The following is a 109689-nucleotide window of genomic DNA, read 5'->3' as shown; positions in this document are numbered from 1 at the left end:
CGGTGATGCTGGAGGACGCGGTGCGCCAGAGCCTGTTGAGTTATTCCTGGCCGGGTAACGTGCGGCAATTGCGCAACGTGCTGCGCACCCTGGCGGCCTTGTGTGAAAACGGCCGCATTGGCCTGGATGATCTGCCGCCGCTGATCCGCCACAGCCGCCCGGCGCCGCTGGGCGAAGCGGTAGCAGAGGTGCTGGAGCGGCCACTGGAGGACGCCGAGCGGGTGGCGTTGCTGGCGGCCCTGGAGCAGCAGCGCTGGCACATGACCCATACCGCCGAGCAGTTGGGCGTGAGCCGCAACACCCTCTATAGAAAGCTGCGCAAGCACGGCATCGCGCGATAGTCCGAGCTGCCGGCCGCTGCTGGCCCGTCGGGCTTGCGCCAGCGCATGCCAGCAGCAACCTCCCGGTCAGCTAATGGGTGCGATTTGCAGCCCTCTACGCTAACCTGCGCCGATGTTTTTTGAGGTCGACTATGCACATCCATATTCTCGGTATCTGCGGCACTTTCATGGGGTCGATGGCGGTTCTGGCCAAAGAGCTGGGCCATCACGTCACCGGTTCCGACGCTAACGTGTATCCACCGATGAGCACCCAGTTGCAGGCCCAGGGCATCGAGCTGACCCAGGGCTACGATCCTGCCCAGCTGGACCCGGCGCCGGACCTGGTGGTGATCGGCAATGCCATGTCCCGCGGCAACCCGGCGGTGGAGTACGTGCTGAACAAGGGCCTGCCCTATGTGTCCGGCCCGCAATGGCTGGCCGACTATGTGCTGCAGGGGCGTTGGGTACTGGCGGTGGCCGGGACCCACGGCAAGACCACCACCAGCAGCATGCTGGCCTGGGTCCTGGAGCATGCGGGCATGAGCCCGGGCTTCCTGATCGGCGGCGTGCCACAGAATTTCGCCGTCTCCGCGCGCTTGGGAGGTACGCCGTTCTTCGTGATCGAGGCTGATGAGTACGACAGCGCCTTCTTCGACAAGCGCTCGAAGTTCGTCCACTACCGCCCACGGACCGCGATCCTCAATAACCTGGAATTCGATCATGCGGACATCTTCCCTGATCTTCCGGCTATCGAGCGGCAGTTCCACCATCTGGTGCGGACCATTCCCAGCGAAGGCCTGGTGATCCATCCCACCACCGAGCCTGCCTTGCAGCGGGTGATCGAGATGGGCTGCTGGACCCCGGTGCAGACTACCGGCGCCGGTGGCCAGTGGCAGGTCAAGTTGCTGAGCGCCGACGGTTCGGCCTTCGAGGTGATGTTCGAAGGCGTGAGCCAGGGCGTGGTGGAGTGGGAGCTGACCGGCCAGCACAACGTTGCCAATGCCCTGGCCACCCTGGCTGCGGCACGCCATGTGGGCGTGGTGCCGTCGATGGGCATTGCCGGCCTGAGCGCGTTCAAGAGCGTGAAGCGGCGCATGGAGAAAGTCGCCGAAGTGCATGGCGTGACCATCTACGATGATTTCGCCCATCACCCGACGGCCATCGCCACTACGCTGGATGGCTTGCGCAAGCGGGTTGGCGATGCCCCGGTGATCGCCATCATCGAGCCGCGCTCCAACTCCATGAAGCTCGGCGCGCACCGTGATGGCCTGCCGGAAAGCGTCAACCAGGCCGATCAGGTGATCTGGTATGCCCCGGCCAACCTGGGCTGGGATCTGGCCGCCACGGCGGCCTTGTGCACGGTGCCGTCGATTGTCAGCGACTCTCTGGAAGGCATCATCGAGCGGGTGAAGAGCCAGGCCAAGCCGGGCACCCAGGTGGTGATCATGAGCAACGGCGGCTTTGGCGGCCTGCACGGCAAACTGGCCGAGGCGCTGCGATGAACAACGGCCCGGAACGCATCACCCTGGCCATGACCGGTGCCTCGGGCGCCCAGTACGGCCTGCGCCTGCTGGACTGCCTGGTGCGTGAGGACCGGGAGGTGCATTTTCTGATCTCCAAGGCTGCGCAGTTGGTCATGGCCACGGAAACCGATGTGACCCTGCCGCCCAAGCCGCAGACCATGCAGGCCTTCCTCACCGAATACACCGGTGCGTCGGCGGGGCAGATCCGCGTTTATGGCAAGGAGGACTGGATGTCGCCGGTGGCCTCGGGCTCCGGCTCGCCGGCGGCGATGGTAGTGGTGCCGTGCTCCACCGGTACCTTGTCGGCGATTGCCACCGGTGCCTGCAACAACCTGATCGAGCGCGCCGCGGACGTGACCCTCAAGGAGCGCCGGCAGTTGATTCTGGTGCCTCGCGAGGCGCCGTACTCCAGCATTCACCTGGAGCACATGCTCAAGTTGTCGAACATGGGCGTGACCATTCTGCCGGCCTCGCCGGGCTTCTATCACCAGCCGCAGACCATCGATGACCTGGTGGATTTTGTCGTCGCGCGGATTCTCAATCTGTTGAACATCCCGCAGGACATGTTGCCGCGCTGGGGCGAGCATCATCTGAGCAGCGATGAGTAAGCCCCTGCTGGTGCTGTTGGCCGCCCTGCAACTGGGCGGCTGTGCCACGGCCCGGACCTTGAATGCCGCCCAGCCCGGGGCGCCGGTGGTGTATTCGGGGACGCGCCTGGACTTGTATGCGATGCAGGGTGGGTGCTGCGCCATGGACCGCTTTGGCGCTGAGGCACCGAGCTATCCTGGCGTGGATCTGCCAGCCAGTGCCCTGCTCGATACCCTGTTGCTGCCGCTGTCGGTGCTGACGGTATTGGGGGTGGGGTTTCAGGCAACGGGCGGGTTGTAGTGCTTCGCCGGCAAGCCGGCTCCTACAGGTACGTGCAGGAGCGGCTTGCGGGCGAGCGATTCATTTGCCCAGCTTGCGTAGTTCGTCGGACTCGACGATCCGCGTGCCGGTCTGCTCTTCCAGGGCCAGGCGCCACATGGCCCGGGCCAGTTGGCAGGCTTCGATCCCGCGGTACTTGCCCGGTATCAGCCGCGACAGTGGTCCGGCCAGCTGTTCGCCCAGGCGCGGCTCGATGCGATCCCCCAGCAGCAGTGATGGCCGGCAGATGGTCAGTTGTGGCCAGCCCTGCAGTTTCAGCGCTTCTTCCATTTCACCTTTGACCCGGTTGTAGAAGATCGACGACTTGGGGTCGGCGCCCAGGGCGCTGATCACGATCAGGTGCCGTGCGCCCAGCTCCCGCGCGCGTTTGCCGAAGGCCACCACCATGTCCAGGTCCACCGCGCGAAAAGCGGCTTCGGAACCGGCCTGCTTGAGGGTGGTACCCAGGCAGCAGAAGGCGATTTCCACTTTGCCGCTGAGTTGCGGCAGGAATACGGCGGGGTCGCCGACCGGGTTTTCCAGGCGTGGGTGTTCGCTCAGTGGGCGTCTGCTGGGCGCGAGGACGCGGGTGATGGTGGGCTCGTTGAGCAGACGATCGAGCAGTTGCTCCCCGGTCAGGCCGGAGGCGCCGGCGAGCAGGATATGCTGAGGCGTCAAGTACATGGTCATTCCCCCTTGATACTGTTTCAGCTTAGTTGCTCTGTGCTTCCTTGCTGCTTATAGAGACACTCTGCAGGGCCTTTCGTGCCTGCTGCTTGCGCAATTGTTGCCAATGGGCAATGACGCCTCTGGGCGCCCAGATCTGCGGTTCCGACGCTTCGAAGCCGTCTGCCTGCTCACGCTCGGCAACGATGCCCCGGGCCAGCTTGAATGCATGTTCCAGGTCGTCGGTCTGGTTCAGCGCCTGGGCGAACAGGGCATCGCCAAAGTAGGTGAAGTCGGCCTCTTCCGAGCAGCCGAAGGACACTCGGTCTGCCTGAGATGCGGTCATGATCAGGGTTCGCTCATCCTTGAGGGCCGGGATGAAGCCGCCGGAGTAGCAGGAAGAGATGACGATGATCTTGTCGCGGTTCTTCAGCGGGGCCAGGGCGGTGGCCAGTTCATCGGCGGGCAGGTCTGCCAGCTCCAGGCGCGGCTGGTCCAGCACCAGTTCGTGGGCGCTGGTGCCGTGGCTGGTGAGGTAGATGAACACCAGGTCTTCCGGGCCGCTGCGTTCGGCCAGGGTCTGGGCGGCGCGGCGCAGGTTTTCCCGGGTGGCCATGGGCCGGTTCATCAGGTGGTCGCGGTGATTGACCAGGCGGATCTGGCCGTAGGCGCCGAAGCGACTGGCGAGCATGTTGCTGACATAGTCGGCCTCGCGCAGGAACACGCTCTGCTTGCCGTCGCCGGCCAGGGTCAGGCTGTAGAGTTCGATGGCCGGGGTGGAGGCGGGCACCGTATCGAGGGCTTCCTTGAGCAAGCGGCCCTGGACCAGCAGCGCAGTTTCCAGCGGGTCTGGCAGTAGCTTGCCATCGGCGTCGCGAACCCGCAGGCCGTTGTTCCACACACCGCTTTGCACGCTGCCATCGCGCAGTACCAGTACGCCGTGGCCTTGGTAGTTGTCACTGTCGAAGCCGCCAACGTAGAAGCTGCCATCGCTGAGATTTAGCCGCCCCTCACCGCTGAAGCGCCAGTCGCTGAAGGTGCCGACATAGTGGCTGCCGTCGGCGCCGGTCAGTTCGCCCTTGCCACTCAGGGCGCCTTCCTTGAACTGGCCGATCCAGACGTCGCCGTCGGAGTTTTCGTAGCGGCCCTTGCCGTTGAGCTGGTTGTGCTTGAAGCCGCCAACGTAGATGTCGCCTTCGGCACTGTTGAAGGTGCCGTTGCCTTCCAGCTGGCCGTTGACGAAGTTGCCGGTGAACTGGTTGCCGCTGGCGTCGCTGCGCTGGCCTTCGCCATTGGGCTTGCCCTTGGCGAACTGGCCCTGGTACTGGCTGCCGTCGTCCAGTTCCAGGCGCCCGAGGCCCGAATACAGGTCGGCCTTGAATTCGCCGCGGTAGGTCATGCCGTCTTCTTTGAGGGTGCCTTCGCCATCCCGGCGGCCGAGCTTGAAGCCGCCGCTGTAGCTGCTGTCCTTGGTGGTCAGGGTGCCCTGACCATGGAACAGCCCTTGCTGGAACTGGCCGCGATAGACCTCGCCGTTGCTGCCGTGCCATTCCCCCTGGCCATGCCACTGGCCCTTGTCGAACTGGCCGGCGTACCAACTGCCGTTGGGGTAGTCGATGCGCCCTTGTCCCTGGAGCAGGCCATTGACCAGGTCGCCTCGATAGCGCCCGCCGTCCGGCAGGCGGGCATCGGGTGGCAACAGCGATTCGCCGTCGCCACAGGCACTGAGCAATAGGGTCAAAACCAGGGGTGCAAGTGGGCGCATAACGGGTTCCGGATAATTAGGGGACCGAGTATGCCGCAGCGGTGTGTCTTATATATAGAGAGGTTGAGCGAAACAGCGTGAGCTGTTTCGCATCGGAGGGATTTCAGACGAAACAGAGCGACAGCGGCTCGGCGATATAGGCCGGTTTTTCCTGGCCGTCGATTTCCAGGGTGGCAGTCGCCTTGAGCAGCCACTGACCGGGTTTCTTTTCGGTGACTTCAGTCAGGTCGACCTTGAGCCGCACCTTGGAATTGACTGGCACCGGCTGGATGAAACGCACGCTGTCCAGGCCGTAGTTGACCACCATCTTCAGGCCCTGGGGCAGCACGAGGATGTCTTCCATCAGTTTGGGGATCAGCGACAGGGTCAGGAAACCGTGGGCAATGGTGCTGCCGAACGGGGTCTGTGCGGCCTTGACCGGATCCACGTGGATGAACTGGAAGTCACCGGTCGCCTCGGCGAAGAGGTTGATGCGCTCCTGGTCGATGGTGAGCCATGGGGAACGTCCGAGTTCCTTCCCGACATAATCTTTGAGCTCTGCAACAGGAACATGGGGCATTGAGACTCTCCTTGGATCAACGATTTATTAGTATTCGACGTTGTGTGGTGCGCTCTGAAACTTCCACTTTAGATCATCATGGCGATCCTTCCCGGTAAACATCCATGCTTTTGGCGAATGCCGGTTCATAGCACCTGCGTGCTTATAATGCGCGACGGGATCTGGCTGGAGAGGCGGTATGTTGTTACGCGGTTTGACATGGCTGGTGCTGTTCCAATTGCTCGGAACGGCGCTCAATCACCTGCTGTTGCCCGTGCTTCCCGGGCCCATCATCGGCCTGTTGCTGCTGCTGGTTTTCCTGGTGGTGCGCGGTGAAGTGGGCGAGCCGCTGAATCTCGCGGCTGGCAGCCTGCTGCGTTACCTGCCGCTGCTGCTGGTGCCGCCTGCGGTGGGGGTCATGGTCTATGCCCGGGACATCGCCGCGGACTTCTGGGCCATTACCGGCGCGCTGGTGTTGTCCCTGGTGATCTCGATGGCCTTTGTCGGCGTGCTGATGCAGCGCCTGGTCAAGCGCCAGGGCCGGCAGGAGGACAGTCAATGATCTTCGATTGGCAGGGGGCCTGGGCCGCGGTGATCCATCACCCGCTGTTTGGCATCGGCATCACGCTGGGTGCCTATCAACTGGTGCTGGCGGCGTTCGAGAAGACCCGCTGGATGTTCCTGCAGCCGGTGCTGGTGTCCATGCTACTGGTGATCGGCGTGCTGCTCGGCTGCGGCCTGAGCTATGCCGAGTACCGCAAGAGCACCGAAATCCTGAGCATTCTGCTGGGCCCGGCGACGGTAGCCCTGGCGGTGCCGCTGTACCTCAACCTGCGACGGATCCGCCAATTGTTCTGGCCGATATTGGCTACGCTGGTGGTGGGTGGCGTCGTGGCTACCAGCCTGGGCGTACTGCTGGGATGGTGGTTTGGTGCCGAGCACATGATCCTAATGACCATGGCGCCCAAGTCGGTGACCTCGCCCATTGCCATGCTGGTGGCCGAGCAGATTGGTGGCGTGGCGGCGTTGGCGGCGGTCTTCGTGCTGATTACCGGAGTGATCGGAGCGATATTTGGCCCGGGGCTGCTCAACCGTTTGGGGGTGCATGGCCCGGAAGCGCGAGGCATGGCCCTGGGCATGACCGCCCACGCAGTGGGCACCTCGGTGGCCTTGCAGGAAAGTGAGGAGTGCGGCGCCTTTGCGGCGCTGGCGATGAGTCTGATGGGCGTGGCCACGGCGGTGTTGCTGCCGTTGGCGGTGTCGTTGCTGGTTTAAGGAAGGAAGTATGAACCTGGCGCTTTTTCCTCTGAATACCGTGCTGTTTCCCGATTGCATTCTCGATCTGCAGATTTTCGAGGCGCGTTATCTCGACATGATCGGGCGCTGCATGAAGCAGGGCAGCGGGTTTGGGGTGGTGTGCATCCTTGAAGGGGAGGAGGTCGGGACGGCCGCCCAGGGCTATGCGCAAATTGGCTGTGAAGCCTTGATCACCGACTTCCACCAGCAGGACAACGGGCTGCTGGGAATCAGGGTCAGGGGCGGTCGGCGTTTTCGCATTCTGCAAAGCGAAGTGCAGAAAGACCAACTGACGGTGGCCCGGGTGCAATGGCTGGAAGAGGCCCCCGAACAGCCGTTGCAGGATGAGGATGCGGACCTGATTGCGCTGCTCAAGGCCTTGGCCGAACATCCGATGGTCGAGGCCCTGGATATGGGGGTCGAGGCTACGGGGCAGCTGTCACTGGCCAATCAGTTGGCCTATCTGCTGCCTTTTTCCGAACAGGACAAGATCGACCTGCTGCAACTGGATGATCCACAGCAGCGTCTGGATGCCATCCAGCAGTTGCTGGACGAGCTGCAAGGCGAACTCTTCGCCTGAGCCGCAGCCTGTAGTGGCGGCTGCAGCTTGCCTCTGGCGTTTTTAATAGGCGTACCGCAGCAGGGCGTGAGGCAAGTGCCGTGTCGCCATGTATCCGCACATCAACAGCATGACCGGCAGTAGCAACCACCAGGCCCTGGCCGGCATCGGCTTGAGCGGGCCTTGCCATTGGCTCAGGGTCAGGCTGGCGGCGCAGACACAGGCCGCGAGCATGGCGCCGGCGAGAATGTCGGTTGGCCAATGGGCCCCCAGATAGACCCGCGACAAGGCAATGGCGGCCGCCGGCAGGCAGCCCAGCAACAGCCAGGTCAGGCGCATGCGGGGTGGCTGGCCCCGGCCGGCCAGAACTGCCAGGGTCAAGAACAGGGCGAAGGAGCCGGAAGAGTGACCGCTGGGCATGCTGAAACTGGTGAGAGGCTCGCTCAGCACTTCAGGGCGTACCCGTGCGAAGAACCATTTGCTGCCGGTGTTGGCCAGGGCAGTACACAGCAGGGTCGCTCCGGCGAACGCGGCCTGGCGCCATTGGCGCAGGGCCAGGAGCAGCAGGGTCAGCACTGCGCTGAGGATGAACATGGCGCGGAACTCGCCGATCTGGGTGACCATGACCATGATCTTGTCCAGAGCCGGGTCCCGGTGCTCCTGTACCAGGGCGATCAGGCCCTGGTCGAACTGCGTCAGGTACGGATAGCCGATGAACAGCCCTGCCAGAATCAGCAGGCTCAGGCCGGACATCAACAGGGTTGCCCGGCGATGGCGCCGCAGGCTGCTGTTGACGCTCAGGCCGACAAGCACCACCAGGCTGCCAATGACGATGCCCGCCTGGGGCCAGAAGCCTTCGGGCAGGGGCAGGCGAATCGCCGCGCCCGTGGCCCAGCCCGGCAGCAGATAGGCCAGCGACCAGCCCGCCGCCGCCAGCAGGCTGACGGCGAGGAAACGTGGGAACGGCATGTCGAACATTCCGGCCACCATCGGCAGCATTGGTCGTAGCGGGCCGATGAAGCGGCCCACCAGCAGGCTGGCGATGCCATAGCGCTGGAAGTAGCTTTCCGCACCGCTGATCCATTCAGGGTGATGACGAAGGCCGGGCAAGCGGCGAATGCCTTGGTGGAAATGCCGTCCCAGCAGATAGGACATCACGTCCCCCAGCAATCCGCCGGCAGCACCCAGGAGCAGGGTTTCCCCCAGTGACAGGGCGCCATTGCCGGCCAGTACCGCAATCGCGAACAGCAGGACCGTGCCCGGCACGATCAGGCCCACGATCGCCAGGCATTCCATGCAGGCCACGATGAACACTGCGGCTGCCAGCCATTGGGGGTTGCTGGTTAGCCAGGCGGTCACGCTGTCGAGCCATGGGCCCATAAATTCAACTCCGTTGTTGTTTTTTGCTGAGGTGGGACGGTGGCGTCAGCCGAGCACCAGGTAGTCGCGCCCTTCGACCTGGCCGCGACGCATAGGGTTGCGCGTGCAGTAGGGGGCGTAGGCGGCATCGACAAAGCGATACATCAGGTGTTCGTCACGCCCATGGGGGATGCCCAGGCGGGTGGTCTGGAGGATGTGTGGCACGGCGGCACCCACATCTTCGACGAAGAGAATCTCGTGATCGAAGCGTTTCGCATCCCAGACCGGAACCTTCAGGCCCAGGGCCTTGCACAGCAGGGTCTGGCCGGCGCAGAGCTTTTGCGCGGGGCGCGGCCGGCCACTGGCGTCCGGATTGTTCAGCAGCATCTGCGCCAGGCTGGCAGGGCCGGAGACTTCATCGACCCAGGGATAGGCGGACTTGATCAGTACGGCATTGCCAGGGCCCCGGGCGCTGAAGTTCAGGGAGTCGCCGCCGCGGGCGTAGTACATATAGATGTGGCCGCCGTCCAGAAACAAAGCCTTACGCTTTTCTGTGTAGCCGAGGGAGGCGTGGCTGCCTTTTTCCTCGCAGTAATAGGCTTCGGTTTCGATAATGCGCGCGGACAGCCACAGATCGCCGACTTTATGGCGGATGACTTTGCCCAACAGTTCGCGGGCCAAAAGCTCGGCATCACGGTCGAAAAAGCCGTCCGGCAGGGCTTTTGGCAGTTTTGCAGAGGTCAGAATGGACATGGTGGCGAAGGGTTATGGCGGAAAAGGTGACGCAATGGTAACAACTCCAGGCTTAATTCAGGCTGAACGCCGGGTATTTGCACTCCATTTCGACCATCCGCCCGTGACCGCTGTCCGTGGGCCGGCGCGACAGCTATAATCAGCCGCTTTCCTCTTTGCCAAGACCACACCAGACCATGACTGAGTCCGTTCTTGACTACATGACCCGCCTGGGTCGCGCTGCCCGCCAGGCTTCCCGGGTGATCGCCCGTGCCACCACCGCGCAAAAGAACCGTGCGCTGCTGGCGGCTGCCGATGCGTTGGACGCGGCACGACCGGAACTGACTGCGGCCAACGAGCAGGACCTGGCCAACGGCCGGGCCAATGGTCTGGAGCCGGCTCTGCTGGATCGCCTGGCGCTGACCCCGGCGCGTATCGACGAAATGATCGAAGGCCTGCGTCAGGTGGCCAAGCTGCCTGACCCCATCGGTGAAATCCGCGACATGCGCTACCTGCCGTCGGGCATCCAGGTGGGCAAGATGCGCGTGCCCCTGGGGGTGATCGGCATCATCTACGAGTCGCGCCCGAACGTGACCATCGATGCGGCCAGCCTGTGCCTGAAGTCGGGCAACGCCACCATCCTGCGCGGCGGTTCCGAGGCGATCCATTCCAACCGCGCCATCGCCACCTGCATTCAGCAGGGCCTGGCGGCGGCCGACCTGCCGCCTCACGTGGTGCAGGTAGTGGAAACCACCGACCGCGCTGCGGTTGGAGCGCTGATCACCATGCCCGAGTTCGTCGACGTGATCGTGCCCCGTGGCGGCAAGAGCCTGATCGAGCGGGTCAGCCGTGACGCCAAGGTGCCGGTGATCAAGCACCTGGACGGCGTCTGCCACGTGTATATCGATGTCGCGGCGGACCTGGACAAGGCCATTCGCATTGCCGACAACGCCAAGACCCAGCGCTATGCACCGTGCAACACCATGGAAACCCTGCTGGTTCACTCCGCCATTGCCGAGCGCGTATTGCCGCCATTGGCCGCGATCTATCGCGACAAGGGCGTCGAGCTGCGTGGCTGTGCGCAAACCCGCGCACTCCTCGGTGCCGGTGTGTTGGAAGCAACCGAAGAAGACTGGCGCACCGAGTACACCGCGCCGATCCTCTCGATCCGCGTGCTGGACAACCTGGAGCAGGCCATCGAGCACATCAATACCTATGGCTCGCACCACACCGACTCGATCGTCACCGAAAACTTCAGTGACGCCCGGCGCTTCCTTAACGAAGTGGATTCCAGTTCGGTCATGGTCAATGCCTCGACGCGCTTTGCCGACGGCTTCGAGTACGGCCTGGGCGCGGAGATCGGCATTTCCACCGACAAGCTGCACGCCCGTGGCCCGGTTGGGCTGGAAGGGCTGACCAGCGAGAAGTACGTAGTCTTTGGCGACGGTCACGTGCGTACTTGATGGGCAAACGTATCGGTCTGCTGGGCGGCACCTTCGATCCAGTGCATATCGGCCACTTGCGTGGCGCGCTGGAGGTGGCGGAATCCATGCAACTCGATGAGCTGCGCCTGGTACCCAGTGCCAGGCCGCCCCATCGGGATACACCGCAGGTGTCGGCCCTCGATCGTCTGGCGATGGTCGAGTGTGCGGTGGCGGGCGTTTCACCCCTGGTGGTGGACGACCGTGAGCTGAAACGGGACAAGCCGTCCTACACCATCGACACCCTGGAACAGATGCGGGCCGAGCTGGCCGCAGATGACCAGTTGTTTCTGTTACTGGGCTGGGACGCGTTTTGCGGCCTGCCCACCTGGCATCGCTGGGAAGAGTTACTCCAGCATTGCCACATCCTGGTGCTGCAACGCCCGGATGCCGACAGCGAACCGCCGGATGCCTTGCGCAACCTGCTGGCAGCGCGTTCGGTGAGCGACCCTTTGGCCCTGCAAGGGCCTGGGGGACACATTGCATTCGTCTGGCAGACGCCGCTTGCGGTGTCCGCCACCCAGATCCGTCAACTGCTGGCCAGCGGTAAGTCGGTACGTTTCCTGGTGCCTGACGCGGTCCTGGCCTATATCGATGCACACGGGCTTTACCGTGCGCCGAACTGAAGGAGCGCTGCCGGCCTGTGCTGAGCGGCGTTCCAAACATACGAGCTAAACGAGTTTTATATGACTAACCAAGTAATGAAAGGCGAAGATCTGGTCAAGGTGGCTGTCGCCGCGCTGGAAGACGTCAAGGCCCAGGACGTCCTGGTGATCGATGTTCGCGACAAGCAGAGCATCACTGACTACATGATCATCGCTACCGGTACCTCCAACCGCCAGATCGGCGCGATGCTGGAAAAGGTCCGTGAAATGGTCAAGGCCCAAGGCGTGCGCCCATTGGGTGAAGAAGGCAAGGGCGACAGCGACTGGGTGCTGCTGGACCTGGACGACGTGATCGTGCACATGATGACCGCCTCGGCCCGCCAGTTCTACGACCTGGAGCGTCTGTGGCAGGGCGCCGAGCAGAGCCGCGCGGCCGATGGCAAGCACCACAGCCCGGAGCATGGTCACGAGCACTTCACCAAGCTCAACAAAGACCAGCAATAAGGGACGGCTGTGCGCCTGCGTCTGATCGCTGTCGGTTCACGCATGCCCAAGTGGGTGGAAGAGGGTTGGCACGAGTATGCCAAGCGTCTGCCATCCGAGCTGGCGTTGGAACTGGTGGAAATTCCGCTCAATACCCGGGGCAAGAACGCCGACGTGGCTCGCTTCATCCGTCAGGAGGGCGAGGCCATGCTGGCCAAGGTCGGGCATAACGAGCGCATCGTCACCCTCGAGGTGCATGGCAAACCCTGGAGCACCGAGCAACTGGCGGTGGAACTGGATCGCTGGCGTCTCGATTCGCGCACCGTGAATTTCATGGTCGGCGGCCCGGAAGGGCTGGCGCCGGAGGTCTGTGCGCGGGCGGATCAGCGCTGGTCGCTGTCGCCGCTGACCTTGCCGCACCCGCTGGTGCGGATTCTCATCGGTGAACAGCTGTATCGCGCCTGGACCGTGCTGTCCGGGCACCCTTACCACAAGTAGCCCGCGCCCCTCATGTCCCAGCCGATCCGCATCAAGGACCACGAAAAAGACGCCCGTCTGGTGCGTGGCCGTGTCGTGTTCGGCGCCATCATGGTGGTTTGCCTGATCGGTGTGCTGATTGCCCGGCTGTATTACCTGCAGGTGATCCAGTACGACTACCACTCCACCCTTTCGGAGAACAACCGGGTCCACGTGCAGCCGATTCCACCGACTCGCGGGTTGATTTTCGACCGCAATGGCGTGGTGGTGGCGGACAACCGGCCCAGTTTCAGCCTGAGCATGACCCGCGAGCGCTCTGGCGACTGGCAGCAGGTGCTCGACGTGATCGTCGAGGTGCTGGAGCTGACTCCGGAAGACCGGGTGCTGTTTGAAAAGCGCATGAGGCAGGGGCGTCGGCCTTTCGAGCCGGTGCCGATCCTGTTCGAGCTGACGGAAGAGCAGATCGCCCGGATCGCGGTGAACCAGTTCCGCCTGCCCGGTGTGGAAGTGGTGGCCCAACTGGTCCGGCATTACCCCCAGGGTGCGCATTTTGCGCACTCCGTGGGCTATATGGGGCGGATCAACGAGAAAGAGCTCAAGTCCCTCGATCCGGTGAACTACAGCGGCACCCACCATATCGGCAAGACCGGCATCGAGCGCTTCTACGAGCCTGAGCTGCACGGCCAGGTGGGTTACGAAGAGGTCGAGACCAACGCCCGTGGCCGGGTGCTGCGGGTGCTCAAGCGCACCGACCCGATTCCCGGCAAGGACATTGTCCTGAGCCTGGACATCAAGTTGCAGGAAGCCGCGGAACTGGCCCTGGGCGGGCGCCGTGGCGCGGTGGTAGCCCTGGACCCGAGTACCGGTGAAGTGCTGGCGATGGTCAGCCAGCCGAGCTTCGACCCCAACCTGTTCGTCACCGGCATCAGCTTCAAGGCCTATGCCGAGCTGCGCGATTCCATCGACCGGCCGCTGTTCAACCGGGTGCTGCGTGGCCTCTATCCGCCGGGTTCGACCATCAAGCCGGCGGTGGCCATTGCCGGGCTGGATGCCGGCGTGGTCACGGCTTCGACCCGGGTCTACGACCCGGGCTACTACCAGTTGCCCAACTACGACCACAAGTACCGCAACTGGAACCGTACCGGTGACGGTTATGTCGACCTGGATACCGCGATCATGCGGTCCAACGACACCTATTTCTACGACCTGGCCCACAAGCTGGGGATCGACCGGCTGTCCGCCTACATGAGCAAGTTCGGTATCGGCCAGAAGGTCTCTTTGGACATGTTCGAGGAGTCGCCGGGCTTGATGCCGACCCGCGAATGGAAGCGCGCCACCCGGCGCCAGGCCTGGTTCCCGGGGGAGACCCTGATTCTCGGGATCGGCCAGGGCTACATGCAGTCCACGCCGTTGCAACTGGCCCAGGCCACCGCCCTGGTCGCCAGCAAGGGCAAGTGGAACCGGCCGCACCTGGCCAAAAGCATCGAGGGCGAGAAGCCGGTGGATCACAACCCGATGCCGGACATTGTCCTGCGTGACCCCTCGGACTGGACGAAGGTCAACCATGGCATGCAGCAGGTGATGCACGGTGCCCGGGGCACCGCGCGCAAGGCTGCGGCCGGTTCGCCGTACCGGATTGCCGGCAAGAGTGGTACCGCCCAGGTGGTGGCGATCAAGCAGGGCGAGAAGTACGACCGCTCCAAGGTCCAGGAACGGCATCGTGACCACGCCTTGTTCGTCGGCTTCGCGCCGGCGGAAAACCCCAAGATCGTGGTCTCGGTCATGGTCGAGAACGGTGAGTCGGGCTCCGGCGTCGCGGCACCGGTAGTGCGTCAGGTGATGGATGCCTGGCTTCTCGGCCAGGACGGCCAGCTCAAGCCCGAGTTCGCCAGCCCTATCAGCGCGGAGGCTACGGCCCGTGAAGAGTAATTTTGACCGCATCCTCTCCAGTGAGGATGTGATGCGTCGTCGCGCGACGCTGTTGCAGCGCCTGCATATCGATGGCCCGCTGCTGGTGCTGCTGCTGACCCTGGCTGCCGGCAGCCTGTTCGTGCTGTATTCCGCCAGCGGCAAGAGTTGGGACCTGCTGGCCAAACAGGCCACTTCATTCGGTATCGGCCTGGTGTCGATGATCGTCATCGCCCAGTTCGAGCCGCGCTTCATGGCCCGCTGGGTGCCGCTGGGCTACGTGTTCGGCGTGGTGCTGCTGGTGGTGGTAGATGTCATGGGCCACAACGCCATGGGGGCGACCCGCTGGATCAACATCCCCGGGGTGATCCGCTTCCAGCCATCGGAGTTCATGAAGATCATCATGCCGGCGACCATCGCCTGGTACCTGTCCAAGCGCACCCTGCCACCCCATCTCAAGCATGTGGGGATCAGCCTGGTGCTGATTGGCATTCCGTTCATCCTGATCGTGCGCCAGCCTGACCTGGGTACGGCCTTGCTGATCCTGGCCGGCGGCACCTTCGTGCTGTTCATGGGCGGCCTGCGCTGGCGCTGGATCCTCAGCGTGCTGGCGGCTGCGGTTCCCGTGGCCATCGCCATGTGGTTCTTCATCATGCACGACTACCAGAAGCAGCGGATCCTGACTTTCCTCGACCCGGAGAGCGATCCGCTGGGCACCGGCTGGAACATCATCCAGTCCAAGGCCGCCATCGGCTCCGGTGGGGTGTTCGGCAAGGGCTGGCTGCTGGGCACCCAGTCGCACCTGGACTTTTTGCCGGAGAGCCACACCGACTTCATTATCGCTGTCATGGGCGAGGAGTTCGGCCTGGTGGGCATCTGTGCGCTGCTGCTGATCTACCTGCTGCTGATCGGGCGCGGGCTGGTGATCACCGCCCAGGCCCAGACACTGTTTGGCAAATTGCTCGCGGGCAGCCTGACCATGACGTTTTTTGTTTACGTTTTCGTCAACATCGGTATGGTCAGTGGCTTGTTGCCGGTCGTAGGGGTGCCGTTGCCGTTCATTAGCTACGGAGGAACTTCGCTGGTGACGCTACTGTCAGCGTTTGGGGTTTTGATGTCGATCCATACCCATCGCAAGTGGATCGCGCAGGTTTGATTAAGGTGAAGAATTCAATGCAAGCAATGCGTGGCTGGGCCGCTCGGCAGGCGCCGTGGGTCGGTCTGGTAAGCATCCTTGGTGCAGCGCAGCCCGCGTTCGCCGGTGATTACGAAGGTTCGCCCCAGGTGGCCGAATTCGTGGGCGAAATGACTCGGGACTATGGTTTTGCCGGGGAGCAGCTGATGGCTGTGTTCCGCGAGGCCGAGCGCAAGCAGTCGATTCTTGACGCCATTTCGCGGCCCGCCGAGCGGGTCAAGCAGTGGAAGGAATACCGGCCGATGTTCATCACCGACGCGCGCATTGCCCGCGGTGTGGATTTCTGGCGCCAGCATGAAGCGGTGCTGGCCCGCGCCGAGCAGGAATATGGCGTACCGGCCCAGGTAATTGTCTCGATCATCGGCGTTGAAACCTTTTTCGGTCGAAATACCGGGAATTACCGGGTGATCGACGCATTGTCCACCCTGGGTTTCGATTATCCGCCCCGTGCCGAGTTCTTTCGCAAGGAACTGCGCGAGTTTCTGCTGCTGGCGCGTGAGGAGCAGGTCGATCCATTGAGCCTCAAGGGTTCCTACGCCGGAGCCATGGGCCTACCACAGTTCATGCCCAGCAGTTTTCGGGCTTATGCGGTGGACTTCGACGGTGACGGCCACATCAATATCTGGACCAACCCCGATGATGCCATCGGCAGTGTGGCCAGCTATTTCAAACGCCACGGCTGGGTGGCCGGCGAACCGGTGGTCAGTCGCGCCGATGTGCGTGGCGATCGGGTAGATGAAGGCTTGACCACCGGGATCGAACCGACGAAAACCGTCGGGGAGTTGCGGGCCCTGGGCTGGTCGAGTCATGATGCGCTGCGCGATGATATGCCGGTCACCGCTTTCCGTCTGGAAGGTGACAATGGCCCGGAATACTGGATGGGCCTGAAGAATTTTTACGCGATCACTCGCTATAACCGCAGCGTGATGTACGCCATGGCCGTACATCAGTTGTCTGAACAGCTGGTCCAAGCACGGGGCGTCAAGTAATGCTGGCAATGCCAATTCGCAAACCCCTGAAGCTGGTGGCTTTTGCCGCGTTGTCCTTGCTGGTGGTCAGTTGCTCGACGAGTCGCTCGCCGCAGCAGAAATCTTCCACCGCTGTGCGTTCCATGCCGGGCCTGGACGTCAACCGCGCCCACAAGGATGGCGCGCCGTGGTGGGATGTCGACGTTTCGCGCATCCCCGATGCGACCCCGACCCTGCATACCGGCCCCTACAAGGCCAACCCCTACACGGTACTGGGCAAGACCTATTTCCCCATCCAGGAATCGAAGAACTACGTGGCCTCCGGCACGGCGTCCTGGTATGGCACCAAGTTCCACGGCCAGAACACCGCCAATGGCGAGGTCTATGACCTGTACGGCATGAGTGCCGCGCACAAGACCCTGCCGTTGCCCAGTTACGTGAAGGTCACCAACCTGGACAACAATCGCAGCGTGATCCTGCGGGTCAACGACCGTGGGCCGTTCTATTCCGACCGGATCATCGACCTTTCCTACGCCGCGGCCAAGAAGCTCGGCTATGCCGAGACCGGCACCGCCCGGGTCAAGGTCGAGGGCATCGATCCGCAGCAATGGTGGGCTCAGCGTGGCCGCCCGGCGCCGCTGATGCTCAACGAGCCGCAAGTGGCGCAGAATAGCGCGCCGGTGGTCACGGCCTCGGCCGGCACTGTCGAACAATGGACCCCGCCGCCCCAGCAGCACGCGGCGGCTGTGGTTCCCGTACAAGTGAAAAACACGGCAGCAGCTTCTGGCCAGTATTTGCAGGTGGGCGCCTTCGCCAACCCTGACGCTGCCGAGCTGTTGAGGTCGAAATTGAGTGGCATGGTGAGCGCCCCGGTGTTCATCAGCTCGATCGTCCGCAATCAACAGACGCTGCATCGAGTGCGCCTGGGGCCATTCGGCACGCCGGGTGAGGCCCAGCAAGCGCAGAACAGTGTGCGCCTGGCGAACCTTGGGCAGGCCAGCGTGGTCTCTGCCGAGTAAGAATACTGAAGATTGAAGATCCGCTTGCGGTATTGGGGGGTGGGTCCTGGTTGTTGGCTCGTCGAACAACAAAAGCCCGGCAAGGGTCAGTGAGTGAACAACTGCACACGCGACAGCCCTTTAGAAGGCTGTCTGAAATAGTTTTGCCCGCAAGGGCAAGTTTCCATTAGCAACTTCGAGAGACGGATGAACATCACCACCTTTGCCAAACGCCTGTGCCTGCTTGTCCCGCTGATCATCACGCCCGCCGCCTGGGCGGTCGAAGCGATGCCGTCGCCACCGCAACTGGCCGCCAAATCCTATGTGCTCATGGACGCCAGCAGCGGTAACGTGCTGGTGGAGAACAATGGTGACCAGCGCCTGCCGCCGGCCAGCCTGACCAAGCTGATGACCGCCTACATCGCGACCCTGGAAATCCGTCGCGGCCAGATCGGCGAGAACGATCCGGTGACCGTCAGCGAGAACGCCTGGCGTACCGGCGGTTCGCGGATGTTCATCAAGGTGGGTTCGCAAGTCACCGTCAGCGACCTGCTGCACGGCATCATCATCCAGTCGGGTAACGACGCCAGCGTCGCGGTTTCCGAGCATATCGCCGGTAGCGAAGACGCGTTCGCCGACATGATGAATAAGACGGCTACCGACCTGGGCATGAGCAACAGCCACTTCATGAACCCTACCGGCCTGCCGAACCCAGAGCATTACTCGTCGGCCCACGACATGGCGGTGCTGGCTCGCGCGATCATCCACGAAGACCCTGCGCACTACGCGATCTACTCGCAGAAGGAGTTCTTCTGGAACGGCATCAAGCAACCCAACCGCAACCTGCTGCTGTGGCGCGACAAGACCGTTGATGGCCTGAAGACCGGCCATACCGACGAAGCCGGCTACTGCATGGTGTCCTCGGCGGTGCGTGATGGCATGCGCCTGATCGCCGTGGTGTTCGGTACCAACAGCGAACAGGCTCGTGCTGCTGAAACCCAGAAGCTGCTGACTTACGGTTTCCGTTTCTTCGAAACCCAGACCTTCTACCAGAAGGGCACCGAGCTGGCCCAGGCCCAGGTCTGGAAGGGCACCACTCATCAGGTCAAAGCCGGTCTGGCCGAAGACCTGACCATGACTATGCCTAAAGGCCAGTTGAAAAAGCTCGCCGCCAGCATGACCATGAACCCGCAACTGATCGCGCCGATCGCCAAGGGCGACGTAATTGGTAAAGTCGAAGTGAAACTGGACGACAAGGTGGTGCACAGCGCTGATCTGATCGCCCTGGAAGCGGTCGACGAAGGTGGTATCTTCCGTCGCATGTGGGATAGCATCCGTCTATTCTTCTACGGCTTGTTCAACTGATATTGTCGACCTGCGTGGCCCTCGTTCCCCAGTGGAGCGGGGGCCATGTCCGTCGTCCGGCTATACGAGGCCGTTACTGCCATGACAGACACTGACGTTAAGTCGCACAAGATTGAGTTTCCCGTCGATGACTATCCGATCAAGGTGATCGGTGACACGGTTGTCGGCTTCAAGGACACCGTGATCGAGATCCTTGCCAAGTACGCCAAGCTGGACATCAAGTCCCTGGCCGAGCGTCAAAGCAGCAACGGCAAGTACACCACCGTACAACTGCACATCACCGCCACCGGTGAAGACCAACTGCGTGATATCAATAGTGCCCTGCGTGCTACCGGTGTCGTCCACATGGTGCTGTGATGCCACAGACGCTGGGCTTTCGTGAGCTTGGCCAGATGGCTTACGAGCCGGTCTGGCAAGCGATGCAGCGCTTTACCAATGAACGCGGTAGCGATGCACCGGATGAAGTCTGGCTGGTGCAGCATCCACCGGTATTCACCCAGGGCCAGGCCGGCAAGGCCGAGCACCTGCTGCTCCCGGGGGATATCCCCGTGGTGCAGGTGGACCGCGGCGGCCAGGTGACCTATCACGGCCCTGGCCAGTTGGTGGCCTACCTGCTGCTGGATGTGCGCCGATTAGGTTTCGGTGTGCGTGACCTGGTCAACCGCATGGAGCACTGCCTGATCGAGCTGCTGGCCAGCTACGGCGTGCCGGCGGCGGCCAAGCCCGATGCACCGGGCGTCTACGTCAATGGGGCGAAAATCGCCTCCCTGGGCCTGCGTATCCGTCACGGATGCTCTTTTCACGGTCTGGCCTTGAACGTGGACATGGATTTGCAGCCGTTTCGACGGATTAACCCCTGTGGTTATGCCGGGTTGGCGATGACCCAGCTGAGCGACCATGCAGGGCCGATTGAATTTGCCGAGGTAAGTGCCCGGCTGCGTGCGCAGCTCGTCAAACACCTCGACTATGCTGAGCAGACGACCCTAACGGGCGGAATCGACTGATATGACTACTGCGCAAGACGCTGTTCAAACCCTGATCCCGACGCTGGATATCTCCGAGCGAGCGGCCCGTCCGAAAGTTGAAACCGGCGTCAAATTGCGCGGTGCGGAAAAGGTCGCGCGCATTCCGGTGAAGATCATTCCGACCACCGAACTGCCGAAGAAACCGGACTGGATTCGCGTACGCATCCCCGTCTCCCCGGAAGTCGATCGGATCAAGCAGCTGCTGCGCAAGCACAAGCTGCACAGCGTCTGCGAAGAGGCGTCCTGCCCGAACCTGGGCGAGTGCTTCTCCGGTGGCACCGCGACCTTCATGATCATGGGTGACATCTGCACCCGTCGCTGCCCCTTCTGTGACGTTGGTCATGGCCGTCCGAAGCCTCTGGATGTCGACGAGCCGATGAACCTTGCGGTGGCCATCGCCGATCTGCGCCTGAAATACGTGGTGATCACCTCGGTGGACCGCGATGACCTGCGTGACGGCGGTGCCCAGCACTTTGCCGACTGCATCCGTGAAATCCGCAAGTTGTCGCCGAACGTGCAGTTGGAAACCCTGGTTCCCGACTACCGTGGCCGCATGGATGTTGCCCTGGAAATCACCGCCGCCACGCCGCCGGACGTGTTCAACCACAACCTGGAAACAGTGCCGCGCCTGTACAAGGCCGCCCGTCCTGGCTCGGACTACCAGTGGTCGCTGACCCTGCTGCAGAAATTCAAGCAACTGGTGCCGCATGTGCCGACCAAGTCCGGGCTGATGCTGGGCCTGGGTGAAACCGATGACGAAGTCATCGAGGTCATGAAGCGCATGCGCGAGCACGACATCGACATGCTGACCCTTGGCCAGTACCTGCAACCGTCGCGCAACCACCTGCCGGTCCAGCGCTTCGTGCACCCTGACACCTTCGCCTGGTTCGCCGAGGAAGGTTATCGGATGGGGTTCAAGAACGTTGCTTCCGGCCCGCTGGTACGTTCTTCGTACCATGCCGACGAACAAGCGAAACTGGCCAAGGCAGGCCTGGTTTCCTGATCTGCCTGCCCGCAAGGCGCACGTCTTGCGGGCAGTTCCCCGGCTCTTTCGAGCACTTTCGCAACACCTGCCGCTTTTTAAATCCCGCCTCTTCTGTTTGACACCATTCATGGCTACTGTGCTTGAGTGAATTCACACAGGGAGAATCTGCATGCCTATCCAACCGACTGCTGCGCTGAACGCCCACCTGCCGGTGCCGGCGCTGGCCGCAGAAGGCGTTATCGGCCTTATTGCACCTGCCGGTCCCGCAGCGCTGGATACTGAAAAAGCCCACCAATGGATGCGCTCCAGGGGATACAGCCTACGGATCTTCCCGGGTGTCGGGTTGCAGGAGGGGTACCTGGCCGGTAGCGACGAAGCGCGCCTCAAGGACCTGCATGAGGCTTTCGCCGACACGGACATAGACGCCATTCTGTGCCTGCGTGGCGGCTACGGCAGCCCCCGCCTGCTGGACAAGATCGATTTCGATCTGTTGCGGCGCAATCCCAAGCCCTTTGTCGGCTACAGCGATATCACCGCCCTGCACCTGGCGATCAACCGTTATGCCGGCTTTGTGAGCTTTCACGGGCCGATGCTCAACGCCGACCTGCTGGGCGACAAGCAGGCGCCCACCGAGGCTTCCTTTTTCAATCTGCTTCGAGGCCAGGCCCGGGCTGGCAGCCTGCTGCCCCATCCCGTGGCCTTCCCCTTGACCACCATCGAGCCGGGCATTGCGCTGGGCTCCCTGCTGGGCGGGAACCTGTCGCTGATCGCCAGTACCCTGGGCACCCCGTATGAGATCAATACCGACGGCATCATCCTGTTTATCGAGGATGTCAATGAGCCGCTGTACCGCATAGATCGCCTGCTCAATCACCTGCGCCTGGCCGGCAAGCTGGAAAATCTGCGTGGGGTATTGGTGGGGGATATGGCCGGTGTGGATTTTGCGGCGTTGTGCGCTTTGCTCAAGCAGACCTTCGAACCGCTGCGGATTCCGGTGCTGGCGGGATGGCGCAGTGGTCACTGCGACCCCAACCTGACCTTGCCCATGGGCGCGCTGGTCAGGCTGGATGCGGGAGCCAGGGAACTGACCCTGGCGCAGGATGTGGTCTTCAAGTAATCGCAGGGCCGGCGAGGGGAGTGTTTCCCCTGCGCCGGACCGGCTCCTAACGATTGCGCAGGCTTTCCAGCAGCTTGTGGGTCGGATAGCCATCCGCGGGCCAGCCCAGTGCCTGTTGGGCATTACGAATGGCCTTGCGGGTGTTGGCGCCGATGATGCCGTCGGGATTGCCGGCGTCATAGCTGTTGGCACTGAGCAGTGTCTGTAGCTCGATGCGCTCGGAGCGGCTCAGGGGCAGGTCGTCCTTGGGCCAACTGCCGCTGATCTGACCGGCTCCGCCGAAGCGTTCGGAGAGCAGGTTCACCGCCAGGGCATAGGACGAGGAGTTGTTGTATTTGAGCACTGCCCGGAAGTTGTCCAGGATCAGGAACGCCGGGCCGCGGTAACCCGCTGGCAAGAGCAGTGAGGCCGACAGGTGTTCCGAGCCGTAAGGCAGGGCCTTGCCATTGGCAGGAGTCATGCCCAGGCGCATCCATTCGCCCACGGTCTTGCGGGTGGAGGCGTCGGCCAGGGCGTAGTCGAAACCACTGTTGAGCTGTACTTCAAGACCCCAGGGCTGTCCCTGTTGCCAGCCGGAACTCTGCAGATAGTGCGCGGTGGAGGCCAGTGCATCGGCCGGGCTGTTCCAGATATCCCGGCGGCCATCGCCGTCGAAGTCCACGGCGTGGGTGTTGTAGGTGGTGGGAATGAACTGGGTCTGGCCCATGGCTCCGGCCCAGGAGCCGAGCATTTTCTCGGGCTGTATATCGCCATGCTGGATGATCTGCAGCGCAGCGATCAATTGGCTGTTGGCAAAGGCCGGGCGCCGACCTTCATAGGCCAGGGTGGCCAAGGAGCGAATGACCGATTTGTTGCCCTGGAAGTCGCCGAAATTGCTTTCCATGCCCCACACCGCCACCAATGCCTGGCGGTCGACGCCATAGCGCTGTTCGATCCGTTGCAGGATGTCGCTGTACTGCACCAGCAGTGCCTGGCCCTTGCGTACCCGTACCGGGGACAGCGCCCCCTCCAGGTATTCCCATACTGGGCGGCTGAACTCGGGCTGGCTGCGGTCGGCCTTGATCACGCTCATGTCCGGGGTCACGCCGGCAAAGGCGCGATCAAATACTTCGGCACGGATACCGGCGCCCAAGGCTTCGGCACGGAAGGCGTTCAACCATTGGTCAAAGGTCTGGGTGGGCTGGATATCCAGGTTGTCGACGGTCAGGGGCGCGACAGTGGCAGGTGCGGCAAGAGGGGCTGCCTGGAGGCTGGGCAGTGGCTGGGCGTCGGCGGCGGTGGGTTTTTCCGCGCAGGCGACTAGCAGAATAAGGCTGGAGGCAGCGATCAGTTGGCGCATGTGCCAACGACGGGAAAGACAAAAGGGCATGCACGGGTCCAGAGAGAATAACAATCAGGTGCAGACCTTATCATGCCGGCGGGGTTCTGGGCTTCAGGCAGCCAGAAAGTAAGAAGCCTCCCAGCTTTTAGACTGGAAGGCTTCGCGGCGGTAGCTGCCTTTGCCCTTGGCCGGGCGTTCCTGACGGCTGCGGAACAGTGGCTGGGCGACGATGGATTTGGCCTTGTTGGGGCCATGCTTGGATGGCTTGCTCATGCTCAATACTCACTTTGGGAGGGAGGTGTTGCGGCGCAGATCATCGGCCAGAGTCGGGCCGCTGTCCAGCATCATGGATGCAGAAAATTGTAAGCGTGACGGGGTGGCCGCTTTACTCGGCCGCAAGCGCCAGGCGCTGGCCGGCCATCAGCAGCGATAAGCGGCTCAGGCTGCTCCAGGGCGAGCCACTGGCCTGTCCCTTGATCTGCGCATCAATGCGCTGGGCATCGAGCAGCAGTTGGCCCCAGCGTTGTGCGGAGTAGCGCTGCAGGGCTTTGCTCATCAGGGGTTTGCGTTTGTCCCAGACGGGCGGGCGAGCCTGGCTGAAGACCTTGTCCAATGGCACGCCCTGGCTGAACTGCAGGGCCAGGTTGGCCAGCAGGCGCAGTTCCCGGGACAGTGCCCAGAGAATCACCGGTGGTTCCACGCCTTCGCCGCGCAAGCCTTCCAGCATGCGCAGGGCATGGGCCGCTTCACCATTGAGGATGGCGTCCACCAGGCCGAATACGTCGAAGCGGGCACTGTCGGCCACCGCCGCCTGGACCGTTTCGACGGTGATCTGGCCGCCCTCGGCCATCAGCTTGAGCTTCTCGATTTCCTGGGCGGCAGCCAGCAGGTTGCCTTCGACCCGGGCGGCGATCAATTCGACGGCATCCTGGCTGGCGGACAAGCCGGCCTGGGACAGGCGCTGGCGAATCCACTGCGGCAGCTGGTTGGCATCCACCGGCCAGATCTGTACGAACTGAGTCTGGGCACCCTCGACCAGCGCCTTGCCCCATTTGGTTTTCTGCGCGCTGCCATCGAGTTTGGGCAGACTGATCAACAGCACCGTGTCTTCGGCAGGCCGCGAACAGTATTCGATCAGCGCTGCTGCGCCCTTGTCACCGGGCTTGCCCGAGGGCAGGCGCAATTCCAGCAGGCGTTTTTCGGCGAACAGCGACATGCTGGCGCCTGCTTGCAGCAGGGTGCCCCAGTCGAAACTGGCGTCGGCGCTGAATACCTGGCGCTCATCGAAGCCCTGCTGGCGTACGGCAGAGCGAATGGCGTCGGCGGCTTCCTGACAAAGCAGTGGATCATCACCGCTGATCACGTAGATCGGTGCGAGAGTGCCTTGCAGGTGTTTGCCGAGTTGGGCGGGGGCTAGTTTCATAGGCGGGTGCCAGGGGGGGCGCCGGAGCGCCCCGCATGGCTTACTGGTTCGGCAGTTCCATAGGGGACTGTCGCGGGGTTTCCGCCTCAGCCTTGCGTGCGGCTTCCAGGGCGTCGGCTTCTGCCTTGGCCTTGGCTTCGGCGGTCGCCTGCAGCTGGGCAAGCTGTTCCGGGGTCAGCAATTGCAGACGGATCAGCATGCGCTGGATCAGGTCACGACGCATTTCCTTGCGGGTCTCGGAAGACTCCTGGTCGGAACCGGTGATGTTGTTGCCGTCGTGCAGGAAGACTTTCTGCACTTCCAGTTTGTCATCCAGCAGGTGCAGGTTGTCGTGAGTCAGGATCTCATACCTGAGCGTGGTGCCGATCTCGTACTCGGCCGAGCTGCCACCGCCGGTGTAGCTGAGGGTACGCTGGGAGTTCTCCTCGCTCAGCAGCACCAGCTTGTAAGGTGCGCCGGCATGGACTCGCACACCGCTGCTTTCCAGCTGCTGCTTGAGCATCTTGATGGTGGTGCCGTAGGCGTCCCGGGCGCTCAGGTCCAGTTCCTTGATGGACAGCTCCTGGGTTCCAGTACCGCGCAGCTGGAAGCCGCAGGCGCTCAGCAGCACGGCCAGGCCCATCACCAGCAGATTACGTTTGATCATGTATTGCTCCCCTTGAAACCAGATGGGCCAACCTTGTGGCCCTGGAGGTTTTATTCGGCGCCCGATCCCGGACCGGGCGCCTGATCCAATTAGCTGGCGACGATGTTGACCAGTTTGCCCGGCACCACGATGACCTTGCGAATCGTAAGGCCTTCGGTGAAGCGCAATACGTTCTCGTTGCTGCGAGCGGCCGCTTCGACTTCTTCACGGCTGGCGCTGGCTGGCATCTCGATCTGGCCACGCAGTTTGCCGTTGACCTGGATCACCAGTTGCAGGCTGTCCTGCACCAGCGCGCTTTCGTCCAAGGCTGGCCAGCCGGCATCGATGATCGCGCCGCCTTGACCCAGTTGGCCCCACAGCTCATGACTGATGTGTGGAGTGATCGGGGCGAGCAACAGGGCCACGGTCTGCAAGCCTTCCTGCAGCAGTGCACGGTCCTGTTCGCTGCCTTGCGGCGCTTTTTCCAGGACGTTCATCAGAGTCATCACCTGGGCGATGGCGGTGTTGAATTTGTGATGCTGGCCTACGTCCTGGCTGGCCTGTTTGATGGCCAGGTGGATTGCACGGCGAATGGCTTTCTGCTCGTCGCTCAGGGTCGCTACATCCAGATCCCCCGGCAGCCCCTGGCTGACGTGGGCCTGGGCCAGGCGCCAGACGCGCTTGAGGAAGCGGTGCGCACCTTCAACGCCAGAGTCGGACCATTCCAGGCTCATGTCGGGCGGCGAGGCGAACATCATGAACAGGCGGCAGGTATCGGCGCCATATTGTTCGATCATCGATTGCGGGTCGACGCCATTGTTCTTCGACTTGGCCATCTTCTCGGTGCCACCGATCTCCACCGGCAGGCCGTCGGAGATGAGTTTGGCGCCAATGATCTTGGCCTTGCTGTCACGCTCCAGCTCGACATCCGCCGGGTTGTACCAGGTGTAGCTGCCATTGGCTTCGCGACGGTAGTAGGTCTCGGCAATCACCATGCCCTGGGTGAGCAGGTTCTTGAACGGCTCGTTGGAACTCACCAGGCCTTCGTCACGCATCAGCTTGTGGAAGAAACGCGCGTAGAGCAGGTGCAGGATGGCGTGTTCGATACCGCCGATGTACTGATCCACCGGCAACCAGTGGTTGGCCGCGGCCGGATCTACCAGGCCGCCTTCATAGTGCGGCGAGGCGTAACGGGCGTAGTACCACGAGGACTCGACGAAGGTGTCCATGGTGTCGGTTTCACGCTTGGCAGGTGCTCCGCATTTCGGGCAGCTGCACTCGTAGAACTCGGGCATGCGCGCCAGTGGCGAACCGGCGCCATCGGGAACCACGTCTTCCGGCAATACCACCGGCAACTGCTCTTGCGGGACGGGTACATCGCCGCAGCTGTCGCAGTGGATGATCGGGATCGGGCAGCCCCAGTAGCGCTGGCGGCTGATGCCCCAGTCCCGCAGGCGGAACTGGGTGCGCGATTGGCCGAGGTTCTTCTTCAGCAGCGCCACTTCGATGGCATCGAACGCGCCAGGGAAGTCCAGGCCGTTGAACTCGCCGGAGTTGATCAGCTCGCCATGCTCGCCGTAAGCGTCCTGCCAGGGCGCCGGAGTTTCATTGCCAGCGCTGGTGCGTACCACGGCCTTGATCGGCAGGTTGTACTTGGTGGCGAACTCGAAGTCGCGCTCATCGTGGGCCGGTACCGCCATGACTGCGCCGTCGCCGTAGTGCATGAGCACGTAGTTGGCGACCCAGACCGGGAGTTTTTCACCGGTCAGCGGGTGCTCGACGAACAGCGAAGTCGGCAGGCCTTTCTTTTCCTGGGTCGCCATGTCGGCTTCGGCGACGCTGCCACCCTTGCATTCGGCGATGAAGGCCTGCAGCTCGGGGTTGTCCTGTGCTGCCAGGGTGGCCAGCGGGTGCTCGGCTGCCACGGCAACGTAGGTCGCGCCCATCAGGGTGTCTGGACGGGTGGTGAAAACTTTCAGGGTCCCGGCTTCGCCGATGGAGGCCTGGTCGTAGGGAAATTGCACTTCCATGCCACGGGATTTGCCGATCCAGTTGCGTTGCATGGTCTTGACCTGCTCGGGCCAGCCCGGCAGTTCGTCGAGGCTCTCCAGCAGTTCATCCGCGTAGGCGGTGATCTTGAAGTAGTACATCGGAATTTCGCGCTTTTCGATTAGCGCGCCGGAACGCCAGCCGCGGCCGTCGATCACCTGTTCGTTGGCCAGCACGGTCTGGTCGATGGGGTCCCAGTTCACGGTGCCGTTCTTGCGGTAGATCACGCCTTTTTCGAACAGACGGGTGAACAGCCACTGTTCCCAGCGGTAGTAGTCCGGCTTGCAGGTGGTGACCTCGCGGGACCAGTCCACCGCCAGGCCCAGGCTGCGCAACTGGGTCTTCATGTAGGCGATGTTTTCGTAGGTCCACTTGGCGGGAGCCACGTTGTTTTTCATCGCGGCGTTTTCCGCCGGCATGCCGAAGGCGTCCCAACCCATGGGTTGCAGAACGTTCTTGCCTTGCATGCGCTGGTAGCGGGAGATCACGTCGCCGATGGTGTAGTTGCGCACGTGCCCCATGTGTAGCTTGCCGCTGGGGTAAGGGAACATCGATAGGCAGTAGTAAGTTTCCTTGCCTGGCTGTTCACTGACTTCAAAGGACTTTTGCTCGTCCCAGAACGACTGGGCGGCGGCTTCGATTTCACGGGGCTGATAGTGTTCGTGCATGGCTACTTTTGTACTGAATAGGGGTGGCCTAATCCTCTTCAACGCAACTTCGGGTGGCGATGACGCCAAATGCGGCGTTTTTCAGTGCCCGATGGAGCTGGAAGTGGAGTTACAGGAAGCGCCGTAGCATACATGACCGCACTCTGCCGAGGGAAACCCTGATTGCTCGGGCGGGCCGTTGGTCGCGGCGGCGCGTCGCTTTCGGCTGTCCGACTAAGCTCAAAAAGGGGAGTGAGTCTTATCTTCGATGAGGTGAACGGATGCTTGAATCGCAGCGAAAAGCAACAGAACCGGAGGTGTATGAAAGGCTCCTCAATCGACTGGCTCTGGCCCTGGATGCGGCAAAAACGGCGGATCGACTGCGCAATGAGCGGCCTATCGAGCTGGAGCTGCGGGGTTTGAGCCGGGCGGAGTTTGAATTGATCAGGGCCTATCTGGCCCGCCATCAACGTGAAATGCAGATCAATCCAATGGGCAGTCTGCAACACCAGGAGGTGCCTCGTTCGGCCAAGATCATTTGGCTGAAGGATCAGGCGCCCGTCAAAGCATCGGTGAAAGTCCGATCTCAGCAGTTCAAGTAGGTCCCAGGGCCCCTTATCGGGTCGAGCGAGGTCGCGGCCGAGGACCTCGGGAGCAAAAATACCAGGCATTGGTTGTTGCCGGACAGGTATCCCCTTTAGGCTTCGGGCATCTTGTTGGAGATGCTCGATGCCTTTTCGCTATTTCATCAAACAGTTGCTGCTGCCGCCCGGCATTCTGTTGCTGTTGCTGCTGCTTGCTTGGGGCTTGCGCCGTTCCCGGCCACGGCTGGCAGGTTGGTGTTTTGCCTTGGGGCTGGGTGGTTTCTGGTTGATGAGCCTGCCGGTCATGGTGGAGTGGGGGGCGCGCGGTCTGGAGCGCCTGCCGCCCTTGCCGCAAAGCCAATGGGCGAGCCTGGCCGAGCAGGCGGATGTGATTGTGGTGCTGGGTTCGGGGCGGGAGCGGGGCGATCCGGCGTGGGGCTCCGATCAGCCCACCGGCGTGGGGCTGGAGCGCGAACGCTATGCCGCGCGCCTGGCCAAGGCCTCCGGGCTGCCGGTGCTGACCAGCGGCGGCTTGCATTACGGTACGCCGCCCACCGAGGCTGCGTTGATGGCGCAATCCCTGCTCGATGACTTTGGCGTGACGGTGCGCTGGCAGGAAGGTCGCAGCCGCACTACCTGGGAAAACGCGCAGTTCAGCGCCGAAGTCCTGCTGCCATTGGGGATCAAGCGTGTGGTGGTGGTGACCCAGGCCTGGCACATGCCCCGCTCGGTGTGGAGTTTCGAGCACGCCGGGTTTGAAGTGGTGCCTGCGCCAGTGGGGTTCCTGGGAATGGATAACGCCCGTCCGCTCGGAGGCTGGATGCCTGAGTTCAAGTCGATCTGGCAGAGCGGGCAGTTGCTCAATGAGGCAATGGGCCAATTGGGCTACCGGTTGTTCTATCGCTGATGTCAATCCGGCTCCCTCGGGAGCCGGATTGCCAGTGAGGGCCCTCAAACGGTCTTGGCAATACGGCTGGCCAGCAAGGCCCAGCCAAACAGCAGGGTGCAGAGCACCACCAGCGGCCAGGAGCGCCATTGCAGATACGGCGTCAGGTTGTGCATGGGCACGACCTCGCCGTACAGAATGCCGCGTTCGAACTGGGGAATCTGTACCGTGATCCTGCCGAACGGATCGATCAGCCCGGTGACGCCGTTGTTGGTCGCGCGAATCATCCAGCGCCCGGCTTCCAGGGCGCGCATCTGCGCCATCTGCAAGTGTTGCAGGGGGCCGATGGAAGTGCCGAACCAGGTGTCATTGCTGATGGTCAGTAGCAGGTCGCTACGGGCCGAAAGGCTGGCGGCGAATTCGGGGTAGACCACTTCGTAGCAGATGAACGGCGCTATCTGATAGCCCTTGGCCTGCAGCAGCGGCTGGTCGGCCGGGCCGCGGGCGAAGTCCGACATCGGCAGGTTGAAGAAGTCGATCAGGCCGCGCAGCACTTCCTGCAGGGGCACGTACTCGCCAAAAGGCACCAGCTTCTGCTTGAGGTAGGTGCCGTCCCCTTCGCCGGTCACGGTGATGCCGTTGAAGTAGCGTTTTTCATGGCGTACCAGTTGGCGCACCGGAACGCCGGTAATCAGCGCGGAATGACGGTCGGCGGCAAAGTTGCCCATCATCGTCAGGTAGCCTTCGGCCGACTCCTTGAGCACTGGTACTGCGGTTTCCGGCCAGACCAGCAGGTCTACGCGCTTGCTGCGAAAACTCATGTCGCGATACAGCGCCAACTGGGCGTTGAGCTCGGCCGGGTCCCACTTCATGCTCTGTTCGATATTGCCCTGGATGGCGGCGACCGATAGCGGCTCTCCGGCGGGGCTGGTCCAGGCATGGCCTTTCAGGGCCAGGCCCACGATCCAGGGGGCTGCCAACAGAAGCAGGCCCGCAACGATGAAGGCTTTGCGCCCGGCCTTGATCAGTCGCGGCAGGTTGTAGAGCAGCGCCGCGGTGAGGGCCAGTGAGAAGGAGATCAGCCAGATGCCACCCAGCGGCGCGAGCCCGGCCAGTGGGCCGTCAAGCTGGCTGTAGCCGGAATACAGCCAGGGAAAACCGGTGAGGAACCAGCCACGAAAGGCTTCCTGGCCCAGCCACAGGGCCGCGAATGCCAGGGCGTCCGCCAGCGGCGCTTCATTGCGTCGTAACCAGCGGGCCCAGAGCCAGGCAGGCAGTGCGAAAAACCAGGCGATGGCGGCGATGAAGGCCAGCATCAGCAGGCCGGCAAGCAGGGCCGAGGCGCCGCCATAGGTGTGAATGCTGACGTAGATCCAACTGGTGCCAGCCCCGAACAGGCCGAAGCCGAAGCACCAGCCGCGGCCCAGGGCCTGGCGCGGTGTCAGCTCGCGCAGCCCGGCGTAGAACAGGCCGACTGCCAGCAGCGCCAGAGGCCAGATGTTGTAGGGGGCCAGGGCCAGGGTGGTGATGGCGCCGGCGATCACGGCCAGCAGGTTGCCGGGCCAGCCGGGGCGGGTTGAGCGCTGCAAGAGGCGTTTCATCAGCTCTTTCCTGTGTCGTACCGCGCGAGGCACGAGGAGAATGGTTGGGTTGTTTCAGATGAGCGTCGAGTCACGCAGCGCTGCTCGGCCGATGCGTCCCCGCCCTGTATCGCCTGAGGCCAGGCAAGTGGCCTCAAGACGATATCGCGGTGCGGGGGAGGGCAGATGACCCGTTTCCTCAGCGGGAAATGGGGGTCAGGCGCAGCAGATGAATCCGCCGGCTGTCGGCGTTGAGCACGCGGAAGCGATAGGCGCCGATTTCAGTGATTTCGTTGCGTTTTGGCAAGTGGCCGAACGCACTCATGACCAGGCCGCCTACGGTGTCGAATTCGTCGTCGGAAAAGTCGCTGTCGAAAAACTCGTTGAAGTTCTCGATGGGCGTCAGCGCCTTGATCAGGAAGTCGCCGCTGGGCAGTGGCTTGATGTAGCTGTCTTCCTCGACGTCATGCTCGTCCTCGATGTCGCCGACGATCTGTTCCAGCACGTCTTCGATGGTCACCAGGCCCGCCACGCCGCCGTACTCGTCGATGACGATGGCCATGTGATTGTGGTTGGCGCGGAACTCGCGCAGCAGCACGTTCAGGCGCTTGGACTCGGGGACGAAGGTCGCCGGGCGCAGCAGGTCCTTGATGTTGAAGCTGTCACCGTTCTCCTTGAGGATCAGCGGCAGCAGGTCCTTGGCCAGCAGGACGCCCATCACGTCGTCATGGCTTTCGCCGATCACCGGGTAGCGCGAGTGCGCCGAATCGATGACTGCGGGCAGGAACTCCCGAGGGGTCTGGGTCGCCTTGATGCTGATCATTTGCGAGCGCGGAACCATGATGTCCCGGACTTGCAGGTCAGCGACCTGGATGGCGCCTTCGACGATGGCCAGCGCTTCGCTGTCCAGCAACTTGTTCTGATGGGCTTCGCGCAGCAGCTCCAGCAGCTCCTGGCGGTTTTTCGGCTCATGGGCAAAAGCCTGGGTCAGTTTGCCCAGCCATGACTTTTGCCCGTTGCTCGATCGATCTTCGCTCATAGCGATTGCTCTGAATCCTTGGTTGTTACAGGGGGTTGTTGATCAGCTTTCGTCGTCTGCATAAGGGTCCGGATGGCCCAGTTCTGCAAGCAACGTTCGTTCCAGCGCTTCCATTTCTTCGGCTTCGTCGTCATCTATATGGTCGTAGCCCAACAGATGCAAGCAGCCGTGAATCACCAGATGGGCCCAGTGGGCCTGAAGTTCCTTGCCTTGTTCAGCCGCTTCGCGCTCGACCACCGCAATGCAGATCACCAGGTCCCCCAGCAATGGGATATCCAGCAGCTCATCCGGTACATCGGCAGGAAATGACAGCACATTGGTGGCGTAATCCTTATGACGCCAGGTGTGGTTCAGCTCACGCCCTTCTGCTTCGTCCACCAGGCGGATGGTCAGTTCCGAATCGGCGGTGCGCTGGCGCAGGGCCAGCTCGCACCACTGGCGGAACTGTTCATCGCTGGGGGCCGGCTGTTGGCTGGCGCGCTGCAGGTCAAGCTCAAGCATCGTGGCGGTTGCCTCGGTCTGCTGCAGCCTTGGCGGCCTCGTCGGCAGCGTGCAGTTCGAAGCGCTCGTAGGCTTCGACGATGCGTTGCACCAGCGGATGGCGCACCACGTCCTTGGGCATGAAGTGAGTGAAGCTGATACCAGGCACATCCTTGAGCACGTTGATCACATGGGCCAGGCCGGACTTGGTGCCCTTGGGCAGGTCGACCTGGGTGATGTCGCCGGTGATCACCGCAGTGGAGCCGAAACCGATCCGTGTCAGGAACATCTTCATCTGTTCCACGGTGGTGTTCTGGCTCTCATCGAGGATGATGAAGCTGTTGTTCAAGGTGCGGCCGCGCATGTAGGCCAGGGGCGCGATCTCGATGACCTGGCGTTCGATGAGCTTGGCCACGTGTTCGAAGCCGAGCATTTCATACAGGGCGTCGTACAGCGGGCGCAGGTAGGGGTCGATCTTTTGGGCCAGGTCGCCGGGCAGGAAACCGAGCTTTTCGCCGGCTTCTACCGCCGGGCGCACCAGCAGGATGCGTCGCACCTGCTCGCGTTCCAGGGCGTCCACGGCGCAGGCCACGGCCAGGTAGGTCTTGCCGGTACCGGCCGGGCCAATGCCGAAGTTGATGTCGTTGCCGAGGATCTCTTTGACGTAGCGCTGCTGATTCAGGCCGCGGGGGCGAATCATGCCTTTCTTGGTGCGCAGGGCCACGGCGGCATCGGCTACCGAAGGGTTGTCCAGCTCTTGCACGGCAGACTCCTGCAAGAACAGGTGGACCAGGTCCGGCGACAGCTCGGTGCCCTTGGTTTCCCGGTAGAGACGGCGCAGAAGGTTTTCCGCGGAGGTGGTTTGCTTGGGTTCGCCGATCAGTTCGAACTGATTGCCGCGGTTGCGGATCTCGATCGTCAGGCGCTGTTCGATCAAGCGCAGATGCTCGTCGAATTGCCCGCACAGATTGGCGAAGCGGCGAGCCTCGAAGGGCTCGAGGATGAAACGATGAGGTTCTATGGGTGCGTTCAAGGTCGTTTTTAGCCGCCCAACGGCAATTAAGATGAATTCAAGGATAACGCCAGCAGCCTGGGTGCGAAAGCTCTTATGCGGAGCAAGGGCTGCTGGGGCTTTTCCCTGCCAGGTTATTGCAGCAGGGAGCCGCGCAGCGAGTGAGGCTGCGCCGAGTCGATGTACACGTCGGCGAACTGGCCGATCAGTGTGGGATTGTCACAGCGGAAGTTGACGATGCGGTTGTTCTCGGTCCGTCCCTGCAGTTCGCCCGGGTCTTTCTTCGAGTAGTCGGTCACCAGGATGCGCTGGGTAGAGCCGACCATTTGTCGGCTGATTTCAAAACCTTGCTGGTTGAGGCGGTGCTGCAAGGCGTTGAGCCGTTCCTTTTTCACCGCCTCCGGTGTTTCGTCGGCTAGGTCGGCGGCCGGTGTTCCCGGCCGTTGGCTGTAGACGAAGGAGTAGGAGAAGTCGAAACCGACGTCTTCGATCAGTTTCATGGTCTGCTGGAAATCCTTCTCCGTCTCGCCTGGGAAGCCGACGATAAAGTCCGAACTGATGCAGATTCCCGGAACAGCCGCCCTGAGCTTGCGCAGCTTGGACTTGTACTCCAGGGCGGTGTGATTGCGCTTCATGGCCGCGAGGATCCGGTCCGAGCCGGATTGCACCGGCAGGTGCAGGTGCTTCACCAGTTCTGGTACTTCGGCATGCGCCTGGATCAGGCTGTCGGAGAACTCCAGTGGATGTGAGGTGGTGTAGCGAATTCGCTCGATGCCATCGATCGCGGCAACCACACGAATCAATTCGGCCAGGTCGGCCATGCGCCCGTCGTGGGTTTGGCCGCGATAGCCGTTGACGTTCTGTCCCAGCAGGGTCACCTCGCGGACGCCGTTTTCCGCCAGGTGGATGATCTCGGCGATCACATCGTCGAAGGGCCGGCTGACTTCTTCGCCGCGGGTGTAGGGCACGACGCAGAAGGTGCAGTACTTGCTGCAGCCTTCCATCACCGAGACATAGGCGCTCGGGCCATCGATCCGGGGCTCGGGCAGGTGGTCGAACTTTTCGATTTCCGGGAACGAGACGTCGACCTGCGGCAATTTGGTGATGCGCGCGACGTCGATCATTTCCGGCAGGCGGTGCAGGGTCTGCGGGCCGAAGACCACGTCTACATAGGGGGCGCGGTCGCGGATGGCCGCGCCCTCCTGGCTGGCCACGCAACCGCCTACGGCGATCACCATGTCCGGATTGGCCAGCTTGAGCTCACGCCAGCGCCCGAGCTGGGAGTACACCCGGTCCTGGGCGCGTTCGCGAATGGAGCAGGTGTTGAGCAGGATGACGTCCGCATCTTCGGCGCGTGCGGTGACTTCCAGGGCCTGATGTTCGCCCAGCAGGTCCACCATGCGCGAGCTGTCGTACTCGTTCATCTGGCAACCGTGGGTTTCGATGTAAAGCTTCTTGGCCATGGACGGGATCATCACGTGATTCAAAGAACCGCGCATTATAGGGGCCATGCCCACAGGTTCCTAGGGTTGTGCATCGGGTAGCTATGCTATAGTTCGCGCCCTATTTTTGTCCCCCGATGTGTTACCCGCCCGCCATGACCAAACGTGAAGCTCCAATCTACAAGGTGATTTTCCTCAACCAGGGCCAGGTGTTCGAAATGTACGCCAAGCAGATCTATCAGAGTGATCTGTGGGGTTTCCTGGAAGTGGAAGAGTTCGTCTTTGGCGAGCGCACGCAAGTGGTCGTTGACCCGAGCGAGGAGAAGCTCAAGGCCCAGTTCGAAGGTGTAGTGCGCAGCTTTGTGCCGATGCATTCGATCGTGCGCATCGATGAAGTCGAGCGCCTGGGTACGCCGAAGATCAGCGAGGCCCGCGGGGTGAGCAATGTCATGCCGTTCCCGATGCCGATGCCGGAAAAGTAAGCCTGGCCGATTCCGTCTTTCCGGGAGGGCGGTTGTCTGTGTGGAAGCCGGCTCACCGGCGACTGAGGCGCAAATGCCTACGGCAGGGGCGAGAAGGGTGAACGCCCATCGGCGCTCTGCAGTTCCATCAGGTATTTGCGGAAAATCTGTCCCAGTACCTGGGTCGCAACTTCCAGTTCGTCGCGCTGCATGTGCTCGGCGACTTCGTCGGCGGTGTCCAGGGCGTCTTCGGCGCCATTGACCGCAGCCATCTTCAGCACGATGTAAGCCTGCACGTTATTGGCCGGCACGCCTTCACCGTGGAAGAACATGGTGCCCAGCTTGAATTGCGCCTGGGCATGGCCTTGCAAGGAGGCCTTTTCGAAGTAGCTCAGGGCTTGATTGAAATCTTGCGGCGCACCTTTGCCCTCGTAGTAGAACTCACCCAACTCGTATTGCGCCTCGGCATCCCCCTCGTCGGCGGCCTTCTGGCAGGCGGTGAGGGCCTCGGCCTGGTCCTGAGCCTGGGGATCGAGGGTGCAGCGACCCAGCGCCGGGATCAACAACGAGTTGCCACCTGCTTGTGCATGCGCGAGCAGGGGCTGAAGGAGCAACAGGCAGCCCAGTGTCAGGGCGCGGCCGGTGCGGTTCATGGGAATCGACTTACCTCTGAGGGGCGCGGGGCCCAGCGTGGGGCCCAATAAGCGCGCATTATGAAATAAGCAGGGCCCACCTTACAAAGTCTTTACTCGTTTTTCTGCTGCGTGGGCGCTATATCCCAAGGATTCATCAGCATTTGCAGGTTTCACTGCAGAAAATTCAAGTAAAGACTACAACGGGCGTGATGTTTCACACGCCCGCCGTCCAGCGCTTACTTCAGGGCGGCGAATGCCCGCTCTGCCGCATCCAGCGTCAGCTGCAACTCGGCCTCGCCGTGGGCGATGGAGGTGAAGCCCGCTTCGAAGGCACTCGGCGCCAGGTATACGCCGCCTTCCAGCATCAGGTGGAAGAAGCGCTTGAACAGGTTGGCGTCGCTGGCCATCACATCGTCGAAGGTGACGATGTCATCGGCACCGCTGAAGTACAGGCCGAACATGCCGCCAGCCTGGGTGGTGACGAACGGAATGCCTGCTGCATCGGCGCGTTGTTGCAGGCCTTCGAGCAGACGGCTGGTGTAGTCGCTCAGTTCGGCGTGGAAGCCCGGGCGGCTGATCAGGCGCAGAGTGGTGAGGCCTGCGGCCATGGCCAGCGGGTTGCCGGACAGGGTGCCGGCCTGGTAGACCGGGCCCAGGGGCGCGATGTGCTCCATGATCTTGCGCTTGCCGCCGAAGCAGCCTACCGGCATGCCGCCGCCGATGATCTTGCCGAAGGTCGACAGGTCGGGTGTCACGCCGTAATGGGCCTGAGCGCCACCGAGGGCAACACGGAAACCGGTCATCACTTCGTCGAAGATCAGCACTACGCCGTGCTGATCGCAGAGGCGACGCAGGCCTTCGAGGAAACCCGGTGCCGGGGGTACGCAGTTCATGTTGCCGGCCACTGGTTCAACGATGATGCAGGCCACTTCCTGGCCTACTTCGGCGAGCATTTTTTCCACCGCCGCAATGTCGTTGAAGGGCAGGGTCAGGGTGTGCTTGGCGAAAGCCGCGGGCACACCGGCGGAGCTCGGCACGCCTTGGGTCAGGGCGCCGGAGCCAGCCTTCACCAGCAGGCTGTCGGAGTGGCCGTGGTAGCAGCCTTCGAACTTGATGATGCTGTCCCGGCCGGTGAAGCCACGGGCCAGGCGAATGGCACTCATGGTGGCTTCGGTGCCCGAACTGACCATGCGCACCATTTCCATGGATGGCACGATGGAGCACACCAGGTCGGCCATTTCGGTTTCCATGGCGGTCGGTGCGCCGTAGGACAGGCCGTGTTCCAGTTGCTTGCGCACGGCGTCCAGGACATCAGGGTGGCTGTGGCCAAGAATCATCGGGCCCCAGGAGCCAACGTAGTCGACATAGCGCTTGTCGTCTTCGTCGGTGACGTAGGCACCTTCTGCGTGTTTGAAGAACAGCGGGGTGCCGCCCACGCTCTTGAAGGCGCGGACAGGCGAATTGACGCCACCCGGGATGTGTTTCTGGGCGTTGGCAAACAGGGTTTCGGAACGAGACATGATCGGGCTCTCAAAAATCAGCTGTTGAATAGGGCGTTGAAGGCGCGGGCGCGGCGGGTCACTTCTTCGGCGCTCTCGGCGCCGAACAGGCCGTGGACCACCGCCAGCAGGTCGGCGCCGTGGTTCACCAGTGGCGCGGCGTTGTCCAGGGTGATGCCGCCGATCACGCAGATCGGCAGGTGCAGGCTGGCCCGGGCCTGGTCCAGCAGCTCCAGGCTGGCCGCAGGCGCGCCGGGTTTGGTGGTGGAATTGAAGAAACGGCCGAAGGCGACATAGCTGGCGCCATCCTTGGCGGCTTGCTCGGCCAGTGGCAACTGGCTGTGGCAGGTGGCACCGATGATCGCCTGGCGGCCCAGCAAGGCTCGGGCCGGGGTCAATGGGCCATCAGTCTGGCCCAGGTGCACGCCGGCACCGATACGCGCCGCCAGCTCGGCATCATCGTTGATGATCAAACGGGTCTTGTAGCGCTCGCACAAGGCCAGCAGGGTTTCGGCCTCCCGCAGTCGGCGGGCCTGGTCGTCGCTTTTGTCGCGGTACTGCAACAGCGTGACACCGCCTTCCAGCGCCGCCTCCACGTACTTCAGAAACTTGCCGGCCAACAGTTGGCTGTCGGTGATGGCGTACAGACCACGTAGTTTCATTGAGCAGGCCTCATGACATTACGAGCAGAAATCCAGCGGCAAGCGGCGCGGAACGAACTGGCCACGGCCAAGCTGTTCGGCATCGCGCAGGGTGCGCCAGGTGTAATCCAGGGCGGACTTCACCGCACTGGCCAGGTGTTCACCTTGGGCCAGGCGGCCGGCCAGTGCGCTGGCCAGGGTGCAGCCGGAGCCGTGGTAGCTGCCCGGCAAGCGCTGGCAGGTATAGGTTTTGCGCAGGCCGTCACGGCTGTACAGGCGATTGTGGACTTCGTGTTCATCGCCGTGGCCGCCGGTGATCAGCAAATGCTTGACGAAGGGCAGGAGTTTTTCGGCGCATTGGTCGGCGCTGCCTTCAGGCAGTTCCGCGAGAATTCGGGCTTCGGGAAGGTTGGGGGTGGCAATGGTTGCCAGGGGCAGGAGGCGCTCGCGCATGGCGTAGCCGACTTCATCCTTGCCCAGCCGGCCACCGCCGCCGGCGCGCAACACCGGATCGCAGACCACTGGCAGGTGCGGGTGGGCCTGGAGCAGCTCGACCACGGTGTCGACCATTTCCAGGGAACCGAGCATGCCCAGCTTGACCGCCGCTACCGTGGAGTCGTTGAGCACCGCATTGGCCTGGGCCAATACCCACTCGCGATCCAGGACGCGGAAGTCGCTGACATTGACCGTGTCCTGCACGGTCAACGCGGTGACAGCCGGAGCTGCATGACAACCCTGAGCCAGCAGGGCTTCGATATCTGCCTGCAGGCCGGCGCCACCACTGGGGTCGTGGCCGGAGAGACAGAGGACAACGGGGCGAGAGCTGTAGATATTCATGGGCGGCGAGCTTACCACCAAACGTTTTTTTTCGCGGCGCTCGACATATAAGAGAGGGGCGATCTGGCGCCGGCCAGCCCACTTGACCGAAGCAACAGCTCTAGCCCGCTGGATTGCGCTGAAAGCCCCGTTCTAGAGCCTTTAGACTAAAACTTACAATGGTGTTCAATGGCCATCAGCGGCTATGCTAGAGTGGATTCAAATCAATAACAGGTCATGCCGGTTCTACGTCTGCTCAAGGGAAATGGGGGACTTCCTGACACCACCGGACAAGCCACGCTGGGGCTTTATGCACTATTTGCTGATGTTGCTGTTGAGCTTGCCGATGCTGGCTGGCGCCGCCGAGTTCGACGAGTTCACCCAACGCCTGCCCTTGGGCCGAGTGATGCAAGTACTCGAAGACGCGGGGGGTGAGGCGACCATTGCCGATGTCAGCTCGGGGCCTCTGGCTGAACAATTCAGACCCCACGACAAAGACACCCTCAACGCCGGTTATTCGCGCTCGGCGTTCTGGCTGAAGATCGACCTCGACTATCGCCCCGCCAACCCGAGCGCACAACGCAGCTGGTTGCTGGAGTTGGCCTATCCGCCTCTGGACCACCTTGAACTGTACGTCCCTGACGAGTCTGGTGGTTATCGCCTGGCGGGTCGTACCGGGGATGCCTTGCCCTTCGACAGTCGAGAGATTCGCCAGAACAACTACCTGTTCAACCTGAATTTTTCTCCCCACGAGCACAAGACCGTCTACCTGCGGCTGGCCAGTGAAGGCTCGATCCAGGCGCCGGTGAGCCTGTGGTCCAGCAGTGCTTACCTGGAAGCCCAGCCGGTGCGGTTGTATGTGCTCGGGCTGATTTACGGCGTGCTGCTGGGGATGCTGGTGTACAACCTGTTCATCTACCTCAGCGTGCGGGACACCAGCTACCTCTACTACATCGTCTATATCGCTTCCTTCGGTCTCTATCAGCTGTCGGTCAACGGCGCCGCAGTGGAGTACTTCTGGCCCGACAGCCCCTGGTGGGCCAATGCCGCGACACCGTTCTTCATCGGTTCGGCAGGTTTGTTCGGCAGCCAGTTCGCCCGCAGCTTCCTGCAGACTTCCCGCCACAGCCCCTGGGTCGACCGTGTGCTACTGGCCTTGATGGCCTTTGGCGCGCTGGTCATGGCGCTTTCACTGATGACCAGTTATGCCCTGGCATTGCGCCTGGCCACCACCCTGGCCCTGGTGTTCACCGTGGTGATCTACGTGGCCGGGATTGTCGCCTGGTGTCGAGGCCTGCGCGTGGCACGCTATTTCATCATCGCCTGGTCGGCCTTTTTGTTTGGAGGGGTGATCAACACCTTGATGGTGCTGGGTTACCTGCCGAATGTGTTCCTGACCATGTACGCCAGCCAGATCGGCTCGGCGATCGAAGTGGCGTTGCTGTCCCTGGCCCTGGCCGATCGCATCAATGCCATGCGTGAGCAACAGGCCCAGACACTGCTCGAAGCCGGGCAGAAGCTTGAAGTGTTGAACCAGCAACTGGCCCACAGCAACCGGCTCAAGGACGAATTCCTGGCCACCCTGACCCATGAGCTGCGGACCCCGATGAACGGCGTCATCGGCTCCCTGGAACTGATGCAGACCCTGGAACTGGATCCGGAGCTGGAGCAATACCAGCAGACAGCGGCCGGCTCGGCGCGGGACATGATGCGCATGGTCAACGGCATTCTGACCCTGACCGAGCTGCAGGCCGGCAAGCTCAGCGCCCAGCGTCAGCCGTTCAGCCTGCGCTCCCTGCTGACGACACTGCAGACCCAATACGGCGCCAGTGCCGCCGCCAAGTCGCTGGCTTTCCAGATCGACTTGAGCGCCGGGCTGCCCGATCGCTTGCAGGGCGACCGCTGCAAACTCAGCCATTGTCTGGAGTGCCTGCTGGACAATGCCATCAAGTTCACCCCTTCGGGCAGCGTGGTGCTGCGGGTGCTCACGCGTTCCGTGTCGGCGCAGCGGGTCAGCCTGAGTTTCGAGGTGATCGACAGCGGTATTGGCTTCGTCAACCTGGATGAAGCGACCCTGTATCAGCGTTTCTTCCAGCTCGATGGTTCCATGACCCGTGAATATGGCGGGCTGGGTATCGGCCTGGCGATCTGTCGGCAGTTGGTGGAGTTGCTGGGCGGGCAATTGACCCACGAATCCACGCCAGGCCGGGGCAGTTGTTTCCGCCTGCTGGTGGAGTTCGACGCCCAGGAACCCGCCCCGCGCTCGCCGGCGGCAGTGGCGCGACGCTTGCCCCGGGACTGCACCGTGCTGCTGGTGGACGACAACGACGTCAATCAGTTGGTGGTCAGGGGCATGCTGCTCAAGCTGGGCTACCAGGTGCGCACCGCCGGTAGCCCTACTGATGCCCTGCAATTGCTCGGGCGTGAGCTGGTCAGTGCGGTGTTGATCGATGGCGAGATGTCCACGGCGCAACTGGGGGCGTTTCGCTTGCAGGCCCAGGCGCTGCCCGGCTACTCCCAATTGCCCATCCTGCTGGCCTGCATGCCCGGCAAAGAGGGCTGCCCGGCGGGGGCTGGCTCCGACTATCTGGCTAAACCGGTGAAGTTCGAGGCCTTGCAAACGGCATTGTCGAGATATGTGCTCTCTGTGGAACAGGGCGAAAGCGCCGACATTTAGGCAGGTATGCCACTTTGTTCGGGGTGGGGGCGGTGCTTAACTGGGGTCTTGGCACACCCTGAAGGAGCCCCGCGATGAACCTCCACCAGTTCGCTGAAACCCACGAAGTCACCAACCAGCCGCCAGCTTTGGACGGCGCCAATCTCTATCGGATCGACCTGCCGCTGCAGCAATGGATGCGCCGTTTCGATGCCGGTTGGGCCGAGTCGCGGGTCGACGCCTATGGCGCCCTGGCCGGTGGTCCGTTGATGGAGGCGGGGTTCCTGGCCAATCAGAACAAACCGGTATTTTCCAGCCACGACCGCTTTGGCCACCGGATCGATCTGGTGGAGTTTCATCCCGCCTATCACCAATTGATGCAGGCGGCGATCGAAGCCGGCCTGACCTCACTGCCCTGGACCGATCCGCAAGCGGGGGCCCACGTTGCCCGCGCCTCCATGACCTATCTGCACAGCCAGGCCGAGGCCGGCAGCGGATGCCCGCTGACCATGACCTTCGCCTGTGTACCGGCCTTGAAGCTGCAACCGGATATCGCCGACCAGTGGCTGCCCAAGATCCTTGCCACCCGGTACGACCCGCGCAATGTCGGCATGCAACACAAGGCCGGGCTGACCATCGGCATGGCCATGACCGAGAAACAGGGCGGCACCGATGTGCGTGCCAACACCACCCGGGCCTACCCGGTGGGGGCTGGCGGCCCCGGGCAGGCGTACGAGCTGGTGGGCCACAAATGGTTCTGTTCGGCGCCGATGTGCGATGCCTTCCTGACCCTGGCCCAGACCGACAAGGGCCTGACCTGCTTCCTCCTGCCCCGGCACCGTCCCGATGACACGCGCAACCAGTTCTATATCCAGCGCCTGAAGAACAAGCTCGGCAACCTTTCCAACGCTTCCAGCGAAGTGGAGTTCCGCGGTGCCCTGGCCTGGATGATTGGCGAGGAAGGCCGCGGCGTGCCGACCATTATCGAGATGGTGGCCATGACCCGTTTCGATTGCATGGTCGGCTCCAGCTCCCTGATGCGCCAGGCCCTGACCCAGGCCAGCCATCACTGTGCCCATCGCACCGTGGGCGGGCGGGTGCTCAGCGAGCAGCCCCTGATGCAGAACGTGCTGGCCGACCTGGCCCTGGAAAGCGAAGCGGCCCTGGCCCTGAGCATGCGCATGGGGCGGGCCCTGGATCATCTGGACGATGCCCAGGAGGCGAAGTTTTCCCGGCTGGTGACGGCGGTGGGCAAGTACTGGATCTGCAAGCGGGCCCCGGCGATGATCAACGAGGCGGCGGAGTGCATGGGCGGTGCCGGTTATGTCGAGGACAGCATCCTGCCACGGCTGTACCGCGAGGCGCCGGTGAACTCCACCTGGGAAGGCTCCGGCAACGTGCAATGCCTGGATGTGCTGCGAGCCTTGTCGAAGGAGCCGGGCGTGCTGGACGCCTTGTTCGCCGAATTGGGCAATGGCCATGGCGACAAGCGCCTGGCCGCCCATATCAACGGGCTGAAGGAGAGCTTCAAGGACACCGGCGACATTCAATACCGTGCTCGTCAACTCACCGAGGACATTGCCCTGGGCCTGCAGGCCAAGCTCTTGCTGGAAGCCGGCAACCAGGTGGTCAGCGACGCCTTTATCGCCAGCCGCCTGGGCGGCCAGGGCGGGCGGGTCTACGGCACCTTGCCGCGTGGCCTGGACGTGGCAGCCATTGTCGCCCGCTCCTCCCCTCAGGGCTTCTGACCCTCCCTGGCGCCGGCTTCCCGGCGCCTGCGGTGATTACGCTGTTCCCGTGGGACGGTCTTGCAGGCAAGATGAACGCCTGCAAGTTCAGAACACAGGATGCTTATCGTGACCGAAGCTTTTATTGTCGTTCAAACCGCCGAGCAAGCCGTGGACCGGCTTGCCGCCCTGCATGAGCGGGCCACCACGGCGCTGAGCCAGGCGCTCAAGCGTTATCTCAAGGACCGGGTCGAGCCGGATGCCGAGCAACGAGCACTGTTTCGCTACCCTGAGTTGCGCCTGACCTACCACTGCCACGGCGAAGTCCCACAGACCACAAGGGCCTATGCCAAGGTCCAGTTGCCGGGCACCTACAGTGTCACCGTGACCCATCCTGCAGCCTTCCGTAATTACCTGCTCGAACAATTGGTGCCGTTGATGCACGACTTCACCGTGACGGTGGAAGTGGGCGTCAGTGAGCAGAACATTCCTTATCCCTATGTCGTGGAGCAGGGCGACGAGCTGGCAGGTTCCGGCGTGACCGCTGCGGCGCTGGCGCGGGTGTTCCCGAGTACCGACCTGTCGGCCGCCACCGATGGCATCGCCGATGGCCTCTACGATTGGGAAAATACCCATCCGCTGCCCCTGGCGCTGTTCGATGCCGCGCGAGTGGATTTCTCCCTGCGGCGCCTGGTGCACTACACCGGTAGCGACTGGCGTCATGTGCAGCCGTGGATCCTGCTGACCAACTATCACCGCTATGTGGACCAGTTCATCGTTCATGGCCTGGAGCAGTTGCGCAGCGATCCGCGCTTTGTGCGCATGGTCCTGCCGGGCAACGTGATCATCGAGAAAAGCATGGATCACGGCGAGGCCTCGGCCATCGCCGCCGGTGTGGTCTGGCACCGCTACCAGATGCCGGCCTACCACTTGCAGGCCAGCGATGGCCACGGTGTGACTCTGGTGAATATCGGTGTCGGCCCGTCCAACGCCAAGAACATCACCGACCACCTGGCGGTGCTGCGTCCGCATTGCTGGCTGATGATCGGCCACTGCGGCGGCCTGCGGCAGTCCCAGACCATTGGCGACTACGTGCTGGCCCACGCTTATATGCGTCGCGACGGCATTCTCGACCGCGTGGTGCCGCCGAACATTCCGATTCCGGCCCTGGCCGAAGTCCAGCTGGCGTTGCAGCAGGCGGCGGCCAATGTCACCGGGGAAAAGGGCGAACAACTGAAGAAACGCCTGCGCACCGGCACCGTGCTGACTTACGACGACCGCAACTGGGAGTTGCGTTGGGCCGAGGAACGCCCGCTGATCAACCTGTCCCGGGCCGTGGCGGTGGACATGGAAAGCGGCACCATCGCCGCCCAGGGGTATCGCCTGCGAGTACCATACGGCACCTTGCTGTGTGTCTCGGACAAGCCATTGCACAGTGAAATCAAGTTGCCGGGCGCGGCCAACGCCTTTTATGAGCGTGCGGTCAGCCAGCATCTGAAGATCGGTATCGAAGCGGTGGACCTGATGCGCAGCGAGCTCAACTCCCTGCACTCGCGCAAACTGCGCAGCTTCGACGAGCCGCCTTTCCGCTAAGCGTTTAAGCCATGGTCATTTGGCGGTCAGGCCACTAGCATTGTCGGTCCTGATCGCTGAATGTTCCTGCTCCCATGTCCCGTCCGCCCCGTCCCGCTTCCCGCCGCCCTGGCGCCAAACCGTTTTCCTCCTCTCCCGCCAAGCGTGTGGCCAAGGCCGCGCCGGTCGAGCCGAAGCTGATCCTGTTCAACAAGCCTTTCGATGTGCTGACCCAGTTCAGCGATGGCGAGGGGCGGGCCACGCTCAAGGACTTCATTGCGGTTCCCGGGGTCTACCCGGCCGGGCGCCTGGATCGCGACAGTGAAGGGTTGCTGCTGTTGACCAATGACGGGCAGTTGCAGGCGCGCATCGCCGATCCCAAGCACAAGCTGGCCAAGACCTATTGGGTGCAGGTCGAGGGCGAGCCCAGTGCCGAGCAGTTGCAGCGCTTGCGCGAAGGTGTGCAGTTGAATGACGGCATGACCCTGCCGGCCGAGGCGCGTCAGCTCGAAGAACCGACGCTATGGCCGCGCAACCCGCCGGTGCGCTTTCGCAAGAGCGTGCCCACCAGTTGGCTGGAGCTGGTGATACGCGAGGGGCGCAACCGCCAGGTAAGGCGCATGACCGCTGCGGTGGGGCTACCGACCTTGCGCCTGGTGCGGGTCAGGATCGGCGACTGGACCCTGGACGGCCTGGAGCAGGGCCAGTGGAAAGAGGTGGCGGCGCGCTTATAAGGCGCCGGACTCGATCAGGCCGATCACCACGCTCTTGATGATGAATGCTGCAACGCCCAGGCCCAGCACGAAGAACAGGATGAACGAGCCGAAGCGCCCGGCCTTGGACTTCTTGGCCAGGTCCCAGACGATGAAACCCATGAAAATGATCAGGATGCTGACCAGGCCGGTCATCATCCACTCTTCGAATACTGCTGGGTCCATCACTCATCTCCAGTGCAGGCAGGGCAAAAAATGCCGGGCGAGTATACGCCAACGCCCGCGGCCCAAGCATTGATCTGCATGCGTTATGTCGCCACAGCGGGGGCCGGGATTCAGTTGCGCAGGTGGGTCAGCGGCAGTTCGGTGCTGTTGAGCACCTGATTGAGCACGAAGCTCGAACGCACGCTGGTCACGCCCTCGATACGGGTCAGATGGCCGAGCAGCAGCTTCTGGTAATGGTCCATGTCCGGTACCACCACCTTGAGCTGGTAGTCGGCATCGACCCCGGTCACCAGGCTGCACTCCAGCACCTGGGGCAGGCTGCGGATCGCGGCTTCGAAATTCTCGAAGCGTTCCGGCGTGTGCCGGTCCATGCCGATCAGGACATAGGCGGTCAGGCTCAGACCGAGCATCTTGCGGTCCAGCAGGGCGACCTGGCGGGAAATGTAGCCATCGTCCTCCAGCTGCTTGACCCGGCGCGAGCAAGGGGAGGGCGACAGTCCGATGCGCTCGGCCAGTTCCTGGTTGGAGATACGGGCGTCGCGTTGCAACTCCGCCAAAATGCTCAGGTCGTAGCGGTCGAGTTTGCTCATCAATCAGGCCTTTGTCGTAACTATTGCGTTGAATTATCTATCTTGAGTTAAAAATTGCGCAAGTGGTGTTTTTACAAGCAATCTTCGCAATCCTCTGTCTTCGCTGCGCGCCTATTCTTATCACCAGAATCACTGCCCGGACATAGAGTCCACTGCGGCCCGCCGAATCAGGCCTGCCGCGGCCGCCAATCCCACAGGGTTGAGCCGGCCCCCGGGCTACACACTGTCCAGAAGACGGAGTGAGGTGAGCCGGCGTCAAAAGCGCCGAGCACGGACAAAATCTCAAAGGGCGGCCGACGGGCCGCCCTTTTTTATTGCCTGCGAAATAAGTCTCGTGACTGATAACCTGATGCAGAACCGCCCAGGGCTTTTTCAGTCTTATGTACAGGCCCCCCCTATCCGCAGTGAGGAATAGCATGAAGTCGCGCATCTGGCGTATGGCAGGTGTTGGTGTGTTGTGCCTGAGCGTCAACGCTCAGTTGCTCGCCGATGAGCGAGACGAGAATCGGCCGCCTGCGCAGCATGGCGCTCCCGGGGGCGAGCAGCGAGAGCATCAAGGCCAGGGCCGCCCGGAAAATGCCCCGCCGCGGCCCGCCAATGTTCCCAACCGTCCACCACCCAGTGCGCAGCCACAGCGGCCGCAGAATGAAATCATTCGCGGCGATAACAGCCGTCAGTTCGAGCACAACGGCCAGAACCCGGGAGGGCAGTGGCAGAACCGGCCTCAGCACGATCCCAATCAGCAGGTTCGCCCGGCCCCTGTGCCACAACCCCAGGTGCAGCAGCCGAACAATCTGCCGATCCAGGGCCGCCCCGACACCGTACGCCAGACCCAGGAGCCACAGCGTGGCTACTATCAGGACATTCCCCGGCGCAACGACTACAACCAGCATTGGCAGGCTGGCGGCCCGGGCTCTCGGCCAGGTGGCGGCCATCCCAACGACTACCGCTGGCCGGGCCGCCCCGATGGTCATGGCAATGGCTGGGGCCCCGGGCCGCAGTACCGCCCCGGGTATGTGATCGACCGCTTCCCCGGGCGCAATGACCGGGTCGCCTATCGCGGCCAGGATTACTTTTTTTCCGGTGGTTACTGGTACCGCCCGCAAGGCCCGCGCTATGTGGTGGTGCGCCCGCCCTATGGCATTCGCGTGACGTACCTGCCCGACTATGCGCGGGAAGTCTGGATCGGCAGCGCGCTGTTCTTTCTGGCGGCAGGGGCCTACTACACCTACGAAGCCAACACCCAGCAGTACGTGGTGGTCGAGCCACCTGCCGGCGTGCCGGTTGCGGACCCGCAGCAGAGCGGCAATGGCTATGACGTGCTGGCCTACCCGGTCAACGGCCAGTCGCCGCAGCAGATCGACCAGGACCGTTACGACTGCTATCGCTGGGCGGTGCAGCAGAGCGGCTTCGATCCTGCGAGCGTGACCTATCAGCCGGCCCCGCAAGTGGTCCAGGCCTACCGCCAGGCCCAGGGCAACTGCTTGAGCTCACGGGGCTATCAGGTGACCTACTGAGCCCTGGCTGCCTTCACCACTTCCTGCGGGTCGGCGTGCACCAGCACTTCGGCCCGTGGATAGGCCTTCTGGATGGCATCGGCGGCCTGGTCGCTGATGCCATGGGCCACCGAAAGGGTCAGTTCCCCGGGTAATTCCAGGTGCAGTTGGACAAACCAGTGGCTGCCGGAAATCCGTGTGCGCAGGTCATGGGCTCCCAGTACTCCCGGCACACTACACGCCAGCTCCAGCATGTGCTGGCTGACGTCCGGTGGCAGCTCCTGGTCCATCAGCACCGAGAAGCTCTCCCGGGCGATCTGGATCGCGCTCCAGAGAATGTAGACGGCAATCCCCAGGCCGAACCAGGCGTCCACCTGATGCAGGCCGAACGCCGCCAGCACCAGGGCCAGCAGGATGCTGCCGTTGAGCATCAGGTCGGAGCGGTAGTGCAGGGAGTCGGCGCGCACTGCATTGGAGCCGGTCGCCCGGATCACCCGGTGCTGCAGGAGCAGCAGGGCAATGGTCAGCGCCAGCGACAGGACGATCACCCCGATGCTCAGCCAGGGCGCGCCTACCGGTTCCGGATGTTGCAGGCGTTGCGCCGCCTGGAAGGCAATCAGAACCGCGCTGCCGGCGATGAACAATGCCTGGGCCATGCCCGCCAGGGACTCGGCCTTGCCGTGGCCATAGCGGTGGTCGTCGTCTGCCGGGCGCAGGGCGTAATGCACTGCCAGCAGGTTGAGCAGCGAGGTGAAACCGTCCAGTACCGAGTCGGTGAGCCCGGCGAGCATGCTCACCGAGCCGCTGAGCCACCAGGCGACAGCCTTGGTCGCGATCAGTATGCCCGCCACGGTGACCGAGGCGCGGGTGGCCAGGCGCAGGAGGCGGGCGTGTTCCGAGTTGGCGGTCATTGATGGCGGGTTCCTGGGTAAAAGTGATCAGGCAGCAGGTTGCAGGCCGTACAGCGCCAGTTGCTGCACGCTGCCCTTGTGCTGGATCAGGCGTGGGTCATCCAGGGGGAAACTGCCCCCCAGTTCGCTTTCCAGGATGGCCTGCAGCTTGCGGTTGTCGACTTTACCGTCGGCGCCGATGGCCTGTTGCAGTTTTTCCGGCGCGATCTGCGCGGTCTTGCCCGGCTCCAGGTAGATGGCCCCGGTGGCGAAGTCGACGCCGAAGGCGATCAGCCCTGGGATCACGTAGAACAGCAGGCCAACGGCATCCAGCACAGCCACCAGGGGATCGATCTTGCCGTCGATCTGGCCGCGCCGGTCGGGGAAGAAGATCGAGCCGCAGGCGGTGAGTTGGGTCAGCAGGGTGGCCACCAGAACGCCGCCGATGACACGGTGGGAAATACGCATGGAAATCTCCTAGCAAGCACGAAAGCAACGAGGGATGAAGCGGGGTGTTGAGTCTTGTCGATCAGCACTCAGACCATGATTAACCCCAGGCAGTTCGCCGTTATACTCGCGCCTCTGTTTTGGAGCCAGCATGAATTCTTTGCCAATTGATGAAGTTTTGCCTGCACTGCGTACCGCCCTGGCGACACGCCATGAAGCGGTGCTCGAAGCCCCGCCCGGTGCCGGCAAGACGACCCGCGTGCCCCTGGCGCTCCTGGACCAGGACTGGCTGGCCGGACAGACCATCCTCATGCTCGAACCCCGGCGCCTGGCCGCCCGGGCCGCCGCCGAGCGCCTGGCTAGCGAGCTGGGAGAGAAAGTCGGCGAGACCGTGGGTTATCGCATCCGCCTGGACAGCAAGGTCGGCCCGCGTACCCGCATCGAGGTGGTCACCGAAGGCATCCTCACCCGGCGCCTGCAGGATGACCCGGCCCTGGAAGGCGTCGGCCTGCTGATCTTCGATGAATTCCACGAACGCAGCCTGGACGCCGATCTGGCCCTGGCCCTGAGCCTCAATGGCCGCGAGCTGTTTCGTGACGAGCAGCCACTGAAGATCCTGCTGATGTCGGCGACGCTGGAAGGCGAGCGCCTGTCGACCCTGCTCGGCGATGCGCCGATCCTGCGCAGTGAAGGGCGCATGTACCCGGTGACCCAGCGCTGGGGCCGACCCTTCCAGCCCGGTGAATTCATCGAGCCAAGGGTGGTGCAGACCGTGCTCGAGGCCCTCAACGATGAAAGCGGCAGCCTGCTGGTGTTCCTCCCCGGCCAGGCGGAGATCCGCCGGGTGCACCAGCAGTTGGCCGAAGCCCTGGGCGAGCGCAGCGAGATCCTGCTCTGCCCGTTGCATGGCGAGCTGGACCTGGCAGCCCAGCGCGCAGCCATCGACCCGGCGCCGTCGGGCAAGCGCAAAGTGGTGCTGGCCACCAACATTGCCGAAACCAGCCTGACCATCGATGGCGTGCGGGTGGTGGTGGATGCTGGGCTGGCGCGGGTGCCGCGTTTCGATCCCGGCAGCGGCATGACCCGCCTTGATACCCAGCGTATTTCCCGGGCCAGCGCCACCCAGCGCGCCGGGCGTGCCGGGCGTCTGGAGCCCGGCGTGTGCTACCGCTTGTGGTCGGCCGATCAACAGGAGCAACTGGCCGCCTATGCCAGTGCGGAAATCCTCCAGGCGGACCTGGCCGGATTGGCCCTGCAACTGGCGCGCTGGGGCGTGACGCCAAATCAACTGGTATGGCTGGACGCTCCCCCCAGTGCCGCTTATGCCCAGGCCCAGGACTTGCTGGTGCGCCTGGGGGCGTTGAATGACGATGGCAGCCTGACCCGCCACGGCCAGGCCATGGCCGAGTTGCCGGCTCACCCGCGCATCGCCCATCTGCTGCTGCGCGGCCAGTCCCTGGGGTTGGCGCCGATGGCTTGCGATGTCGCGGCCCTGCTGGGGGAGCGGGATATCCTGCGCGGCGCCGGCGCCGACCTGCACAGCCGCCTGGTGCTGCTTGGCGGAGAAGAACGTGCCGCTCGCGGAGCCCAGGGCGGGGTGCAGCGTGCCCGACAACTGGCGCGCCAGTACCGGGGCTATCTGCGCGGGCAGCCCGAGGCTGCGGTGGCCGACCCCGAGCACCCGCGCTGGCTCGGCGCCCTGTTGGCCCTGGCCTATCCCGACCGGGTGGCCCAGCAGCGGCGCCCCGGCGGCGCCGAATACCGCCTGGCCAACGGCCGCGCGGCGCTGTTCAGCGAAACTGACAGCCTGATGAAGCAACCCTGGCTGGTGATCGCCGACCTGGGCAGCCGCCAGGGGCAGCGCGAGGAGCGCATCTACCTGGCGGCGGATTTCGATCCGATGTTGTTCGATTCGGTACTGGCGGAGCAGGTGCGGCAAGTCGATCAGCTGGATTGGGACGAGCGCGAAGGCGTGCTGCGGGCCGAACGCCAGCGCAAGGTCGGCGAACTGGTGCTCAGTCGCGAACCGCTGAGCGGGCTGGATGAGTCCGCCCGCACCCTGGCCCTGGTCAATCTGGTCCGGCGCAAAGGCCTGGAGCTGTTGCCCTGGACCCCGGAGCTGCGCCAGTGGCAGGCCCGGGTAGCGTTGTTGCGTCAGCTGGACCTGGAGGCCACGGGCACCAGCCAATGGCCGGATGTCAGTGACGGGGCCTTGCTCAAGGGGCTGGAGCAGTGGTTGCAGCCCTACCTGGGCAAGGTCTCGCGGCTCAGCCACTTCGCCAACCTGGAGCTGGCCGGAATTATCCACAACCTGCTGCCCTGGCCACTGCCTCAGCGCCTGGATGAGCTGGCCCCCCATCACCTGACGGTGCCTTCCGGGTCGTCGATTCGCCTGGACTACAGCGAGCATCCACCCATCCTGGCGGTACGCCTGCAGGAGCTGTTCGGCCTGGCGCAAACACCGCGCATTGCTGGTGGCCGCCAGGTGGTCAAGTTGCACCTGTTGTCTCCGGCACGACGTCCGGTACAGGTCACCCAGGATCTGGCGAACTTCTGGCGCAGCACCTACGCCGAGGTGAAAAAGGACCTCAAGGGCCGTTATCCCAAGCACTACTGGCCGGATGACCCGCTGATCGCCGAAGCCACGGCGCGGGTCAAACCGCGCAAATAACCCGAACTCCCGTACTGCCCTGTAGCCGCTCTGGGGTTTATTGCGCCGGCAAGAGGAAGCGGGCCAGCACCGGCAGGTGGTCGGAGATGCGCAAGGTGTCGTCCTGGCGCACCCGGGATTCGACTCGCTTGAGCCGCGGGCTGTAGAACAGGTAGTCCACCGTGCGATCCGGGCCGTCGAGGCTCGGGTCGTTGGGGTAGTGGGTCAGCCAATGTGCGCGGTCGACGCCGCTGGCCTGGGTGTTGCTGGGGATCATCGGGTATTTGTCCCACAGCAGGTGCAGCGGGCTGTCGGCACTGTAGGGCGCCCGTTGCACGTCGCTCAGTCGCTGGTACTGGCCCAGGGGCAACAGGTTGAAATCCCCGCCAATCAGCCAGGGCGTGCCGCGGCCTTCGAGTTTATCCAGGACTTTGCCAATGGCTGCGACCTGCCTTGATTGCGTCTGGCCAGGTGTGCGAGCACGTTCCAGATGGGTATTGAGCACCGCCACCTGGCCGCCGTCGTTCAGGGGCAGGTAGCTCAGCAGCAGGGCCTCCCTGGGCTGGAACTGCCGGCCGATGAAGCCGTGTTCGGCTGTGGGCAGTTGCAGGCGTTCGGCGTGATCGATGCGATAGCGGCTGAGGGTGGCCAGTTGTCGGCCGACACTGCCGAAAATATGCGGCGATGGTACGAAATCGGCTTTCCAGTCGTAAGCCTGGGTGCTGCAGGGGTAGAGATCGGTAAGGCGTTCCTGCAGGAGTTTGAGCTGGTCCTGGTAGGCGCTGGCCTTGGCACCGTTGTCCACTTCCTGCAGCAGCACCAGGTCCGGTTGTTCGTCGCGGATCACGCGAGCCACTTCGTCGAGGCTGAAGGCCATGTCCTCCAGGGTCGGCTGCTCGTCCTCGCCCTGTGCCTGGTCGTTCCAGAACACATAGCGCTTGCCCGCCAGGTACTGCAGGTTCCAGGTCATCACTTTCAGGGCCTGGCCCGGCACCAGCGGCGCGGCCTGGGCACTGCAACTGACAGCGAGGCTTTCCTTGGCCTCCGGGCGCCAGGTCAGGCTGTAGACCAGCCCGGCCAGCACCAGACCGATCAACAACAGGCTCAACAGGGTGATGCGAAGTAGACGGATCATCGGCTCGGCTTATGGCGTTGCAGGATGGCCCCGGAGCATAACCGAGAGCACGGCCGTCACCCAAGGGGCAGAGCGGCCGGGGGGAGGATTCAGCGCTTGTCCGGCTGCTCGCTGATCAGCATGAACAGGCGGAACAGCACCACGCTGGTGAACAGCTGCAGAAAGCTGTAGGCGCTATCGATGGCCAGGGACAGCAGCGGGTTCAGCGGTTCGGAATAGGCTGCTTCACTGGCACCCTTGAGCAGCCACAGCGGGGTCATTACCGCCAGGATGCACACCAGGATCCGCAGGAAGTGCCCACGGCTGAGGCGGAAACTTTCGCTGATGGCCGCCAGCGGCGCCATGCCCTTGAGCACCAGCAGGTACTCGGCGAAAGCCAGTACCACCATCAGCCACAGCCCCGGCAGGAAATACAGCGACAACCCCACCAGGATCAGCAGGGTGCTGACCGCCGTCAGCAGGGCAAAACGCGGCCACAGGGTCAGGGCCATGGCCAGCAGGTCCCGGGTACGCGGCGACTCGCCCCGGGTGCGGGCGTCGAGAAACAGGATCAGCGCACCGGTGTACAACGGGTACACCAGAAGGCCCACCACCACGCTGTAGCCCGGGAAGGTATCGGGGCCCAGGGCGCTGTTGACCCCTTGTTGCAGCAAGGCTTCGAGAATCACCAGCGGCAGGCACAGCTGGGCGATCTGCCCGAGGTTGCGCTGGAAGAAATACAGAGAGTCACGCAGTACATCTAACGGATTCATTCGATGAGATCGCAGTTGAAGAAGCGGTTGCACACTTTAACCGATGCAGGCCCCGCCCGAGCAAACGTAAACCTTGGGTAAAGACCATTGAAAGTCGTCGCACCAGCCCCATAACTGGTGCGTACCACCGCTCTGTCCGAGCGGCGGACCAGATTTCTACCGGCAATCTAAAGAGGTCGCCATGAACAACCAAGAGCAAACCCTGATCGATGGACTGTTTTCACGGTTGCAGCAAGCCGAAACGGATTCAGCCCCGCGTGACGCCCAGGCAGAGGCGCGGATCAAGGAGCATCTGACCCGCCAGCCTGCGGCCGGGTATTTCATGACCCAGGCGATTCTGGTGCAGGAGGCCGCACTTAAGAGCCTCAACGAGCAGAACCAGCAGCTGAACCAGCAAGTCCAGCAATTGCAGGCTGACCTGCAACAAGCCCGGGCCCAGGCCAGTGCTCCGGCACCGGCGGCCGGTGGCGGTTTCCTGTCGAGCATCTTCGGCGGTTCCCGCGAGCCACAGCCGGCACCGAGCCAGAGTGCACCGCCACCGTCGTCCGGTGGTGGCTGGCGTGAACCGGCGCGTTCTTCCTTTGGCGCCCCCGCGCAACAGAACTTCGGCGCGCCGCAGCAGAATTACGCCGCACCGCCACAGAACTATGCACCGCAGCAGGCCCCGGCGGCGGGTAGCAGTTTCCTGGGCGGCGCCTTGAAAACTGCCGCCGGCGTTGCGGGCGGGGTCATGCTGGCCCAGGGCATCAGCAGCCTGTTCCATAACAACCAGCAGCCCCAGGAAATCGTCGAAGTCATCAAGGAAGAACCGGCGCCGGCCAGCGACAACAGCGGCTGGGGCAATGACGACCAGCGCCTGGCCAACAACGATTCCTGGGGCAACAACGACCAGGGTGGCTTCAGCAACGCCGACTACGACAACGACGACAGCTCGTTCTTCTCCGACGACGACTCCTTCGTCTGACCTGCGTCGGTCCGGGGCAGACACCTGCCCCGGACCGATTATTCGCGGAACAATCCCTGCGACTGGCATACTGGGCGACTTTTCGGGGCCTGAGGCCCGATCCAGCCCTTGCGCTGCTGCGCCATGAGGATTAGCGGTGAAGAAAATCGCTGTGTTCGCCGATGTCCAGAACCTCTACTACACCGTTCGTCAGGCCTATGGTTGCCACTTCAACTATGCGGCGCTGTGGGCGGATATCAGCAAGCAAGGGCAGATAGTCGAAGCCTATGCCTATGCCATCGACCGTGGTGACAGCAAGCAACAGCAGTTCCAGCAGATCCTGCGCAACCTGGGCTTCACGGTAAAACTCAAGCCCTACATCCAGCGCAGCGACGGCTCGGCCAAGGGCGACTGGGACGTGGGCATCACCATCGACATCATGGACGCTGCGGCCCATGTCGACGAAGTGGTGCTGGCTTCCGGCGACGGTGATTTCGACCTGCTGCTGGAGCGCATCATCCACAAGCACGGGGTCAGCGCGGTGGCCTATGGCGTGCCGGGGCTGACCGCCAATTCGCTGATTCGCGCGGCTACGCGCTATGTGCCGATCGAAGGCGCCTTGCTGCTTAAAAGCTGATCAATTTTCATACGGAGCAGGACAGGTTTGGAACGCATTGCCGTCATCGACTTTGAAACCACCGGGATCTCCCCGAGCAGCAGTTGCCGGGCCACGGAAATAGCCGTGGTGATCCTTGAGCAGGGGCGCATCGTCGAGCGTTACCAGAGCCTGATGAACGCCGGCGTGCGGGTGCCGGCGTTTATTGAGCAACTGACCGGCATCAGCAATGCCATGTTGCGCAGCGCACCCCCGGCAGAGCAGGTGATGAACGAGGTCAACGAGTTCGTCGGCATCACGCCGTTGCTGGCGCACAACGCGGCCTTCGACCAGAAGTTCTGGGATTTCGAGCTGGGCCGGATCAAGCGCACCCGCCTGCAGAACTTCGCCTGTTCGCTGCTGCTGGCCCGGCGCCTGATGCCGGCGGCTCCTAATCACAAGCTGGGCACCCTGACTTCATTCGCCGGCCTGCCGCACACCGGCCAGGCTCACCGGGCCATGGCCGATGCGGAAATGGCAGCCAACCTGGTGGCCCACCTGGCCGGCGAACTGAGGCACAAGCATGGCCTGCGCGAGCTGTCCCATGACTTCCTGTGCAAACTGCAGAAGGTTCCCGCGGCCAAAGTCCCCGAACACCTCAAGCGCCACCGCGGGTTCTGAGTCCCGAGGTTCATTTGCTTTCCAGTTGCCCCAGGGGCACGCGCCGTTCAATGGCACTGGAGAGCACGATGGAGGTCTTGCTGAAACCGAACTGGGCCACGCGGTTGATCAACTCCTCCAGCTCCGGCATCGATCCCACTGCGGCCTGCATGATCACGCAAGGGTCGCCGGTGACCCGGTGGCACTCGGTGAGCTGGGGAATCTTGATCAGTTCGTCATAGGCCTTCTGGTTGCCGTGCTGGGCCAGGCGCAGTTCGATCACGCACTGGATCGGCAAGCCGACCTTGGCCATGTCGACTTTGGCCTGGTAGCCGGTGATCACTCCGCTGGCCTCCAGCTTGGCCACGCGTTCGGCCACCGCCGGTGCCGAGAGATTCACCTTGCGTGCCAGCTCGGCGTAACTCGCCCGGCCATTTTCCAGCAGGCTGGCCAGGAGCATGCGGTCGTACTTGTCCATGGAAGGCTCTCGATCTATCCAGCTTTCGAAAGCACGGTATATAGCCCTTATCTCCATCTTTTGGAAAGTGTACGGGCGTTATAAACAGGTTTTGTAACTTAAGTTCCCTGGGCCGAGTTTCTAGAATAGACCTCCCCCTGCCTGCCTCAGAGCCGCCTCCCATGCCTGGCCAAAGCCGTTTTCCGCTGCCGTTGATCGCCGCCTTTTTTGCCCTCTATGTAATCTGGGGCTCGACGTACCTGGTGATTCGCATCGGTGTCGAATACTGGCCGCCACTGATGCTCGGCGGCATTCGCTTCATCATCGCCGGTAGCCTGATGTACGCCTTTCTGCGCTGGCGCGGGGTGCCGGCGCCGACCTGGGCGCAATGGAAGGCCGCAGGGATCATCGGTGTGCTGCTGTTGAGCTGTGGCAATGGCGCGGTAACGCTGGCCGAACACTCCGGGGTGACCTCCGGCGTCGCGGCGCTGGCGGTGGCCACGGTGCCTTTGTTCACCTTGCTCTGCGGGTATTTCTGGGGTGCACGCAACACGCGCCTGGAGTGGGCCGGGATCGTCCTCGGGATGATTGGCATCGGCATGCTCAACCTGGGGTCCAACCTGCAGTCGAGCCCGATGGGCGCCGCCTTGCTGCTGTTCGCTGCGGCGGCCTGGGCTTTCGGCTCGGTGTGGAGCAAGCATCTGCCGCTGCCCCAGGGCGCCATGGCCAGTGCCGCGGAAATGCTTGTCGGTGGCGTGGTGCTGATGATCGGCAGTGCCCTGAGCGGTGAGCATCTGGACACCCTGCCTCCGATGGAAGGCTGGCTGGCCCTGGCCTACCTGGCCGGTTTCGGTTCGATCATCGCCTTCAACGCCTACATGTACCTGCTCAAGCACGTGCGCCCAGCCGCGGCCACCAGCTACGCCTATGTCAACCCGGCGGTGGCGGTGCTGCTGGGCATCGTCTTCGTCGGCGAAACCATTGGCATCGAGGAGGCCATGGCCATGCTGGTGATCATCAGTGCCGTAGTGCTGATCGGCCTGCCCCAATGGCGCAAGCCCAAGGCCGGGGTCCAGGAAGAGGCGGCCTGATCACTGTCCCGGTGGCAGGCCGGCCAGGCTCCGTTGGAGAAAGTCGCCGATGACCTGGCTCGCTTGCTGGTGAATCGCTTCGCGGCTGCGCTGGCCGCCGTCCCGGCAGATGATTTCATCCTCGGGGTTCTCTTCCCGGAGCAGGGCCGTGGCGCCTGGCTTGCAGATTTGCATGAAGCTGAAATGGCTGGCATCGGCGATCACCAGCAGGCTGGAGGTGGCCGACGGCAGGTGGGTTTCCAGGTAGCCCGACTCCTGCTCCACCGGCATGCTGGCAATATCGACTCCTGCTCCCAGGATCAGGGTCGGCGTCTGCACCGCTGACAAGCTTTGCGGGGTGAACCCACGGACCAGCCCCGGGTCCAGGGAGACGACCGCCTTGACTCGCGGATCCCGCAGGTCGGTGCCCAGAGAGCCTTGGTTTTGCGGTGCAATCCCCAGCTCCGGAGCCAGCCCGCACAGACGCGGGTTGGGATGCAGCCGACATTCCTCAAGGAAGCGTTGCGGGCTATAGCGGGCGCCGGCCAATGCGGTGACCGTCCAGCCGCCCAGCGAATGGCCGATGGCGGCGATGCGCTGTGGGTCGACCGCGCCTGCCAGGGACTGGTCAGCGCTGAGGGCGTCGATGACCCGGCTCAGGTCCCGCGGCCGCTCCCAGAGCCTTGCGGCTTGCACCGGGCGCTTGTCGAAGGTGCTGGTGCCCGGATGATCAGGTGCCGCCACTATATAGCCCTGGCTGACCAGTAACGGTACCAGCCAACTGAGGTTGCGCCAGTTGCCGCCATAGCCATGGGACAGCACCACCAATGGATGGGCGCGGGCGGTGGGGTGGGCATCCTTGATCGCCGGCACCCCCTGGAAAACCGGATTTTCCGAGGAGGTGGCAGGCGTTGCCCCGTCCTCGGTGGGGTACCAGAGGCCGACATGTAGCTCACGGTTGTGGCTGGAATCCCCTAGCTGGATTTCACGAAAGCCGATGGATTCAGCTGCATAGGCGTGTGGCAGGCAAAGCCCCACTAGCATTGAGGTGTACAGGACAAGATTGCGCATCGCTCACTCCATTGAGCCAGGCCGCAAGAGGCTGCCCGGTGGGGGCTTGTGGCGGCCGAAAGGGCCGCCAGGGGGCCTTACTCGAACCCGCTCAGCAGGACGAGGGCGAATAACACTGCCGCCAGGGCCAGGGAAAACAGCAGGCTGATTCCCGCCACTCGCCATAGCGAGAAGAAGCGCCCGTTGCCGGCCTTGTGCTCTATCACCTGGGGGCCGAACAGTTGGCGTGCGTAGGCGTTCATCCCGTAGATCGGCGGCAGGATGAACACCACCGCAGGGATACTTTCCGGAAGAAAAAAGCCTGCCACGCTCATGGCAATGAAAAGGCCGATGCCCATGGCCCAGACTTTGTTCACTTCGCTCTCGCGGCCCATGGCCTTGAGGTTCTGGCTGATGAAATAGGCGCCGGCCACGGAGGTGCCGATGAAGGTGCTCAGGCCAATGGCCGCCACGCTGTAGAGGCACAGGCTCTGATCGGTTGGCTTGCTGGCCAGGAGTTCGGCGGCAGGGGCCTGGAAGGGGTTTTGGTTGTCCATGCGCGGTGAGGCTCCTTGGGAAGGGCAAAGGGGCGGTTGAGTGCCAGCTCGGGTGTTGCGCTGCCCTTGTGCGCGACCCGTGGCAAACAGTGGGGCGAGCATACACTCACCGGGGCGGGCTTGGCAGGCCTGGGGCGGCCCGGGAGCGAGCCCCTGAATTAGGGTAAACTGCCGCCCATTGCGTCCCTGTGCTGACTTTTTCCTACGGTACCCCCATGACATTCGCCACTCTTGGCCTGATCGAACCCCTGCTGCGCGCCCTCGAAACCCTCGGCTACCAGACCCCGACCCCGGTGCAGGCGCAAGCCATTCCGGCAGTGCTGGGCGGGCGTGACCTGATGGCCGCAGCCCAGACCGGCACCGGCAAGACCGCCGGTTTCGCTCTGCCGCTGTTGCAGTTGCTGACCCTGGAAGGGCCGAAAGTCGATAGCAACTCGGTACGCGCGCTGATCCTGGTGCCGACCCGGGAACTGGCCGAGCAGGTCCACGAAAGCGTGCGCCAGTACGCCGAACACCTGCCGCTGCGCACCTATGCGGTGTACGGCGGGGTCAGCATCAACCCGCAAATGATGAAGCTGCGCAAAGGCGTGGACTTGCTGGTGGCGACTCCGGGGCGTCTGCTGGACCTGTTCCGTCAGAATGCGGTGAAGTTCAGCCAGTTGCAGACCCTGGTGCTGGATGAGGCCGATCGCATGCTCGACCTGGGATTCTCCGAAGAGCTCAAGAGCATCTACGCGGCCCTGCCGAAGAAACGCCAGACCCTGTTGTTCTCCGCCACCTTCTCCGACGCCATCCGCCAGCTGGCCGGGCAGATGCTCAACGATCCGCTGAGCATCGAGGTCAGCCCGCGCAACGTGGCTGCCAACACGGTCAAGCAATGGGTGGTGCCGGTGGACAAGAAGCGCAAGCCGGAGCTGTTCAGCCACCTGCTGCGCAAGAATCGCTGGAAGCAGGTGCTGGTGTTCGCCAAGACCCGCAACGGTGTGGATGCGCTGGTGGAGAAACTCCAGGGCCAGGGCGTGAATGCCGACGGCATCCATGGCGACAAGCCACAGGCCACGCGTCAGCGCGCCCTGGACCGGTTCAAGGCCAGTGAGATCCAGATCCTGGTGGCCACCGATGTGGCGGCCCGCGGCCTGGACATCGAAGACCTGCCCCTGGTGGTCAACTTCGACCTGCCGATCGTGGCCGAGGATTACATCCACCGCATCGGGCGTACCGGCCGTGCCGGTTCCACCGGCGAGGCGATTTCCCTGGTGTGCGCCGACGAGGTGAACCTGCTCTCGGCGATCGAGATGCTCACCCGCCAGACCCTCAAGCGCCATGAGGAACAGGATTTCGAACCCGAGCACCGGGTGCCGGAAACCGATGCCAGTGGCCAGGTGGTGAAAAAGCCGAAGAAGCCCAAGAAGCCGAAAACCTCCGGCGGTGGCGGCAAGCGCAACCTGGGCAAGTGGGTGGACAGTGGCGAAGTGGCTGAAGCTCCGGCGGTGAAACCGGTGCGCAAGGTGCCGGCTTTCAACACCGGGCCGCGCAAGCGCAAGCCTTGATCTGACATCGCGCCGGGCCCTTCGCCGGCAAGCCGGCTCCTACCCTTGCGTAGGCGCCGACTTGCCGGCGAAGCTGTTTATGGCTGGCGCCGCAACCACTTCAGCATCCCCAGCCCCGCCTGGCGCCCGCTGGCAAAGCAGGCGGTCAGCAGGTAGCCGCCGGTCGGCGCTTCCCAGTCGAGCATTTCCCCTGCGCAAAACACTCCAGGCAACTGCCGAAGCATCAGGTCGTCGTCCAGGGCTTCAAACATTACGCCGCCGGCGCTGCTGATGGCTTCGTCCAGCGGCCGGGGCCTGACCAGCGTCAACGGCAGGGCCTTGATGGCTGCCGCCAGGAGCGCCGGATCGTTGAAGCTCTCTGCCGGGGTCAGCTCCCGCAGCAACGCCGCCTTCACCCCCTCGATCCCTAACTGGCTCTGCAAGTGCTTGGCCATGGACCGCGAGCCGCGTGGCTTGGAAAGGGCGGCCTGGACCTTGTCCAGGGGCTTGTTCGGTAGCAGGTCGATATGGATCGTCGCCTGCCCGTGCCGGTTGATGGATTCGCGAATCGGCGCCGACAAGGCATAGATCAGGCTGCCCTCGATGCCGCTGGCGGTGATCACGCATTCACCCAGCCGTGGTGCGTCGTCATCAAGGCCGATGGCCACGTTCTTCAGCGGCGCGCCGGCGAATTTGCTGCGCAGCAGCTCGCTCCAGGCGCTGACCTCAAAACCGCAATTGCTCGGTTGCAAGGGTGCGAGCTGTGCACCGCGCTGTTCCAGCAGGGGCAGCCAAGCCCCGTCGGAACCCAGGCGTGCCCAACTGCCGCCGCCCAATGCCAGCAGGACCCCATCCGCCCGTACCGCACTTTCACCCTCGGCATGCCGGATGCGCAGGCTGCCGTCGGCATTCCAGCCCAGCCAGCGGTGCCGAGTGTGGATAACGACTCCGGCATCGCGCAGGCGCTTGAGCCAGGCGCGCAGCAGCGGCGCAGCCTTCATGTCGGTAGGAAACACCCGGCCGGAGCTGCCGACAAACGTCTGGATACCAAGGCCATGAATCCATTGGCAAAGCGCCTCGGCGCCAAATTCCCGCAGCAACGGGGCGATGTGCGGTGCACGCTCGGCGTAGCGCGAGAGGAAGGCCGGATAGGCTTCGGAGTGGGTGATGTTCATGCCACCGACCCCAGCCAGGAGGAATTTTCGGCCCACCGATGGCATGCCGTCGTACAAGTCGACCTGAACCCCGGCCTGGCTCAGTACCTCGGCGGCCATCAGGCCGGCGGGGCCGCCGCCGATAATCGCGACGTGGTGGGGCGTGGAAGAGTGCGATGCAGTCATGGCAGAGGCGGGGCTGAGGAAATAGGCCGGGCATTCTACCCGAGGTGCAGGGGGCTTGCTGGGTCGATGATGCCTGGTCAAAAACTAGACAGCGGGCTGCGGGCCTTGTGTCCCGTGGGCTGGCTCGACTTTCGCGCAGGTTGTCCACAGGCGGCTCCACAGCGATTGGGGGTAAGCGCTACGGCGTCGCCGGAGGCCTGCTGCGCCCTGATCAAAAAACAGGCACCGCTCTGCAGGCCTTGCAGAGCAAGGGGCCTAGCGTCTTTCACGCAGGTTATCCACAGGCGGCTCCACAGGGATTGGGGGTAAGACACTCACAACTGTATGACCATCTGATGTCACTGATCAAAAAACAGGCGATGGCCTTGAGGCCCCGTGGGACAAGGGCTGCAGAGGCTTTCTCCCAGCTTATCCACAAGCGGTTCCACAGTGGATGTGGGTAAGGCCTGCGGATGTCAGTAGCACCCTGACGATTCCCAGACCTTCTGGGCACTGTGGTGAAGAATGCCGTGGCGCCGGGCCAGGGCCTGGCGGTCCTTGCTGTAGCCGCCGCCGATCACGCCGACCACCGGGATGTCGCGGCCCAGGCAGTGGCGCATGACCCGTTCGTCGCGTTCGGCCACGCCGGCATCGGTGAGTTTGAGGTAGCCCAGGGCGTCGTCCTGATGCACGTCGACCCCGGCGTCGTACAACACCAGGTCCGGCTGGTACAGGGGCAGCAGGTAGTTGAGCGTGTCGTCCACCACGTTCAGGTAGTCGGCGTCGCCCATGCCCATGGGCAGCGGGATATCCCAGTCGCTCTGGGCCTTGCGCGCGGGGAAGTTCTTTTCACAGTGCAACGAGACGGTCACTGCGTCGGCGGTATGTTGCAGGATCCGCGCGGTGCCATCGCCCTGGTGCACATCGCAGTCGAATATCAGTACCCGGCCCACGCGCCCGCTTTCCAGCAGGTAATGGCTGATCACCGCCAGGTCGTTGAAGATGCAGAACCCCGCCGGGTAGTCATAGTGGGCGTGGTGGGTGCCGCCGGCCAGGTGGCAGGCCAGGCCATGTTCCAGTGCCTGTTCGGCGGCCAGCAAGGAGCCGCCGACGGCACGCACCGTGCGCCGGGCCAAGGCTTCGCTCCAGGGCAGGCCGAGGCGCCGCTGATCTTCCCGGGACAATTCGCCGCTCATGTAGCGTTCGATATAGCCAGGGTCGTGGGCCAGGGCCAGGACATCCGTGGGGCACAGTTGCGGGCGCAGCAAATCGGCGTCCCGGGTCAGGCCACTGTCCACCAGGTGATCGCGCAGCAGGCGGAACTTGTCCATGGGGAAGCGGTGCTCCGCCGGGAACTCGGGGCTGTAGTCGTCGTGATAGATCAATGGCAATGGCATGGCATTTTCTTAGAGGAACCCGTGAAGGATCCTACCAGCGATGTAGACTTGCACCCACGGAAACGGAGGGCACTGATGGAGCCGATACTGCAACTCGAAAGCGCGCGCCTGCTGCTGCGTCAATGGCGCGACGATGATTTGCCGGAATTTGCGGCAATGTGTGCCGATCCACAGGTCATGCGCTACTTTCCCGCGCCCTTGAGTCGTCTGGAAAGTGCCGCGCTGATCGGGCGGATACGCGGGCATTTTGCCGAGCACGGCTTCGGGGTCTGGGCCCTGGAGCGTAAGGACACTGGTGCGTTCATCGGTTTTACCGGACTGGGCGTCGTCGGTTTCGAGGCGTCGTTCACCCCGGCAGTGGAAATCGCCTGGCGCCTGGCTCGCGAGCACTGGGGCCTGGGTTATGCCAGCGAAGCGGCCTGGACAGCCTTGCGTTGCGCTTTCGATCGTCTGTCCCTCGACGAAGTCGTGGCCTTTACCACCCGCAACAACCTGCCGTCGCAGAAGGTGATGCAGGCCATTGGTATGCATCACGCTGCTGCGGACGACTTCGAGCATCCGAACCTCGCTGGCGATCACCCGCTGCGCGAGCATGTGCTGTACCGCATTACCCGCGAACAATGGCTGGAAACCTTGCATGGATAGCAGGCGCGCACGTTTAGAATGTGCCGATGAGATACCTGGCCCCAATTGATATCACTGCCGCAGCCGAGATTGCGCGGTGTTGCCCTGTGTGAGGAGAGTCTGAATGAGTCATGTGCTGGATGATCTGGTCGATCTGTTGACCCTGGAAGCCATTGAAGAAAACCTGTTTCGCGGTCGCAGCCAGGACCTCGGTTTTCGCCAGCTGTTTGGCGGCCAGGTGCTCGGCCAGTCGTTGTCCGCAGCCAGTCAGACAGTCGAGGAGGCACGCCACGTGCACTCCATGCACGGCTATTTCCTGCGTCCGGGGGACGCCGCCTTGCCAGTGGTCTACCAAGTGGATCGGGTCCGTGACGGTGGCAGTTTCAGCACCCGCCGGGTGACGGCGATTCAGAAGGGCAACCCGATCTTCACCTGCAGTGCTTCCTTCCAGTACGACGAAGAAGGCTTCGAGCACCAGAACAGCATGCCCCAGGTGGTCGGGCCGGAAAACCTGCCGTCGGAGCTGGAGATCACCACCCAGCGTGCGCACCTGATTCCCGAGCACATGCGCGAGAAACTGCTGTGCCCCAAGCCGATCGAAGTGCGCCCGGTGACCGAGAAGGACCCCTACAACCCGCAGCCCATGGACCCGGTGAAGTACGTCTGGTTCCGCGCTGACGGCGCCCTGGCCGACAGCCCGGCGCTGCACAAGTACCTGCTGGCCTACGCTTCGGATTTCGGCCTGCTGACCACCTCGATGCTGCCCCACGGCAAGTCGGTGTGGCAGAAGGACATGCAGGTCGCCAGCCTCGACCACGCTCTGTGGTTTCACGCCGACCTGCGCGCTGACGACTGGCTGCTGTATGCCATGGACAGCCCCTGGGCCGGAAACTCCCGGGGCTTCTCCCGGGGCAGCGTGTTCAACCGTGCCGGGCAGTTGGTGGCCTCGGTGACTCAGGAAGGGTTGATCCGCCATCGCAAGGATTGGGCATGAGTCTTTCAGAGATAAAACATTGGGTGTTCGACATGGACGGCACCCTGACCATCGCTGTGCATGATTTCGCGGCGATCCGCGAGGCGCTGTCGATTCCTGCCGAGGATGACATCCTCACACACCTGGCGGCCTTGCCGGCGGACGAATCCGCGGCCAAGCATGCCTGGCTGCTGGAACACGAGCGCGACCTGGCCCAGGGTTCGCGCCCGGCGCCGGGTGCGGTGGAACTGGTGCGGGAACTGGCCGGGCGCGGTTATCGCCTGGGCATCCTCACCCGCAATGCGCGGGAGCTGGCCCATGTGACCCTGGAGGCCATCGGCCTGGCGGACTGCTTTGCCGAGGCCGACGTGCTGGGCCGCGACGAAGCACCGCCCAAGCCCCATCCGGGCGGTTTGCTGAAGCTGGCCGAAGCCTGGGATATCTCGCCGTCACGGATGGTCATGGTGGGGGACTACCGCTTCGACCTGGACTGCGGGCGGGCCGCCGGGACCCGCACGGTGCTGGTCAACCTGCCGGACAACCCCTGGCCGGAGCTGACCGACTGGCATGCCCGGGATTGTGCGCAGTTGCGCGACCTGCTGTCGGCCTGAGGGTCCTGTTCGCCGGCAAGGCTCCCGTCGGAGCCTTGCCGGCGAAAGCGTCATTCCAGGCAGCGCCTTTCTTTACTTGAACACTGCCGCCTGCCCCTCGGGCGAGGTGAACATCCGGTCACCGTCATGCCCGACCCCGGGCACTTCCACCAGCCGTTGCAGCAAGCCTTGCGGATGACGCCGCACCAGGTAGTCGAAGTAGTTGTGCCCGCGAATCAACCGGTACGCGCCCTGGGTCTCGGCGGCGCAGCTCTTGTCCAGGGCGGGATGGTTGGGATCGGTGTCCTGCTGGCCCAGCAGGTAGGTGATGTCGCGCGTCACGTAGCCCTGTTCAAGCTGCGCCGGGGAATGGCCGCCGGCATAGGCCGGTAGCTGGTTCAGGCCGTACTTCCAGTCGTTGAAGCCCGGGCAACTGGCCGGTTCGAATGCCACCGGGCGCCATGCGTCGAAGTAGGCGTAGGACGACGGATTGGCGATCACGTAGCGCAGGCCGATCCCGGCTTTTTCCAGCTCGGGGTGGCTGCCGGTGCTCAGCGCATAGCGCTGCACCACCTGGGCGCCGCCGGAGTGACCGGCGATCACCACTTCCTTGAGTGCCGGAAAACGTTTGCGGTCTTCCAGGCGCTGGAGGATGGCATCGAGCACCGCATAGGAGCTGATGGCCTGCGGGCTAACTGAAGGCTCGCCGGCCATCCAGCCATTGCCCTTCCAGCGCAGTAGCGCGTCTGGCAATTGATGGCGGGCGATGTCGCTCTGGTTGAGAAACTGCGGGGCGATCACCAGGGTTGTTGTGCTTTGCCCGGCCTGCCCGGCAGCGCTTTGCCCACTGTGCAGATACGTCTGGGCGTTGCGCAGTCGGCCGTGAACGATGATCAGGGCCCGCTCTACGCCCGGCAGCGGCTGGCGCCAATCCTGGCTCAGGCCCAGCGCCAGTTGCCCGCCCTCCAGGGGCAGGCGTTGCGGGCTGATGACCTTGACCCCCTGTTCCGCCGCCTGGACGCCGCAGCCACCCAGGCACAGCAGCAGGACCAGCAAGCGGCGCATCTACAGGCTCCTGGCGCTGAAGGTATCGCACTGGCTGACCTGGCCCTGGCTGAAGCCGGTCTTGAACCAGCGCACTCGCTGCGCCGAGGTGCCGTGGGTGAAGGAGTCCGGCACCACCCGGCCCTGGCCTTGCTGCTGCAGGCGGTCGTCACCGATGGCATTGGCGGCGTTCAGGGCTTCTTCCACATCCCCGGGTTCCAGCCAGTTCAGGCGCTTCTGTGCGTGATAGGCCCAGACCCCGGCAAAGCAGTCGGCCTGCAGCTCCTGGCGTACCAGCAGGCCGCCATCGCCTTGCATCTGCTGGCCTTGCTGGCGCGCGGCCTGGATTTTTGCCGAGACCCCGAGCAGGGTCTGCACGTGGTGCCCGACCTCATGGGCAATCACGTAGGCCTGGGCGAAGTCGCCGGCGGCGGAAAAGCGCTGGGCCATCTCCCGGAAGAAGTCCATGTCCAGGTACACCTGGCGGTCGGCGGGGCAGTAGAAGGGCCCGCTGGCGGAAGTGGCCGCGCCACAGGCGGAATTGACCCGGCCCCGGAACAGGATCAGCTTGGGCGGCTGATACTGGCGGCCGGCTTGCTGGAAGATCTGGCCCCAGGTGTCTTCGGTGTCACCGAGGATGGCGCGGACAAACTCTGCCTGTTCGTCATTGGCCGGTGGTGCCTTGCGTGCCTGGGTGGTGGCCGGCGCTGAAGTCTGCCCGCTCTGCTGGCCCAGCAGTTGCCCGAGGATCTGCAGCGGATCCTGGCCGGTGGCCCAGCCGATGCCGACGATCAGTACGATCGCCGTCAGGCTCAAGCCCTTGCCTCCACCGAACCGCATGCCACCGCCACCGCCGGCGCTGCTGTCATCTCGCGCGTCCACGACGTTGTCGCTGCGCCGGCCTTTTTTCCAAAGCATGGGGGTGTCCTCGTTTTTTCTGCTGGTCAGTGTTGCTGGTGGCTCGAACCGGCGCCAGTCCGGTCGTCAGGGATTTTTCTGCACGCTACCATGGCCCGGTTACGGATCGATCCGGTCCAGGCGCATTCGGGGCTCCCTATTGAACATCGATACCCGCATCAAATTCCGTCACTTGGTGTGTTTTCTTGAAATGGCCCGCCAGGGCAGCCTGGCCCGGGCGGCCGATGTCCTGGCGGTGAGCCAGCCGGCGATGTCGAAAACCCTCAAGGAACTGGAAGCGTTGCTGGAGACCCGGCTGTTTGCCAGGAGCAAGGCCGGCCTCAGCCTGACCGAGGCCGGGCGGGCCTTCCTGCGTTATGCCGGGCCTTCGGTGCAGGCCCTGCGGGAGGGTGTCAGCAGCCTGCGCGGCGGTGAGTACGCCGCCGGGCTGGTGCGCATCGGTGTGCTTTCCACGGTGGAAAGCCTGCTGCTGCCGGAGGTGATGCGGCGCCTGCATCAGCGCCATTCGGCGCTGACCGTGAGTGTGCTGACCGGCCCCAGTGCTTACCTGCTGTCGCAATTGCGGGTCGGCGACCTGGACCTGGTGGTGGGGCGCATGACCGAGAGTCCGGAGATCCACGGCCTGAGCTTCGAGCATCTGTACAGCGAATCCATGACCCTGGTGGCCCGTCCGCAGCATCCACTGGCAACCGGCCCTCTGGACCGCGACGCGGTGAGCGCCTATCCCCTGGTGCTGCCCCTGGCCGGCACCAGCATTCGCAAGCACGCCGACAGCCTGTTCATCCAGTGCGGCATTGCCCCGTCGCAGCAGCGTCTGGAAACCCTCTCGGTGGCCCTGAGCCGGCGCTACACCTTGTCCAGCGACGCGCTGTGGATCGCGCCGCTGGATGCCGTGCGCCTGGACCTGGCCAATGGCGAACTGCAGGAGCTGGACCTGGGCCTGCACGAACCCGGTGGCTCGGTGGGGATTTCCAGCAATGCCAGCCTGCCTTTGTCCCTGGCGGCGCAATGGGCGGTGGAGGTGCTCCGGGAAGTGGGGCTGGCCTATCGCGAGGGCAGTTATCCATAACCATTTGGTTATTGATTGAGGGCGGCATTTCAATTTTCCCCGCTCCTGGTTTGTTTGAAACTGCGCCGGCTGCGCTCCATAAATCAAACAACAGGAGATCGACATGTCTGATGCAGACAGCAGTCGCTTCGTGATTCGCGACCGTAATTGGCACCCCAAGGCCCTGACCCCCGACTACAAGACCTCCGTCACTCGCTCCCCGCGCCAGGCGCTGGTGAGCATCCCACAATCGGTCAGTGAAACCACAGGCCCGGACTTTTCCCACCTGCGCACCGGGCGTTTCGACAACGACCTGCTGCTCAACTTCAACAACGGTGGCTTGCCCGTGGGCGAGCGGATCATCGTTTCCGGGCGGGTCTGCGATCAGTACGGCAAACCCATTCCCCATACCCTGGTGGAAATGTGGCAAGCCAACGCCGGCGGCCGCTACCGGCACAAGAACGACCGCTACCTGGCGCCCCTGGACCCGAACTTCGGTGGCGTCGGCCGGGCCCTCACCGACCGTGATGGCTACTACAGTTTCCGCACCATCAAGCCCGGCCCCTACCCGTGGCGCAACGGCCCCAATGACTGGCGCCCGGCGCATATCCATTTCTCCATCAGTGGCCCGTCGATCGCCACGCGCCTGATCACCCAGCTGTATTTCGAAGGCGACCCGCTGATCCCGCTGTGCCCGATCGTCAAGTCCATCGCCAACCCGGACGCGGTACAGAGCCTGATCGCGCGCCTGGACATGGGCGGCGCCAACCCCATGGATTGCCTGGCCTACCGCTTCGACATCGTGCTGCGCGGCCAGCGCAAGACCCACTTCGAGAACTGCTGAGGAGCCTGACATGCCTGTTCAACTGCTGCCTGAAACCCCCTCGCAAACGGCCGGCCCCTATGTGCATATCGGCCTGGCCCTGGCGGCCGCGGGAAACCCGCCGCGCCCCGAGGAAATCTGGAACCAGATGGCCAAGGCCGATGCGCCGGGTGAGCGGATCCTGCTGATCGGCCACGTCTACGATGGCAATGGCCACCTGGTGCGCGATTCATTCCTGGAGTTCTGGCAGGCCGACCACGCCGGGGTCTACGACCCGGTGTTCGATACGGAGAAACCGTTCAACTGCTTCGGTCGCACCGCCACCACCTTCGATGCCGGGGAATGGACACTCAACACGGTCAAGCCCGGGGTGGTGAACAACGCAGCTGGCGTGCCGATGGCGCCGCACATCAACCTGTCGCTGTTTGCCCGGGGGATCAATATCCACCTGCACACCCGGCTGTACTTTGCCGACGAGCCGGAGGCCAACGCCCAGTGTCCGGTGTTGAACCTGATCGAACAGCCCCAGCGCCGGGAAACCCTGCTGGCCCATCCTTGCGAGGTGAATGGCCAGCGCGCCTATCGCTTCGACATTCGCATCCAGGGTGAAGGCGAGACGGTGTTCTTCGACTTCTGAAAAAAGCCTGAGGCCATGCATGGCACCCTGCGGGGCCCACCCATGGCCGCAGTGGGTCAATGATCGAAATGATCCCAGACCGGAGCGAAGTCCGGGCTGACCTGACGCTGATCCTTGGGCAGGCCGGCGATCAGTGCCCGGTCTTCATCGTCCAACTGCAGCTTGAGGGACTCCAGGTTGGCCAATTGGTTGGCCCGACTGCTGGCTTTGGGAATGGCCGCGACGTTGTTCTGATCCAGCAACCACTTGAGCGCCACCTGGGTCGGCAGCACGCCGTGCTTGGCGGCGATCTGCCGGATCTCGGCCACCTCGGACACCTTGTTGCGTGCCAGCGGCGTATAGGCGGTCAGCACCATGTCGCGGCTGCGGGCATAGTCCAGCAGGCCGCTTTGCCCCAGCAGCACGTGGTATTCCACCTGGATCGCCGACAGCGGTGCGCCCAGCCCTTCAATCACTCGGCGCAGCAGCGCCAGGGGGAAATTGGCCACGCCAATGTGCTTCACCAGTCCCTGTTCCCTGAACGACACCAGGGTTTCGATGCTGCGTTCCAGCTCCCAATCGCTGGTGGGCCAGTGGATATGAAACAGATCCACATAATCGCAGCGCAGGGCTTTCAGGCTGCGCTCCAGGGAATGGCGCATGGCCTCGGGGCGCAGTTGGTCCCACCAGACCTTGGTGGTGAGGTGGATCTGCTCCCGGGGCACCGGGGTGTTGGTCAGGGCCTGGCCCACGGCGTCTTCGTTGTTGTAGGCCTGGGCGGTATCGATGTGTCGGTAACCCAGGTCCAGGGCCTGTTCCACGGCGCGAGTGCACTCGTCATCGAGCATCGGCCAAGTGCCGAGGCCAAGCTTGGGCATGTGCAGGCCACTGTGGGTCAGGACTGGGCAATCTACGGAGTGAGGCATGGGCAATCTCCCTGTGGATAAAAGAACACGGCCGGGTCGGCGAGGGCTGTCGGGCGTCGCTGGTTTGGACAGCGCAGCCGCACAGAAAATGCCCGGCGAATCGAGTGTGGAGGCCTGTGGTGGTTGTTGTATTTATGGAAAGTGATTCCAAAAAATATACGAGCTCGGCTAACCTGCGCACAAGGCGTTGTGTCGGGTGAAAAGCCCGCTTTCGTCGATTCCGGGCGGTAATCGAACCACGCCCTGCAGTTCCCCAACCGGCCCGTTGTCACTAGAATCGGCCAAATTTTGTCGGGACCCGACCATGGCTGGCAGTCAAATCGAACGCGTCTTCAGCGTTCTCGAACGTCTTACCGGTGATCCCCGCGGCCTGCCGTTGCAGACCCTGGCGGAACAGCTGGAAATCCCCAAAAGTGCAACCCATCGCCTGTTGGCGGAGTTGATTCGCCTGGGCTATGTGCGGCAGAACCCGGACAACCTGCGCTACCAGCTGTCCACCCGGCTGGTGGCCATGGGCTTTCGCTACCTGTCTGCCAGCGGCGCGGACATCGTCCAGCCGGTACTCGATCGCCTGGCCCAGGAGTCCGGCGAGCTGGTACGCCTGGGGGTGATCGAAGGCGAGCGCCAGACCTGGATTGCCAAGTCCCAGGGCGCCCGTTCCGGGCTGCGTTACGACCCGGACATGGGCCGCGAGGCGCCGCTGTTCTACACCGCTTCCGGGCATGCCTGGCTGGCCACTCTGAGTGACGCCGAGGCGTTGTCCCTGGTGGAGCGCCAGCGCGTGGAAACCCCGGCGGACCTGGGGCCCAATGCGCCGCGCTCGAACATCGAGTTGCTGGAGCGCCTGCGCCTGGCCCGCGAGCAGGGCTACGCCTGGGTCGAGGAAAGCTCGGCGGTCGGCACCTCGGCGATTGCCGCGGTGGTGCGCCATCCCATCGATGGCCGGGTCGTGGGTGTGCTCAGCGTTGCCGGCCCCAGCGCGCGCCTGCCCCTGGCGCGGCTGCATGAACTGGCGCCATTGCTGCTGCAATTTGCCCAAGAGCTGTCGGCCGCCAGCCAGGCTTCCGAACTGTTCAACTGACGCCACGCGCTCTGCCCGTAGCCGTTGCTTGCCCTGGCGGCTACGGGCAGAGCAGGAAGGCGCAGGGTTTCCGCGAATCCTTACAAAGCCGTTCGGTAATCGGACAGTATTTTTTATCGCTCTTGTGTGAAATTGGAACTGAGTTCTAAATAATTGAATATCAGCGTCCCGATAACAATCACAAGAGGATTCGCCATTGAACCCGCCACTGCGCATTGCCCTGATCGGCGTCGGCAATATGGGGCAGCAGCACTATCAACACCTCAAGACCCTGGCCGAGGCCAGTCTGTGCGCCGTGGCCGACCCCGGGCCCCAGGCGCAAGCCATCGCGGGGCAATGGCAGGTGCCGCATTTCAGCGATCACCGGACCTTGCTCAAGGACGCGCGCCCGGATGCGGTCATCGTCGCCAACCCCAATAACCTTCACGTCAGCACTGCCCTGAATTGTCTGGCGGCGGGTATCCCGGTGCTGCTGGAAAAACCCGTGGGCGTGCACCTGGATGAAGTGCGCGAGCTGGTGGCGGCATCGCGCACTAACGGCGTGCCGGTGCTGGTGGGGCATCATCGGCGACACAATCCGTTGATCGCCCGGGCCCATGAACTGGTGCACGGCGGCGCCCTGGGCCGGCTGACCACAGTCACTGCGCTCTGGCAGTTGCACAAGCCCGAGAGTTACTTCGATGTGCCCTGGCGTCGTGAGCCCGGCGCCGGCATGTTGCTGACCAACCTGATCCACGACCTCGACCTGTTGCGGCACCTGTGCGGAGAAGTGCGACAGGTGCAGGCCATCACCAGCAACACCGTGCGTGGTTACGCCAATGAGGATTGTGCGGCGGTGCTGCTGCAGTTCGACAACGGCGCCCTGGGCAGCCTCACCGGTTCCGATGCGGTGGCGGCGCCCTGGAGCTGGGAGCTGGATTCCGGGGAGAACCCGGTGTATCCGCGCCAGGCCGATCAGCCTTGCTACCTGCTGGCCGGCACTCAGGGAGCCTTGAGCATTCCTCAGCTCAAGCGCTGGCACTACGCCGAAGCGGGCGCCGGTTGGCACCAGCCCTTGTTGATGCAGCAGGAAAGCTTCGTGCCGGATGAGGCGCTGCGCTTGCAACTGCAGCATTTCGTCAAGGTCGCCCGGGGCGAAGTCGCGCCCCTGGTCAGCGCCGCCGATGCCGCTCGTACCCTGGCCCTGATCGAAGCCATTCGCCAGGCCGCCGCCACGGGTCGCGCCTGCACCCCAACCCCCATTGAGTGAACAACTGATGAGTGAACGGATTTTTTCCCTGGCCAGCCTGACCGTGCTGGAGCTGTCTCCGCCAGAGATGGTGGAAGTGGCGGCCCGTGCCGGCTACAGCCATTTGGGCCTGCGGCTGGTGCCGGCAACCCCGGAGGAACATCACTTTCCGCTGGTGGCCGATACCGGCTTGCGTCGGCAAACCCGGGATCGCCTGCGCGATACCGGGGTGCGGGTGCTGGATGTGGAGATCCTGCGGCTCAAGCCGCAGACCCGGATCAGCGACTTCGAGGCGGTGCTGGCGGTGGGCGCCGAGTTTGCCGCCAGCGAGTTGCTGGTGGCGGGCAATGATCCCGATGAGGCGCGCATGACCGACAACTTCGCCGCCTTGTGCGATCTGGCGCAGCAGTACGGACTGCATCCCCATCTGGAGTTCATGCCCTGGACCGATGCGCGCAACCTGGAGCAAGCCGTGCGCGTGGTGGAGAACGCCGCTCGCAGCAACGGCTGCGTGCTGGTGGACGCCTTTCACTTCGACCGCTCGGGATCGCGCCTGGAGGACCTGGCCAAGGTTGATCCGGCGCGCCTGCGTTATGCACAGTTGTGCGATGTCGCCGGGCCCTGTCCGGACGATATGCAGGAGATCCTGCGCCAGGCCCGCAACGAGCGGCGTTTTCCAGGGGAGGGCGACTGTGATCTGGCGGGGCTGCTCAAGTGCCTGCCGCCAGAACTGCCCCTGAGCCTGGAAATACCCACGGTGCAGTTGCTGGAGCAGGGTGTGAGTGCTTTGCAGCGAGCGCAGATGGCGCTGGATGCAACTCGCGCGCTGCTGGCCAGGATCTGAGTCGGCGGGAGGACTTTCGCCGGCAAGCCGGCTCCTACAAATACCCGGTAGGCGCTGGCGGACCGCGAAGCTGTGTTTTCAATCACCCCAAGGAATGCCCATGACCCGCAGCACGCCACTTTCCGGGATCAATCACCCCTTCAAGGGCATTCTGCTGATCGTCCTGGCGACCTTTCTGTTCGCCAGCCACGATGCCCTGTCCAAATACCTGTCGGGGTTCTTCCCGGTGATCATGGTGGTCTGGGCCCGTTACCTGATCCATACCTTGCTGATGGCCGGGATCTTCCTGCCGCAATCGGGCCTGCGTGTGCTGCGCAGCAAGCGCCCACTGCTGCAACTGGCCCGGGCTCTGTGTCTGTTGAGCACCAGTCTGCTGTTCACCTCGGCGTTGCTGTTCATCCCCCTGGCCGAGGCCACGGCGGTCAACTTTCTCGCCCCGGTACTGGTCACCGCGTTGTCGGTGCCTTTGCTTGGCGAGCAGGTGACCCGGGGCCAGTGGCTGGCGGTAATCTGCGGTTTCGTCGGGGTGCTGATCATCGTGCATCCGGGCGGCGAGCTGTTCACGCCGGCGGTGTTGCTGCCGTTCTGTTCGGCGCTGTTCTTCTGTTTCTATCAACTGCTCACACGCAAGCTGGCCGAGCATGACAGCCCCACCACCAGCAACTTCTTTGCCGGGTTGTGCAACACCCTGGTAATGACGGCGCTGGTGCCGTTCTTCTGGCAGACCCCCGGGTTCCTCCATGGCTTGCTGATGCTGGCGCTGGGCGCCTGCGGCATGAGTGCCCATCTGTTCCTGACCCAGGCCTTTCGTCATGCGGCGCCGGCGCTGCTGGCGCCCTTCGGTTATTGCCAGATTGTCTTTGCCGGGTTGCTGGGCTGGTTGCTGTTCGGCCACGCGCCGTCGTTGATCACCCAGGTGGGCATCATCGTGATCTGCCTCAGCGGGCTGGCGGCGGCCTGGCAGCAGCGCCGCCGCTGAGACGGCTCAAAAGCGGAAGCGCACCACCAGGTTCTGCAGGCCGGCCGCCAGGTGCGACAGCTCCTGGCTGGTGGCGTTGGTGCGGGTGGCGGCGTCGGCGCTTTCCAGGGACAGGTCGCGGATGTTCAGCAGGTTGCGGTCCACTTCACGGGCCACCTGGGCCTGTTCTTCCGAGGCACTGGCGATCACCAGGTTGCGCTCGTGGATCTGTTCCATGGCCCGGGTGATTTCCCCCAGGGCCAGCCCGGCCTGCTCGGCGATGGACAGGGTCTGGGCCACCCGCTGACTGTTGCCGTGCATGGACTGCACCACGCTGTCGGTGTCGCCCTGGACCCGGCCGATCATCTGTTCGATTTCCTGGGTCGACTGCTGGGTGCGATGGGCCAGGGCCCGCACTTCGTCTGCCACTACGGCAAAACCACGGCCGGCTTCCCCAGCCCGCGCGGCCTCGATGGCGGCGTTCAGGGCCAGCAGGTTGGTCTGTTCGGCAATGGCGCGGATCACGTCCAGCACCTTGCCGATTTCCCGTGACTGCTCGGCCAGGGTCTGCACTTGCTGCAGGGCGATGCCGACATCGCTGCTCATGGCCTGGATCGCGTCCAGGGTCTGGGTCACCCGGGTTTGCCCCTGGGTGGCCTGGGCGGTGGACTGGCGGGTGGTATCGGAGGTGGACACTGCGTTGCGTGCCACTTCCTCGACGGCCGCGGTCATCTCGTTGACGGCCGTGGCTGCTTGCTCGATTTCGTTGTGTTGCTGCTGCAGCCGGCTGGAGTCCTGATGGGTACTCTGGCTCATCTGTTGCGCGGCGGCGGCCAGTTGGGTCGAGGTGCTGCTGATCAGTTGCAGGGTTTCACGCAGGCTGGCCTGCATCCTGGCCAGGGCCTTGAGCAGGCGCGCGGTTTCATCGCTGCCCTCGCAGTGGATGGGGCGGCCGAGATCGCCGGCGGCCACTTGCTCGGCCACGTCCACAGCCTGGCGGATGGGCACGACGATGCTGCGAATCAACAGCCAGGCCAGGCACAGGGTCAGCAGGGCGACGGCGATCAGGGCGCCGATCACCGTGATTTTTACTTGGGTGTAAAGCGCGTCGGCATGCTGCGCCGACTGGCTGACTTCCTCGGCAGTCAGGTTCATCAGCTCGGTGAACTGGTCGCCGGTCTGGGTCGAGTAATCCTGGATCTTGCCGTTGAGCAGCGCTGTCATCTCGCTGCTGCGGTTGTCCCGGGACAGGGCTTCGTACTGGGCCAGTGCCTGTTGGTAGCTCTTGACCGTGGCGAGGAATGCTTCGTATGGCACCCGATTGTGATCGCCCGCCAGCGGCGCGAACCTGGCCAGGGCCTGGTCGAGCCAGGCTTGTACCTGATGCAGGCGGGCAATGGTGCTTTCCAGCACTTGCGGTTCACGGTTGAGGGCCATGCGCAGGCTCAGCACGCGGATGCTCAACACGTAGTCGCGCACTTCTCCCAGGTAGCGGGTGCTGGGCAGGGAAATGTTTTCGGTGTGTTGGCCGGTGGCGCGGACTTCGGCCACTTGCTTGAGGGCGAACAGCCCCTGCAGCAGGACCAGCAGGGCAATCACGCCGAAGCTGATCACGGCGCGTTGGGCGATGCTCAGGTTACCGAGCGTCATGGGACGATCTCCGAGTCTGGAAAAACAAAAGGGGGGGAGGGCGAGCCGATAAAAAAACGCAGGCCCCGAGTGGGCCTGCGTGAAAGGAGCATCAGTCTTCTACGCGGGGAATCTTGCGCGGGGCCATGAAGTACATCCAGGTCAGGGCAATGAAGTACATCGCCGGGATCAGGGTGAACAGCAGGGTGTAGTTGTTGTTGGTCACGGTCAGGATGTGGCCGACGATCTGGGTCATGAACATGCCGCCGATGGCCGCGCACATGCCGCCGAAGCCGAACACTGTGCTCATCATGTGCTTGGGCGTGTAGTCCATCACCAGGCTCCAGATGTTGGCGGTCCAGGCCTGGTGCGCGCCGATCCCCAGGGAGATGGCGAACACGGCCAGCCACAGGTTGGCGGTGCCGGCGGCCATGATCACGCCGATGATGCAGCAGGCGAACAGGAACATCGACAGCAGCCGCGCCTTGATCGGGTTCATGCCGCGCCCGATCAGGAACGAAGAGAGGATGCCGCCGCCGACGCTGCCGAAGTCGGCGGTCAGGTAGATGATGATCAGCGGGATGCCCATCTGGGTCACGTTGATGCCCAGGTTGTACTGCTGGTTGAGGAACGGCGGCAGCCAGTACAGGTAGAACCAGAACACCGGCGCTGTCATCGCGTAGGCCAGGGCGAAGGCCCAGGTGCCGCGCATGCGCAGGATGCGGCTGAAGGGCACGCGGGTTTCTTCCGGCTCCACCTGTTGCTGGATGTAGGCCAGCTCGGAGGCTTTGACGCTTGGATGATCTTCAGGGTTGAAGTACTTCAGGCCCCAGAACAGCAGCCAGATGCCACCCAGCGCGGCCATGCACAGGAACGCGGCCTGCCAGCCCCAGGCGTGGAGGATCAGCGGCAGCAGCATGGGCGTGAACATTGCGCCGACGTTGGTCCCGGCGTTGAAGATCCCGGTGGCCACGGCCCGTTCGCCGGCCGGGAACCACAGCCGCGTGGTCTTCACGCAGGCCGGGTAGTTGGCGGCTTCGGTGAGCCCGAGAATGAACCGGCAGACCATGAAGCCTGCCGCCGAAGTGGCCAGGCCGTGGGCGCCGGTGGCCAGGCTCCACAACAGCACGGCGAAGAAGAACACCCGCTTCACCCCAACCCGGTCGATCAGGCGGCCCTGGAGCACGAAGCCCACGGCGTAGCCGACCTGGAACCAGAAGTTGATGTTGGCGTAGTCCATCGCCGTCCAGTTCATTTCCTTGGCCAGGATCGGCTGCATCACGCCCAGTGCGGCGCGATCTATGTAGTTCAGGGTGGTGGCGAAGAACACCAGGGCGAGCATGCCCCAGCGGGTCTTGCCGACCGCCATGGCGCCGCGGATCTTGTCGCCGATGCCGCCGGCAACGCTGAGGCTCGGGGCGATGCGAGAGCTTTGGGAAGGAGTCATGTGGGCCATCCGTTCAGTGACTGGCGAGCCGGGGCTCGTCGGAACTCAAGGGCGCGTGACCAACCGTCGGCGGGGGCATGGCAGCCCGGGAACCTGCGGGTTGATCGGCTGGGGCGGCGCGTCGCTGCGGCAGATGCCGGGCAGGTGAGCGCCATCGGGTCGGCTGCAGCTCAGGGCTGTAGCGCGGCGTATTCCAGGGTGCCGGTTGAGGCCGTTGGCGGTATCAGCCAAAGGGATGTGCAGCAGTGAAGGGCGTTGAGTGCAAGCATGAGGGTGTACCCGATTTTTGAAATTTTTATGGTGTGTTCTGGGTCTGGGTGATTGAAGCCGGGGGTTTGGGGCCGGCTCAACGTGCTATCGATGGTGCGCAGTGGCTGAAAAATCGTCAATTCGCCAATCTGTATTTTGTTCGATAATCGAACACAAAACTAACTGGTTCGTACACTTTAACAAGGCCTGTGGAATAATCCGCAACATCCAATAAAAAGCCGCGGTCCCCCTGTGCCCGACTGGCCGTCCTTACCCGGGAGTCGAATCATGCAGCGTTCCATTGCCACCGTGTCCCTGAGCGGTACCCTGCCGGAAAAACTCGAAGCCATCGCCGCCGCCGGGTTCGACGGCGTGGAGATCTTCGAGAACGACCTGCTCTACTACGACGGCAGCCCTCGGGAAATCAAGCAGATGTGCGCCGACCTGGGCATTGCCATCACCCTGTTCCAGCCATTCCGGGATTTCGAGGGCTGTCGTCGCGACCGTCTGCCGCGCAACCTGGAGCGCGCCGAGCGCAAGTTCGACCTGATGCAGGAGCTGGGCACCGACCTGGTGCTGGTGTGCAGCAACGCCTCGGCGGACAGCCTGGGGGACCGGCAGATCCTCATCGACGACCTGCACCTGCTGGCCGAGCGGGCCGGTGCTCGGGGCCTGCGCATCGGCTACGAAGCCCTTGCCTGGGGCCGTCACGTGAATACTTATCAACAGGTCTGGGACATCGTGCGCAGCGCCGATCACCCAAGCCTCGGGGTGTTGCTGGACAGCTTCCACACCCTGTCGCTCAAGGGCGACCCGGCGGCGATTGCCGAGATTCCCGGGGACAAGATCTTCTTCGTGCAGATGGCCGATGCGCCGATCCTGGCCATGGATGTGCTGGAGTGGAGCCGGCATTTCCGCTGCTTCCCCGGCCAGGGCGAATTCGACCTGCCGGGTTTTCTGGCGCCGATCATCAAGAGCGGCTACACCGGGCCGCTGTCCCTGGAGATCTTCAACGACGGCTTTCGCGCCGCGCCGCCGCGGGCCAACGCAGCCGATGGCTTGCGCTCGCTGCTGTACCTGGAAGAGAAGACCCGCGAGCGCCTGCTGCAGGAAGGCCAGCCGGTGGCGAACATCGACACCCTGTTCGCGCCGCCTGCGGTGCAGGCCTATGGCGGCACCGAGTTTCTCGAGTTCGCCGTGGACGAGGCCCTGGGCGCCAAGCTCGGCGGCTGGCTGGAGCGCCTGGGGTTCGCCAGGGCCGGGCAGCATCGCTCCAAGAGCGTCAGCCTGATGCGCCAAGGGGATATCAACCTGATCCTCAACTCCGAGCCCTATTCCTTCGCCCACAGTTTCTTCGAGGCCCACGGCCCTTCGGTGTGTGCCACGGCAATCCGGGTCAAGGACAGCGCCAAGGCCCTGGAGCGGGCGGTGGCCTACAAGGGCCAGCCCTATCGCGGCCTGGTTGGCCCCAATGAGCTGGAGCTGGCGGCGGTGCGCGAGCCCGATGGCAGCCTGATCTACCTGGTGGATCAGCAGCAGGGCGGCCAGCACCTGTACGACACCGATTTCAATATGCACAGCGGCGTGGTGGCCAAGGGCGGCCTCAAGCGCATCGACCACATGGCCATGGCCCTGCCGGCGGACAGCCTGGACAGCTGGGTGCTGTTCTACAAGAGCCTGCTGGACTTCGAGGCCGACGACGAAGTGGTGCTGCCCGACCCCTACGGCCTGGTGAAAAGCCGCGCCCTGCGCAGCCGTTGCAGCTCGATCCGCCTGCCGCTGAACATCTCGGAAAATCGCAATACTGCGATCTCCCATGCTTTGTCCAGCTATCGCGGTTCCGGGGTGCACCACATCGCTTTCGATTGCGACGACATCTTTGCCGAAGTCAGCCGGGCCAAGGAGGCTGGTGTGCCGCTGCTGGACATCCCGCTCAACTACTACGACGACCTGGCGGCACGCTTTGATTTCGACGACGAATTTCTCAGCGAACTGGCCTACTACAACGTCCTCTACGACCGCGATGCCCAGGGCGGCGAGCTGTTTCACGTCTACACCGAGCCCTTCGAAGGGCGCTTCTTCTTCGAGATCATCCAGCGCAAGAACGGCTATGCCGGCTACGGTGCGGCCAACGTCGCGGTGCGCCTGGCGGCCATGGCCAAATCACGCAGCGGTGCCGTGCGCCAGGCCAAGTTGTAGAAGATTGTTAACGACGGCGGTAACGGCCGCCGTCGCGCTTTCTTTCGCAGGGTGACGCGGCCCATAATCGCCCGCGTGTGCAGTGATGGCCGTGAGCCCAGAATGACAATGACCAGTGAACGCTCGATTGCGCCCGATGAGCCTGCTCTCGAACCGCGCAAGAGTCGCAAGAACAACCCTGAAAAGACCCGCGAGAACATCCTTCAAGAAGCCATTGTCGAGTTCGTCCAGCAGGGCTTGTCCGGCGCGCGAGTGGATGCAATCGCCGAACGCATCCATACCTCCAAGCGCATGATCTATTACTACTTCGGCAGCAAGGAGCAGCTGTACGTCGAGGTGCTGGAGAAGCTCTACGGCGATATCCGCAGCACCGAGAGCCGCCTGCACCTGGCAGAGCTGGCGCCGCAGGAAGCGATTCGCCGGCTGGTGGAGTTCACCTTCGATCACCACGACCGCAACGTCGATTTCGTGCGCATCGTCAGCATCGAGAACATCCACAAGGCCGAGTACGTGAAGCAGTCCGGCGTGATCAAGGCCATGAACAACACCATTCTCCATGCCCTGGGCGAGATCCTCGAGCGCGGCGCGCGCGAAGGCGTGTTCCGCGGCGGCCTGGATCCGCTGGATGTGCATTTGCTGATCAGCTCGTTCTGTTTCTACCGGGTCTCGAACCGCCACACCTTTGGCGAGATCTTCCAGATCGACCTGCCGGATGAAGGCATCAAGCAACGCCACCGGGAGATGATCTGCGAGTCGGTGCTGCGCTACCTGCAGGCCTGATCCCACTCTTTGTAGGAGCTGGCTTGGCAGGCGCTGGCTTGCCAGCGAAAGCGCCCGTAAGATCGCCATCGCCACCAAGGCTTCTGCAACCTGCACCACGACAAGGAAGGCACCATGGGCAACCCCGTTCCAACCCTGAAAATAATCCTGATCCTGATGATCGTGGTCGACACGTTCTGGTTCGGCGAGCGCCTGCTGTCCCTCACCGGGTTCAGCATGTTCGACTGGTTGCCGTCGTCGGTGATCAGCCTGGTGGGCATCCTCGGCAGCCTGCTGATGATTCTCTTCAATGTGCTGCTGATCGGCCTGCTCTCGCGTCTGCAGCTCAAATCCGACTAAGCAGGCTGTAGCCGCTGCCGCAGGCTCGCCAGCGCCCTGAAGGCAGCAGCTGCTACCGAAGCCTGTCTCAGCCGTTCATGCTGTGAAAGTGCGCCAGCATGCGCTGCGGGTCCGCGCGTTGGCCGCTGAACAGCTCGAACGCCTTGACCGCCTGGAACACCGCCATGGTGCCGCCGTCCAGGGTCCTGCAACCCAGGGCCCGGGCATTGCGCAGCAGTTCGGTTTCCAGGGGAAAGTAGACGATCTCGGCAACCCACAACTGCGCTCGCAGCAGTTCCACCGGCACCGGCATGCCCGGCAGCTTGGCCATGCCCATGGGCGTGGTGTTCACCAGCCCGTCGGCGCTGTGCAGGGCACTCGATAGATCACCGCCTGCCCGGGCCCGGGCGCTGCCGAAATGCTGGTTGAGGTTGTCCGCCAGGCTTTGCGCCCGCTGCGGCTCCACGTCAAAAATGTTCAGTTGCTCCACGCCTTCACTCAGCAGGGCGTGAGCCACTGCGGCCCCGGCACCGCCGGCGCCCATCTGCACCACCTGGCGCCTTGCCACGTCCTGCAGGCCGCGGCGAAAGCCCTCGGCAAAACCCAGGCAGTCGGTATTGTGGCCGACTCGTTTGCCATCCTTGAGCACCACGGTGTTCACCGCACCGATGCCCTGGGCTTCCGGGGACAGTTCGTCGAGTAGCGGCAGGATGCTCTGCTTGCAGGGAAAGGTGATGTTCAGGCCGGTGAAGCTCATCTGCTCGGCGGCGCGCAACAGTTCAGGCAGGGCGCTGCTGTCCAGGCCCAGTTGATCCAGGTCGATCAAGCGGTACAGGTAGCGCAAATGCTGGGCATCGCCCTCTTGTTCGTGCAGGGCCGGGGTGCGGGAGGCCTGGATGCCGGCGCCAATCAGCCCGGCCAGAACGCTGGCTTGCCGGCTCATGCGCCTTGCTCCTTGAACCGCTGGCTGAAGTGTTCCAGCGCCAGGCGATAGCCATGGCTGCCAAAGCCGCACATCACCGCCTGTGCGATGGCGGAAACGAAGGAGTGATGACGAAACGGTTCGCGCGCGTGGACGTTGGACAGGTGCACTTCGATCACCGGCAGCTCGCTGGCCACCAGGGCGTCACGGATTGCCACCGAGGTGTGGGTCCAGGCGGCCGGGTTGATCAGGATGCCGGCGCAGCGACCACGCGCCCCGTGGATCCAGTCGAGCAACTCGCCTTCATGGTTGGTCTGGCGAAACTCCACAGCGAGGCCGAACTCCTCGGCGGCGCGGCCGCACAGGGCGGAAATGTCAGCCAGGGTTTCGTGGCCGTAAGTGGCCGGCTCGCGGGTGCCGAGCAGGTTCAGGTTCGGGCCGTTGAGCACCAGAACGATAGGACGCATGGGGTAAATCTCCGTTGTTATTGTCGGCCTCGGGAGAGCGTACGAGGCGTTGAAAGGTAAATTGTACTAACTGGTTAATTTGGTCAATTGGCGGTAGATGCACAACGGGGGGAGGGCGGATTAAGTGTTCGGTAATCGAACGGCAGCGTAGGGCTCGCAGGTGCAAGGCTGCCGCCAATGAGTGCTTATATCAATTGAAAATCATTCTCGACTGGCCGTAAGATGCCCGGCAATTTCCTTCATGTTCCAGGGAGTCGGTTTGTCGGACGTGGATCTCAAGGGACTGTTTCTCAAGCATGCCGCTGCCTTGCGTGGGTACCTGGCGCGCAAGATACGGGACCCGCAGTTGGCCGCTGATCTGGTGCAGGAGAGTTTCCTGCGGCTGGCCGAGCACACGCGCGGCGAGCGTATCGACAACTCCCAGGGCTATCTCTACCGCACGGCGAACAATCTGCTGATCGACCATGTACGTCAGGAGGCGCGGCGCAAGACCGAGACCGTGCCCCATGAAGTGCTGGCCGACATCGAGGATGAGGCGGCCGGGCTGGAGGCTCAGGCGATGGCGCAGCAACAGCGCAAGGCACTGAAACAGGCGATCATGGAACTGCCCCCGCGGACCCAGGAAATCTTTCGCCTCAACCGTATCGAAGGCATGACCCACGCCGAGGTGGCCCGGCACCTGAATATTTCCGACAGCTCGGTGCAAAAGCACCTGTCCCGGGCGCTGGCCTATGTGATGCAGCGTTTGCAGGCTACCGACGGTCGGCCGGTCGACGAGTGAGTTACGGTAAAAGTCGGGGTCAGACGTCACTGCTTATATATAACGAGAAATCGAGATTCACACGTGAATAGCCAGGGTCCGCAAGAGCGCAGTATCACCGAGGCCGCCGCCGACTGGGCGGTGCGTTTGCACGCGGGAGGCCTGAGCGCCACCGAGCAGGCGCAGCTTGCCCAATGGCAGGCCGCCGACCCGCGTCATCCCCAGGCTCTGGTGTTTGCCCGGCAGACCTGGGAGGCCCTGGGCGAGTTGCGCCTGGACCCCGAACTGGCGGCCACTGCCCCACCACGGCGCCAGGCGGCGCGGCCTGCGGCGACAATACCGCGCCCGCGCCGTCGACGCCGGCTGGTGCGGGCCGCCAGCGTGGCGATGCTGGTACTGGCGGTGGCCCTGGGCTGGCTGCAAGGGCCGCAGGCGCTGCTGTACCTGCAGGCTGACTACCTTACCGGCAAGGGCGAGGTGCGCACCGTACAACTGGCCGATGGCAGCCAGGTGGAGCTGGATTCGGGCAGCGCCATTCGCCTGGACTACAGCGGCGACAAGCGCCAGGTTCAATTGCTGGCCGGCTCCGCGGTGTTTGACGTGGCGCCCATGGCCGGCGAGGAAAAACGACCTTTTATCGTGCAGAGTGCCGGCGGCCAGACCCGCGCCCTGGGCACCCGTTTCGTGGTCGGGCGCGAGAGTGCTCAACAGGCCTGGGTCGGCGTGTTGCAGCACAGTGTCGCGGTGAGCCTGGATGCCCCGGCGCAACGTGGGGCCTCCGAGCGGGTGCTGCAAGAGGGGCAGAGCGTACGCTATGACCCGCAGTCGGGGGTGGTGGCGCTTGATGGGCTCGACCTGCAGCGGGCTACCAGTTGGCGGCGCGGCGTCCTGGTGTTCGACCGCCAGCCCCTGGGCCTGGTGGTGGAGCGCCTCAATCGCTATCGGCCCGGGCGGGTGGTGCTGACCAACAGTGCCCTGGCCCAGCGTCAGGTCAGCGGTGTCTTCCGCCTGGACATGCTCGATGCAGCCCTGGTTACCCTGACCCAGGAATTGCAGGTGCAGCGTTTCGACCTGGCCGGCGTCAGCCTGATTTACTGAGGCCTGCGGGCCTTTTTCCACCCTTGTGCAAAATAATTCAAAAAAACCTTACTGAGTTTTCCTGCCTGGCACGTCTAGCTAATTGAGATGCATTCGCATAAACAAAAATAGCCAGCGCAGGAACAAGGGACATGAGGGTAGGCAGTCGCACTGGAATTCACGCAGCAAGTCGTTTGGCCCTGGCCATTCACTTGGGCGTCGCAGGGCTGTTGGCAGGAGGCGGTTTGCTGCACGCGGCAGAGCCTGTGGGTGCAGCCCCACAGAGCGCCCAGCAGCAACGCGAGATGGATTTCGATATCCCCGCCCAGGCTCTCGGCAGTGCGGTGCTGGTGTTTGCCGAGCAGGCCGGGGTGCAGGTGCTGTTCGACAGCCTGCGCCTGCATGGCTTGCACAGCTCGCCGCTCAAGGGCCGCTACAGCGCCGAGGAGGGCCTGGCGCGGCTGCTGGGCAATGCGCCGGTGCAGTACCGCTTCACCGGCGAGCGCCAAGTGACCCTGAACCGGGTGGAAACCGGCCGTGACGGCGCCCTGGCCCTGGCGCCCACCACCATCTCCGGCAACCTCGAAGGCCGCCAGAGCGACTGGGTGTATAACGCGCCACGTTCGGTGAGCGTGGTCGGCCGCGAGCAGCTCGATCGCAACCCGCCCCGGCACGCGGCCGACATGCTGGAGGAAACCTCCGGTGTGTATTCGGCAGTCAGCCAGCAGGACCCGGGCCTGTCCGTGAATATCCGCGGCCTCCAGGACTATGGCCGGGTCAACATGTCGGTGGACGGCATGCGCCAGAACTACCAGCAGAGCGGCCACCAGCAGCGCAACGGCACCCTCTACGTCGACCCCGAGCTGCTCTCCGAGGTGGTGGTGGAGAAGGGCGCCACTTCGACCATGGGCGGCGCCGGGGTGATTGGCGGGGTCGCCAATTTTCGCACCGTCGAAGCCCGTGACCTGCTCAAGCCCGGCCAGGAAATCGGTGGCCGGATCCGCGTGACCAGCGGCCTGGGTGGCCGCAGCAACGGTACCCATTTCATCGGCAGCACCGCCTTCGCCATCGGCACCGAGGTCTGGGACATGCTGCTGGCCGCCAGTGAACGGCACCTGGGGGACTACAACCCGGGGACCAAGGGCGGCATTGGCGAGCTGCGTACCGGCAGTTGGATGGACCCGTCGATCAATGACCGGGTGAAGAATTCCAAGGTGGCCTATTCCGCTTCCGTGATGCGTTCGCGCCTGGCCAAGCTGGGGCTCAACCTGCCCCAGGACCAGCGTCTGCAACTGAGCTACCTGACCACCCAGGTGTCCTACGACGACGCCAACATGATGAACGTCGAGAACCAGCAACAGCTCTGGGAAAAGCTCGGCAGCAGCGATGTGCGCTCGCAGAACTTCGGCCTCGACTACAGCTACACCCCGGACAACCCGCTGATCGACTTCAAGGCCAAGCTCTACTACGTCGACAACAGCAACGACCAGAGCACCCTGACCCGGCGCAGCAGCCCCGGCTACTCGATCACCTACCAGACCGACACCTATGGCGCTCAGGCGCAGAACACCTCGACCTTCGCGCTCGGCGAGCTGGCCACGCTGAAGGCCAACTACGGCCTGGAGTTCTTCTATGACAAGGTCCGCCCCGACTCCAGCCAGCCGGTGCCCAAAGGGTCGGCGGTCAGCGCTTCGCCCGCGGCCAGCATGACCCCCGAGGGCGATCGTGCCCTGGGCAGCCTGTTCACCCGCCTGGATTTCGACTACGACGGCTGGCTGAACCTCAACGCCGGTTTGCGCTACGACCGCTACCGCCTGCGGGGCGAGACCGGAATCAACACCCGCACCTTCGTGATCGGCAAGACGCCCCAGCAGATTTCGGTGCCGGTGGCCTATGACATCGACAACGAGGAAGGGCGCTTCTCGCCGACCTTCGGCCTGTCGGTCAAGCCGGGCGTCGAATGGCTGCAGTTGTTCGCCAGCTATGGCAAGGGCTGGCGGCCACCGGCGGTGACCGAAACCATGATCACCGGCCGGCCCCACGGCGGCGGCTCGGAGAGCACCTTCCCCAACCCCTTCCTCAAGCCGGAGCGTTCCAGCACCTGGGAAGCGGGGGTCAACGTCTTCAAGGAAAACCTCTGGTTCAACGATGACCGCCTGGGGATCAAGGTGGCGTACTTCGATACCCGGGTCGATGACTTCATCTATATGGCCATGGGTGTGCAGCCCCCTGGCTACGGCTCGCCCGGCATCGGCAACAGTGCCTATGTCAACGACCTCAGCAGCACCCGCTTCAAGGGCGTGGAGTACCAGCTGGACTATGACGCCGGCCGCGCCTACGGCCAGCTGAACTACACCCGCATGATCGGCGACAACGATTTCTGCACGAAAATCGCCTGGCTGGGGGGCGTGACCCAGCCGGTGAAGAATGGCAGCGGGCGTGGTGCGATCGTCACCGGCATGCGCCCCGATGATGCGGCCAACAACGCCAGCCGCTGCAATGCGGCGATCCTCGGTTCGGCCGAACACATGCCCATGGACCGCGGCACCCTGACCCTGGGCGCACGCTTTTTCGACCGCAAGCTGGATATCGGCGCCCGGGCCCGCTACAGCGCCGGCTATTCGATCGCCGGCTCCGCCACCGGCACCGTGAGCCAGACCGGCGTCTACCCGGCCGACTGGAAGCCCTACACCGTCTACGACCTGTATGGCAGCTACCGGGCCACTGAAGAACTGACCCTGCGCCTGGCCATGGAAAACGTCACCGACCGCGCCTACCTGGTGCCCCTCGGCGATGTCCTGGCCTTCACCCTCGGCCGTGGCCGGACCTTGCAGGGCACCGTGGAGTATCAGTTCTGACCGCTTTTGCCCATTGATGGGCAAAACCGCAGCAGGCAGTGGCGTGCTGCGGACATGACCCCCCTAATGTATTGGAGTTTTGCATGAGCATTTCGATCTCTTACAGCGCTACCTACGGCGGTAATACTGTTGCGCAATACCTGACTGACTGGTCGGCCTACTTCGGCGACGTCAACCACCGCCCAGGCGAAGTGGTCGACGGCACCAACACCGGTGGCTTCAACCCGGGCCCGTTCGACGGCACCCAGTACGCCATCAAGAGCACCGCCAGTGATGCGGCCTTCGTCGCCGACGGCAACCTGCACTACACCCTGTTCAGCAACCCGAGCCACACCCTCTGGGGCTCGGTGGACACTATCTCCCTAGGCGACACCCTCGCCGGTGGTTCGGGCAGCAACTACAACCTGGTCAGCCAGGAAGTCAGCTTCACCAACCTGGGCCTCAACAGCCTGAAGGAAGAAGGCCGTGCAGGCGAAGTGCACAAGGTGGTCTACGGCCTGATGAGTGGCGACAGCTCGGCGCTGGCCGGCGAGATCGATGCCCTGCTCAAGGCGATCGACCCAAGCCTGTCGGTGAACTCCACCTTCGACGACCTGGCCGCTGCTGGCGTTGCTCACGTCAATCCGGCTGCCGCAGCCGCTGCCGATGTTGGCCTGGTGGGTGTGCAGGACGTGGCCCAGGACTGGGCGCTGGCCGCCTGAGTGCAGGCCTGAGGCATAAAAAAGCGAATGCAGGATCGCTCCTCCATTCGCTGGCTTGACTCACCTCCGTCGCCCGAGTTTTCGAAGGCCAGGGCGGCGGCGGTGGCAAATTCTGGGGAGCGCCGTGGTGCCTGTCAACGCACCGGGCGCGCCTCTTGTCGTTCCGCTCTGCCCGAGCGGAAGGCCCTGTAACCCTACACTCTCCACAGGACACCTTGATGAGCAGGCCGAATCCACTTGCCGCTTCCGAGACGCTGGCGGCCTTGACGGCCTACAAGGGCGGCTTTTTCAACATCGGCCTGTTCTCGGCGGTGATCAACCTGCTGATGCTGGCCCCGGCCCTTTACATGCTGCAGGTCTACGACCGGGTGCTGGCCTCGGGCAATCAGATGACCCTGCTGATGCTGACGCTGATGATCCTCGGCCTGTTCGGCCTGATGGGGGCGTTGGAGTGGGTGCGCAGCCAGGTGGTGATCCACCTCGGTACCCAGATGGACATGCGCCTGAACCAGCGGGTGTATGACGCCGCTTTCGAAGCCCAGCTCAAGGGCAGCCCCCAGGCCGCCGGCCAGGCTTTGAACGACCTGACCGCGCTGCGCCAGTTCGCCACCGGCAATGCCTTGTTCGCGTTCTTCGATGCGCCCTGGTTTCCGGTCTACCTGCTGGTGATCTTTCTCTTTCACCCCTGGCTCGGCCTGCTGGCCCTGGCCGGCGCGGTGCTGCTGGTGGCGCTGGCCTGGATCAACCAGCATATCTGCCAGGCACCCCTGGCCCAGGCCAGCCAGTTGTCGATCATCACCAGCCAGCAGGCCACCGCCAACCTGCGCAATGCCGACGCGATCGAAGCCATGGGCATGCTCGGTGCCCTGCGCGAGCGCTGGTTCATCGGCCACCAGGGCTTTCTCGCCCAGCAGAACCTGGCCAGCGAAAAGACCGCCACCATCAGCGCCTGGTCCAAGGGCGTGCGCATGGCCCTGCAGTCCCTGGTGCTGGGCCTGGGCGCCTGGCTGGCGGTGCAGGGCCAGATCACCCCGGGGATGATGATCGCCGGCTCGATCCTAATGGGCCGCGTGCTCAGCCCCATCGACCAGTTGATCGCGGTATGGAAGCAATGGAGCTCGGCGCGCCTGGCCTACGAGCGCCTGTCGCAGCTGTTGCAGGCCAACCCGCCACGGCCGGCGCGCATGAGCCTGCCGACGCCCAAGGGCAAGTTGAGCGTCGAACAGCTGAGTGCCTGTGCCCCTGGCAGCCGGCGCCCGGCCCTGAGCAACCTCGGTTTCACCCTGGAGGCCGGCCAGGTGCTGGGGGTGATCGGCCCTTCCGGTTGCGGCAAGTCCACCCTGGCCCGGCTGTTGGTCGGTGCCTGGATGCCCCTGACGGGAAAGGTGCGCCTGGATGGCGCAGACCTGGCTCAGTGGGACAGGCAGCAACTGGGTCCGCATATCGGTTACCTGCCCCAGGACATCCAGCTGTTCGCCGGCAGCATCGCCGAGAACATCGCGCGTTTTGCCCAGCTGGACTCGGATCAGGTCCTGCAGGCCGCACAAATGGCCGGGGTGCACGAACTGATCCTGCAATTGCCCCAGGGCTATGACACGCGCCTGGGCGAGGGCGGTGCCGGGTTGTCCGGCGGGCAGCGCCAGCGCATCGGCCTGGCGCGCGCGTTGTACGGTTTGCCGGCGCTGATCGTGCTCGATGAACCCAACTCCAACCTTGATGAAGCCGGCGAGCAGGCGCTGCTGCAGGCCATCAGCCAACTCAAGCAACGGCAGCGGACCCTGGTGCTGATCACTCATAAGCCCAACGTGCTGACCCTCACCGACCAACTGATGATCCTGCGCGAGGGCCAGTTGCAAGCCTTTGGCCCGACGGCACGGGTGCTGGAGGCGAACCAGAAGGCCAAGGCCGCGCCGCCGCCAGCTGTACCGGTGAGCAATCCGGTGACCAGTCTGAACATGAATTACCGCCTGGGCGTGGCCGGCGGCGAAGGGAAAAAAGCATGAAGGCGAGTGTATCCACAGGCTCTGTTGCGCCGGTCGCTGGGCCAGCCGCCAGCAATGTATTGTCCCTGGACGACAGGAAGTACTCACGGCTCGGCTGGCTCCTGGTGCTGGGAGGTTTTGCCGGGTTCATCGGCTGGGCCGCCTTGGCGCCGCTGGACAAGGGCGTGGCGGTGTCGGGCAAGGTCATGGTCTCGGGCCATCGCAAGACCGTGCAGCACCAGAGCGGCGGCATCGTCGAGCGGATCGAGGTCAAGGAAGGCGACCGGGTCAGCGCCGGGCAGGTGCTGCTGCGCCTCAACGAGACGCCGCTGCGCACCCAGATGCAGTCCCTGCGCAGCCAGTACCTGGGCTCGCTGGCCAGCGAAGCGCGGCTCAATGCCGAGCGCGACGGCGCCAGCGATATCCTCTTCGACCCGCAACTTCAGGCCCTGGCCAGCGAGCCGGACGTGGCCGCCAGCCTGGCGCTGCAACGGCAGCTGTTCAGCAGCCGGCGCCAGGCCCTGAGCATGGAGCAGCAGGGGATTGCCGAAACCATCGCCGGCTCCGAGGCGCAGTTGCGTGGCACCCGGGATTCCCAGGCCAGCAAGCTGGCGCAGCGCCGCGCCTTGAATGAACAGTTGCAGGGCCTGCGGGAACTGGCCCGGGACGGCTATATCCCGCGCAACCGGCTGCTGGACAGCGAGCGCCTGTACGCGCAGATCGACGGCTCGATCGCCGAGGACTTCGGCCGCATCGGCCAGTTGCAGCGGCAGATTCTCGAACTGCGCCTGCGCATCCGCCAGACCACCGAGGATTTCCAGAAAGACCTGCGCAGCCAGTTGGCCGATACCCGGATCCGTACCGAAGACCTGCGCAATCGCCTGACTTCCGCCGAGTTCGAACTGGCCAACAGCCAGGTGCGCGCCCCGGCCGCCGGGGTGGTGGTTGGGCTGGAGGTGTACACCGAGGGCGGGGTGATCAAGCCGGGCCAGCCGCTGATGGACATCGTGCCCCAGGACGAGCCGTTGCTGGTGGAGGCGCGGGTGCCGGTGCAACTGGTGGACAAGGTGCACCCGGGGCTGCCAGTGGAGCTGATGTTCTCGGCCTTCAACCAGAGCACCACGCCCAGGGTGCCGGGGGAGGTGACCCTGGTGTCCGCCGACCGGCAGGTGGACGAGCGCACCGAGGAGCCTTACTACACCCTGCGGGCCACGGTCAGCGCCCAGGGCATGCAGCAGTTGCAGGGCTTGCAGATCCGCCCGGGCATGCCGGTGGAAGCCTTTGTCCGTACTGGCGAACGTTCGATGCTCAACTACCTGTTCAAGCCTCTGCTGGATCGGACTCACATGGCGTTGGTGGAAGAATGATTCGCGCCTGGTGGTACCTGTCCCTGCTGTGCCTGTTGAGCAGCCCGTCGGTCCAGGCCCTGGGCTTGCTGGACGCCTATGACCTGGCCTTGCGCAATGACCCGACCTTCCAGGCGGCGATCAAGGAGCGCGATGCCGGGGAACAGAACCGGGCCATTGGCCGTGCCGGGCTGCTGCCGAACCTGTCCTGGAGCTACAACAATTCGCGCAACCAGTCCGAAGTGACCCAGGAGACGGTTCGCGGTGATGTCACCAATGACCGGGACTACCGCAGCTACGCCTCGACCCTGACCCTGCAGCAGCCGCTGCTGGACTACGAAGCCTATGCGCGCTACCGCCAGGGCTCGGCCCAGGCGCTGTTTTCCGACGAACGCTTTCGCGGCAAGAGCCAGGAACTGGCGGTGCGCCTGCTCAGTGCCTACAGCCAGGCGCTGCTGGCCCAGGAGCGCATCGAACTGAGCCGGGCGCAGAAGCGAGCCTACGTCGAACGCTTGCAGCTCAACGAGCGCCTGCTCAAGGGCGGCGAGGGCACCCGCACCGATGTGCTGGAGACCCAGGCCCGGCTGAGCCTGGCTCTGGCGCAGGAGATCGAGGCCCAGGACCAGCAGGATGCCGCTCTGCGCGAGCTGCAAGCCATAGTCGGCGAACCGTTGCAGATCGACGAACTGGATCCGCTGACCCGGCAGTTCCAGATCCAGCCGCTGCTGCCCAACCGCTTCGACAGCTGGCGTGACCTGGCCATGGCCAACAACCCGGACCTGGCGTCCCAGCAGCAGGCGCTGCGAGTGGCGGAGTACGAAGTGGAGCGCAAGCGCGCCGGGCACCTGCCCAAGGTGAGTTTGTATGCCAGCAGCCGTCAAACCAGTTCCGATTCGGAAAGCTCCTACAACCAGAAGTACGACACCAATACCGTGGGCATCCAGGTCAGCCTGCCGCTGTTTGCCGGTGGCTCGGTATCGGCCTCGACCCGACAGGCGGCCAGCCAGCTGTCCCAGGCCCAGTTCGAACTGGACGCCAAGACCGCCACCACCCTCAACGAACTGCGCAAGCAGTTCAACCTCAACACCAGCGCCGCGGCCAAGGTCCGGGCCTATGAAATGGCCGTCAGCTCCGCCGAGGCCCTGGTGACCGCGACCCAGAAAAGCGTGCACGGCGGCGAGCGGGTAAACCTGGATGTACTGGACGCCGAGCAACAACTGTTCACCGCCCGCCGCGACCTGGCGGATGCCCGTCATGCCTACCTCTTGGCGCGGATCCAGCTCAAGTACTACGCCGGCCTGCTCAACGAACAGGACCTGCAGCAACTGGCCGGTTACTTCCGCCCCCTGGGCTGAACCCCATTGCCGTACCGCCCCCTGTAGGAGCTGGCTTGCCAGCGAAAGCGTCGGCCAGATTGGCGCAAGGCTCAAGGGCCCCTTCGCCGGCAAGCCGGCTCCTACGGAGCGGGAGGGCGGCAGAATGCAAACAGCCGTCACGAGGACGGCTGTTGGCTATTGCACGGCAAATCAGCGGCGGGTCAGCAAAACCCCGGATTCCATATGGTGGGTCCAGGGGAACTGGTCGAACAGCGCGCAGCGGGTGATGCGGTGGCTGTCGTGCAACTGGGCGATGTTGGCCGCCAGGGTCTGCGGGTTGCAGGAGATGTACAGGATGTTGTCGAAGCGCCGGGTCAGTTCGCAGGTGTCCGGGTCCATGCCGGCCCGGGGCGGGTCGACGAACACGCTGCCGAATTCGTAGCTCTTGAGGTCCACGCCCTGCAGGCGGCGGAACGGTCGCACTTCGTTCAGGGCTTCGGTCAGCTCTTCGGCCGACAAGCGCACCAGGGTGACGTTATCCACAGCGTTTTCGCTGAGGTTGCTCAAGGCCGCATTCACCGAGGTCTTGCTGATCTCGGTGGCCAGCACCTTGCGCACCCGGGTGGCCAGGGGCAGGGTGAAGTTGCCATTGCCGCAGTACAGCTCCAGCAGGTCGTCCTGGCGCTCGCCCAGGGCTTCATAGGCCCAGTTGAGCATCTTCTGGTTCACCGTGCCGTTGGGCTGGGTGAAGGCGCCTTCGGGCTGGCAGTAGCTGAAGGTACGCCCGCCGACTTCGAGCTTTTCCACTACGTAGTCCTGGCCGATGACCTCGCGCTTGCCCTTGGAACGGCCGATCACGCTGACCTTGAGGTCGGCGGCCAACTGGCTCGCGGCCTTGTGCCAGTGCTCGTCCAGCGGGCGGTGGTAGCACAGGGTGATCATCGCGTCGCCGGCCAGGGTGGTGAGGAACTCCACCTGGAACAGCTTGTGGCTCAGGGGCGCGCTGGCTTGCCAGGCGGCCTTGAGCCGGGGCATCAACTGGTTGATGCGCTGGCTGGCGATGGGGAACTCCTCGATGAGGATCGGTGTGCGCTTGTCGTCCTGGGAGAACATCGCGTAGTGCCGTTCCCCGGCCTCGCGCCACAGGCGGAACTCTGCCCGCAGGCGGAAGTTCTGCAGGGGCGAGTCGAAGACCTGAGGCTCGGGGGCATCGAAGGGGGCCAGCAGGTCGCGCAAGCGCGCGACCTTGTCATTCAACTGGGTGGTGTAGCTTGCGGCGTCAAAAGTCATGCGGGGTAACCGAGCTTGATCACGAACAGGATCGACAGGATCACCAGGGGCGCGTTCAGCTCACGGGCACGGCCCGACAGCAGCTTGATCACGGTCCAGGCGATGAAGCCGAAGGCGATGCCGTTGGCGATGGAATAGGTGAACGGCATGGCCAGGGCGGTGACGACCACGGGAGCGGCGACGGTGATGTCTTCCCAGTCGATTTCTGCCAGGCCCGAGGTCATCAGCACGGCGACGAACAGCAGGGCCGGTGCGGTGGCGAAGGCGGGCACGCTGGCTGCCAGTGGCGAGAAGAACAGCGCCAGCAGGAACATGATCGCCACCACGATGGCGGTCAGGCCGGTGCGGCCGCCGGCGCTCACGCCCGCCGCGGATTCGATGTAGCTGGTGGTGGTCGAGGTGCCCAGCAAGGAACCGGCCATGGCGGCGGTGCTGTCGGCGATCAGCGCCCGGCCCATTTTCGGCATGTGGCCGTCCTTGCCCATCAGGCCGGCGCGCTTGGCGACGCCGATCAGGGTGCCGGAGTTGTCGAACAGATCGACGAACAGGAAGGCGAAGATCACGCTGATCAGGCCGATATCCAGGGCGCCCTTGATGTCCAGTTGCAGGAAGGTCGGGGCCAGGGACGGTGGCATCGAGGTCACGCCGCCGAACGGGGTGACGCCCATGAGAATGGAGACGACGGTCACCGCGAGGATGCCGATCAGCACCGCGCCGCGCACTTTCAGGGCTTCCAGGGCCACGATCAGGGCAAAACCCAGGGCAGCGAGGATGGGGGCCGGTTTGCTGAGATCGCCCAGGCCGACCAGGGTCGACTCGTTGCCCACGACGATCTGGGCGTTATGCAGGGCGATCAGCGCCAGGAACAGGCCGATACCGGCGGCAATGGCCGAGCGCAGGGGCAGGGGGATGCTGTTGATGATCCATTCGCGGATGCGGAAGATCGACAGCAGGAAGAACAGCACCGCCGAGATGAATACCGCCCCCAGGGCTACCTGCCAGGTGTGGCCCATGTGCAGGACCACGGTGTAGGTGAAGAAGGCGTTCAGGCCCATGCCCGGTGCCAGGGCGATCGGGTAGTTGGCGATCAGGCCCATGACGGTGGAACCGATGGCCGCCGCCAGGCAGGTGGCAACGAAGATCGCGCCCTTGTCCATGCCCGTCTCGCCGAGAATGCTCGGGTTGACGAAAAGGATGTAGGCCATGGCCAGGAAGGTGGTCACGCCCGCAAGAATCTCGGTGCGCACGTTGGTGTTGTGTGCCTTGAGTTGAAACAGCCTTTCCAGCATGTCTGCTCCCCGTGGCGCCGCCGGGCGCCGTGAATGTATCGACTCCAACAGCAAAGCACAGACTTTATAAGGTGCCTGCGGATTTGCTCTGGGTCGGAAAAAGCCGCGCATCATACCAGCAGCGTGGGCCAATGGCTGCGATCGTCGGCGATGTTTTGCCGCGCTGGCAAGTAGCGCATACTGCGCCCTGGTTTTAGGGGGGATTTATGCGCAGCACAGTGAAAATGACAGCCCTGGCATTGCTCGGCGCGACAGCCTGCTGGCTGGCGGCCCCGGCCATGGCGCGCTCGGCCCCGCCGTTGAGCCGGGTGGAGATTCTCAAGGTGCTGTCACCTTCCTGCGGCCTGGAGGATGTCTCCGACGGCCGTGAACGGACCCAGTGCGATCACAACGGCCCGAACATCAAGGTCTACGTGCTGGAGATCGGTTACGGTCGCGAGCCCCATGTGACCCTGGACGGCTTCGAGGTCGATGGCACCCGTTCGCCGGTGTGCGAGGACGGCTCCAGCTATGTGCCCTGCGGCAACTCGGGGACTACCGTCGGCTATGTCTATGTCTTCGACCTGGCGGGCAAGCAGGAGGGCACCTTCAGCTTTCGCAACACCTCGCTCAACGCCCCGGGCAACAGCCTGGGCGCGCAGATCTACATCAAGTGACGGCGCCCTGAACGGCAGCCGGCAAAGCTGACTAAGCTTTAAAGACCTCCACGCGGAGTCATCTCCATGACCTTCAGAGCCCTGGTCACCCTTGCCGAAGGCATCGACGACCTGCAAAGCGTGACCCTGATCGACGTATTGCGCCGTGCCGAAGTCGAAGTGCTGGCCGCCAGCGTCGAAGGCCGGCGCATGCTCACCTGCGCCCGGGGCACCCGCTTGACCGCCGACGCCATGCTGGTGGACGTGCTGGCCCAGCGCTTCGACCTGATCGTATTGCCCGGCGGCGCGGTGGGCGCCCAGCACCTGGCGGCCCATCAACCGCTGCAGCAACTGCTCAAGGATCAGGCCGCAGCGGGGCGCCTGTTCGCCGGCATCGCCGAAGCCCCGGCCCTGGCCTTGCAGGCGTATGGCGTGCTGCGCCAGCGGCGCATGACCTGCCTGCCCAGCGCCAGCCATCATCTGCTGGGCTGCACCTTTGTCGACCAGCCGGTGGTGGTGGACGGTAACTGCATCACCGCCCAGGGCTCCGCCGCGGCCCTGGCGTTTGTCCTGGCCTTGGTGGAAGCGCTGTGCGGTCGCGGTAAGCGCGCCAAGGTGGCGGCGGAGTTGCTGGTCTAGGGCTCAGTCGCCATGGGCCGCGATGGGCTCGATCAGCGGTTGCAGTTCCTGCTCTGTGTGCCAGATGTCGTAATCGGCCTGTACCGCCAGCCAGACCTTGGCCTTGCCGATTCCGGCGCGTTCCAGCTTGACCGCCAGTTCCGCACGGATCGGCGCATGGCCGTTCAACACCTTGGACAGGTGCGGGCGGGCGTAGCCGATATGCCGCGCGAGCTCCGTCACGCTGATGCCCATTTCGGGCAAGATATCCAGGCGCAGGGTGTCACCGGGGTGGGGCGGGTTGTGGATGGGCATGATCCTGCCTCCTGTTCAGTGGTAGTCCAGATAATCCACCAGCTCGATATCCGAACCTACGAAACGAAAGATCACTCGCCAGTTGCCGGACACTACCAGGGACCAGTAGCCAAGCAGGTCGCCCCTGAGCGGGTGCAGCCGCCAGCCCGGCAGATTGAGGTCTGCCGGTTCGCTGGCGTGATCCATGAACGACAGTTGGCGGGCCAACCGGCGTGCATGCTCGGCCCGTATTCCACGAGTCGATCCGGTTTCATAGAAGGCGCGCAGGCCTTTGTGCTGAAAGGACTTGATCATGGGGTGCGAGTGTAAGGCGATACCTTACACGCTTCGTAGCGGTTTTGTATTGCAGAGAATGATCAACAACCTGTTACGAGGCCCCCCACGGGGCGTTTCTCTGTCGCAGCTCGGTTCGGCAAGGAGTCGGGCACGGGGCTTGTGAACGGGTAACAAAGGCTAACCAGCCGCTTCTTGCACCGCCCGTCCCATCACCCCTATAGTTCGCGCCGTCGCTGCCAATTCAGCGGCCGGGTTTGGTCACCCGAAATTAGAAGGCGCACGCGCCACCCTGGTTTGCAGGCACTTTTTCGTGTCCGCACGCTTAATGGTGGGCTGTGCGCGGGACACCTTCGGGTGTGCCGGGTGCCTTCTTCCCGGTTGACCAACCTGTGCACAGTCCGCCACCCATCGTTTGGTCACGATTGGGGCGGTCATTCATAAAGAAGGATCTAATGATGAATACCCCGGAAACTGCTGCTCACTATGTGCCGCTTAAATCCAACATAAGCCGGCCAGGTGTGTTTTTTATCAACGCCAATGCCTCCCCTGAGGCGCTGCACGAAGCCGCCGAGCAACGCATGCGCACGGCTGCCAATCTGCTGGAAACCCTCTGCTGCCTGAATTTCAGCCACGGCGATGTGAAGGACATCCCGCACATCATCGACGTGCTCTATGTACTGACGCAGGATGGTTGCGACCTGCTGGAGGCGGCGAAATGGCGAGCCGCTGCTGAAGCTCAGCCCAGCCACTGAGGCTTGAACCTGGCCGCGCCAGCCCGGCGCGGCTTCAGGCCTTGGGTTGCTCGAGCCGTTCGATCATCCGATCGCGCTGGGCCAGGGTCGGGAACAGCTTGATCCAGACGCCGGTCACCAGCAGCGTGCCGACCCCGCCCAGCACCACCGCCGGCACCGTGCCGAACCAGTGGGCGGTCAGCCCGGATTCGAACTCCCCCAACTGATTCGAAGCGCCGATGAACAGGCCGTTCACCGCGCTGACCCGGCCGCGCATTTCGTCCGGGGTTTCCAGTTGCACGAAAGAGGCGCGGATCACCATGCTGATCATGTCCGCCGCCCCCAGCACCACCAGCACCGCCAGGGAAAACCAGAACGAAGTCGAGAGGCCGAAGGCGATGGTGGCCACGCCAAACACCCCGACCGCGGTGAACATCACCCGCCCGACCTTGCGCTCGACGCTAAAACGCGCCAGCCACAGGGACATCAGCAAGGCCCCCACCGCTGGCGCCGAACGCAGCAGCCCCAGGCCCCAGGGGCCGGTGAGCAGGATGTCCTTGGCGAACACCGGCAGCAGCGCGGTGGCGCCACCCAGCAATACCGCGAACAGGTCCAGGGAGATGGCGCCGAGGATGTCCGGGCGGCTACGGATGAAGCGGATGCCCGCCAGCAGCGAATCGAGGGTGGCCTTGCCCTTGTTCAACGGGGTCTGCCGGGCCGGCAGGTTGAGCATCAGCAGGCAGGCGATCAGGTACAGGACCACGGTGGGGCCGTAGACCCAGACGCTGCCGAAGGCGTACAGCAAACCGCCCAGGGCCGGGGCGACGATGGTCGCCGACTGCTGCGCCGATTGCGCGGCGGCCACCGCCCGGGGAAACAGCGCCGCGGGCACGATGCTCGGAAGCAGGGCCTGGGTGGTGGGCATTTCGAAGGAGCGGGCGCCGCCGAGCAGGAAGGCCAGAATGAAGATCATTTCCCGGGTGACGCTGTCGGTCAGGCTGCCGACGGCCAGGGCCAGGGCGATCAGGGCTTGCAGCGACTGGCAGATAGCCGCCACCCGGCGCCGGTCGTAGCGGTCGGCCACATGCCCGGTGTGCAGCATGAACAGCACCCGCGGGGCGAATTCCACCAGCCCCACCAGACCCAGGTCCAGCACATTGCCGGTCAGTTGGTAGAGGTTCCAGCCAATGGCCACGGTGAGCATCTGGAAGCCGCTGGCGGTAAAGATCCGCGCCAGCCAGAACGCGATGAACGGACGATGGTGACGGAGCAGCAGAGGGTCTTGGCTGGGCATCGGGCGGTAGATCTGAGCGGGGAGTGCCACGAGATTATCACCAAGATGTAACCAATAGTTGCGGCTCGGGGAAAATTCGTTAGCCGCGCATCTATCTTGTTTTTCGCTCGAACACCTGGTCGCGAATCCTGTAGTCGCTGCCGCAGGCTGCGAACGGCTCCGAAGGAGACGCCGGGATATTGAATACGCCGCAGGTTCGACGGGAAGTTGCCAGCCAAGGCCCTGCGTACCGAACGCGGCCCGGCCTTTCGCAGCTTCGCAGGCTCAGCAGCGGCTACAGGCGTTTTGTGTGGGAAAAGCCGGGAAAACCCCGGGCTTGAGAGGGTGAGGCAAGCTGTCACGCGGCAAATAACCACAGAGTTGCATGGCGAAATTAGGACTACTCTTTCAACGTTGCTTGATCCAGATCAAAACCTTTTTGCAAAGGCTGATGTGGTGGCCCAAGTGCCAGACTCCCTGCGTAGCGATGGTTTAAAAAAGAACGAATCCGAATTCGCCGCACTCCATATCCGTGGGGGCAGTGGGTGCAGGCCTCTGGCCGGCAGCCGGTATTACCTGATAGAGGAAAGCTTATGTTCGGTTTAGAGGCTCTTGATCTCGCCCGAATTCAGTTCGCGTTCACCATCTCGTTCCATATCCTGTTCCCGGCGATCACCATCGGCCTGGCGAGCTACCTGGCGGTACTCGAAGGCCTCTGGCTGAAGACCCGCGACGACACCTACCGCGATCTCTACCACTTCTGGTCGAAGATCTTTGCCGTCAACTTCGGCATGGGCGTGGTCTCCGGCCTGGTGATGGCCTACCAGTTCGGCACCAACTGGAGCCGCTTCTCGGACTTTGCTGGGTCCGTCACCGGCCCCTTGCTCACCTATGAAGTGCTCACGGCCTTCTTCCTGGAAGCCGGTTTCCTCGGGGTGATGCTGTTCGGCTGGAACAAGGTCGGGCGCAAGCTGCACTTCTTCTCCACGGTGATGGTGGCCATCGGCACCCTGATCTCGACATTCTGGATCCTCTCGTCCAACAGCTGGATGCAGACCCCGCAAGGCTATGAAATCGTCAATGGCCAGGTGATCCCGGTGGATTGGCTGGCGGTGATCTTCAACCCGTCATTCCCCTACCGCCTGGCGCACATGGCTGTAGCGGCGTTCGTCGCCACGGCGTTCTTCGTCGGTTCGTCCGCAGCCTGGCACTTGCTGCGCGGGCGGGACAACCCGGCCATTCGTCGCATGCTCTCCATGGCCATGTGGATGGCCCTGATCGTGGCGCCGGTGCAGGCGGTGATCGGTGACTTCCACGGGCTCAATACCCTCAAGCACCAGCCGGCGAAAATCGCCGCCATCGAAGGCCACTGGGAGAACGTCGGCAACGAGCCGACCCCACTGATCCTCTTCGGCTGGCCGGACATGAAGGCCGAGAAAACCCGCTTCGCGGTGGAAATCCCTTACCTGGGCAGCCTGATCCTCACCCACTCGCTGGACAAGCAGGTGCCGGCGCTCAAGGAGTTCCCACCCGAGGACCGGCCCAACTCGACCATCGTCTTCTGGTCGTTCCGGATCATGGTCGGCCTGGGCATGCTGATGATCTTCACCGGCCTGTGGAGCCTCTGGCTGCGCAAGCGCGACACCCTCTACACCTCGCGCCCGTTCCTGTACCTGGCGTTGTGGATGGGCCCGTCCGGGTTGATCGCGATCCTGGCCGGCTGGTTCACCACCGAGATCGGCCGCCAGCCGTGGGTGGTCTATGGCCTGATGCGCACGGCGGATGCCTCTTCCGGCCACAGCTTTGTGCAGATGAGCATCACCCTGGCGCTGTTCGTGGTGGTGTACTTCTCGCTGTTCGGCGTGGGTATCGGCTACATGATGCGCCTGGTGCGCAAAGGCCCGGTTACCAACGAAGGTGCCGAAACCAGCCACGGTGGCCCCGGCCAGAAACGCACCCCGGCCCGTCCGCTGTCCGCAGCCGACGATGACCACGACGCCGACCACGGCACCCGCCTGAACAAGGGGAACTGAGTCATGGGTATTGATCTTCCGCTGCTCTGGGCCGTGATTATCATCTTCGGCATCATGATGTACGTGGTCATGGACGGCTTCGACCTGGGGATCGGGATTCTCTTCCCGTTCGTCAAGGACGACCGCGACCGTGACGTAATGATGAACACCGTCGCGCCTGTCTGGGACGGCAACGAAACCTGGCTGGTACTGGGGGGCGCGGCGTTGTTCGGCGCTTTCCCGCTGGCCTACTCGGTGGTGCTCTCGGCACTCTACCTGCCGCTGATCCTGATGCTGGTGGGCCTGATCTTCCGCGGCGTGGCCTTCGAGTTCCGCTTCAAGGCCAAGGAAGACAAGCGCCACATCTGGGACAAGGCCTTCATCGGCGGCTCGGTGGCGGCGACCTTCTTCCAGGGCGTGGCCCTGGGGGCATTCATCGATGGGCTGCCGGTGGTCAACCGCCAGTTCGCCGGCGGTTCCCTGGACTGGCTGACCCCGTTCACCCTGTTCTGCGGCCTGGCGCTGGTGGTGGCCTATGCCTTGCTCGGTTGCACCTGGCTGATCATGAAGACCGAAGGCAAGCTGCAACTGCAGATGCATGACCTGGCGCGGCCCCTGGCCTACGTGGTGCTGGCGGTGATCGGCGTCGTCAGTATCTGGACGCCCCTGGCCCACGCCGAGATTGCCGCGCGCTGGTTCACCCTGCCGAACCTGTTCTGGTTCCTGCCGGTGCCGATCCTGGTGCTGGTGACCATGTACGGCCTGCTCCGCGCCGTGGCCCGCAACGCCCACTACACGCCGTTCCTGCTGACCCTGGTGCTGATCTTCCTCGGCTACAGCGGCCTGGGCATCAGCCTGTGGCCGAACATAGTGCCACCGTCGATCTCCATCTGGGACGCCGCCGCGCCGCCGCAGAGCCAGGGCTTCATGCTGGTGGGCACCTTGTTCATCATCCCGTTCATCCTGGGTTATACCTTCTGGAGCTACTACGTGTTCCGCGGCAAGGTCACCCACGAAGACGGTTATCACTAGGTAGGAGCCGGCTTGCCGGCGAAGAGGCCTTCGCGCCTTGCGCCGAGCTTGCGGTCGCTTTCGCTGGCACGCCAGCTCCTACGGGAATCCGGGTTAGGCAGGAGTTGAGGTCATGAGCGGTAAACACTCTTTGCAGGAAATCGAACAGGCGGAAAAGAAGCCGCTGTGGCAGCGCCTGGGTTGGCTGGTAATGATCTGGGGCGGCAGTGTCCTGGCCCTGTTCGTGGTCGCCAGCCTGATGCGCATGTTCATGAATGCCGCAGGCCTGACCACCCACTGATCATCCCATCCCGTTGCCTTGCGGCACGGTTTCAACCCTCCCTTGGTGGAGGGTTTTTTTTGCCTGTCGAAAAGGCCGCTGTGTTCTGGCGAGACCTTACTTGCGGGCCTTGAGGATGACGAACTTGGGGGTTGCCGCCACTTGCTCGACGCCGCGGAACAGCCGCGCCAGCTTGCTGTGGTAGCCCAGGTGGCGGTTGCCGACGATGTACAGTGCGCCCCCTACCACCAGGGCCTCCCGGGCCTGCTGGAACATGCGCCAGGCGAGGAAGTCGCCCACCACCTGCTGCTGGTGGAACGGCGGGTTGCACAGCACCACCTCCAGGGATTGCGCTGCCTGTCCGGCCAGGCCGTCGCCGGCTCGCATTTGGGCTTCGCGCTCGCCCAGCACGGCCTGCCAGTTCTCCCGGGCCGATTGCACCGCCATGAAGGATTCGTCCACCAGGGTGTAATGGGCCTGGGGGTTGTCCAGGGCGCTGGCAATGGCCAGGACGCCGTTGCCGCAGCCCAGGTCCGCGACCCGGGCGCTGCCGAGGTTCTGCGGCAGGTGCGGGAGGAAGGCGCGGGTGCCGATGTCCAGGCCTTCGCGGCAGAACACGTTGGCGTGGTTGAGCAGCTCGATGGCCGGCTGTTCCAGGCGATAGCGGGTCGGGTAGGGCGACACGACGGGCTGCTTGTCTTGCGGCGTGGCAATCAGCAGCCGAGCCTTTTTCACCGCCAGCGAGGCCTGGACCGGGCCGATGTAGCGCTCCAGCAAATCACCGGCGGCGCGGGGCAGGTGCTTGACCATCGCCGCCGCCACCACCTGGGCGCCGGGGGCCAGCTGCCCTTGCAGGCGGATCAGTTGCTCTTCCAGCAGGGCCAGGGTCTTGGGGACGCGGATCAGCACCCGGTCGAAGGGGCCGGCCAGGGGCTCGCTGGCCGGCACCACACGCACGGCGTCGAAGGGCAGGCCGTTGCGCACCAGGTTCTTTTCCAGGGCCAGGGCGCCCAGGTAAGAGTCGCCACTGCTGCTGACCTGGACCTTGCCCAGCAGGCTCGCGGCCAGGGCGCCGAAGCTGTCGTTGAGCACCAGCACCCGGGTGTCGCTGGCCGGTTGTTGTTCGGCCAGGTGATTGAGCAGGTATTCGTCCGCCGCGTCGAAGGCTTGCAGTGGCTCGTTCTGCTGTTCGGGCTGGCGGATCAGGTCGAGCTGGGCGAAGGGGCTTGCAAGCAGGGGCATGGGGCGGACTCTAGGTAATCGGTGAATGTCCCGGCGGTGGGGGTTGTCGAGTGCACGGGAACCCTCGGACAGCGGCAGTGCGGGCTGTTCGAAGCGGGGCTAAATGGTACGTTTTTTTGTCGCTGATTGCCCGCGCTCTATGCCACTACAAACCGCCGGTGTTTCTGCGCGGCGCTTTGCGGGACACTAGCGCATCGGTTTTGTGGAGCCTGTCATGACTGCCAGTGAAGAAAAGTACACCCGCCAGACCCTGCTCGAGGTCCAGCCCTTGACCTCCAGCCTGTTCACCCTGCGCACCACCCGGGATGCGGGTTTTCGCTTTCGTGCCGGGCAGTTCGCTCGCCTCGGGGTGACCAAGGCCGACGGCAGTACGGTGTGGCGCGCCTATTCCATGGTGTCGTCGCCGTTCGATGAGTTTCTCGAGTTCTTTTCCATCGTGGTGCCCGGCGGCGAGTTCACCAGCGAGCTGAGCCGCCTGGAAGTGGGGGACAGCCTGCTGGTGGATCGCCAGGCCTTTGGCTACCTGACCCTGGACCGTTTCGTCGATGGTCGCGACCTCTGGTTGCTATCCACCGGCACCGGGATTGCGCCGTTCCTGTCGATCCTCCAGGACTTCGAGGTGTGGGAAAAATTCGAACGCATCATCCTGGTCTACAGCGTGCGCGAGGCCAAGGAGCTGGCCTATCAGCGCCTGCTGGCCGAGTTGCCCCAGCGCGAATACCTGGCGGAATTTGCCCATAAGCTGCAATTCATCAGCACCGTGACCCGCGAGCAGCATCCGGGCAGCCTCAACGGGCGCATCACCCAGTTGATCGAGAGCGGTGAGCTGGAGCGTGCCGCCGGCGTGGATCTGAGCCCCGAGCACTCCCGGGTGATGCTCTGCGGCAACCCACAGATGATCGATGACACCCGCGCCCTGCTCAAGCAGCGGGGCATGAGCCTGAGCCTGACCCGGCGACCGGGGCAGGTGGCGGTGGAAAACTACTGGTAATGAAAACGGCGCCATCAGGGCGCCGTTGTCGTATTGCGGGATCAGCCTCAGGGCTTGTTGTTCTGAGCCTTGAGCAGATCGCGGATCTCCCCCAGCAGCTCTTCTTCCTTGGTCGGCACCGGCGGCAGCGTCGGGGCCACGGCTTCTTCGCGCTTGAGACGGTTGATCACCTTGACCCCCATGAAGATGGCGAAGGCAATGATCACGAAGTCGATGATGCTCTGGATGAACTTGCCGTACGCCAAGACCACTGCCGGCGTATCGCCCGCAGCCGCCTTGAGCGTGACCGCCAGATCCCCGAAGTTCACCCCACCGATCAGCAGGCCGATTGGCGGCATGACCACGTCGCCAACAAAGGACGAGACGATCTTGCCGAACGCGGCGCCGATGATGATACCGACGGCCATATCGACCACATTACCTTTGACCGCGAAGGCCTTGAATTCACTTAGCACGCCCATAGGTTATTCCTTGCTACAGATGAGGTTGGTTACGGCAGTGTAATTCAGCAAAAAGCATTTTGCCGAAACAACTTTTTACAGCTCGCGGGGTTATCGACCGATAAAGAGGCAAATAGTTTATTCAAAGTGCCATCAAATCGCGCGCGATATACCCCGCGCCCCACGATATAACCAGTACATTCTGTCAATCGAACGGTTACGGCCTTTCTATTTATCTTTCAAATATTTAGTCACTAGCCTCTAGCAGGCGCATCGAGATGCGCCTTATATAACTAGAGGAATACAACATGACCGCTTCTCTTGGCCTTGGGAGTCTTTCCCAGCGACGCGTACTGGGCGTGCTTGCCGCCAGTATGCTTTCCCTTTCCGTACAGGCCGCCACGCTGACCCGCGACAACGGTGCGGCAGTGGGCGACAACCAGAATTCGCAGACTGCGGGCGCCACCGGCCCGGTGCTGTTGCAAGACGTGCAGTTGATTCAGAAACTCCAGCGGTTCGACCGCGAGCGCATTCCAGAGCGTGTGGTGCATGCCCGTGGCACGGGTGCCCACGGTACTTTCACGGTAACCGACAACCTCACGGACCTGACCCGTGCCAAGGTGTTTGCCGCCGGCGAAGTGACCCCGGTATTCGTGCGTTTCTCGGCGGTGGTGCATGGCAACCACTCCCCGGAAACCTTGCGCGATCCACGGGGCTTCGCCACCAAGTTCTATACCGCGGACGGTAACTGGGACCTGGTGGGCAACAACTTCCCGACCTTCTTCATTCGTGATGCCATCAAGTTCCCGGACATGGTGCATGCGTTCAAACCCGATCCGCGCACCAATCTCGACGATGACTCGCGGCGTTTCGACTTCTTCTCCCATGTTCCAGAAGCCACCCGTACTCTGACCGAGCTGTATTCCAACTCCGGCACTCCGGCCAGTTACCGGGAAATGGACGGTAATGGTGTGCATGCCTACAAGTTGATCAACGCCAAGGGCGAAGTGCACTACGTGAAGTTCCACTGGAAGAGCCTGCAGGGTCTGAAGAATCTCGACCCGAAACAAGTGGTGGAGGTACAGGGCCGCGATTACAGTCATATGACTAATGACTTGGTAACCCACATTAATAAAGGGGACTTTCCCAAGTGGGACTTGTATGTCCAGGTATTGAAACCCGAAGACCTGGCCAAGTTTGATTTCGACCCGCTGGACGCTACCAAGATCTGGCCCGGCGTGCCCGAGCGCAAAGTCGGGCAGATGGTGTTGAACCGCAATCCGGCCAACGTCTTCCAGGAAACCGAGCAAGTGGCCATGGCGCCGGCCAATCTGGTGCCGGGCATCGAACCGTCGGAAGACCGCCTGCTGCAAGGACGGGTGTTCTCCTATGCCGATACCCAGATGTACCGCATCGGCGCCAATGCCCTGCAACTGCCGATCAACGCGCCGAAGAACCCGGTGAACAACGGCAACCAGGACGGCGCGATGAACCTGGGCCACAGCAGCACGGGGGTCAACTACCAGCCAAGCCGCCTGATGCCACGCGAAGAGCCGCAGACCGCGCGCTACAGCCAGATGGCGCTGGCGGGCAGCACCCAGCAGGCGAAGATCCAGCGCGAGCAGAACTTCAAGCAGGCCGGTGACCTGTATCGCTCCTTCAGCAAGAAGGAACGCCAGGACCTGATCGACAGCTTCGGCGGCTCCCTGGCCACCACTGATGATGAGAGCAAGCACATCATGCTGTCGTTCCTTTACAAGGCCGACCCTGAATACGGCACTGGGGTGACCAAGGTGGCCAAGGGCGACCTGGCCCGAGTCAAGGCCCTGGCGGTGAAGTTGAGCGACTGATCGAGCGAGCCTTACCCGTCACGCCCGCCCGGGCGTGACGTCTTTTTCCGACAGAGGAGTCGCGCCATGCGTCTTTTTATAGCGCTGCTGTCAGTGGCCTGGTCGTTTGCCGCCTACGCGCAGCCTACGGCCGAAGCAGCGGCCGCCGCCGACCCGGTGGCGGTCAAGGTCCAGCTGGAAAACTACTATTTCGATGCCGCCCGCCGTGGCGATGTGGAAATGCTCGACACCTTTATCGCGGCCGGCTATTCCCTCGATACCCAGGATGAAAAGGGCTACACCGCGCTGATCCTCGCGGCCTATCACGGCCAGGGCCCGGCGGTGGAGCGCCTGCTGGCCGCTGGGGCCAACGCCTGCGCCCAGGACAAGCGTGGCAACACGGCCTTGATGGGGGCGATCTTCAAGGGCGAGGTGCAGATCGCCCGGCGCCTGCTGGCCGCCGATTGCAGTCCCGACCAGCGCAATGGCGCCGGGCAGACCGCCGCCATGTACGCCGGGTTGTTCAAGCGGGTCGAATTGCTCGACGCCCTGGCCGCCAAGGGCGCCGACCTGAATGCCGAGGATCCCCTGGGCAATAGCGCCACGCGCCTGGCCAGCGGGCAGATACGTACCGCCGCACCGCGCTGATCCGCGCCAGCTGAGCTATCATCGCGGTTTTTGCCGGGGGTTCAGATGGCCAAGGCCAAGCGCATGTACGGCTGCACCGAGTGCGGCTCCACCTTTCCCAAATGGGCCGGGCAATGCGGTGAGTGCGGGGCCTGGAACACCCTGACCGAGACCATGATCGAAAGCGGCGGCGCGGCGGCACCTGCCGGGCGCACCGGCTGGGCCGGGCAGCAGGCGCAGATCAAGACCCTGGCGGAAGTCAGCGTCGAGGAAATTCCGCGTTTCTCCACCGCTTCCGGTGAACTCGATCGGGTACTGGGCGGCGGCCTGGTGGACGGTTCGGTGGTGCTGATCGGTGGTGATCCGGGGATCGGCAAGTCGACCATCCTGCTGCAGACCCTGTGCAATATCGCCACGCGCATGCCGGCGCTGTATGTCACCGGTGAGGAATCCCAGCAGCAGGTGGCGATGCGCGCCCGGCGCCTGGGCCTGCCCCAGGACCAACTGCGGGTGATGACCGAGACCTGCATCGAAACCATCATCGCCACGGCCCGGGTAGAAAAACCCAAGGTCATGGTGATCGACTCGATCCAGACGATTTTCACCGAACAACTGCAGTCGGCCCCGGGCGGCGTGTCCCAGGTGCGCGAGAGCGCGGCCTTGCTGGTGCGCTACGCCAAGCAGAGCGGCACGGCGATCTTCCTCGTCGGCCACGTGACCAAGGAAGGCGCCCTGGCCGGGCCGCGGGTGCTGGAGCACATGGTGGACACCGTGCTGTATTTCGAAGGCGAATCCGACGGGCGCCTGCGCTTGCTGCGGGCGGTGAAGAACCGTTTCGGTGCGGTGAATGAGCTGGGTGTATTCGGCATGACTGACCGCGGATTGAAGGAGGTCTCCAATCCTTCGGCGATTTTCCTGACTCGTGCCCAGGAAGAGGTTCCGGGCAGCGTGGTGATGGCCACCTGGGAAGGCACCCGGCCGATGCTGGTGGAGGTCCAGGCGCTGGTGGATGACAGCCACCTGGCCAACCCGCGCCGGGTGACCCTGGGCCTGGACCAGAACCGCCTGGCCATGCTGCTGGCGGTGCTGCATCGCCATGGCGGCATCCCCACCCACGATCAGGATGTGTTCCTCAACGTGGTGGGCGGGGTCAAGGTGCTGGAAACCGCCTCCGACCTGGCGTTGATGGCCGCCGTGATGTCGAGCCTGCGCAACCGTCCGTTGCCCCATGACCTGCTGGTGTTTGGCGAAGTCGGCCTGTCGGG

Annotated in this window: 108 protein-coding genes and 1 pseudogene (2 of these 109 only partly in view); 64 read left to right on the top strand and 45 right to left on the bottom strand. The window is 63.6% G+C overall.

Annotated elements, in window-relative coordinates; translation table 11 throughout:
• The 4 genes from PFLCHA0_RS27100 to PFLCHA0_RS27085 form a co-directional block, all read left to right on the top strand.
• Nucleotides 1-341, top strand: partial view of a sigma-54-dependent Fis family transcriptional regulator gene (locus PFLCHA0_RS27100; RefSeq protein ID WP_015637178.1) — the end only. It extends 1582 nt beyond the left edge of the window; only the last 341 of its 1923 coding nucleotides appear in the window; its start codon lies beyond the left edge, outside the window; its stop codon occupies nt 339-341.
• A gap of 131 nt (nt 342-472) precedes the next feature.
• The gene (mpl, locus tag PFLCHA0_RS27095; RefSeq protein WP_015637177.1) at nt 473-1822 is read left to right on the top strand and encodes a UDP-N-acetylmuramate:L-alanyl-gamma-D-glutamyl-meso-diaminopimelate ligase; all 1350 of its coding nucleotides are present in this window, start codon (nt 473-475) and stop codon (nt 1820-1822) included.
• Complete coding sequence (gene ubiX, locus PFLCHA0_RS27090; RefSeq protein ID WP_011063684.1) at nt 1819-2451, top strand: flavin prenyltransferase UbiX; 633 nt, start codon at nt 1819-1821, stop codon at nt 2449-2451. The genes mpl and ubiX overlap by 4 nt, the downstream gene beginning before the upstream one ends.
• Complete coding sequence (locus tag PFLCHA0_RS27085) at nt 2444-2731, top strand: YceK/YidQ family lipoprotein (protein ID WP_015637176.1); 288 nt, start codon at nt 2444-2446, stop codon at nt 2729-2731. Before ubiX ends, PFLCHA0_RS27085 begins: the two co-directional genes overlap by 8 nt.
• A 60-nt stretch (nt 2732-2791) precedes the next feature.
• On the opposite strand, the gene PFLCHA0_RS27080 is transcribed toward PFLCHA0_RS27085, so the two are convergent.
• The 3 genes from PFLCHA0_RS27080 to PFLCHA0_RS27070 form a co-directional block, all read right to left on the bottom strand.
• Nucleotides 2792-3433, bottom strand: coding sequence for an oxidoreductase (locus PFLCHA0_RS27080; protein WP_011063682.1), 642 nt, complete (start codon nt 3431-3433; stop codon nt 2792-2794).
• Between the two features lie 28 nt (nt 3434-3461).
• The gene (locus PFLCHA0_RS27075) at nt 3462-5180 is read right to left on the bottom strand and encodes a C13 family peptidase (protein WP_011063681.1); all 1719 of its coding nucleotides are present in this window, start codon (nt 5178-5180) and stop codon (nt 3462-3464) included.
• 103 nt (nt 5181-5283) lie between these two features.
• Entirely contained in the window at nt 5284-5739 is a 456-nt protein-coding gene (locus tag PFLCHA0_RS27070; RefSeq protein ID WP_015637175.1) for a MaoC family dehydratase, read from the bottom strand.
• A 178-nt stretch (nt 5740-5917) separates the two neighbouring features.
• On the opposite strand from PFLCHA0_RS27070, the gene PFLCHA0_RS27065 reads away from it, so the two are divergent.
• The 3 genes from PFLCHA0_RS27065 to PFLCHA0_RS27055 are packed head-to-tail and all read left to right on the top strand — an operon-like array spanning nt 5918 to nt 7594.
• The gene (locus PFLCHA0_RS27065; RefSeq protein WP_011063679.1) at nt 5918-6280 is read left to right on the top strand and encodes a CidA/LrgA family protein; all 363 of its coding nucleotides are present in this window, start codon (nt 5918-5920) and stop codon (nt 6278-6280) included.
• Nucleotides 6277-6993, top strand: a complete 717-nt coding sequence (locus tag PFLCHA0_RS27060) for an LrgB family protein (protein ID WP_011063678.1) — start codon at nt 6277-6279, stop codon at nt 6991-6993. The genes PFLCHA0_RS27065 and PFLCHA0_RS27060 overlap by 4 nt, the downstream gene beginning before the upstream one ends.
• Before the next feature lie 10 nt (nt 6994-7003).
• A complete protein-coding gene (locus PFLCHA0_RS27055; protein ID WP_015637174.1) occupies nt 7004-7594 on the top strand; it encodes an LON peptidase substrate-binding domain-containing protein in 591 nt (196 codons plus the stop codon).
• A gap of 42 nt (nt 7595-7636) precedes the next feature.
• Here the strand turns inward: PFLCHA0_RS27055 and PFLCHA0_RS27050 are convergent, their stop codons facing one another.
• Together PFLCHA0_RS27050 and PFLCHA0_RS27045 are read right to left on the bottom strand one after the other, a co-directional pair.
• The gene (locus PFLCHA0_RS27050) at nt 7637-8953 is read right to left on the bottom strand and encodes a bifunctional DedA family/phosphatase PAP2 family protein (RefSeq protein WP_015637173.1); all 1317 of its coding nucleotides are present in this window, start codon (nt 8951-8953) and stop codon (nt 7637-7639) included.
• Nucleotides 8954-8998: 45 nt separating this feature from the next.
• Nucleotides 8999-9685: a DNA-3-methyladenine glycosylase gene (locus PFLCHA0_RS27045; RefSeq protein ID WP_011063675.1), complete on the bottom strand. Its 687-nt coding sequence runs from the start codon at nt 9683-9685 to the stop codon at nt 8999-9001.
• Nucleotides 9686-9861: 176 nt separating this feature from the next.
• On the opposite strand from PFLCHA0_RS27045, the gene PFLCHA0_RS27040 reads away from it, so the two are divergent.
• From PFLCHA0_RS27040 to PFLCHA0_RS26980, 13 genes are all read left to right on the top strand, one after another.
• Nucleotides 9862-11127 carry a glutamate-5-semialdehyde dehydrogenase gene (locus PFLCHA0_RS27040; protein ID WP_011063674.1) on the top strand — a complete coding sequence of 422 codons (1266 nt, stop codon included), beginning with the start codon at nt 9862-9864 and terminating at the stop codon, nt 11125-11127.
• Nucleotides 11127-11771, top strand: a complete 645-nt coding sequence (gene nadD, locus PFLCHA0_RS27035) for a nicotinate-nucleotide adenylyltransferase (protein ID WP_011063673.1) — start codon at nt 11127-11129, stop codon at nt 11769-11771. Before PFLCHA0_RS27040 ends, nadD begins: the two co-directional genes overlap by 1 nt.
• 60 nt (nt 11772-11831) lie before the next feature.
• Nucleotides 11832-12254, top strand: coding sequence for a ribosome silencing factor (rsfS, locus tag PFLCHA0_RS27030; protein WP_015637171.1), 423 nt, complete (start codon nt 11832-11834; stop codon nt 12252-12254).
• A gap of 9 nt (nt 12255-12263) precedes the next feature.
• A complete protein-coding gene (gene rlmH, locus PFLCHA0_RS27025) occupies nt 12264-12731 on the top strand; it encodes a 23S rRNA (pseudouridine(1915)-N(3))-methyltransferase RlmH (protein WP_011063671.1) in 468 nt (155 codons plus the stop codon).
• A gap of 12 nt (nt 12732-12743) precedes the next feature.
• A complete protein-coding gene (mrdA, locus tag PFLCHA0_RS27020; protein ID WP_015637170.1) occupies nt 12744-14639 on the top strand; it encodes a penicillin-binding protein 2 in 1896 nt (631 codons plus the stop codon).
• A gap of 31 nt (nt 14640-14670) precedes the next feature.
• Nucleotides 14671-15774 (top strand): rod shape-determining protein RodA, encoded by a 1104-nt coding sequence (gene rodA / locus PFLCHA0_RS27015; protein WP_015637169.1) that lies wholly within the window; start codon nt 14671-14673, stop codon nt 15772-15774.
• A 17-nt stretch (nt 15775-15791) separates the two neighbouring features.
• Nucleotides 15792-16802 carry a lytic murein transglycosylase B gene (gene mltB, locus PFLCHA0_RS27010; protein WP_011063668.1) on the top strand — a complete coding sequence of 337 codons (1011 nt, stop codon included), beginning with the start codon at nt 15792-15794 and terminating at the stop codon, nt 16800-16802.
• Nucleotides 16802-17800, top strand: a complete 999-nt coding sequence (locus PFLCHA0_RS27005; protein ID WP_011063667.1) for a septal ring lytic transglycosylase RlpA family protein — start codon at nt 16802-16804, stop codon at nt 17798-17800. Before mltB ends, PFLCHA0_RS27005 begins: the two co-directional genes overlap by 1 nt.
• A 186-nt stretch (nt 17801-17986) precedes the next feature.
• Nucleotides 17987-19144, top strand: coding sequence for a D-alanyl-D-alanine carboxypeptidase family protein (locus PFLCHA0_RS27000; protein ID WP_011063666.1), 1158 nt, complete (start codon nt 17987-17989; stop codon nt 19142-19144).
• Nucleotides 19145-19225: 81 nt separating this feature from the next.
• Entirely contained in the window at nt 19226-19501 is a 276-nt protein-coding gene (locus tag PFLCHA0_RS26995; RefSeq protein WP_011063665.1) for a DUF493 domain-containing protein, read from the top strand.
• Nucleotides 19501-20148 carry a lipoyl(octanoyl) transferase LipB gene (gene lipB, locus PFLCHA0_RS26990; RefSeq protein ID WP_015637167.1) on the top strand — a complete coding sequence of 216 codons (648 nt, stop codon included), beginning with the start codon at nt 19501-19503 and terminating at the stop codon, nt 20146-20148. The genes PFLCHA0_RS26995 and lipB overlap by 1 nt, the downstream gene beginning before the upstream one ends.
• Before the next feature lies 1 nt (nt 20149).
• Nucleotides 20150-21172 carry a lipoyl synthase gene (lipA, locus tag PFLCHA0_RS26985; protein ID WP_011063663.1) on the top strand — a complete coding sequence of 341 codons (1023 nt, stop codon included), beginning with the start codon at nt 20150-20152 and terminating at the stop codon, nt 21170-21172.
• Between the two features lie 151 nt (nt 21173-21323).
• Nucleotides 21324-22271, top strand: coding sequence for a S66 peptidase family protein (locus tag PFLCHA0_RS26980; protein ID WP_015637166.1), 948 nt, complete (start codon nt 21324-21326; stop codon nt 22269-22271).
• Between the two features lie 46 nt (nt 22272-22317).
• On the opposite strand, the gene PFLCHA0_RS26975 is transcribed toward PFLCHA0_RS26980, so the two are convergent.
• The 5 genes from PFLCHA0_RS26975 to leuS form a co-directional block, all read right to left on the bottom strand.
• Entirely contained in the window at nt 22318-23640 is a 1323-nt protein-coding gene (locus tag PFLCHA0_RS26975; RefSeq protein WP_015637165.1) for a lytic murein transglycosylase, read from the bottom strand.
• A gap of 63 nt (nt 23641-23703) precedes the next feature.
• The gene (gene arfA, locus PFLCHA0_RS26970; protein ID WP_015637164.1) at nt 23704-23865 is read right to left on the bottom strand and encodes an alternative ribosome rescue factor ArfA; all 162 of its coding nucleotides are present in this window, start codon (nt 23863-23865) and stop codon (nt 23704-23706) included.
• Between the two features lie 112 nt (nt 23866-23977).
• The gene (gene holA, locus PFLCHA0_RS26965) at nt 23978-25015 is read right to left on the bottom strand and encodes a DNA polymerase III subunit delta (protein WP_011063659.1); all 1038 of its coding nucleotides are present in this window, start codon (nt 25013-25015) and stop codon (nt 23978-23980) included.
• A 40-nt stretch (nt 25016-25055) separates the two neighbouring features.
• Entirely contained in the window at nt 25056-25661 is a 606-nt protein-coding gene (locus PFLCHA0_RS26960; protein WP_015637163.1) for an LPS-assembly lipoprotein LptE, read from the bottom strand.
• A gap of 89 nt (nt 25662-25750) precedes the next feature.
• Nucleotides 25751-28357: a leucine--tRNA ligase gene (gene leuS, locus PFLCHA0_RS26955; protein WP_015637162.1), complete on the bottom strand. Its 2607-nt coding sequence runs from the start codon at nt 28355-28357 to the stop codon at nt 25751-25753.
• A gap of 260 nt (nt 28358-28617) precedes the next feature.
• Here leuS and PFLCHA0_RS26950 point away from each other — a divergent pair, with 260 nt between their 5' ends.
• Both PFLCHA0_RS26950 and PFLCHA0_RS26945 read left to right on the top strand, forming a co-directional pair.
• Complete coding sequence (locus PFLCHA0_RS26950) at nt 28618-28938, top strand: hypothetical protein (protein ID WP_011063656.1); 321 nt, start codon at nt 28618-28620, stop codon at nt 28936-28938.
• A gap of 127 nt (nt 28939-29065) precedes the next feature.
• Nucleotides 29066-29827: a YdcF family protein gene (locus PFLCHA0_RS26945; RefSeq protein WP_015637160.1), complete on the top strand. Its 762-nt coding sequence runs from the start codon at nt 29066-29068 to the stop codon at nt 29825-29827.
• 44 nt (nt 29828-29871) lie between these two features.
• On the opposite strand, the gene lnt is transcribed toward PFLCHA0_RS26945, so the two are convergent.
• The 5 genes from lnt to miaB all read right to left on the bottom strand — a co-directional run bounded on the left by lnt (nt 29872) and on the right by miaB (nt 35380).
• Nucleotides 29872-31395 carry an apolipoprotein N-acyltransferase gene (lnt, locus tag PFLCHA0_RS26940; RefSeq protein ID WP_026020052.1) on the bottom strand — a complete coding sequence of 508 codons (1524 nt, stop codon included), beginning with the start codon at nt 31393-31395 and terminating at the stop codon, nt 29872-29874.
• Nucleotides 31396-31585: 190 nt separating this feature from the next.
• Nucleotides 31586-32425: an HlyC/CorC family transporter gene (locus PFLCHA0_RS26935; protein WP_011063653.1), complete on the bottom strand. Its 840-nt coding sequence runs from the start codon at nt 32423-32425 to the stop codon at nt 31586-31588.
• 42 nt (nt 32426-32467) lie between these two features.
• Nucleotides 32468-32926, bottom strand: a complete 459-nt coding sequence (gene ybeY, locus PFLCHA0_RS26930; protein ID WP_011063652.1) for an rRNA maturation RNase YbeY — start codon at nt 32924-32926, stop codon at nt 32468-32470.
• Nucleotides 32919-33938 (bottom strand): PhoH family protein, encoded by a 1020-nt coding sequence (locus PFLCHA0_RS26925; RefSeq protein WP_011063651.1) that lies wholly within the window; start codon nt 33936-33938, stop codon nt 32919-32921. Before PFLCHA0_RS26925 ends, ybeY begins: the two co-directional genes overlap by 8 nt.
• Nucleotides 33939-34051: 113 nt before the next feature.
• Nucleotides 34052-35380, bottom strand: coding sequence for a tRNA (N6-isopentenyl adenosine(37)-C2)-methylthiotransferase MiaB (miaB, locus tag PFLCHA0_RS26920; protein ID WP_011063650.1), 1329 nt, complete (start codon nt 35378-35380; stop codon nt 34052-34054).
• A 134-nt stretch (nt 35381-35514) separates the two neighbouring features.
• Between miaB and PFLCHA0_RS26915 the strand changes: the two genes are divergently transcribed.
• On the top strand, nt 35515-35841 hold the full coding sequence (locus PFLCHA0_RS26915; protein WP_007927079.1) for a DUF1820 family protein: 327 nt from the start codon (nt 35515-35517) through the stop codon (nt 35839-35841).
• Between the two features lie 77 nt (nt 35842-35918).
• Here PFLCHA0_RS26915 and PFLCHA0_RS26910 read toward each other — a convergent pair whose 3' ends face one another.
• From PFLCHA0_RS26910 to PFLCHA0_RS26895, 4 genes are all read right to left on the bottom strand, one after another.
• Nucleotides 35919-36473: a tetratricopeptide repeat protein gene (locus PFLCHA0_RS26910; RefSeq protein ID WP_011063648.1), complete on the bottom strand. Its 555-nt coding sequence runs from the start codon at nt 36471-36473 to the stop codon at nt 35919-35921.
• 218 nt (nt 36474-36691) lie between these two features.
• Nucleotides 36692-37975, bottom strand: a complete 1284-nt coding sequence (gene hemL, locus PFLCHA0_RS26905; protein WP_011063647.1) for a glutamate-1-semialdehyde 2,1-aminomutase — start codon at nt 37973-37975, stop codon at nt 36692-36694.
• A 17-nt stretch (nt 37976-37992) separates the two neighbouring features.
• Nucleotides 37993-38616, bottom strand: coding sequence for a thiamine phosphate synthase (gene thiE / locus PFLCHA0_RS26900; protein WP_015637157.1), 624 nt, complete (start codon nt 38614-38616; stop codon nt 37993-37995).
• Between the two features lie 18 nt (nt 38617-38634).
• Entirely contained in the window at nt 38635-39432 is a 798-nt protein-coding gene (locus tag PFLCHA0_RS26895) for a hydroxymethylpyrimidine/phosphomethylpyrimidine kinase (RefSeq protein ID WP_015637156.1), read from the bottom strand.
• A gap of 289 nt (nt 39433-39721) precedes the next feature.
• Here PFLCHA0_RS26895 and PFLCHA0_RS26890 point away from each other — a divergent pair, with 289 nt between their 5' ends.
• From PFLCHA0_RS26890 to PFLCHA0_RS26875, 4 genes are all read left to right on the top strand, one after another.
• A complete protein-coding gene (locus PFLCHA0_RS26890; protein WP_015637155.1) occupies nt 39722-42088 on the top strand; it encodes a hybrid sensor histidine kinase/response regulator in 2367 nt (788 codons plus the stop codon).
• A gap of 74 nt (nt 42089-42162) precedes the next feature.
• Nucleotides 42163-43815 carry an acyl-CoA dehydrogenase family protein gene (locus PFLCHA0_RS26885; RefSeq protein WP_011063643.1) on the top strand — a complete coding sequence of 551 codons (1653 nt, stop codon included), beginning with the start codon at nt 42163-42165 and terminating at the stop codon, nt 43813-43815.
• A gap of 99 nt (nt 43816-43914) precedes the next feature.
• A complete protein-coding gene (gene amn / locus PFLCHA0_RS26880) occupies nt 43915-45387 on the top strand; it encodes an AMP nucleosidase (RefSeq protein WP_015637154.1) in 1473 nt (490 codons plus the stop codon).
• A 146-nt stretch (nt 45388-45533) separates the two neighbouring features.
• Nucleotides 45534-46100, top strand: coding sequence for a pseudouridine synthase (locus tag PFLCHA0_RS26875; RefSeq protein ID WP_161466734.1), 567 nt, complete (start codon nt 45534-45536; stop codon nt 46098-46100).
• Here PFLCHA0_RS26875 and PFLCHA0_RS26870 read toward each other — a convergent pair.
• Both PFLCHA0_RS26870 and PFLCHA0_RS26865 read right to left on the bottom strand, forming a co-directional pair.
• A complete protein-coding gene (locus PFLCHA0_RS26870) occupies nt 46095-46304 on the bottom strand; it encodes a DUF2788 domain-containing protein (protein WP_003228500.1) in 210 nt (69 codons plus the stop codon). The genes PFLCHA0_RS26875 and PFLCHA0_RS26870 overlap by 6 nt on opposite strands.
• 110 nt (nt 46305-46414) lie before the next feature.
• The gene (locus PFLCHA0_RS26865; protein ID WP_011063640.1) at nt 46415-46894 is read right to left on the bottom strand and encodes an Lrp/AsnC family transcriptional regulator; all 480 of its coding nucleotides are present in this window, start codon (nt 46892-46894) and stop codon (nt 46415-46417) included.
• 416 nt (nt 46895-47310) lie between these two features.
• On the opposite strand from PFLCHA0_RS26865, the gene PFLCHA0_RS26860 reads away from it, so the two are divergent.
• The gene (locus PFLCHA0_RS26860; RefSeq protein ID WP_011063639.1) at nt 47311-48411 is read left to right on the top strand and encodes a DUF6515 family protein; all 1101 of its coding nucleotides are present in this window, start codon (nt 47311-47313) and stop codon (nt 48409-48411) included.
• Here the strand turns inward: PFLCHA0_RS26860 and PFLCHA0_RS26855 are convergent.
• Together PFLCHA0_RS26855 and PFLCHA0_RS26850 are read right to left on the bottom strand one after the other, a co-directional pair.
• Entirely contained in the window at nt 48405-49301 is an 897-nt protein-coding gene (locus tag PFLCHA0_RS26855; RefSeq protein WP_015637153.1) for a cation diffusion facilitator family transporter, read from the bottom strand. The genes PFLCHA0_RS26860 and PFLCHA0_RS26855 overlap by 7 nt on opposite strands.
• A gap of 27 nt (nt 49302-49328) precedes the next feature.
• Nucleotides 49329-49748: a hypothetical protein gene (locus PFLCHA0_RS26850; RefSeq protein WP_011063637.1), complete on the bottom strand. Its 420-nt coding sequence runs from the start codon at nt 49746-49748 to the stop codon at nt 49329-49331.
• 130 nt (nt 49749-49878) lie between these two features.
• Here PFLCHA0_RS26850 and hrpB point away from each other — a divergent pair, with 130 nt between their 5' ends.
• Complete coding sequence (gene hrpB, locus PFLCHA0_RS26845) at nt 49879-52398, top strand: ATP-dependent helicase HrpB (RefSeq protein WP_015637152.1); 2520 nt, start codon at nt 49879-49881, stop codon at nt 52396-52398.
• A gap of 37 nt (nt 52399-52435) precedes the next feature.
• On the opposite strand, the gene PFLCHA0_RS26840 is transcribed toward hrpB, so the two are convergent.
• Both PFLCHA0_RS26840 and PFLCHA0_RS26835 read right to left on the bottom strand, forming a co-directional pair.
• Nucleotides 52436-53512, bottom strand: a complete 1077-nt coding sequence (locus PFLCHA0_RS26840; RefSeq protein ID WP_015637151.1) for an endonuclease/exonuclease/phosphatase family protein — start codon at nt 53510-53512, stop codon at nt 52436-52438.
• Nucleotides 53513-53601: 89 nt separating this feature from the next.
• Entirely contained in the window at nt 53602-54264 is a 663-nt protein-coding gene (locus tag PFLCHA0_RS26835; RefSeq protein WP_015637150.1) for a YciC family protein, read from the bottom strand.
• 181 nt (nt 54265-54445) lie between these two features.
• Here PFLCHA0_RS26835 and PFLCHA0_RS26830 point away from each other — a divergent pair, with 181 nt between their 5' ends.
• From PFLCHA0_RS26830 to PFLCHA0_RS26820, 3 genes are all read left to right on the top strand, one after another.
• Nucleotides 54446-55228, top strand: coding sequence for a DUF2076 domain-containing protein (locus tag PFLCHA0_RS26830; protein ID WP_015637149.1), 783 nt, complete (start codon nt 54446-54448; stop codon nt 55226-55228).
• 136 nt (nt 55229-55364) lie between these two features.
• Nucleotides 55365-55844, top strand: a complete 480-nt coding sequence (locus PFLCHA0_RS26825) for an NYN domain-containing protein (protein ID WP_011063632.1) — start codon at nt 55365-55367, stop codon at nt 55842-55844.
• A gap of 27 nt (nt 55845-55871) precedes the next feature.
• On the top strand, nt 55872-56483 hold the full coding sequence (locus tag PFLCHA0_RS26820; protein ID WP_011063631.1) for a 3'-5' exonuclease: 612 nt from the start codon (nt 55872-55874) through the stop codon (nt 56481-56483).
• Between the two features lie 10 nt (nt 56484-56493).
• On the opposite strand, the gene PFLCHA0_RS26815 is transcribed toward PFLCHA0_RS26820, so the two are convergent.
• Nucleotides 56494-56940, bottom strand: coding sequence for an Lrp/AsnC family transcriptional regulator (locus PFLCHA0_RS26815; protein WP_011063630.1), 447 nt, complete (start codon nt 56938-56940; stop codon nt 56494-56496).
• A 161-nt stretch (nt 56941-57101) separates the two neighbouring features.
• Here PFLCHA0_RS26815 and yedA point away from each other — a divergent pair, with 161 nt between their 5' ends.
• Complete coding sequence (yedA, locus tag PFLCHA0_RS26810; RefSeq protein WP_015637147.1) at nt 57102-58010, top strand: drug/metabolite exporter YedA; 909 nt, start codon at nt 57102-57104, stop codon at nt 58008-58010.
• On the opposite strand, the gene PFLCHA0_RS26805 is transcribed toward yedA, so the two are convergent.
• Together PFLCHA0_RS26805 and PFLCHA0_RS26800 are read right to left on the bottom strand one after the other, a co-directional pair.
• Nucleotides 58011-59060, bottom strand: coding sequence for an alpha/beta hydrolase family protein (locus PFLCHA0_RS26805; RefSeq protein ID WP_015637146.1), 1050 nt, complete (start codon nt 59058-59060; stop codon nt 58011-58013).
• A 77-nt stretch (nt 59061-59137) separates the two neighbouring features.
• Nucleotides 59138-59596 carry a hypothetical protein gene (locus tag PFLCHA0_RS26800; protein WP_041119988.1) on the bottom strand — a complete coding sequence of 153 codons (459 nt, stop codon included), beginning with the start codon at nt 59594-59596 and terminating at the stop codon, nt 59138-59140.
• Nucleotides 59597-59811: 215 nt separating this feature from the next.
• Between PFLCHA0_RS26800 and PFLCHA0_RS26795 the strand changes: the two genes are divergently transcribed.
• On the top strand, nt 59812-61146 hold the full coding sequence (locus tag PFLCHA0_RS26795; protein ID WP_011063626.1) for a DEAD/DEAH box helicase: 1335 nt from the start codon (nt 59812-59814) through the stop codon (nt 61144-61146).
• A 77-nt stretch (nt 61147-61223) separates the two neighbouring features.
• Here the strand turns inward: PFLCHA0_RS26795 and PFLCHA0_RS26790 are convergent, their stop codons facing one another.
• Together PFLCHA0_RS26790 and PFLCHA0_RS26785 are read right to left on the bottom strand one after the other, a co-directional pair.
• Entirely contained in the window at nt 61224-62465 is a 1242-nt protein-coding gene (locus PFLCHA0_RS26790; protein ID WP_015637144.1) for a TIGR03862 family flavoprotein, read from the bottom strand.
• A gap of 455 nt (nt 62466-62920) precedes the next feature.
• A complete protein-coding gene (locus PFLCHA0_RS26785) occupies nt 62921-63841 on the bottom strand; it encodes a histone deacetylase family protein (protein WP_015637143.1) in 921 nt (306 codons plus the stop codon).
• 75 nt (nt 63842-63916) lie between these two features.
• Between PFLCHA0_RS26785 and PFLCHA0_RS26780 the strand changes: the two genes are divergently transcribed.
• The 3 genes from PFLCHA0_RS26780 to PFLCHA0_RS26770 all read left to right on the top strand — a co-directional run bounded on the left by PFLCHA0_RS26780 (nt 63917) and on the right by PFLCHA0_RS26770 (nt 66049).
• Complete coding sequence (locus PFLCHA0_RS26780) at nt 63917-64486, top strand: GNAT family N-acetyltransferase (RefSeq protein ID WP_015637142.1); 570 nt, start codon at nt 63917-63919, stop codon at nt 64484-64486.
• A gap of 103 nt (nt 64487-64589) precedes the next feature.
• Entirely contained in the window at nt 64590-65459 is an 870-nt protein-coding gene (tesB, locus tag PFLCHA0_RS26775) for an acyl-CoA thioesterase II (protein WP_015637141.1), read from the top strand.
• The gene (locus PFLCHA0_RS26770; protein ID WP_015637140.1) at nt 65456-66049 is read left to right on the top strand and encodes an HAD family hydrolase; all 594 of its coding nucleotides are present in this window, start codon (nt 65456-65458) and stop codon (nt 66047-66049) included. The genes tesB and PFLCHA0_RS26770 overlap by 4 nt, the downstream gene beginning before the upstream one ends.
• 72 nt (nt 66050-66121) lie before the next feature.
• Here PFLCHA0_RS26770 and PFLCHA0_RS26765 read toward each other — a convergent pair whose 3' ends face one another.
• Together PFLCHA0_RS26765 and ypfJ are read right to left on the bottom strand one after the other, a co-directional pair.
• Nucleotides 66122-67093: a hypothetical protein gene (locus tag PFLCHA0_RS26765; protein ID WP_015637139.1), complete on the bottom strand. Its 972-nt coding sequence runs from the start codon at nt 67091-67093 to the stop codon at nt 66122-66124.
• Complete coding sequence (gene ypfJ, locus PFLCHA0_RS26760) at nt 67094-67990, bottom strand: KPN_02809 family neutral zinc metallopeptidase (protein ID WP_011063618.1); 897 nt, start codon at nt 67988-67990, stop codon at nt 67094-67096.
• 139 nt (nt 67991-68129) lie between these two features.
• Here ypfJ and pcaQ point away from each other — a divergent pair, with 139 nt between their 5' ends.
• From pcaQ to pcaG, 3 genes are all read left to right on the top strand, one after another.
• Complete coding sequence (gene pcaQ / locus PFLCHA0_RS26755; protein WP_015637138.1) at nt 68130-69059, top strand: pca operon transcription factor PcaQ; 930 nt, start codon at nt 68130-68132, stop codon at nt 69057-69059.
• A 103-nt stretch (nt 69060-69162) separates the two neighbouring features.
• On the top strand, nt 69163-69882 hold the full coding sequence (gene pcaH / locus PFLCHA0_RS26750; RefSeq protein ID WP_011063616.1) for a protocatechuate 3,4-dioxygenase subunit beta: 720 nt from the start codon (nt 69163-69165) through the stop codon (nt 69880-69882).
• 10 nt (nt 69883-69892) lie between these two features.
• Nucleotides 69893-70498 carry a protocatechuate 3,4-dioxygenase subunit alpha gene (gene pcaG / locus PFLCHA0_RS26745; RefSeq protein ID WP_015637137.1) on the top strand — a complete coding sequence of 202 codons (606 nt, stop codon included), beginning with the start codon at nt 69893-69895 and terminating at the stop codon, nt 70496-70498.
• A 56-nt stretch (nt 70499-70554) separates the two neighbouring features.
• Here the strand turns inward: pcaG and PFLCHA0_RS26740 are convergent, their stop codons facing one another.
• Nucleotides 70555-71403 carry an aldo/keto reductase gene (locus PFLCHA0_RS26740; RefSeq protein ID WP_015637136.1) on the bottom strand — a complete coding sequence of 283 codons (849 nt, stop codon included), beginning with the start codon at nt 71401-71403 and terminating at the stop codon, nt 70555-70557.
• A gap of 304 nt (nt 71404-71707) precedes the next feature.
• Between PFLCHA0_RS26740 and PFLCHA0_RS26735 the strand changes: the two genes are divergently transcribed.
• From PFLCHA0_RS26735 to PFLCHA0_RS26720, 4 genes are all read left to right on the top strand, one after another.
• On the top strand, nt 71708-72484 hold the full coding sequence (locus PFLCHA0_RS26735) for an IclR family transcriptional regulator (RefSeq protein ID WP_015637135.1): 777 nt from the start codon (nt 71708-71710) through the stop codon (nt 72482-72484).
• A gap of 196 nt (nt 72485-72680) precedes the next feature.
• The gene (locus tag PFLCHA0_RS26730) at nt 72681-73733 is read left to right on the top strand and encodes a Gfo/Idh/MocA family protein (RefSeq protein ID WP_015637134.1); all 1053 of its coding nucleotides are present in this window, start codon (nt 72681-72683) and stop codon (nt 73731-73733) included.
• Between the two features lie 7 nt (nt 73734-73740).
• Nucleotides 73741-74556 carry a sugar phosphate isomerase/epimerase family protein gene (locus PFLCHA0_RS26725; protein ID WP_015637133.1) on the top strand — a complete coding sequence of 272 codons (816 nt, stop codon included), beginning with the start codon at nt 73741-73743 and terminating at the stop codon, nt 74554-74556.
• A 100-nt stretch (nt 74557-74656) separates the two neighbouring features.
• Nucleotides 74657-75535, top strand: coding sequence for a DMT family transporter (locus PFLCHA0_RS26720; protein WP_015637132.1), 879 nt, complete (start codon nt 74657-74659; stop codon nt 75533-75535).
• A 6-nt stretch (nt 75536-75541) separates the two neighbouring features.
• Here PFLCHA0_RS26720 and PFLCHA0_RS32480 read toward each other — a convergent pair whose 3' ends face one another.
• From PFLCHA0_RS32480 to PFLCHA0_RS26710, 3 genes and pseudogenes are all read right to left on the bottom strand, one after another.
• Nucleotides 75542-76330, bottom strand: a complete 789-nt coding sequence (locus PFLCHA0_RS32480; RefSeq protein ID WP_411558308.1) for a methyl-accepting chemotaxis protein — start codon at nt 76328-76330, stop codon at nt 75542-75544.
• Between the two features lie 66 nt (nt 76331-76396).
• Nucleotides 76397-77164: pseudogene (locus PFLCHA0_RS32475) on the bottom strand (MCP four helix bundle domain-containing protein); the annotation flags it as partial.
• A gap of 91 nt (nt 77165-77255) precedes the next feature.
• Nucleotides 77256-78590, bottom strand: coding sequence for an MFS transporter (locus PFLCHA0_RS26710; RefSeq protein ID WP_011063608.1), 1335 nt, complete (start codon nt 78588-78590; stop codon nt 77256-77258).
• A 537-nt stretch (nt 78591-79127) separates the two neighbouring features.
• Between PFLCHA0_RS26710 and quiC the strand changes: the two genes are divergently transcribed.
• The 3 genes from quiC (at nt 79128) to PFLCHA0_RS26695 (ending at nt 82157) form a co-directional block, all read left to right on the top strand.
• Nucleotides 79128-81038 carry a 3-dehydroshikimate dehydratase QuiC gene (quiC, locus tag PFLCHA0_RS26705; RefSeq protein WP_011063607.1) on the top strand — a complete coding sequence of 637 codons (1911 nt, stop codon included), beginning with the start codon at nt 79128-79130 and terminating at the stop codon, nt 81036-81038.
• A 102-nt stretch (nt 81039-81140) separates the two neighbouring features.
• Entirely contained in the window at nt 81141-81818 is a 678-nt protein-coding gene (locus PFLCHA0_RS26700; RefSeq protein ID WP_011063606.1) for a TetR/AcrR family transcriptional regulator, read from the top strand.
• Nucleotides 81819-81932: 114 nt separating this feature from the next.
• Nucleotides 81933-82157 (top strand): hypothetical protein, encoded by a 225-nt coding sequence (locus tag PFLCHA0_RS26695; protein WP_015637127.1) that lies wholly within the window; start codon nt 81933-81935, stop codon nt 82155-82157.
• 67 nt (nt 82158-82224) lie between these two features.
• On the opposite strand, the gene PFLCHA0_RS26690 is transcribed toward PFLCHA0_RS26695, so the two are convergent.
• Together PFLCHA0_RS26690 and aroQ are read right to left on the bottom strand one after the other, a co-directional pair.
• A complete protein-coding gene (locus PFLCHA0_RS26690) occupies nt 82225-83079 on the bottom strand; it encodes a shikimate dehydrogenase (protein ID WP_015637126.1) in 855 nt (284 codons plus the stop codon).
• Nucleotides 83076-83525 (bottom strand): type II 3-dehydroquinate dehydratase, encoded by a 450-nt coding sequence (gene aroQ / locus PFLCHA0_RS26685; protein ID WP_011063604.1) that lies wholly within the window; start codon nt 83523-83525, stop codon nt 83076-83078. The genes PFLCHA0_RS26690 and aroQ overlap by 4 nt, the downstream gene beginning before the upstream one ends.
• 259 nt (nt 83526-83784) lie before the next feature.
• Between aroQ and PFLCHA0_RS26680 the strand changes: the two genes are divergently transcribed.
• The 7 genes from PFLCHA0_RS26680 (at nt 83785) to PFLCHA0_RS26650 (ending at nt 93604) form a co-directional block, all read left to right on the top strand.
• Complete coding sequence (locus tag PFLCHA0_RS26680) at nt 83785-84306, top strand: RNA polymerase sigma factor (protein WP_011063603.1); 522 nt, start codon at nt 83785-83787, stop codon at nt 84304-84306.
• Between the two features lie 63 nt (nt 84307-84369).
• Complete coding sequence (locus PFLCHA0_RS26675) at nt 84370-85383, top strand: FecR family protein (protein WP_015637124.1); 1014 nt, start codon at nt 84370-84372, stop codon at nt 85381-85383.
• A gap of 131 nt (nt 85384-85514) precedes the next feature.
• Nucleotides 85515-88220, top strand: coding sequence for a TonB-dependent receptor (locus PFLCHA0_RS26670; RefSeq protein ID WP_015637123.1), 2706 nt, complete (start codon nt 85515-85517; stop codon nt 88218-88220).
• Between the two features lie 83 nt (nt 88221-88303).
• Nucleotides 88304-88921: a heme acquisition protein HasA gene (locus PFLCHA0_RS26665; protein WP_011063600.1), complete on the top strand. Its 618-nt coding sequence runs from the start codon at nt 88304-88306 to the stop codon at nt 88919-88921.
• A 218-nt stretch (nt 88922-89139) separates the two neighbouring features.
• Complete coding sequence (locus PFLCHA0_RS26660) at nt 89140-90924, top strand: type I secretion system permease/ATPase (protein WP_015637122.1); 1785 nt, start codon at nt 89140-89142, stop codon at nt 90922-90924.
• The gene (locus PFLCHA0_RS26655; RefSeq protein ID WP_015637121.1) at nt 90921-92270 is read left to right on the top strand and encodes an HlyD family type I secretion periplasmic adaptor subunit; all 1350 of its coding nucleotides are present in this window, start codon (nt 90921-90923) and stop codon (nt 92268-92270) included. The genes PFLCHA0_RS26660 and PFLCHA0_RS26655 overlap by 4 nt, the downstream gene beginning before the upstream one ends.
• The gene (locus PFLCHA0_RS26650; protein ID WP_015637120.1) at nt 92267-93604 is read left to right on the top strand and encodes a TolC family outer membrane protein; all 1338 of its coding nucleotides are present in this window, start codon (nt 92267-92269) and stop codon (nt 93602-93604) included. The genes PFLCHA0_RS26655 and PFLCHA0_RS26650 overlap by 4 nt, the downstream gene beginning before the upstream one ends.
• A 171-nt stretch (nt 93605-93775) precedes the next feature.
• On the opposite strand, the gene trmA is transcribed toward PFLCHA0_RS26650, so the two are convergent.
• Both trmA and PFLCHA0_RS26640 read right to left on the bottom strand, forming a co-directional pair.
• Nucleotides 93776-94855 carry a tRNA (uridine(54)-C5)-methyltransferase TrmA gene (trmA, locus tag PFLCHA0_RS26645; protein WP_015637119.1) on the bottom strand — a complete coding sequence of 360 codons (1080 nt, stop codon included), beginning with the start codon at nt 94853-94855 and terminating at the stop codon, nt 93776-93778.
• Nucleotides 94852-96144 carry an NCS2 family permease gene (locus PFLCHA0_RS26640; RefSeq protein WP_015637118.1) on the bottom strand — a complete coding sequence of 431 codons (1293 nt, stop codon included), beginning with the start codon at nt 96142-96144 and terminating at the stop codon, nt 94852-94854. Before PFLCHA0_RS26640 ends, trmA begins: the two co-directional genes overlap by 4 nt.
• A gap of 206 nt (nt 96145-96350) precedes the next feature.
• Between PFLCHA0_RS26640 and PFLCHA0_RS26635 the strand changes: the two genes are divergently transcribed.
• Nucleotides 96351-96800, top strand: a complete 450-nt coding sequence (locus PFLCHA0_RS26635) for a DUF4879 domain-containing protein (protein WP_015637117.1) — start codon at nt 96351-96353, stop codon at nt 96798-96800.
• A gap of 66 nt (nt 96801-96866) precedes the next feature.
• Complete coding sequence (locus PFLCHA0_RS26630; RefSeq protein ID WP_015637116.1) at nt 96867-97418, top strand: DJ-1 family glyoxalase III; 552 nt, start codon at nt 96867-96869, stop codon at nt 97416-97418.
• A gap of 3 nt (nt 97419-97421) precedes the next feature.
• Here PFLCHA0_RS26630 and PFLCHA0_RS26625 read toward each other — a convergent pair whose 3' ends face one another.
• Together PFLCHA0_RS26625 and PFLCHA0_RS26620 are read right to left on the bottom strand one after the other, a co-directional pair.
• Complete coding sequence (locus PFLCHA0_RS26625) at nt 97422-97712, bottom strand: HigA family addiction module antitoxin (protein WP_015637115.1); 291 nt, start codon at nt 97710-97712, stop codon at nt 97422-97424.
• Nucleotides 97713-97727: 15 nt separating this feature from the next.
• Entirely contained in the window at nt 97728-98006 is a 279-nt protein-coding gene (locus PFLCHA0_RS26620; RefSeq protein WP_011063591.1) for a type II toxin-antitoxin system RelE/ParE family toxin, read from the bottom strand.
• Nucleotides 98007-98443: 437 nt separating this feature from the next.
• Here PFLCHA0_RS26620 and PFLCHA0_RS26615 point away from each other — a divergent pair, with 437 nt between their 5' ends.
• Entirely contained in the window at nt 98444-98740 is a 297-nt protein-coding gene (locus PFLCHA0_RS26615) for a hypothetical protein (protein ID WP_019096028.1), read from the top strand.
• 34 nt (nt 98741-98774) lie between these two features.
• On the opposite strand, the gene PFLCHA0_RS26610 is transcribed toward PFLCHA0_RS26615, so the two are convergent.
• Nucleotides 98775-100013, bottom strand: a complete 1239-nt coding sequence (locus PFLCHA0_RS26610) for an MFS transporter (RefSeq protein WP_015637113.1) — start codon at nt 100011-100013, stop codon at nt 98775-98777.
• A 572-nt stretch (nt 100014-100585) separates the two neighbouring features.
• On the opposite strand from PFLCHA0_RS26610, the gene PFLCHA0_RS26605 reads away from it, so the two are divergent.
• The 3 genes from PFLCHA0_RS26605 to PFLCHA0_RS31440 all read left to right on the top strand — a co-directional run bounded on the left by PFLCHA0_RS26605 (nt 100586) and on the right by PFLCHA0_RS31440 (nt 103316).
• Nucleotides 100586-102025 carry a cytochrome ubiquinol oxidase subunit I gene (locus PFLCHA0_RS26605; RefSeq protein WP_011063588.1) on the top strand — a complete coding sequence of 480 codons (1440 nt, stop codon included), beginning with the start codon at nt 100586-100588 and terminating at the stop codon, nt 102023-102025.
• 3 nt (nt 102026-102028) lie between these two features.
• A complete protein-coding gene (cydB, locus tag PFLCHA0_RS26600) occupies nt 102029-103036 on the top strand; it encodes a cytochrome d ubiquinol oxidase subunit II (RefSeq protein ID WP_011063587.1) in 1008 nt (335 codons plus the stop codon).
• A gap of 112 nt (nt 103037-103148) precedes the next feature.
• Nucleotides 103149-103316, top strand: coding sequence for a DUF2474 domain-containing protein (locus PFLCHA0_RS31440; protein WP_011063586.1), 168 nt, complete (start codon nt 103149-103151; stop codon nt 103314-103316).
• A gap of 96 nt (nt 103317-103412) precedes the next feature.
• On the opposite strand, the gene PFLCHA0_RS26595 is transcribed toward PFLCHA0_RS31440, so the two are convergent.
• Nucleotides 103413-104537 (bottom strand): methyltransferase, encoded by a 1125-nt coding sequence (locus tag PFLCHA0_RS26595; protein ID WP_015637112.1) that lies wholly within the window; start codon nt 104535-104537, stop codon nt 103413-103415.
• A gap of 214 nt (nt 104538-104751) precedes the next feature.
• Between PFLCHA0_RS26595 and PFLCHA0_RS26590 the strand changes: the two genes are divergently transcribed.
• Nucleotides 104752-105528, top strand: a complete 777-nt coding sequence (locus PFLCHA0_RS26590; protein WP_015637111.1) for a ferredoxin--NADP reductase — start codon at nt 104752-104754, stop codon at nt 105526-105528.
• Between the two features lie 47 nt (nt 105529-105575).
• Here PFLCHA0_RS26590 and mscL read toward each other — a convergent pair whose 3' ends face one another.
• The gene (gene mscL / locus PFLCHA0_RS26585; RefSeq protein ID WP_011063583.1) at nt 105576-105989 is read right to left on the bottom strand and encodes a large-conductance mechanosensitive channel protein MscL; all 414 of its coding nucleotides are present in this window, start codon (nt 105987-105989) and stop codon (nt 105576-105578) included.
• A 287-nt stretch (nt 105990-106276) separates the two neighbouring features.
• On the opposite strand from mscL, the gene katB reads away from it, so the two are divergent.
• From katB to radA, 3 genes are all read left to right on the top strand, one after another.
• Entirely contained in the window at nt 106277-107818 is a 1542-nt protein-coding gene (gene katB, locus PFLCHA0_RS26580) for a catalase KatB (protein ID WP_015637110.1), read from the top strand.
• A 66-nt stretch (nt 107819-107884) separates the two neighbouring features.
• The gene (locus PFLCHA0_RS26575) at nt 107885-108445 is read left to right on the top strand and encodes an ankyrin repeat domain-containing protein (protein ID WP_015637109.1); all 561 of its coding nucleotides are present in this window, start codon (nt 107885-107887) and stop codon (nt 108443-108445) included.
• Nucleotides 108446-108490: 45 nt separating this feature from the next.
• Nucleotides 108491-109689, top strand: partial view of a DNA repair protein RadA gene (gene radA, locus PFLCHA0_RS26570; RefSeq protein WP_011063580.1) — the 5' portion only. The gene runs 169 nt beyond the window's last position; only the first 1199 of its 1368 coding nucleotides appear in the window; the start codon lies at nt 108491-108493; the stop codon falls past the right edge of the window.

The sequence above is a fragment of the Pseudomonas protegens CHA0 genome (assembly GCF_000397205.1).
GTDB classification, from domain to species: domain Bacteria; phylum Pseudomonadota; class Gammaproteobacteria; order Pseudomonadales; family Pseudomonadaceae; genus Aquipseudomonas; species Aquipseudomonas protegens.
The sequence above is the reverse complement of the archived record's forward strand: the minus strand, read 5'-3'. Positions and strand labels throughout refer to the sequence as shown.

Excerpts from the sequence above, each read along its gene's own strand:
- mpl (WP_015637177.1), top strand. The coding sequence starts at position 473 with ATGCACATCCATATTCTCGGTATCTGCGGCACTTTCATGGGGTCGATG.
- ubiX (WP_011063684.1), top strand. The coding sequence starts at position 1,819 with ATGAACAACGGCCCGGAACGCATCACCCTGGCCATGACCGGTGCCTCG.
- PFLCHA0_RS27085 (WP_015637176.1), top strand. The coding sequence starts at position 2,444 with ATGAGTAAGCCCCTGCTGGTGCTGTTGGCCGCCCTGCAACTGGGCGGC.
- PFLCHA0_RS27080 (WP_011063682.1), bottom strand. The coding sequence starts at position 3,433 with ATGTACTTGACGCCTCAGCATATCCTGCTCGCCGGCGCCTCCGGCCTG.
- PFLCHA0_RS27075 (WP_011063681.1), bottom strand. The coding sequence starts at position 5,180 with ATGCGCCCACTTGCACCCCTGGTTTTGACCCTATTGCTCAGTGCCTGT.
- PFLCHA0_RS27070 (WP_015637175.1), bottom strand. The coding sequence starts at position 5,739 with ATGCCCCATGTTCCTGTTGCAGAGCTCAAAGATTATGTCGGGAAGGAA.
- PFLCHA0_RS27065 (WP_011063679.1), top strand. The coding sequence starts at position 5,918 with ATGTTGTTACGCGGTTTGACATGGCTGGTGCTGTTCCAATTGCTCGGA.
- PFLCHA0_RS27060 (WP_011063678.1), top strand. The coding sequence starts at position 6,277 with ATGATCTTCGATTGGCAGGGGGCCTGGGCCGCGGTGATCCATCACCCG.
- PFLCHA0_RS27055 (WP_015637174.1), top strand. The coding sequence starts at position 7,004 with ATGAACCTGGCGCTTTTTCCTCTGAATACCGTGCTGTTTCCCGATTGC.
- PFLCHA0_RS27050 (WP_015637173.1), bottom strand. The coding sequence starts at position 8,953 with ATGGGCCCATGGCTCGACAGCGTGACCGCCTGGCTAACCAGCAACCCC.
- PFLCHA0_RS27045 (WP_011063675.1), bottom strand. The coding sequence starts at position 9,685 with ATGTCCATTCTGACCTCTGCAAAACTGCCAAAAGCCCTGCCGGACGGC.
- PFLCHA0_RS27040 (WP_011063674.1), top strand. The coding sequence starts at position 9,862 with ATGACTGAGTCCGTTCTTGACTACATGACCCGCCTGGGTCGCGCTGCC.
- nadD (WP_011063673.1), top strand. The coding sequence starts at position 11,127 with ATGGGCAAACGTATCGGTCTGCTGGGCGGCACCTTCGATCCAGTGCAT.
- rsfS (WP_015637171.1), top strand. The coding sequence starts at position 11,832 with ATGACTAACCAAGTAATGAAAGGCGAAGATCTGGTCAAGGTGGCTGTC.
- mrdA (WP_015637170.1), top strand. The coding sequence starts at position 12,744 with ATGTCCCAGCCGATCCGCATCAAGGACCACGAAAAAGACGCCCGTCTG.
- rodA (WP_015637169.1), top strand. The coding sequence starts at position 14,671 with ATGCGTCGTCGCGCGACGCTGTTGCAGCGCCTGCATATCGATGGCCCG.
- mltB (WP_011063668.1), top strand. The coding sequence starts at position 15,792 with ATGCAAGCAATGCGTGGCTGGGCCGCTCGGCAGGCGCCGTGGGTCGGT.
- PFLCHA0_RS27005 (WP_011063667.1), top strand. The coding sequence starts at position 16,802 with ATGCTGGCAATGCCAATTCGCAAACCCCTGAAGCTGGTGGCTTTTGCC.
- PFLCHA0_RS27000 (WP_011063666.1), top strand. The coding sequence starts at position 17,987 with ATGAACATCACCACCTTTGCCAAACGCCTGTGCCTGCTTGTCCCGCTG.
- PFLCHA0_RS26995 (WP_011063665.1), top strand. The coding sequence starts at position 19,226 with ATGACAGACACTGACGTTAAGTCGCACAAGATTGAGTTTCCCGTCGAT.
- lipB (WP_015637167.1), top strand. The coding sequence starts at position 19,501 with ATGCCACAGACGCTGGGCTTTCGTGAGCTTGGCCAGATGGCTTACGAG.
- lipA (WP_011063663.1), top strand. The coding sequence starts at position 20,150 with ATGACTACTGCGCAAGACGCTGTTCAAACCCTGATCCCGACGCTGGAT.
- PFLCHA0_RS26980 (WP_015637166.1), top strand. The coding sequence starts at position 21,324 with ATGCCTATCCAACCGACTGCTGCGCTGAACGCCCACCTGCCGGTGCCG.
- PFLCHA0_RS26975 (WP_015637165.1), bottom strand. The coding sequence starts at position 23,640 with ATGCCCTTTTGTCTTTCCCGTCGTTGGCACATGCGCCAACTGATCGCT.
- arfA (WP_015637164.1), bottom strand. The coding sequence starts at position 23,865 with ATGAGCAAGCCATCCAAGCATGGCCCCAACAAGGCCAAATCCATCGTC.
- holA (WP_011063659.1), bottom strand. The coding sequence starts at position 25,015 with ATGAAACTAGCCCCCGCCCAACTCGGCAAACACCTGCAAGGCACTCTC.
- PFLCHA0_RS26960 (WP_015637163.1), bottom strand. The coding sequence starts at position 25,661 with ATGATCAAACGTAATCTGCTGGTGATGGGCCTGGCCGTGCTGCTGAGC.
- leuS (WP_015637162.1), bottom strand. The coding sequence starts at position 28,357 with ATGCACGAACACTATCAGCCCCGTGAAATCGAAGCCGCCGCCCAGTCG.
- PFLCHA0_RS26950 (WP_011063656.1), top strand. The coding sequence starts at position 28,618 with ATGCTTGAATCGCAGCGAAAAGCAACAGAACCGGAGGTGTATGAAAGG.
- PFLCHA0_RS26945 (WP_015637160.1), top strand. The coding sequence starts at position 29,066 with ATGCCTTTTCGCTATTTCATCAAACAGTTGCTGCTGCCGCCCGGCATT.
- PFLCHA0_RS26935 (WP_011063653.1), bottom strand. The coding sequence starts at position 32,425 with ATGAGCGAAGATCGATCGAGCAACGGGCAAAAGTCATGGCTGGGCAAA.
- ybeY (WP_011063652.1), bottom strand. The coding sequence starts at position 32,926 with ATGCTTGAGCTTGACCTGCAGCGCGCCAGCCAACAGCCGGCCCCCAGC.
- miaB (WP_011063650.1), bottom strand. The coding sequence starts at position 35,380 with ATGGCCAAGAAGCTTTACATCGAAACCCACGGTTGCCAGATGAACGAG.
- PFLCHA0_RS26915 (WP_007927079.1), top strand. The coding sequence starts at position 35,515 with ATGACCAAACGTGAAGCTCCAATCTACAAGGTGATTTTCCTCAACCAG.
- PFLCHA0_RS26910 (WP_011063648.1), bottom strand. The coding sequence starts at position 36,473 with ATGAACCGCACCGGCCGCGCCCTGACACTGGGCTGCCTGTTGCTCCTT.
- hemL (WP_011063647.1), bottom strand. The coding sequence starts at position 37,975 with ATGTCTCGTTCCGAAACCCTGTTTGCCAACGCCCAGAAACACATCCCG.
- thiE (WP_015637157.1), bottom strand. The coding sequence starts at position 38,616 with ATGAAACTACGTGGTCTGTACGCCATCACCGACAGCCAACTGTTGGCC.
- PFLCHA0_RS26895 (WP_015637156.1), bottom strand. The coding sequence starts at position 39,432 with ATGAATATCTACAGCTCTCGCCCCGTTGTCCTCTGTCTCTCCGGCCAC.
- PFLCHA0_RS26890 (WP_015637155.1), top strand. The coding sequence starts at position 39,722 with ATGCACTATTTGCTGATGTTGCTGTTGAGCTTGCCGATGCTGGCTGGC.
- PFLCHA0_RS26885 (WP_011063643.1), top strand. The coding sequence starts at position 42,163 with ATGAACCTCCACCAGTTCGCTGAAACCCACGAAGTCACCAACCAGCCG.
- amn (WP_015637154.1), top strand. The coding sequence starts at position 43,915 with ATGCTTATCGTGACCGAAGCTTTTATTGTCGTTCAAACCGCCGAGCAA.
- PFLCHA0_RS26870 (WP_003228500.1), bottom strand. The coding sequence starts at position 46,304 with ATGGACCCAGCAGTATTCGAAGAGTGGATGATGACCGGCCTGGTCAGC.
- PFLCHA0_RS26865 (WP_011063640.1), bottom strand. The coding sequence starts at position 46,894 with ATGAGCAAACTCGACCGCTACGACCTGAGCATTTTGGCGGAGTTGCAA.
- PFLCHA0_RS26860 (WP_011063639.1), top strand. The coding sequence starts at position 47,311 with ATGAAGTCGCGCATCTGGCGTATGGCAGGTGTTGGTGTGTTGTGCCTG.
- PFLCHA0_RS26855 (WP_015637153.1), bottom strand. The coding sequence starts at position 49,301 with ATGACCGCCAACTCGGAACACGCCCGCCTCCTGCGCCTGGCCACCCGC.
- PFLCHA0_RS26850 (WP_011063637.1), bottom strand. The coding sequence starts at position 49,748 with ATGCGTATTTCCCACCGTGTCATCGGCGGCGTTCTGGTGGCCACCCTG.
- hrpB (WP_015637152.1), top strand. The coding sequence starts at position 49,879 with ATGAATTCTTTGCCAATTGATGAAGTTTTGCCTGCACTGCGTACCGCC.
- PFLCHA0_RS26840 (WP_015637151.1), bottom strand. The coding sequence starts at position 53,512 with ATGATCCGTCTACTTCGCATCACCCTGTTGAGCCTGTTGTTGATCGGT.
- PFLCHA0_RS26835 (WP_015637150.1), bottom strand. The coding sequence starts at position 54,264 with ATGAATCCGTTAGATGTACTGCGTGACTCTCTGTATTTCTTCCAGCGC.
- PFLCHA0_RS26830 (WP_015637149.1), top strand. The coding sequence starts at position 54,446 with ATGAACAACCAAGAGCAAACCCTGATCGATGGACTGTTTTCACGGTTG.
- PFLCHA0_RS26815 (WP_011063630.1), bottom strand. The coding sequence starts at position 56,940 with ATGGACAAGTACGACCGCATGCTCCTGGCCAGCCTGCTGGAAAATGGC.
- yedA (WP_015637147.1), top strand. The coding sequence starts at position 57,102 with ATGCCTGGCCAAAGCCGTTTTCCGCTGCCGTTGATCGCCGCCTTTTTT.
- PFLCHA0_RS26805 (WP_015637146.1), bottom strand. The coding sequence starts at position 59,060 with ATGCGCAATCTTGTCCTGTACACCTCAATGCTAGTGGGGCTTTGCCTG.
- PFLCHA0_RS26800 (WP_041119988.1), bottom strand. The coding sequence starts at position 59,596 with ATGGACAACCAAAACCCCTTCCAGGCCCCTGCCGCCGAACTCCTGGCC.
- PFLCHA0_RS26795 (WP_011063626.1), top strand. The coding sequence starts at position 59,812 with ATGACATTCGCCACTCTTGGCCTGATCGAACCCCTGCTGCGCGCCCTC.
- PFLCHA0_RS26790 (WP_015637144.1), bottom strand. The coding sequence starts at position 62,465 with ATGACTGCATCGCACTCTTCCACGCCCCACCACGTCGCGATTATCGGC.
- PFLCHA0_RS26785 (WP_015637143.1), bottom strand. The coding sequence starts at position 63,841 with ATGCCATTGCCATTGATCTATCACGACGACTACAGCCCCGAGTTCCCG.
- PFLCHA0_RS26780 (WP_015637142.1), top strand. The coding sequence starts at position 63,917 with ATGGAGCCGATACTGCAACTCGAAAGCGCGCGCCTGCTGCTGCGTCAA.
- tesB (WP_015637141.1), top strand. The coding sequence starts at position 64,590 with ATGAGTCATGTGCTGGATGATCTGGTCGATCTGTTGACCCTGGAAGCC.
- PFLCHA0_RS26770 (WP_015637140.1), top strand. The coding sequence starts at position 65,456 with ATGAGTCTTTCAGAGATAAAACATTGGGTGTTCGACATGGACGGCACC.
- PFLCHA0_RS26765 (WP_015637139.1), bottom strand. The coding sequence starts at position 67,093 with ATGCGCCGCTTGCTGGTCCTGCTGCTGTGCCTGGGTGGCTGCGGCGTC.
- ypfJ (WP_011063618.1), bottom strand. The coding sequence starts at position 67,990 with ATGCTTTGGAAAAAAGGCCGGCGCAGCGACAACGTCGTGGACGCGCGA.
- pcaH (WP_011063616.1), top strand. The coding sequence starts at position 69,163 with ATGTCTGATGCAGACAGCAGTCGCTTCGTGATTCGCGACCGTAATTGG.
- pcaG (WP_015637137.1), top strand. The coding sequence starts at position 69,893 with ATGCCTGTTCAACTGCTGCCTGAAACCCCCTCGCAAACGGCCGGCCCC.
- PFLCHA0_RS26740 (WP_015637136.1), bottom strand. The coding sequence starts at position 71,403 with ATGCCTCACTCCGTAGATTGCCCAGTCCTGACCCACAGTGGCCTGCAC.
- PFLCHA0_RS26735 (WP_015637135.1), top strand. The coding sequence starts at position 71,708 with ATGGCTGGCAGTCAAATCGAACGCGTCTTCAGCGTTCTCGAACGTCTT.
- PFLCHA0_RS26725 (WP_015637133.1), top strand. The coding sequence starts at position 73,741 with ATGAGTGAACGGATTTTTTCCCTGGCCAGCCTGACCGTGCTGGAGCTG.
- PFLCHA0_RS26720 (WP_015637132.1), top strand. The coding sequence starts at position 74,657 with ATGACCCGCAGCACGCCACTTTCCGGGATCAATCACCCCTTCAAGGGC.
- PFLCHA0_RS32480 (WP_411558308.1), bottom strand. The coding sequence starts at position 76,330 with ATGAGCCAGAGTACCCATCAGGACTCCAGCCGGCTGCAGCAGCAACAC.
- PFLCHA0_RS26710 (WP_011063608.1), bottom strand. The coding sequence starts at position 78,590 with ATGACTCCTTCCCAAAGCTCTCGCATCGCCCCGAGCCTCAGCGTTGCC.
- quiC (WP_011063607.1), top strand. The coding sequence starts at position 79,128 with ATGCAGCGTTCCATTGCCACCGTGTCCCTGAGCGGTACCCTGCCGGAA.
- PFLCHA0_RS26700 (WP_011063606.1), top strand. The coding sequence starts at position 81,141 with ATGACAATGACCAGTGAACGCTCGATTGCGCCCGATGAGCCTGCTCTC.
- PFLCHA0_RS26695 (WP_015637127.1), top strand. The coding sequence starts at position 81,933 with ATGGGCAACCCCGTTCCAACCCTGAAAATAATCCTGATCCTGATGATC.
- PFLCHA0_RS26690 (WP_015637126.1), bottom strand. The coding sequence starts at position 83,079 with ATGAGCCGGCAAGCCAGCGTTCTGGCCGGGCTGATTGGCGCCGGCATC.
- aroQ (WP_011063604.1), bottom strand. The coding sequence starts at position 83,525 with ATGCGTCCTATCGTTCTGGTGCTCAACGGCCCGAACCTGAACCTGCTC.
- PFLCHA0_RS26670 (WP_015637123.1), top strand. The coding sequence starts at position 85,515 with ATGAGGGTAGGCAGTCGCACTGGAATTCACGCAGCAAGTCGTTTGGCC.
- PFLCHA0_RS26665 (WP_011063600.1), top strand. The coding sequence starts at position 88,304 with ATGAGCATTTCGATCTCTTACAGCGCTACCTACGGCGGTAATACTGTT.
- PFLCHA0_RS26660 (WP_015637122.1), top strand. The coding sequence starts at position 89,140 with ATGAGCAGGCCGAATCCACTTGCCGCTTCCGAGACGCTGGCGGCCTTG.
- PFLCHA0_RS26655 (WP_015637121.1), top strand. The coding sequence starts at position 90,921 with ATGAAGGCGAGTGTATCCACAGGCTCTGTTGCGCCGGTCGCTGGGCCA.
- PFLCHA0_RS26650 (WP_015637120.1), top strand. The coding sequence starts at position 92,267 with ATGATTCGCGCCTGGTGGTACCTGTCCCTGCTGTGCCTGTTGAGCAGC.
- trmA (WP_015637119.1), bottom strand. The coding sequence starts at position 94,855 with ATGACTTTTGACGCCGCAAGCTACACCACCCAGTTGAATGACAAGGTC.
- PFLCHA0_RS26640 (WP_015637118.1), bottom strand. The coding sequence starts at position 96,144 with ATGCTGGAAAGGCTGTTTCAACTCAAGGCACACAACACCAACGTGCGC.
- PFLCHA0_RS26635 (WP_015637117.1), top strand. The coding sequence starts at position 96,351 with ATGCGCAGCACAGTGAAAATGACAGCCCTGGCATTGCTCGGCGCGACA.
- PFLCHA0_RS26630 (WP_015637116.1), top strand. The coding sequence starts at position 96,867 with ATGACCTTCAGAGCCCTGGTCACCCTTGCCGAAGGCATCGACGACCTG.
- PFLCHA0_RS26625 (WP_015637115.1), bottom strand. The coding sequence starts at position 97,712 with ATGCCCATCCACAACCCGCCCCACCCCGGTGACACCCTGCGCCTGGAT.
- PFLCHA0_RS26620 (WP_011063591.1), bottom strand. The coding sequence starts at position 98,006 with ATGATCAAGTCCTTTCAGCACAAAGGCCTGCGCGCCTTCTATGAAACC.
- PFLCHA0_RS26615 (WP_019096028.1), top strand. The coding sequence starts at position 98,444 with ATGAATACCCCGGAAACTGCTGCTCACTATGTGCCGCTTAAATCCAAC.
- PFLCHA0_RS26610 (WP_015637113.1), bottom strand. The coding sequence starts at position 100,013 with ATGCCCAGCCAAGACCCTCTGCTGCTCCGTCACCATCGTCCGTTCATC.
- PFLCHA0_RS26605 (WP_011063588.1), top strand. The coding sequence starts at position 100,586 with ATGTTCGGTTTAGAGGCTCTTGATCTCGCCCGAATTCAGTTCGCGTTC.
- cydB (WP_011063587.1), top strand. The coding sequence starts at position 102,029 with ATGGGTATTGATCTTCCGCTGCTCTGGGCCGTGATTATCATCTTCGGC.
- PFLCHA0_RS31440 (WP_011063586.1), top strand. The coding sequence starts at position 103,149 with ATGAGCGGTAAACACTCTTTGCAGGAAATCGAACAGGCGGAAAAGAAG.
- PFLCHA0_RS26595 (WP_015637112.1), bottom strand. The coding sequence starts at position 104,537 with ATGCCCCTGCTTGCAAGCCCCTTCGCCCAGCTCGACCTGATCCGCCAG.
- PFLCHA0_RS26590 (WP_015637111.1), top strand. The coding sequence starts at position 104,752 with ATGACTGCCAGTGAAGAAAAGTACACCCGCCAGACCCTGCTCGAGGTC.
- mscL (WP_011063583.1), bottom strand. The coding sequence starts at position 105,989 with ATGGGCGTGCTAAGTGAATTCAAGGCCTTCGCGGTCAAAGGTAATGTG.
- katB (WP_015637110.1), top strand. The coding sequence starts at position 106,277 with ATGACCGCTTCTCTTGGCCTTGGGAGTCTTTCCCAGCGACGCGTACTG.
- PFLCHA0_RS26575 (WP_015637109.1), top strand. The coding sequence starts at position 107,885 with ATGCGTCTTTTTATAGCGCTGCTGTCAGTGGCCTGGTCGTTTGCCGCC.